Raw genomic sequence first — 114,240 nt, forward strand, 5'->3', positions numbered from 1 at the left:
AGTCGCGCACCCAACTCGGCCGAGCGCCCGCTGCTGGCACGGATGAAAGCAAGGTGGGTGACCGGTTGTTTTGAGGTCATTGCACAATCTCCTTGAAGCAGGCGGACGGAAAAGCCAGGCTGCCAAGGTTAGGGGCTACCTCGCGCGACGCGTTAGGCCATTACTGCATGCCGATTGCCTAATCCTGCAGCGCGGCAGGATCAGGCAATCGACGTGCAGCTTTCGACTAGCGCCCGCCATTGCCCAAACCTATGCTGCGTCGGTCAGCAGAGGAAATCCACCATGACCACACCGACACCCATCGACCCGCCCCTGGAATTGCAGCGCCAGGAGCTTGCGGAACTGATCCGCCGCCATGCCGGCGAGCCCCACGGCCCGGCCTCGGCCATCGATGGCCTGTTCCTGGTGCGCTACACCGAGAACGTGCGCTCGGTGCCGACCCTCGCTCAACCCGCGCTGTGCATCCTGGCCCAAGGCAGCAAAAGCCTGTTCCTCGGTGACGAACAATATGCCTACGACCCGCTGCACTACATGGTGGTTTCGGTAACCTTGCCACTGAGCGGCGTAAAGCTCGACGCCAGCCCCGAACACCCCAGCCTTGGGTTGCGCATAGACCTGGACCCGGCAGAGATCAGCCAGCTGATTGCCGAGAGCGGGCCGATGCTGGTGCCCAACCGGCCTTCCGGCCGCGGTTTGTATGTGGACAAAACCGATGCGCCATTGCTTGATGCCCTGCTGAGGCTGATCCGACTGCTGGACACGCCGCGCGATATCGCGATGCTGGCACCGTTGTTCCGCCGCGAGATTCTTTACCGTTTGTTGCGCGGGCCTCAGGGTTATCGGCTGTACGAAATTGCCTTGGCCAACAGCCAGACGCACCGGGTTTGCCAGGCCATTACCTGGCTCAACAACAACTATCAACAGCCGCTGCGTATCGAGGACCTGGCCCGGGAGGTCAACCTCAGCACCTCGACCCTGCACCACCGCTTCAAGGCCGTGACGTCGATGAGCCCGTTGCAGTACCAGAAGCAGCTGCGCCTGCAGGAGGCGCGGAGGTTGATGCTCAATGACGGGCTGGAGGCGGCGGTGGCGGCTTATCGGGTGGGGTATGAAAGCCCGTCGCAGTTCAGCCGGGAGTACAGCAGGCTGTATGGAGCGCCACCGATTCGGGATGTGGCCAGGTTGAGAGCCACTGCTGTCTAGAACTTTTTGGTGGCTGTACCGGCCTCTTCGCGGGCTCGCCCGCTCCCACAGGTGCTACACATACTCTGAAAGCTGTGCCGGATCTGTGGGAGCGGGCGAGCCCGCGAAAGGGCCGGTACAGGCAACAGCTTCAGTTCAACCCGAAACTGTCCCTTGCCACTGATTCTGGTCAACCTGAATCAAGGTCGGCCCCTTGCGTTCCACCGCCTGCCCCAGCGCCGCCTGCAACTGCGCCACATCCGCCACATTCTCCGCCGCCGCGCCCAACGCCCGCGCCACGCCGATGAAGTCCGGCGTATGAATATCCACACCAACCGGCTCGATCGCCCGGTTGACCATGTACTTCTTGATTTCCTCGTACCCTTGGTTATTCCACAGCAGCACGATCAGCGGCACCTGCGCCTCCACCGCGCTGGCCAGCTCCGGCAGGGTGAATTGCATACCACCATCGCCAATCAGGCACACCGCAGGCGCACGCTGGCCGATTTGCTCCGCACTCCCGAGCCAGGCGCCCATGGCCGCAGGTAGCGCATAACCCAGGGTGCCGTAGCCGGTCGAGGCATTGAACCAGCGACGTGGCTGATCCATGTCCAGGGTCAGGTTGCCGGTGTACACCGGCTGGGTCGAATCGCCCACCAGAATGGCATTGGGCAGTCGCTCAAGAATGGCGCTCAGCAAACGCGTCTGGCTCAGTGTCGGCTGGTCCCAGCCTGCCGCCAGAGCCTCGCGCAGGTTGGCCACCCGGGCCACACCCCAGGTGCTTTCACGCACGGGTTGCGGCTGAGTCTGCAAAGCACCGAGCAGCGCTTCGGCGGCCAATTCGGCATCAGCCACCAGCGCCAGCTCCGGCAGGTAATTGCGCACGGTCTGGTCCGGGTCGATATCGATGCGCAGCAGGCTTCCCGGGATCTCGAAGCCACCCTTGAACGTCACGTCATAATCGGTTTCAGCCAGTTCGGTACCGATCGCCAGCACCACGTCGGCCTCGGCGACGAGCGCCCGCGCGGCAGGCAACGACTGGGTCGAACCGATTTGCAGCGGGTGGCTGGCCGGCAGCAAACCCTTTGCATTGATGGTGAGCGCCACCGGTGCCTGAAGGTGTTCGGCCAGACGTGCCAAGGCAGCACCGGCTGCCAACGCGCCACCCCCTGCCAGAATCAACGGCCGCTTTGCACCGGCCAGGCGCTCGGCCATCTGTGTTACAGCTTGCGGGGCAGCCCCCGCACGGCTACCGCGCACGGGTCGGCCCGGCAGCAGGAAATCGGCCGGTTCGACCAGCACGTCGAGCGGGATTTCGATATGCACCGGGCGTGGTCGGGCGCTGTCGAACACGGCAAATGCCCGGGCCAACACCTGCGGCAGGTCTGCTGCACTCATCAAGGTGTGGGAAAACGCAGCCACGCCCGACACCAGCGCCGCCTGGTTGGGCAGCTCGTGCAGCTTGCCACGGCCACCGCCCAACTGGTCACGGGACTGCACGCTGGAAATCACCAGCATCGGGATCGAATCGGCATAGGCCTGGCCCATCGCCGTGGTGATGTTGGTCATGCCCGGGCCGGTGATGATGAAGCACACTCCGGGTTTACCACGGGTGCGCGCATAGCCGTCAGCCATGAACCCGGCACCCTGCTCGTGGCGCGGAGTGATGTGGCGAATGGACGAACCCGCCAGGCCGCGATAGAGCTCCACGGTATGTACACCGGGAATGCCGAAGACATGGTCCACGCCATAGCCTTCAAGGAGTTTGACCAGTACTTCGCCGCACGTTGCCATCAGGGTTCACCATGAATCTGGTTGGGTTATGTGCTTATTGGACCCAACCCACGACTACCACCACAATGCAAAAAAACACATACTAGCCATGTCCTGTAATCATGGCTTATCGCAATGAAACGCCTACCGCCCTTACCCGCCCTGCACACCTTTCTGGTGACCGCCCAGCACTGCAACTTCACCCGTGCCGGGCAACAGCTGCACATCACGCAAGGCGCCGTCAGTCGCCAGATCGCGGCCCTTGAGGAGCACCTGGGGTATGCGTTGTTCCAGCGCCAGGCCCGTGGGCTGAGCCTGACCCGTGAAGGCCAGGACTGGCTGCCACGGGTGCAGCAGGTGTTCGCACTGATCGAACAAGGCGTGAATGAGGTGGGCGGACGCAGCACGACCTTGCAGCTCAAGGCACCCACCTGCGTGATGCGCTGGTTACTGCCACGCCTGATGGAGTGGCAAGCACTGCGCCCGGATGTGCCGGTGGAGCTGACGACCACGGTGCAGCACGGGGTGGACTTTCGCCGGGAGGGCTTCGATGCGGCAGTGGTCTATGGCGACACGCCGAACCACGGGTTACAGGTGCGCAAGTTGTTCGATGAACAGCTGACGCCGGTGTGTGCGCCGTCGCTATGCGACGGGCCAGTACCCTTGCGGCAGGTGGATGACCTGTCGCGGCACATGTTGCTGCACCCATCGCGGGACGAACATGACTGGCGGTTGTGGTTGCAGGCGGCCGGGGTGACGCTGGCCGCTCATGGGCCCAAGCAGCACTTCGAGACGCTGGACATGGCAATGGCCATGGCCTCGCAGGGGACCGGGGTGGCAATTGGCGACTGGTCGCTGATTGGTGATGACCTGCGCGGGGGGCGGCTGTGCATGCCGTTTGCGCTGAAGGTGATGACCGGTAAGGGGTACTACCTGGTGAGCCAGGCCAGAAGCTTGCCGCCTGGGTTGGTGGAATTGCTGGACTGGCTGAAGAGCCAGGCCAGCCTATGAAGGACTCTTCGCGGGCGTGCCCGCGAAGGGGGCGACTCAATACCCGACGGTAAAACGCTGCCGCGAATGCGCCGGCTTTTCCAGCTCATCGATCAAGGCAATCGCAAAGTCGGCGAAGGTGATCCAGCTTTTGCCGTCTGCACCAATCAGCAGATGATCCTTGCCCAGCGTGTACCGCCCGCTGCGCTCACCTTCAACGAACTCCGCCGATGGCGACAGGAAGGTCCAGTCCAGGTTCGGCTCCCGCTGCAGCGCCTCCAAAAAGCGCACGCCTGCAGTGGCCTCGGCCTTGTAGGCTTCCGGGAAGTCCGGGCTGTCGATCACCCGGTGCCCCGACGGCAACAGCAGGCTGCCCGCACCGCCCACCACCAGCAAGCGCTTGACCCCGGCCCGCTTGACCGGCTCGATGATCGCGTGCGGCTCGATGGTCGAGAAATGCGCAGCGCTCAGCACGGCATCCACGCCCGCGACCGCAGCTTGCAGGGCCGCGCTGTCCTTGGCATCCAGCGCCTTGACGGTCACTCCCGCCCGGCCCTCCAGTTTCGAAGGGTCACGGGCGATGGCCAGTACACTGTGGCCACGGCGCAGGGCCTCCTCCAGCAACTGGCTGCCAGCACGGCCAGTGGCACCGATGATTGCGATCTTGCTCATGGGATACTCTCCATCAATTGAACGGAATTACCACTTCATCTCGCCCTTGGCGACCTTGGCACCCAGCTCCAGGGAGCTTTCATCGGCCAGGCCCGGGTAACGTTGCTTCATCGCCTCGATCAAGGCACCCGCGTCTTTTGCCTTGGCCGCTTGGGCATCGAAGTCACGAATGTAGTTCGCCGTGAAACGCACAGCTTCCAGCGAGCGGCTGCTGTCCCCCAGGTAATGGCCCGGGATGACCGTACGCGGCGCCAGCGCTTCGATGTGCGCCAGGGTGCCGAGCCAGTCGGCATGCGACTGGGCCGTCTGGGTATCGGCCATCCACACATGAATGTGCTCGGACACCACCACGCCGCCGACCACCGCCTTGATCGACGGGATCCACACAAAGCTGCGGTCTGGTTGCGGACCGTCAAGGCCAACCACCTCAAGGGCCTGCCCTTCCAGCGTCAATCGGTTGCCTTCCAGTACCTGTGGCAGCACCAGCCGTGCCGGTTTGTCTGCCCCCATCTGCGGGCCCCAGTACGCCAGCTTGGCGTCCATGGTCTGACGGATATGCGCGACAGTGGCGGCCGAGGCCAGCACCTTGGCATCGGGGAAAGCGTTTGTCAGGGTGTCCAGGCCGAAGTAGTAATCCGGGTCACCGTGGCTGATATAGATGGTAGTCAGGTGCTTGCCTCCAGCTCGCAGGCGCTGCACCAGTTGCTGGGCCTGGGCCTTACCGAACTGGGCATCGACCAGCACGGCATCGTGCTCGCCACTGACAATCACCGAACTGACCGGGAAGATGGCCTCATGCCCGGGGTTGTAGACTTCCAGCTTCAAGGGTTCTGCGGCCAGCGCCGGGCCGGCCAGGGTCACGCAGGCCAGCAGCAGGCCACGCAAGGGAGTGAACAGGGACATTGGCAACGCCTTCCAGATAACGATGGCAACAGCTTAGTTGCCCGATCCATGACAAAAAATGCGATGCTCGAACATAGTTTGTTTCTGAAACCGGGCAAATCATGGACCGTCTCAACGCCATGCGCGTTTTCGTCACCGTCGTCGACCTGGGCAGCCAGTCGGCAGCGGCGGATCATTTGCAGCTATCGCGGCCGGTGGTGTCGCGCTATCTGGCAGAGCTGGAAGACTGGGTGGGCGCGCGCCTGATGCAGCGCACCACACGCAAGCTCAGCCTCACCGCTGCCGGCCAGGAAACCCTGCCACGCTGTCGGCAGTTGCTGGAGTTGGCCGGTGACCTGCAGGCTGCCGTGCAACAGCCGGATGACGCGCCCAAGGGCGCATTGCGCATCAGCGTCAGTACGTCCTTTGGCCAGGCGCAGCTGGTGGATGCGGTGGCTGCCTATGTGCGGCGCTATCCAGGCGTGAAGGTGGAACTGCAGATGCTCGACCGTACCGTCAACCTGGTGGATGAGCGTATCGACCTGGCCATCCGCACCAGCAACGACCTGGACCCCAACCTGATCGCCCGGCGCCTGAGCATATGCCGCTCGGTGGTGTGTGCGTCCCCCGCCTACCTGCTTGAGCATGGGACCCCACAGCGGATCGAAGAACTGAGCAGGCATAACTGCCTGACCCATGCCTATTTCGGCCATAGCCTGTGGCATTTCGAGGTGGGCGGCCAACAGATCGCCGTGCCGGTGACGGGGAACATCAGTGCCAACGAAGCCATGACATTGCAAAAGGCCGCGCTGGCTGGCGCGGGTATCGCCATGCTGCCAACCTACCAGGCCGCCGACGCCCTGCGCCGGGGCGAACTGGTGCGCCTGCTGCCCGAGGCAAAGCCCCGCGAACTGAACCTGAATGCGGTGTACACGTCACGCAAGCACATGCCGGCCACCTTGCGCAGCATGCTGGATTTTCTGGTGCAGCGGTTCAAGGACGAACCCGAGTGGGACCGGGATCTCTGATGTAACGTGAGAAATGACCTACGCTTAACGGTATCACCTGTCGCTGTAACAGGAGGTGAGTACCATGGGCATCAAATCAAGAAGAGTCGCCCTTGTCATGGCCCTGACTGCTGTCGCAGGGCTGTACGGCTCAGCCTGTTGGCGCGCCGAGCTGCTACGCAGCCAGCCCAGTGCCGCCAACAGCTGCGAGCAGGCACATTGCGTGCCTCACACCGCAACCTTGAGCGCCGTCCGTTGAGTTGACGGCGCGCCGCCGGTCACTCTTCCACGCTCATGTATTCCTTGGCCCAGCGGATGTAGTCCTCGGGCTGGGTGTAGGTGTGCGAGAGTTCGGTCGCGCTGAGGTTTTCCGACTTGTTCTGCTGGCCGCGTTGCAGGCGCAGGCAGTCGTAGGTGGCCTTGATCGCAGCAAAGTAGGCTGCATGGCCATCGACCACGATACGTACGCCCAGGCGCGCCAGGCGCTCGTCATCGCGCAGGTTCGGGTTGCCATAGGTAACCAGCATCAGCGGCACGGTCAGGTGCTCGGCAATTTGCTCAAGCTGCTCGAAGTCCTTCACCCCCACCATGCAGATGCCATCGGCACCGGCTTTCTGGTAGCTCTGGGTGCGCACGATGATTTCTTCGGTGGTGAGCACGCCTGCGTTGGTGCGGGCAATGATCGACAACGACGAATCGACCCGTGCCTCCAGCGCCGCACGAATCTTGCCAACGCCCTCCTCGACCGGAATCAGGTCGGTGGACTTGCGCCCGAACTGGGCGGGCAGCAGGGTGTCCTCGATGGTCAACGCAGCCACGCCGGCGCGCTCCAGTTCGATCACCGTGCGCATCACGTTCAGCGCGTTGCCATAGCCATGGTCGGCGTCAGCCAGCACGGGCAGTTGCGCTACCCGGCCAATACGGGTGGCTTGCTCGACGAACTCGCTGAGGGTAATGAGGGCAAAGTCCGGCGCGGCCAATACCTGCAACGAAGCAACGGAACCACCGAGGATACCGACCTCGAAGCCGAGGTCTGCGGCAATGCGCGCCGACATCGGGTCGAACACCGATGCAGTGTGGTAACAGGAACCTGAAGCGAGCAGCTCGCGGAAGGCAAAACGCAGATCTTGATGGGAAGCCTTGGGCATGATCACTCCGCAATTTAAGTTGAAATTTGAACGGTAACTACCGACCCCTGTAATCGGGTCTACCTGACCTGTTCCAACCGTCGCCATCTGGGCGGTCATGCTCGACATGCAGGCAGAGGAATAAAAGGTGTGGGAGACAGCACACTGAAAAACCTGCGGCAGAATGTTGCACCAAGCTGGTGCAGGCCGCGAATTTCAGCCTCTGTGGCATACCAACGATATCACGCAGCCATGCAGCACTGGATGAATGCGCCAATGCCGATTCGGCATAGGGGATGCAGATAGTACATAGGAAGCTACCTAACTCAGGTTACAATCCGACTTGCCCACAAAGAGGCCGTAACAGACAGACAAGGTATTCCCGTGACCGCCGCCCTGCCCCCCACCACCCTGCGCAACGTGCTCACCGCTCTCATGCTGGCCATTTTCCTCGGCGCACTGGACCAGACCATCGTCGCCGTCTCGCTGCCGGCAATCTCGGCCCAGTTCAACGATGTCGGCCTGCTGGCCTGGGTGATCTCCGGCTACATGGTGGCGATGACCGTGGCCGTGCCGATCTACGGCAAACTGGGCGATCTGTACGGGCGGCGGCGGATGATCCTGACCGGTATCAGCCTGTTCACCCTGGCCTCCATCGCGTGCGCCATGGCCCAGGACATGCAACAGCTGGTGCTGGCCCGTGTACTGCAGGGCATTGGCGCGGGCGGCATGGTCTCGGTCAGCCAGGCGATCATCGGCGATTTCGTGCCGCCGCGTGAGCGCGGTCGCTACCAGGGTTATTTCAGCAGCATGTACGCCGTGGCCAGCGTCGCCGGGCCAGTGCTGGGCGGCTGGCTGACCGAGTACTTGTCGTGGCGCTGGGTATTCTGGATCAACCTGCCGCTGGGGCTGGTTGCCTTGTGGGCGATCCACCGTGCCCTCGGTGGCATGCCGGCGCAACGCCGCGAGGCCCAGGTGGATTACCTCGGCGCCGTGCTGCTGATACTCGGCCTGGGCAGCTTGTTGCTGGGCATCACCTTGGTCGGTCAGGGCCACGCCTGGATTGATCCTGCCGTACTGGCCCTGTTCGCCTGCGCTGTACTGGGCCTGGCGTTGTTCATCGCCCATGAGCGGCGCTGCCCGGAGCCGCTATTGCCCTTGGGCCTGTTCAGCAATCGGGTGGCGGTGCTGTGCTGGGGGGTGATCTTCTTCGCCAGCTTCCAGTCGATTTCCCTGACGATGCTCATGCCGTTGCGCTACCAGGGCATCACGGGTGCTGGCGCCGACAGCGCCGCGCTGCACCTGTTGCCACTGGCCATGGGCCTGCCCCTTGGCGCCTTCACCGGCGGTCGCATGACCAGCCGCACGGGGCGCTACAAGCCGCAGATCCTGGCCGGTGCGTTGTTGATGCCCGTGGCCATTTTCGCCATGGCGCTGACGCCGCCACAATCGGCTTTGCTCAGCGCGCTGTTCATGCTGCTGACCGGCATCGCCTGCGGGCTGCAGTTCCCGACATCGCTGGTGGGCACGCAAAGCGCGGTGGAAAGCAAAGACATTGGTGTGGCCACCAGCACCACCAACCTGTTCCGTTCGCTGGGCGGGGCCATGGGCGTGGCCTGCATGTCCAGCCTGTTGCTGGCGCTGCTGCATCAGGGCGGATTTGAAATGCTGGGTAACCCGTTGCTGGGGAGCCTGAAGGCCGGTGAAGTGGACCTGGTGACACAGGCGCGCCTGACTGAAACATTCCGTCATTTACTGATGGGGAGTGCCCTGATTGCGGTGCTCGGGCTGGTAGCCGCAGTGGCATTGCCCGACCGGCAACTGCGAGGGCGCTGAAGCGCGGGGCCACCCGCCGGCCCCGCCTTTAATCCCCGCTTAATACAAAGGGGAAACACTCCCTCACAATCCTTAACAAAGTGTCATTTGCGCAGCGCCGGGCTCAAGCGCAGCATATCCAACCCGGTGTCGACCCATTTTTCGACATCACCCAACAGATCGACACTGTCAGGCAGCAACAGCCAGCGCCCGATCAGGCCATCGACATAGGCAAACATGGCCACCGCCGCGCGCTCGACATCCAGCTCGCCAGGCAACTGGCCCCGGCGCACGGCATTGGCCAGCGCCAGGGTGATGCCCTTGTGGCAATCCAGCACCGCGCCCTGGCGCTGCTGGCGAATTTCACACATGTCATCGGTGAACTCGCACTTGTGATGCAGGATTTCATTGATACGCCGGGTTCGGGCATCGAGCACCAGCTCGTTGAACACTTGCAACAACAGCTTGCGCATGCAGCCAAGCGGGTCGACTTCGTCCTCGCTTTCGCTTGCCCGCGCCAAATGGTCATGGGTCTCGTGCAGGCTGTCGAGCAGCGCCTGCACCAGTTCGGCCTTGTTGTTGAAGTGCCAGTAGATCGCCCCGCGCGTCACACCCGCCAGTTCGGCGATGTCGGCCAGGGTGGTTCGCGCAACCCCGCGCTTGTAGAAGGCCTTTTCCGCCGCCTCGATGATCTGGGCGCGGGTTTCCTGGGCTTCCTCTTTGGTTCGACGGACCATGGCAGTACAACCTCATCTGGCCCGAACGCGCAGCGCGTACGGGGAACGCTCCGGGGGCACCTCTGCAGGGGGCCTCGCGGATGAGCTAATCAAGGGCTGTAGCGGTACCTAAGTACAACTCAGCGGTATTTACAAACAACCATGAATGTAAGTATATTCCTTAGCAAGCTATTTATCCACCGGATAGCATCTTTTCCAGATCAAGACACTTCCACTACTCTTGAGCGTCTCCCTGCTCCAGCGACCCGAGGATCCTCATGCAATTCAAGCCAGCCGTTACCGCTCTGGTTTCCGCCGTCGCCCTGGCAACCCTGCTCAGTGGCTGTAAGAAAGAAGAAGCAGCGCCAGCGGCGCAGGCTCCTCAGGTCGGCGTCGTGACCATCCAGCCCCAAGCCTTCACCCTGACCTCGGAATTGCCGGGGCGTACCAGTGCCTACCGCGTCGCCGAAGTGCGCCCGCAGGTCAACGGCATTATCCTCAAGCGCCTGTTCAAGGAAGGCAGTGAGGTCAAGGAAGGCCAGCAGCTCTACCAGATCGACCCTTCCGTGTACGAAGCCACCCTGGCCAATGCCCAGGCCAACCTGCAGGCTACCCGCTCGCTGGCCGAGCGCTACAAGCAACTGATCGACGAGCAAGCCGTTTCCAAACAGGAATACGACGACGCCAATGCCAAACGATTGCAGGCCGAGGCTTCGCTGAAAAGCGCCCAGATCGACCTGCGCTACACCAAGGTGCTGGCACCGATCAGTGGCCGTATCGGCCGTTCTTCGGTCACCGAAGGTGCGCTGGTGAGCAATGGCCAGAGCAACGCCATGGCCACCATCCAGCAGCTCGACCCGATCTACGTCGACGTCACCCAGTCCACCGCCGACCTGCTCAAGCTGCGCCGTGACCTGGAAAGCGGCCAGTTGCAGAAGGCCGGCGACAACACCGCCTCGGTACAGCTGGTGCTGGAAGACGGCAGCCTGTTCAAGCAGGAAGGTCGCCTGGAGTTCTCCGAAGTCGCGGTCGACGAGACCACCGGCTCGGTCACCCTGCGCGCCATCTTCCCCAACCCCGACCACACCCTGCTGCCTGGCATGTTCGTGCATGCGCGGCTGAAGGCCGGTGTCAACGCCAACGCCATCCTGGCGCCGCAACAGGGCGTGACCCGCGACCTCAAAGGCGCGCCGACCGCGCTGGTGGTCAACCAGGAGAACAAGGTCGAGCTGCGCCAGCTCAAGGCCAACCGTACCCTGGGCAGCGACTGGCTGATCGAGGAAGGCCTCAACCCGGGTGACCGCCTGATCACCGAAGGGCTGCAGTACGTGCGCCCGGGCGTCGAAGTGAAGGTCAGCGAAGCCACCAACGTCAAGAAGCCGGCCAGCCCTGATCAGGCCAACGCGGCGAAAGCAGACGCCAAAGCGGAGTAAACCATGTCGAAGTTCTTTATCGATCGCCCGATCTTCGCCTGGGTGATCGCCTTGGTGATCATGCTGGTCGGCGCCTTGTCGATCCTGAAGTTGCCGATCAACCAGTACCCCAGCATCGCACCGCCGGCCATCGCCATCGCCGTGACCTACCCGGGCGCCTCGGCGCAAACCGTGCAGGACACCGTGGTACAGGTGATCGAGCAGCAGCTCAACGGTATCGACAACCTGCGTTATGTGTCGTCGGAGAGTAACTCCGACGGCAGCATGACCATTACCGCTACCTTCGAGCAAGGCACCAACGCCGACACTGCGCAGGTGCAGGTACAGAACAAGCTGAACCTGGCCACCCCGCTGCTGCCGCAAGAAGTGCAGCAGCAAGGTATCCGCGTTACCAAGGCAGTTAAAAACTTCCTGCTGGTGATCGGCCTGGTGTCCGAAGACGGCAGCATGACCAAGGACGACCTGGCCAACTACATCGTCTCCAACATGCAGGACCCGATCTCGCGTACTGCAGGCGTGGGTGACTTCCAGGTGTTCGGTGCCCAGTACGCCATGCGTATCTGGCTCGATCCGGCCAAGCTGAACAAGTTCCAGCTGACCCCGGTCGACGTCAAGACCGCCGTGGCCGCGCAGAACGTGCAGGTGTCTTCCGGTCAGCTCGGCGGCCTGCCAGCGTTGCCGGGTACCCAGCTGAACGCCACCATCATCGGCAAGACCCGTCTGCAGACTGCCGAGCAGTTCGAAAAGATCCTGCTCAAGGTCAACAGCGACGGTTCGCAGGTGCGTCTGGGTGATGTCGCCCAGGTAGGCCTGGGCGGTGAAAACTACGCGGTCAGCGCCCAGTTCAACGGCAAGCCGGCTTCCGGCCTGGCGGTAAAACTGGCAACCGGCGCCAACGCCCTGGACACCGCCAAGGCGCTGCGCCAGACCATCTCCGACCTGGAACCTTTCTTCCCGCCGGGGGTGAAAGCCGTATTCCCGTATGACACCACCCCGGTGGTCACCGAATCGATCAGCGGCGTGATCCACACCCTGATCGAAGCCGTGGTCCTGGTGTTCCTGGTGATGTACCTGTTCCTGCAGAACTTCCGCGCCACCATCATCACCACCATGACCGTTCCGGTGGTGTTGCTGGGTACCTTCGGCATCCTGGCCGCTGCGGGCTTCAGCATCAACACCCTGACCATGTTCGCCATGGTCCTGGCCATCGGCTTGCTGGTGGACGACGCCATCGTCGTGGTGGAGAACGTCGAGCGGGTAATGTCCGAGGAAGGCCTGCCGCCCAAGGAAGCGACCAAGCGCTCGATGGAGCAGATCCAGGGTGCCCTGGTGGGTATTGCCCTGGTGCTGTCGGCGGTACTGCTGCCCATGGCGTTCTTCGGTGGCTCCACGGGTGTGATCTACCGGCAGTTCTCCATCACCATCGTCTCGGCCATGGGCCTGTCGGTGCTGGTGGCGCTTATCTTCACCCCGGCCCTGTGCGCCACCATGCTCAAGCCGCTGAAGAAGGGCGAGCACCATGTGGCCAAGCGTGGCTTCTTTGGCTGGTTCAACCGCAACTTCGACCGCAGCGTAACCGGCTACGAACGCAGCGTCGGTACCATCCTGCGCAACAAGGTGCCGTTCCTGCTGGCCTATGCACTGATCGTGGTTGGCATGATCTGGCTGTTCGCCCGTATTCCTACCGCCTTCCTGCCTGAGGAAGACCAAGGCGTACTGTTCGCCCAGGTACAGACCCCGGCCGGTTCCAGTGCCGAGCGTACCCAGGTGGTGGTCGACCAGATGCGTGAGTATCTGCTGAAGGAAGAAGCCGACACCGTGGCCTCCGTGTTCACCGTCAACGGCTTCAACTTCGCCGGTCGCGGCCAGAGCTCGGGTATGGCGTTCATCATGCTCAAGCCTTGGGATGAGCGTTCCAAGGAGAACAGCGTGTTCGCCCTGGCCCAGCGTGCCCAGCAGCACTTCTTCACCTTCCGCGATGCCATGGTGTTCGCCTTCGCCCCGCCAGCAGTGCTCGAACTGGGTAACGCCACCGGCTTCGACGTGTTCCTGCAGGACCGCGGCGGTGTCGGCCATGAGAAGCTGATGGAAGCGCGCAACCAGTTCCTGGCCAAGGCTGCACAAAGCAAGATCCTCAGTGCCGTGCGCCCCAACGGCCTGAACGACGAGCCGCAGTACCAGCTGACCATCGATGACGAACGTGCCAGCGCCCTGGGCGTGACCATCGCCGACATCAACAACACCCTGTCGATTGCCTTGGGTGCCAGCTACGTCAACGACTTCATCGACCGTGGCCGGGTCAAGAAGGTGTACATCCAGGGCGAACCAAACTCCCGGATGAGCCCGGAAGACCTGCAGAAGTGGTACGTGCGCAATGGCGCTGGCGAGATGGTGCCGTTCTCTTCCTTCGCCAAGGGCGAGTGGACCTACGGTTCGCCGAAGCTGTCGCGCTACAACGGTGTCGAGGCAATGGAAATTCTGGGTGCGCCAGCGCCGGGTTACAGTACCGGTGAAGCCATGGCCGAGGTCGAGCGCATTGCTGGCGAACTGCCAAGCGGCATTGGCTTCTCCTGGACCGGCATGTCCTACGAGGAAAAACTCTCCGGCTCGCAAATGCCAGCGCTGTTCGCCCTCTCGGTACTGTTCGTGTTCCTGTGCCTGGCAGCCCTGTACGAAAGCTGGTCGATCCCGATCGCCGTAGTGCTGGTAGTACCGCTGGGTATCATCGGTGCCCTGATCGCCACCAGCCTGCGCGGCTTGTCCAACGACGTGTACTTCCTGGTCGGCCTGTTGACCACCATCGGCCTGGCGGCGAAGAACGCCATCCTGATCGTCGAGTTCGCCAAGGAGCTGCACGAGCAAGGCCGCAGCCTGTACGACGCGGCGATCGAAGCGTGCCGCATGCGTCTGCGCCCGATCATCATGACCTCGCTGGCGTTCATCCTCGGCGTGGTACCGTTGACCATCGCCAGTGGCGCCGGCGCCGGCAGCCAGCACGCCATTGGTACCGGCGTGATCGGCGGCATGATCAGTGCGACCGTGCTGGCTATCTTCTGGGTACCGCTATTCTTCGTCGCAGTGTCGTCGCTGTTCGGCAGCAAAGAGCCGGAAAAAGACGTCACCCCTGAAACTCCACGTTATGAGGCTGGGCAATGACCAAGTCTTTGTTGTCCCTGGCGGTAACCGCTTTCATTCTTGGCGGCTGCTCGCTGATCCCCGACTACCAGACCCCGGAATCGCCGGTGGCAGCGCAGTGGCCGCAAGGCCCTGCGTACTCGCCGACCCAGTCGGCAGACGTTGCCGCCGCCGAACAGGGCTGGCGCCAGTTCTTCCACGACCCGGCACTGCAGCAGCTGATCCAGACCTCGCTGGTCAACAACCGCGACCTGCGCGTCGCCGCGTTGAACATCGACGCCTACCGCGCGCAATACCGCATCCAGCGTGCCGACCTGTTCCCGGCGGTTTCGGCCACCGGCAGCGGCAGCCGCCAGCGCTTGCCGGCAAACATGTCGACCTCCGGTGAGTCGAGCATCAGCAGCCAGTACTCGGCCACCCTGGGCGTCAGTGCCTATGAGCTGGACCTGTTTGGCCGTGTGCGCAGCCTGACCGAGCAGGCGTTGGAAACCTACCTGTCCAGCGAGCAGGCGCGCCGCTCCACGCAGATCGCCCTGGTGGCCAGCGTGGCCAACGCCTATTACACCTGGCAGGCCGATCAGGCGCTGTTCAAGCTGACCGAAGAAACGCTGAAGACCTACGAGGAAAGCTACAACCTCACCCGTCGCAGCAATGAAGTCGGCGTGGCTTCGGCACTGGATGTCAGCCAGGCGCGCACCGCCGTGGAAGGCGCCCGGGTCAAGTACTCGCAGTACCAGCGCCTGGTCGCCCAGGACGTCAACAGCCTGACCGTGTTGCTGGGCACCGGTATTCCGGCCGACCTGGCCAAGCCGCTGCAGCTCGATGCCGACCAACTGGCCGAAGTGCCAGCCGGCCTGCCGTCGGACATCCTCCAGCGTCGCCCGGACATCCAGGAAGCCGAACACCTGCTCAAGGCCGCCAACGCCAATATTGGCGCCGCCCGCGCAGCGTTCTTCCCGAGCATCAGCCTGACGGCCAACGCTGGCAGCCTGAGCCCCGACATGGGCCACCTGTTCTCGGGCGGCCAGGGCACCTGGCTGTTCCAACCGCAGATCAACCTGCCGATCTTCAACGCCGGCAGCCTGAAGGCCAGCCTGGACTACTCGAAGATCCAGAAGGACATCAACGTCGCCAAGTACGAAAAAACCATCCAGACCGCCTTCCAGGAAGTCTCCGATGGCCTGGCGGCGCGAAAAACCTTCGAAGAGCAACTGCAGGCCCAGCGTGACCTGGTGCAGGCGAACCAGGACTACTACCGCCTGGCCGAACGCCGCTACCGCATCGGGATCGACAGCAACCTGACCTTCCTCGATGCCCAGCGCAACCTGTTCAGCGCCCAGCAATCGCTGATCACCGACCGCCTGTCGCAGCTGACCAGCGAGGTCAACCTGTACAAAGCACTTGGTGGTGGCTGGTATGAGCAGACCGGGCAGGCCAACCAGCAGGCATCGGTAGACGTACCGAAAAGCTGACTCATGATGTAACAGCATCAGGCCCACCCTTGCGGTGGGCCTTTTGTTTGCCGGAGGAAATTAATTAACCAACCGGAACATTCCGTTCGATTATCGCCCGATTCCGTTTGCGGCGAATTGCCTCACCCCCGCACAACCCCGCACCATCCCCTCACGCAACGTTGCCCAAGTTCATCCAAAAGACCCGCACCTGCAGGCTCGATCCAGCAGTGCACCGGCTCGCCCCATAAAAACAAGAGATCCACGACAGATGAGCACTTTGCAACCCGCACGCCAGCTGCTGCCCGGCCTGTTGGCCATGTCCTGCGCCTTCCCGCTGTTCGCCGCCGAAGGCGGTTTCATGGAGGACGCCAAGGCCACCCTCAACCTGCGCAACTTCTACATCAACCGCAACTTCGTCGACCCCGCCCACCCGCAGGCCAAGGCCGAAGAATGGACACAAAGCTTCATTCTCGACGCCCGCTCCGGCTTCACCCAAGGCACCGTCGGTTTCGGCGTGGACGTCCTGGGCATGTACTCGGTCAAGCTCGACGGCGGCAAAGGCACCACCAACACGCACCTGCTGCCCGTGCATGATGACGGCCGCCCGGCTGATGACTTCGGCCGACTGGGTGTGGCGCTGAAAGCCAAGCTGTCCGAAACCGAGCTGAAAGTCGGTGAGTGGATGCCGGTACTGCCCATCCTGCGCTCGGACGATGGGCGCTCGCTGCCACAGACCTTCCGCGGCGGCCAGCTGACCTCGAAGGAAATCGCCGGCCTGACCTTGTACGCCGGCCAGTTCCGCGGCAACAGCCCGCGTAACGACGCCAGCATGGAAGACATGTCGATGAACGGCAAAGGCGCGTTCACCTCTGACCGTTTCAACTTCGGCGGTGGTGAGTACACCTTCAACGACAAGCGCACCATGATTGGCCTGTGGGATGCCCAGCTCAAGGACATCTACCGCCAGCAATACCTCAACCTGACGCACAGCCAACCGCTGGGCGACTGGACCCTGGGTGCCAACCTGGGCTACTTCATCGGCAAGGAAGACGGTGCCGAACGCGCCGGCAAACTGGACAACCGCACCGCCTCGGCCATGCTCTCGGCACGCTATCAAGGCCACACCTTCTACGTCGGCCTGCAAAAGGTCAGCGGCGACGATGCCTGGATGCGGGTCAACGGCACCAGTGGCGGCACCTTGGCCAACGACAGCTACAACTCCAGCTTCGACAATGCCAAGGAACGCTCCTGGCAGGTGCGCCATGACTTCAACTTCGCCACCGTTGGCGTGCCTGGGTTGACGTTGATGAACCGCTACATCAAGGGTGACAACGTCACCGTGGGCAGCGTGGATGATGGCAAGGAGTGGGCACGGGAGACCGAACTGGCGTACGTGGTGCAGTCGGGCAGCTTCAAGGACCTGTCGGTGAAATGGCGCAACTCCACCATGCGCCGGGACTTCAGCACCAACGCGTTCGATGAGAACCGGTTGATTGTGAGTTACCCGCTGAATCTCCTTTAAGTTCTTCGCGGGCACGCCCGCTCCCACAGGATCACCACAGCTTTGGAAACTGTGGTGATCCTGTGGGAGCGGGCGGGCACGCGAAGAGGCCAGATGTCGAACATAATAACTTTAAGCTATAAACAAATCTAAAAACCTTCTTTGACGACATAAGCTGTAACAGCTTGAATAGGCCCCTGATCCCCGCCCCAGAGCCGTGACATGGACCTCCGCCAGCTGCGCTACTTCATCGCCCTTACCGAATACCGCAGTTTCGTCCGTGCCGCCGAGGCCATGGGCATCACCCAACCCGCCTTCAGCCGTGCCATCCAAGGCCTGGAGCACACCTTCGGCTGCCCGCTGGTCGACCGCGCCAGCAAAGCCCTGCCGCCTACACCCGAAGGTCTGGTGGTACTGCAACATGCCCGCCGGTTGGTTCAAGGCGCTGCGCAGCTGAGCAACGAAGTGCTGCAGATGACCAAGCTCGACGCCGGCGAGCTTCACTTCGGCAGCGGCCCGGCCCTGGCCGTGCGCCTGGTGCCCGACGCCCTGCGCCACTTCATCGAGCGCCATCCCGGTATCCGCACTTCCCTGCTGGTGGACAACAGCGAACGCCTCGGTCAGGCCTTGCGCCGCGAACAGATCGAGTTTTTCGTCGATGATATCCGCCCGTTCGAAGCCGACCCCAATTTCCACACCGAGCCCCTGTCACCACGCCCAGGCCTGTTCTTCTGCCGCCCCGGCCATCCGTTGCTGGCCAAGGACAGCCTGTCGACCAACGACCTGTTCAGTTACCCACTGGCCAGCGCCCTGCTCGCCCCCGGTGTGCGCAAGCGCCTGGCCAACCTGAGCGGGCGCAGCGATTTCACCCCGCACCTGCAAACCGAGCATCTGGCGGTGCTGCGCAGCGTGGTACAGGCCAGCGATGCCATTGGTACTGCCAGCGAAGAGGCCGTGGCCGAAGATTTGGCCGCAGGCACACTCGTGCGTCTGCACTGGCGCAACCTGCCGCCTGCACTGGAAGTGTTGAGCGTGCGCTGCGGGGTGGTCAGCCGCAGTGGCTATCGATTGTCGCCGGCTGCGCGGGCGATGATCGAGACGCTGGTGGGGCTGGATATGCCAGTGCGGGCTGCTGCCATTCGCTGAGCTGATGATGGTGGTGGCTGCGGGCTATCCTGTTCACTATCAGGCAAAACAACGCTGAACAGGGAGGCACAACAATGAAAAACCTCGTCGACCACCTGAGCCAGTACGCCAGCTATCACCGCGACCCACGCAACATCGCCACCCACCTCGTCGGCATCCCCATGATCGTGCTGGCCGTCACCATCTTGCTATCGCGCCCTGGCTGGGAGGTGGCCGGCATGTGGCTATCCCCTGCCCTGCTGGCCGCAGCGGCCTCGGTATGGTTCTACCTGCGCCTGGACCTGCGCTTCGGGCTGGTGATGGGGCTGCTGTTGGGGTTGTGCCTGTGGGTAGGCCAGGTGCTGGCGATGCAGACCACAATGCTGTGGCTAAGCGCCGGGCTGGGGGCATTCGTGCTGGGCTGGGTCATCCAGTTCGTCGGCCATTACTACGAAGGCCGTAAACCGGCCTTTGTCGACGATGTCAGCGGCCTGATCATCGGGCCGCTGTTCGTGGTGGCAGAAGCTGCGTTCATGCTGGGCCTGTGTCCGGCCCTGAAGTCGGCCGTGGAAACCTCTGCAGGGCCGGTCAGGCTTCAGCAATAACGCTTACTGGCGCGATTCTACGCCCAGCTCGTCCCACACCGACTCGGCCAGGTGGAAGGTGGCGTTGGCCGCCGGGATGCCGCAGTAGATCGCGCTTTGCATCAGCACTTCCTTGATCTCGTCGCGGGTCACGCCGTTGTTGGCTGCCGCGCGCAGGTGCAGTTTCAGCTCGTCGTTGCGGTTCATGCCGATCAGCATGGCAATGGTGATCAGGCTGCGGGTATGGCGCGGCAGGCCCGGGCGGGTCCAGATATCACCCCAGGCATGGCGGGTGATCATCTCCTGGAACTCGCCGTTGAAGTCGTTGAGCTTTTCCAGGCTGCGGTCCACATGGGCATCGCCCAGCACCGCGCGGCGCACTTGCATGCCGGCGTCGTAACGTTGTTTCTCGTCCATGGCGTTGTCCTCAGTGAGCCAGCAGGAAGTCGAGCACGCGGCGGCTGAAGGCCTCACCGATTTCGACGTTCGACAGGTGTGCGGCCGGGAAGTCGACGTACTCGGCACCGTTGATACCGGCCTGCATGAAGCGGCCATGCTCAGGGGTGGTCACCACGTCTTCGGTACCGGCAACGATCAGCGCCGGCACCTCGATGCGGCCCAGTTGCTCACGGTAATCGGCATCACGCACCGCTGCACAGTTGCCGGCATAGCCTTGCGGGCTGGTTTGCGCCAGCATCTGGCAGATGCGCTGGGCCTGCGCGGGCTGGGCCTGGGCAAAGCCTGGGGTGAACCAACGGGCGATGGACGCATCGCGCAGGTCGACCATGGCCTGCTGGCCGCCTTTGAGCACGGTGTCGATACGGGTGTTCCACACCTCGTCGTTGGCAATCTTGGCGGCAGTGTTGCACAGGGTCAGGCTGTGCAGGCGATCACCGGCGTTGATGCCCAGCCACTGGCCGATCAAGCCGCCCATCGACAGGCCGACGAAGTGCGCTTTCTGAATGTCCAGGCCATCGAGCAGGGCCAGCACGTCCCGCCCCAGTTGCTCGATGCTGTAGGGGCCTTCAGTGACCAGCGAGGCACCGTGGCCACGGGTGTCGTAGCGCAGCACCCGGAAGTGCTGGCTCCACAGTGGAATCTGGGTGTCCCACATGCCCAGGTCAGTGCCTAGCGAGTTGGACAGGACGAGTACCGGGGCGTTTTCCGGGCCATCGATCTGGTAGTTCAAAACGCCATCGGCCAGTTGCAAGTGCGCCACAGCGGTCTCCTTCAGGCAGTGAAATGTTGATGTTCGGTCACGGCGCGCGCCACCCAGACGCGCGCCTGGCCCAGGTAGTGGGCAGGGTCGAGCAGGCGATCAAGTTCTTCGGCAGACAGCTCGGCACTGACCTGCGGTTCGTCACCCAGCACGGCACGCAGGTGACGCTGTTCGGCCACGGCGCGCTGGCAGCATTGCTCCAGCAGGTGGTGGGCACGGTCGCGGCCAAGGCGCTGGGCCAGCACGATGCTCACCGCTTCGGCCAGCACCAGGCCTTGGGTAAGGTCGAGGTTACGGCGCATGCGCGCTGCATCCACTTCCATGCCCTCGGCAATGACCTGGGCCTGGTGCAGCGCGCCGGAAACCAGGCAGCAGATATCCGGCAGGGTTTCCCACTCGGCATGCCACAGGCCCAGGCTGCGCTCGTGTTCCTGGGGCATGGCGGCGAACAGCGTCGACACCAGGCCCGGCACACGGGTGGCGGCGCCGATCAGCACGGCAGCGCCCACCGGGTTGCGCTTGTGCGGCATGGTGGAAGAACCGCCCTTGCCCGGCGCGGAAGGCTCGAACACCTCCCCCGCCTCGGTCTGCATCAGCAAGCTGACATCGCGGCCGAACTTGCCCAGGCTGCCGGCCACCAGGCCCAGCACCGAGGCAAACTCCACCAGGCGGTCGCGCTGGGTGTGCCAGGGTTGCTCCGGCAGCGTCAGCTTCAACTGTTCCGCCAGGGCCTCGGCCACCGGCATCGCCTTGCTGCCCAAGGCCGCCAGGCTGCCCGAGGCACCGCCGAACTGCAGCACCAGCAGGCGCGGGCGCAGTTCCTGCAGGCGCTGGCGGTGGCGGGTCAAGGCGCCTAACACGCCAGCCAGTTTCATGCCCAGGGTCACCGGGGTGGCATGCTGCAACCAAGTGCGGCCTACCAGTGGGGTATCAGCATGCTTCAAGGCTTGCTGCGACAGGGTGTCGGCCAGCTTGCCAAGGTCGGCTTCGATCAGGTCGAGGGCATTGCGCAGCTGCAAGATCAGCCCGGTGTCCATCGCATCCTGGCTGGTGGCGCCCAGGTGCACATAGCGCTCGGCCTCGGGCACGCCGCTGGCAATCACCTTGCCCAACGCCTTCACCAGCGGGATTGCCGAGTTACCCGCGGTGGCGATGGCATTGGCCAGCGCGCCAACGTCATAGCGCTCGGCCTGGCAAGCGGCCTCGATGGCGGCCACGGCGCTATGCGGCACCAGCCCGGCAGCGGCTTCGGCACGGGCCAGCGCAGCTTCGAAATCGAGCATGCCCTGCAAGCGGCCACGGTCGGAGAAGATCTCGCGCATGGCCGGCGCGGTGAAATAGGCGTCGAACAGTTGGTTGGTCATGCCACGTCCTTAATCATCGTGGTGCAGGTACGCCGCCTGCTTCGGCAGGCGCAGGCTGAACAGGAAGGCAATCGCCATCATGGCCGTCACGTACCAGTAGAAAGTGTTTTCCATACCCAGGGTCTTCAGGCCCAGGGCCACGTACTCGGCAGAGCCGCCGAATGCCGCGTTGGCCACTGCATAGGCCAGGCCCACGCCCAGCGCACGCACCTGCGGCGGGAACATCTCGGCCTTCACCAGGCCGCTGATCGAGGTGTAGAAACTGACGATACACAACGCCAGGCTGATCAGTACAAAGGCCATGAACGGGCTGGTCACCGTTTTCAGCGCCATCAGCAGCGGCACGGTGCACAGGGTACCGAGCGCCCCGAACAGCAGCATCGAATTACGCCGGCCGATGCGATCGGACAGCATGCCGAAGAACGGCTGCAGCACCATGAACAGGAACAACGCACCGGTCATCACGTAGCTGGCGTTTTTTGCCGTCATGCCGGCCGTGTTCACCAGGTATTTCTGCATGTAAGTGGTGAAGGTGTAGAAGATCAGCGAGCCACCCGCGGTATAGCCAAGCACGGTCACAAAGGCCGCGGCGTGATTGCGGAACAGGCCCTTGATGGTGCCGGCGTCCTTGTCCTGACGGGTTTCGGCGCTGCTGGTTTCGTGCAGCGAGCGGCGCAGCATCAGCGAGATCAGCGCGGCGATGGCGCCAACCACGAACGGAATACGCCAGCCCCAGGCACGCAGCTCATCTTCTGTGAGCAACTGTTGCAGGATCACCACCACCAGCACCGCCAGCAACTGGCCACCGATCAGGGTGACGTACTGGAACGAAGCAAAAAAGCCGCGCTGACCGCGCAACGCCACTTCACTCATGTAGGTGGCAGTGGTGCCATATTCGCCGCCCACCGACAGGCCCTGGATCAGGCGGGCCAGCAACAGCAGCGCTGGCGCCCAGGTACCGATGCTGGCGTAAGTGGGCAGGCAGGCGATCATCAGGGAGCCGAAGCACATCATCAGCACCGAGATCATCAGGGAATTCTTGCGACCATGGCGGTCAGCGAGGCGGCCGAAGATCCAGCCACCGATGGGGCGCATCAAAAAGCCTGCGGCGAAAACACCTGCCGTGTTCAACAGCTGCACGGTAGGGTCGTCGGAAGGGAAGAAAGCCGGGGCAAAGTAGATCGCGCAGAACGCGTAGACGTAGAAGTCGAACCATTCCACCAGGTTGCCTGATGAGGCACCGACAATAGCGAAGATGCGCTTGCTGCGTTCTTCGCCGGTGTAATAGGTTGAGGTCATGACGGTTTTACTCCAAGAGGGTCCCAGGTAAGTCTAGACATACCTGGTAACACACTCGTTCCGCTTTCTGGCTGGCAATTGGCCTTGTGTCTAACAAGACCGGCCTCTTCGCGGGCAAGCCCGCTCCCACAGGTTTTCGTTGTGCAGTGGGCAACAATCATCCTGTGGGAGCGGGCTTGCCCGCGAAGAGGCCGGTACAGGTCAAACCCGCTCGATGGCCAAAGCCAGACCCTGGCCAACCCCTACACACATGGTTGCCAGGCCCTTGCGCCCACCACTCTTCTCCAGCTGGTGCAGTGCCGTCAGCACCAGGCGCGCACCGCTCATGCCCAGCGGGTGGCCCAGGGCGATTGCACCGCCATTAGGGTTCACCTGCGGCGCATCATCGGCCACACCCAGTTCACGCAGCACCGCCAGGCCTTGGCTGGCAAAGGCTTCGTTCAGCTCGATCACATCGAAATCATTGACTGCTACACCCAGGCGTTCGGTCAGCTTGCGTACCGCCGGCACCGGGCCAATGCCCATTACCCGTGGGGCAACACCGCCACTGGCCATGCCCAGAACGCGGGCGCGTGGGGTCAGGCCGTGCTTCTTCACCGCTTCAGCCGACGCCAGGATCAGCGCCGCAGCACCATCGTTCACGCCCGAGGCATTGCCGGCGGTCACTGTCTTGTCCGGGCCGTTGACCGGCTTGAGCTTGGTCAGGGCTTCCAGTGTGGTGTCCGGGCGCAGGTGTTCGTCACGCTCGACGATGGTTTCGCCTTTCTTGTGCGCAATGCGCACCGGCACGATTTCTTCGGCGAAGAAACCGGCGGCCTGGGCGGCTGCCGCTTTCTGCTGGCTGCGCAGGGCGAACGCGTCCTGGTCAGCACGCGAAACCTGATAATCGTCGGCCACGTTGTCGGCGGTTTCCGGCATGGAGTCCACGCCGTACTGGCTCTTCATCAGCGGGTTGATGAAACGCCAGCCGATGGTGGTGTCTTCCAGCTTCATGTTGCGCGAATAGCCGCTTTCGGCCTTGCCCATGACGAACGGGGCACGCGACATCGACTCGACGCCACCGGCAATCGCCAGCTCCATTTCGCCGCTGGCGATGGCGCGGAAGGCAGTGCCGATGGCATCCATGCCCGACGCGCACAGGCGGTTCAGGGTAACACCCGGGATGCTATCGGGCAGGCCGGCCAGCAGCAGCGCCATGCGCGCCACGTTACGGTTGTCTTCACCGGCCTGGTTGGCGCAGCCGAAGAACACTTCGTCGACTTGATCCCACTGTACGCTCGGGTTGCGTTCGATCAGCGCCTTCAGCGGCACGGCAGCCAGGTCGTCGGCACGCACGCCGGCCAGGGCGCCGCCGAAGCGGCCGATCGGGGTGCGGATGGCGTCACAGATAAATACGTCGCGCATTAAGCTTCTCCTGCGGTACGGGCTTCGAGGTCACGCAGGGCGGACGGCTCGACTTCAGTGGTTCGGGGGTGGTCTGCTGGAGGCTACTGGTCAGGGTGCTTCAGTGAGCTCAGATTAAGGAGACTGGCAGGTTGCTTACAATCCGATAATCGACTATTTGTGCGATTAGCGAACCATTTGTTGCAAACCTACCGATCCCCTTCTTGCCCTTTACCGGCCTCAGGTCGCGTCTGCGTGGCTCACCAGCCCTTTCACGATCACGCCCACGGTCGCCAGCGCCGCCGGTACCAGCAATGCCGTCAGCACCTGCTCGAAGTTCCAGCCCAGGCCCAGCAGCGTTGCACCACTCCAGGCCCCGAGAATCGCGCCAAAGCGGCCAATGCCCAGCATCCACGATACACCCGTGGCCCGGCCCTGGGTCGGGTAGAAGCGTGCCGCCAGCGAAGGCATTGCAGACTGCGCGCCGTTCACGCACATACCCGCAATCAGTACCAGCGTGGCCAACACGGTGATGTTGCCCAGGCTCTGCCCCACGGCGTAAGCAAACACCCCGGCCAGCAAGTAGAAAATGCCGATGACCTTGTGCGGGTTGAAACGGTCCATGGCCCAACCCACACCGACCGCACTGAGCACGCCGCCAAACTGGAACAGCGCACCGATGAACGCGGCCTGCTCCATGCTCGCGCCGCTGTCCCGCATCAGGGTTGGCAGCCAGCTGGTCAGCAGGTAGACGATGACCAGGCCCATGAAGTAGGTCAGCCACAGCAGCATGGTGCCCAGGCCATAAGTGCCGGAGAAGATCACCGCAAACACGTTGCGTGCGGCCACGGCCTTTTGTTCCGGTACGGTGAAGCTGCCGGCCTCGGCCACCACCTGTGGCGCGATGGGCGACAGGGTCTTGCGCACCTTGTCGGTGCCTCGGTTGCGTACCACCAGGAACCGCGCCGACTCCGGCAGCCAGACCATCAGCACCAACGCCAGCAGCAGCGGCAGGACCCCACCGATAACCAGCAGGCTGTGCCAGCCGTAGGCCGGGATCATCTTGGCAGAAATGAAGCCACCACCCGCCATGCCCAGGTTGAAACCACAGAACATGCTGGTGACCAGCAACGACTTGAGGCGCTCAGGGGTGTATTCGGACAGCAGCGTGGTCGCGTTGGGCATACCGGCACCAAGGCCCAGGCCCGTCAGAAAGCGCAGTACCAGCAACTGGTCGACGTTGGTGGCATAGGCCGAAGCCAGGCTGAAACCGCCGAACACCAGCACCGCGCCCACCAGAACACCTTTACGGCCGAAACGGTCAGCCAGCGGCCCGGAACCCAGGGCGCCGAACACCATGCCGATCAATGCGGCACTCATGACCGGGCCGAGGCTGGCACGGTCGATCCCCCACTCCTGCGACAGGGCCGGGGCGATGAAGCCCATGGCGGCAGTGTCCAGGCCATCGAGGAAGACGATCAGGAAGCACAACAGCACAACCCGCCACTGATAGCGGGACAGCGGCTGCTGATTGATGAACGACTGAACGTCGAGGCTTTTGCCGACGTTGTTTTGCGCTTGGTTCATTGTTGTTATCCAGAATGTAGGGCACAACCAGACCACTGCACACGGGCAACCGGCACAGAGGGCGATGAGTGGGGAATATGGCCTGCGTCAGCCTGGATACAACGGTACTGCGCGCGGGTGCGGCCGCGGCAGCGAGGGGACAGTATTCATATTATGTGCCTCTTATGTTTTTCTTGTTCGGTAGGCAGGGCCGACCGTTGCGAGAAACATTAATCAGCGGGCGCAGGTGAAGCAATTCACCCGGAACGACACTGTGCGTTTATCGCACAGGAAACGGTTTTGCCTGTTCTATTTTGGGGCCGCCTTGCGGCCCCGGCAATTTCAGCCAAACAACTGATGGCAAAGGTCGCGGCTGGCAGCGAGCAAAATCGGCAAGAAGCGCTGCTCCAGCTCACTGCGCGTTACCCGCCCTACGTGGGTACTCACGTTCAACGCCGCCAACACCTGCCCCGAAGCGTCATACACCGGCACCGCAATCGATCGCAGCCCCTGCTCCAGTTCCTGGTCCACCACGCACCATCCCTGGGCGCGCACCTGCTGGATGCAGGCGAACAGCGATTCAGGGTCATGCAGGGTTCGGCTGGTGCGCGCTTTCAGGTCGGCACGCTCCAGGTACTCGCGCAGGCTGGTATCGTCCAGGGCCGCCAGCAGAATGCGCCCCATCGACGTGCAGTAGGCCGGCAGGCGCCCGCCCACCGACAGGTCGACCGAAATCAGCCGCTCCACCGTGGCCGAGCGGGCTATATAAAGAATGTCGTCACCTTCGAGCGTGGCCATGTTGGCCGCCTCGTGCAGCTGGTCGCTGATGCGGTCCAGGTATGGCTGGGCAGAAATCGCCAGCGGTGTCGACGACAGGTAGGCATGCCCCAGGGTCAGCACTTTGGGCAGCAGTGAGTAGGTACGCCCGTCGGTGGTCGCGTAACCCAGCTTTATCAACGTATGCAGGCAACGGCGCACCGCTGCACGAGGGATTTCCGTGCGGTGGCTGATCTGGGCGATGGTCAGGTGGCGCTTGCGCTCCTGGAACGCCTGGATCACGGCCAGGCCACGGGCCAGGGAGGTCATGAAGTCCGGGTCGCCGGTAAAGGCCTGGATGCGCTTGGCCGGAGAAGCCACGATCGGCGGCGCCATGGCAGCCGAAGCAGGCCGTGCCACCTCCGGGTTGCCAGAATCGTTGCCCAGGGTTTCGTCACTCATCGCACACCTCAAAAAAAACGCCGGTTCGTGCGATTATCGAACAAACGGCCGATAATCGCAATTGACCGCCGACACTTTTGCTTATACCTTTCTCATGCCACTTGTGGCTTCTTTGGAGAGACTGGTCAGGTACCCACCGTAGAAGTCCCCAGGCAACGGCCTCGCCTTTTGGCGAGGCCGTTTTTCATTCGGGCCTCGCCCCGGCATTGCAGCGAACTTTTATCCGCCTTGCCTTTCAAACTTGTACGAAAGGTCCAAACTGTTTCCAGGCACATCCCACTACTTACGTCAGATGATGCCAGGGCCGGGTAAATAACGATGTTCGGCGAATTATCGGTTGCTATAATCGATTGCGCAGGCCCCGACACCAGCGTGGTCAAGGAACCTTCCGTTGTATCTAGCCGTTGCGGCCCGCATGGCCTGTGCATGCTGCACAGTGCATAACAACAGTCATTACTCTTAATTCAGGTACTGCATGTGACGAAAGATGAACTGCGCGCAGAACTCGAGCGCCAGGCTGAACGTTACAAGGATGTTTACGGCGGCGAAGTCACCACTTATGCCGCACAACCGGATCCGGAACGCAAACCTTGGCGCAAACGTGCCAGTGTGCGCGACCAGGCTTTCAGCCAGGAACTGGAACGCATGGAAAAAGAACTGCGCAGCGACACCCCCTGACCCCAGGACTACGCCAGCGCGTCGTCGCCCGGCCAGCCCGGGCGCGGTCAAAATTGCCTCGATCTTTACCGCCTGACCGATGATGAAATGGAATTACACAAATTTCATACGATCGTTTGAATGGTGGCAAACCCGTATTTTCTTGGCTTTTATGCCTGATTTCGCCAACCTTTACGCTTTTTAGCCGATATTTCCCTGCCTGAATGCCCCACCTTGCACGGCGCACCCACGCCATGAAGATTGCCATCGGTCTGTAGCAGGTGCATCGATTGCCAAGGTTTTCTGGCATAATCCCGCCCCCCTATGACCGCCAGACAACCTTCATGATCGATTTATTCAGCGGACTGGATGCCTGGGTGTTGGTGAGCCTGCTGCTCGCCTTGACCTTCGTACTCGCCTTCGAGTTCATCAATGGCTTTCATGACACCGCCAACGCGGTAGCTACCGTCATCTATACCAAAGCCATGCCGCCGCACCTCGCCGTGTTCTTCTCCGGCGTGTTCAACTTCCTTGGCGTTCTGCTCGGCGGTGTCGGGGTGGCCTATGCCATCGTGCACCTGCTGCCGGTAGAGCTGCTGATCAACGTGAACACCGGACACGGCCTGGCCATGGTTTTCTCGCTGTTGGCTGCGGCCATCACCTGGAACCTGGGCACCTGGTACTTTGGCATCCCCGCTTCCAGCTCGCACACGCTGATCGGCTCCATTCTCGGCGTCGGTCTGGCCAACGCCCTGATCAACGACATTCCGCTGGGTGACGGCGTCAACTGGCAGAAGGCGATCGACATCGCCATGTCGCTGGTGGTCTCGCCAATGGCCGGCTTCGCCGTTGCAGCCCTGGTGCTGATCGGCCTGAAGTGGTGGCGCCCGCTGTCGAAAATGCACAAAACCCCCGACCAGCGCCGCAAGCTCGACGACAAGAAGCACCCGCCGTTCTGGAACCGCATGGTGCTGGTGGTTTCCGCCATGGGCGTCAGCTTCGTGCACGGCTCGAACGACGGCCAGAAAGGCATCGGCCTGATCATGCTGGTGCTCATCGGTATCGTCCCGGCCAAGTTCGTCCTCGACCTGAACAGCACCACCTACCAGATCGAGCGTACCCGCGACGCCACCCTGCACATGAGCCAGTTCTATCAGCGCAACGCCGCCACCCTGGGCGAGTTCCTGGCGCTGGGCAAAGCCAAGTCCAGCGACCTGCCGGAGCAGTTCAGCTGCAACCCGCAGCAGACCGAGCCGACCATTGCCGCGCTGCAGGCCTCGCTGCAAGGCGTGACCGACTACCACAGCCTGAGTGCCGACAAGCGCGTCGAAGTGCGCCGCTACCTGCTGTGCCTGGATGACACGGCGAAAAAGGTTGGCAAGCTGCCAGGCCTGGAGGCCCGTGAAAAGGCCGACCTGGAAAAACTGCGCAAAGACCTCACTGCCACTACCGAATACGCCCCGTTCTGGGTGATCGTGGCCGTCGCCCTGGCCTTGGGCCTGGGCACCATGGTTGGCTGGAAGCGTGTGGTACTGACCGTCGGCGAGAAGATCGGCAAGCAGGGCATGACCTATGCACAGGGCATGTCGGCACAGATCACCGCAGCCTGCGCCATCGGCATGGCCAACGTGTTCGCCCTGCCGGTATCGACCACCCACGTGTTGTCGTCCGGCGTGGCCGGCACCATGGTCGCCAACAAAAGCGGCCTGCAAGGCGGCACCGTGAAGACCATCCTGTTGGCCTGGGTCCTCACCCTGCCGGCCTCGATGGGCCTGGCGGCCGGCTTGTTCTGGCTGGCATCGAAAGCCATTGGCTGAGTGATAACGCTATGAACGAAGGCGCCCTCGTGGCGCCTTTTTCATGAGCGTCAGTCCTGTGCCAACTACCTTTTCTTACCCCCCAGCAACGACCCCATCAACCCGCGCACCAGTTGCCGCCCCAGCTGATTGGCCGCCTGGCGCACCGCCGATTTGATCGCCTGCCCCGCCGCACTCTGCAAGAAGTCCCCCGCCTTGTCGGCAAAGCTCTCCTCATCCGCCTTTGGCTGCGGCGCCGGTTCCACGGCCTCGCCCTTGCGCTGGGTCAGCATTTCATAAGCCGACTCACGGTCCACCGGCTTGTCATAGCGCCCCGCCAGCGGCGAAGCGGCAATCAGCGCACTGCGTTCAGCCGCAGACAATGGCCCGATGCGCGACTGCGGCGGCGCAACCAGCACCCGCTGCACCATGGCCGGCGTGCCCTTCTCTTCCAGCGTACCCACCAGCGCCTCGCCAATCCCCAGTTCGGTCAACACCGCCAGGGTGTCGAACGCCGGGTTGGGGCGAAAGCCATCGGCCACCGCTCGCAACGACTTCTGCTCCTTGGCGGTAAAGGCCCGCAAGCCATGCTGAATGCGCAAGCCCAGCTGGGCCAACACCGCATCCGGCAGGTCGCCGGGCGACTGGGTAACGAAGTACACCCCCACACCCTTGGATCGAATGAGCCGCACCACCTGCTCCAGCCGGTCCTGCAACGCCTTGGGCGTGCCGTTGAACAGCAAGTGCGCTTCATCGAAGAACAATGCCAGCACCGGTTTGTCGGCATCCCCACGTTCGGGCAACTGCTCGAACAACTCCGCCAACAGCCACAACAGGAAGGTGGCGTAAACCTTGGGCGCTTCGTGCACCAACCGGCTGGCATCGAGCAGGTGGATGCGCCCACGGCCATCCGGGTCCGGCCGTAGCAGGTCTTCAAGCTGTAATGCCGGCTCACCGAACAGTGCCTCAGCACCCTGCTGCTCCAGGGTCGCCAGCCGCCGCAACAAGGCCTGGGTAGAGGCAGTGGTCATCAGCGCGCTGTCTTCGCCCAGCAGTTGCGGGTTGTCCTTGAGGTGCGCGAGCAGCGCCTTGAGGTCTTTCAGGTCCAGCAACAACAGGCCCTCGCGGTCGGCAACCTTGAAGGCGGCGTACAGCGCGGCTTGCTGGCTGTCGGTCAGCTCCAGCAGGTTGCCCAGCAGCAGCGGCCCCATCTCACTGAGCGTGGTGCGCAAGGGGTGGCCGGACTGCCCCGCTATATCCCACAAGCTCACGGGATAGGCCCGAGGCGTATGCCCCAGCCAGGGCATGCCGGCGATGCGCTCGGCCACCTTGCCCTGTGGCGCACCGGCAGCCCCCAGGCCACAGAGGTCACCTTTGACGTCGGCCGCGAACACGGCCACCCCTGCGTCACTGAACACTTCCGCCAGGTGCTGCAGGGTGACGGTCTTGCCCGTGCCCGTTGCACCTGCCACCAGACCGTGACGGTTGGCCAGCCGCATCGCTTGCCCGACTGGCTGGCCATCCGGGCCAGCGCCTACAACGATGGTCGAAGATTCCGACATCTCATTAATCCTCTGCTCAAGCTTTAGCTTAATTCGGCCGATACCTTTGGGTGATATTCGCCTTAATAGAGAGGAACAACCGAAAAGGGATATTTCGGGATGTTGCACTGCCTTGCGCTCCTCCGGAGCGAACGCCTGATATAACACCTTAGCGGAACCGATTACGCCATGAACAAAAGCCTTCGTTTCAGCCACAAGATTCTTTTGGCCGCATCACTGATCGTGATGCTCGCCTTCAGCCTTTTCACCCTCTACAACGATTACCTCCAGCGTAATGCGATCCGCGAGGACCTGGAAAACTATCTGGCTGAAATGGGCGCCTCCACGTCGACCAACATTCGTAACCTGTTCGAAGGCCGTATCAAACTGGTAGAGAACCTGGCGCAGAACATTGCCCAGGACCCGACCAACGCCGAAACACTGATGGGCCAGAATGCCCTGATTTCCAGCTTTCTTACCGTTTACCTGGGCAAAACCGACGGCGGCTTCAGCGTACGCCCGGACGCCAAGATGCCCGATGGCTACGACCCGCGCACCCGCCCCTGGTACAAGGACGGCATGAATGCGACAGGCGCGACCCTGACCGAGCCATACATCGACATGACCACCAACAAGATGGTCATTGGCATCCTCAGCAAGGTGTCCAGCAGTGTCGGCGTGGTGGGTGGCGACCTGGCCCTGGACGGCCTGGTGCAGATCATCAACTCGCTGAACTTCGGCGGCATGGGCTACGCCTTCCTGGTCAACGATCAGGGCAAGATCCTGGTGCACCCGGACAAAGACCTGGTGATGAAGTCGCTGTCGGACCTGTTCCCGCAGCACACGCCGAAACTGACCGGTGAACTGACCGAAGTGCAGAGCGATGGCCAGGCCCGCCTGCTGACCTTCACCCCGATCACCGGCCTGCCGTCGGCCAACTGGTACATCGGCCTGTCGGTGGACAAGGACAAGGCTTTCTCGATGCTCAGCACCTTCCGCACCTCGGCGGTGATCGCCACGGTGGTAGCGGTGGTGATCATCATCGGCCTGCTGGGCCTGCTGATCCGCGTGTTGATGCAGCCGCTGCACACCATGACGCGCGCCATGGAAGACATTGCCGAAGGTGAAGGCGACCTGACCAAGCGCTTGCGCATTCACAACCACGACGAGTTCGGCATCCTCGGTAACGCCTTCAACCGGTTCGTAGAGCGCATTCACAGCAGCATCCGCGAAGTGTCCTCGGCCACCGAGCAGGTCAACGAAGTGGCCCTGCGTGTGATCAGTGCTTCGAATTCGTCGATGACCAACTCCGACGAGCAGTCCAACCGTACCAACAGCGTGGCAGCCGCCATCAACGAACTGGGTGCCGCCGCCCAGGAAATTGCCGGCAACGCTGCCCAGGCTTCACAGCATGCAAGCTCCGCGCGCCTGTTGGCCGAGGAAGGCCAGCAAGTGGTCGAGCGCAACATTGCCGCGATGAACCGCCTGTCCGACCTGATCGTCACGTCCAGCGAGCATATCGAAACGCTGAACAGCAAGACCGTGAATATCGGCCAGATCCTCGAAGTGATTACCAGCATTTCCCAGCAGACCAACCTGCTGGCGCTGAACGCCGCTATCGAGGCGGCCCGCGCCGGTGAAGCCGGGCGTGGCTTTGCCGTGGTCGCCGATGAAGTACGCAACCTGGCGCACCGCACCCAGGAATCGGCGCAACAAGTGCAGACCATGATCGAAGAGCTGCAGGTCGGCGCCCGTGAGTCGGTCGAGACCATGGACCAGAGCCAGCGTCACAGCCAGGACAGCGTGCAGATCGCCAACCAGGCCGGTGAGCGGCTGGACAGCGTGACGGTGCGCATTGGCGAGATCGACGGCATGAACCAGTCCGTGGCCACGGCTACCGAAGAGCAGACCGCCGTGGTCGAGGCCATCAACATGGACATCAACGAGATCAACATGCTCAACCAGGAAGGCGTGGAGAACCTGCAGGCCACCCTGCGCGCCTGTTCCGACCTGGAGCAGCAGGCTGGTCGCCTTAAACATCTGGTGGGCAGCTTCCGCATCTAAGCTCGTACCGCGTCGCCTGCTCCCACCAGGGATAACACAGGCCTCAAGGCCTGCGCAGTCCCTGTGGGAGCGGGCGAGCCCGCGAAGAAACCAACACCGCTCCCCAACCCTGCCCCGCCCAACCCCGATCGAACAAACTATCCTTCTGAAAGGTCAACCTTTAGGCGCGTCATCGCCGGCCCGTTACCGCCGGATGACAGACCCGAAGACGATCCCGGAGGGATGCTGATCGTGCACATCGCCGACATCACCATGTTCTACGCCCCGGCCAGCGGTGGCGTACGTACCTATCTTGATGCCAAACACCGCCGCCTCGACGCCATCCACGGCGTACGCCATAGCCTGTTGATTCCCGGTGCCAGCGCCCGGCATGCCGATGGCATCTTTCAGGTACCCGCCCCACCCCTGCCGTTTGGCAAGGGCTACCGGTTTCCGGTACGCCTGGCCCCTTGGTGCAAGACGCTGCGCACGCTCAAACCCGACCTGATCGAAGTCGGTGACCCCTACCTGACCGCCTGGGCGGCACTGGAGGCAAGGCGCCAACTGGATGTGCCGGTGATCGGCTTCTACCATTCCGACCTGCCGTTGCTGGTCAGCAACCGCATGGGCAACTGGTTCACGCCCAATGTCGAGGCCTACGTGAGCAAGCTGTACGGCAATTTCGACCGGGTGCTGGCCCCCAGCCAGGTCATGGCCGACAAACTGCGCCGCCTGGGCATACGCGACGTGCATGTGCAACGCCTGGGCGTGGACCTGGCCACGTTCAACCCCGACCAGCGCGACCCACACTTGCGCGCGCAGCTGGGCATTGCCGACACCAGCCGCCTGTTGATTTACGCCGGCCGCGGTTCTCGGGAAAAGAACCTGCCGGTGCTGCTCGACTGCATGCAGCTGCTCGGCACCCCCTACCACCTGGTGTTGGTAGGTTCGAACATGCCCGCCAACGTGCCACACAACGTCAGCGTCATCGACCACTTCTGCCCGGCTGCAGAGGTGGCCCGGCTGATGGCCAGCGCCGACCTGCTGGTGCACGCTGGCGACCAGGAAACGTTCGGCCTGGTCATTCTCGAAGCCATGGCCAGTGCTACACCGGTGGTGGCCGTGCGCGCGGGTGCCTTTGGTGAAATCATCAATGATCAGTGCGGCCTCCTGTGCCGCGCCAACGATGGCCGCGCCATGGCAACCGCTGTGCGCGAAGCGTTCGAGGCTGGCGTAGGCAGGCTGGGCGCGCAGGCCCGTCGCCATGTAGAACAGCATTACTCGTGGGATAACGTGGTCGCGGGCCTGCTCCAGCACTACCAGGCCGTGCTCGGCTATCAGCCACAGGTGCGTGCCCATGCCTGAGCCTTCCTCCAGCCACCGCAGCCTCATGCTGGTACTGCATGATGTAGCCCCGGAAACCTGGCCGGACTACGAGCCGTTCGTAGAGGCCGTCGACGCGCTGGGCAACGTACCCATGACATGGCTGGTGGTCCCGGACTTCCATCGGCGCAATCCGCTGCACCTGGCGCCCTCGTTCTGCCGTCTGCTGGACAAACGCCTGGCCAACGGGGACGAACTGGCGCTGCACGGCTACGCCCATGCGGACGAAGGGCCGCCACCGCGCAGGCCCATCGATTACTTCATGCGGCGCATTTATACCCATGAGGGCGAGTTCTACAGCCTTGATGAAGCCGAAGCACTTACCCGCCTGCAGGAGGGCCTGGCACTGTTCGAGGGCCAAGGTTGGCCTGTGGCAGGGTTTGTCGCACCGGCCTGGCTCATGAGCCAGGGCACTCGGCAAGCGTTGCGTCGCCTGCCGCTGAAGTACACCAGCACACCGCAGCATCTGTACCGTTTGCCTGACTTCATCCCCATCGATGCACCGGGCCTTGTCTGGAGCGCCCGCAGTGCATGGCGTCGCACGTTGTCCCGCGTGCTGTGCGACTGGCAATGCCGTCGCTGGAAAGGCGCGACCACATTACGCCTGGGGCTGCACCCGGTAGACATGCGCCATCGATCGTCCCGCGACTATTGGCTGCGAACACTGGAACAACTGCTGAAGGATGGCCGCGAGCCGCTGACCAAATCGGCCTGGCTGGAGCGCCAGGTGGCAGCATGAACCGGTGGGCCTTGCTGATGCTGGCATTGTTGGGCGCAGCACTGGTGCCAGCGCTGTTGGGAGGTAGCCAGCTGCTTCCCAGACTAAGCCGGTTCGACCCGCAACTGCTGCTCATATTGCTTGGCATGATTCTGTCGTGCTGGGTCATCAACACGCTGCGCTTGCGCTTGTTGCTGGGTGAGCAGGCAAAACAGTTAAGCCACGCACGCAGCCTCGGCGTGGTCATGGCCACGGAGTTTGCCATCTGCACGACCCCCGGTGGCAGTGGCGGGCCATTGACCCTGATGGCCCTGCTGGCGCGTCACCGCATCGGCCCGGCACGCAGCGGCGCCGTGTTCGCCATGGACCAGCTGAACGATCTGGCGTTCTTCTTCTGCGCAATGCTCGCGATAGCCGGCTACGCCTTGTTCCACAGCCTGGGCCGCAGCCAGGAAAGCATGCTGCTGGGCAGTGCACTGCTGCTCTGCACGGCACTGGCCGGGGTGATCGGGCTGTTGCGCTACCGGCGCACGGTAATGCGCATGAACGGCAGGCTGCTGCAGCGCTTGGGCGTAGGCCAGCCGCGCCAGCGCCGCTGGGCGCGCAAACTGCTGCACTTCATCGAAGCGCTGGCGCAGACCTGGCGCCTGCCCAAACGCACCCTGAGCCTGGTATTCACCCTGACCTGCGTCCACTGGGGCCTGCGCTACAGCGTGCTGTACCTGGTATTGAGAGGATTGGGTGTGGACCTGGCATGGATCCCCAGCTTTCTGGTGCAGATGCTATCGCTCAGTGCCGGCCAGTTCAGCCTGTTGCCTGGAGGGGCGGGTGCCGCCGAGTTGACGTCGGCCAGCCTGCTGACGCCCTTGGTGGGCAGTTCGACCGCAGCGGCGGCGATCCTGATATGGCGGGCGGTTACTTACTACTTTTATCTGCTGGCGGGTGGGCCGGTGTTTGTGTGCCTGCTGGCGCGTCCGTTGCTGGAGCGCTGGCGGCGTCAGGCGGGTTGAGCTGCTGCCACAATTCGGCGGCGCCGGGGAAGTCGGTGCCGTCAGTGTCATCCATGGCTTCGGGGTCGTAGCGGGCCAGGCAGCCTTCGCCGAGGGTGGGCGGGGGTGAAGCAGTGGGGGTGTTACGTTGCTTGGTCATCGCATATCACTCAAGAATGCAGGGGGCACTTCGTGCCCCATTCGCCGGCAAGCCAGCTCCCACAATGACCGCATCGACCCCAAGCCATGTGCAATCCCTGTGGGAGCTGGCTTGCCGGCGATGGGCTGCAAAGCAGCCCCCTACATCTTCAATCAAAAACGACCGTCTTGTTGCCATGCACCAGCACCCGGTCTTCCAGGTGATAACGCAGGCCACGGGCCAGCACCATCTTTTCGACATCGCGACCAAAGCGGACCATGTCTTCGATGCTGTCGGCATGGCTGACGCGTACCACGTCCTGCTCGATGATCGGGCCGGCGTCCAGCTCTTCGGTAACGTAGTGGCAGGTCGCACCGATCAGCTTCACGCCACGCAGAGCGGCCTGATGGTAAGGCTTGGCACCGACGAACGACGGCAAGAAGCTGTGGTGAATGTTGATCACCTTCTCGGCATAGTCCTGGCACAGTTGCGGCGGCAGGATTTGCATATAGCGGGCCAGCACTACCACGTCGGCAGCATGCTCATTGACCAGGCGCGACACTTCGGCAAAGGCCGGGGCCTTGTCCTTGGGGTCGACCGGTACATGGAAGAACGGAATACCGTGCCACTCGACCATGCTGCGCAGGTCGTTGTGGTTGGAGATCACGCAGGGGATCTCGCAGTCCAGCTCGTCTGTATGCCAGCGATGCAGCAGGTCGGCCAGGCAGTGCGACTCGCGGCTGGCCATCAGCACCACGCGCTTTTTCTGCGCCGAGTCGGTAATGCGCCAGGTCATGGAGAACTCTTCGGCAATGGGCGCAAACGCCTCGCGGAAGGCTTCGATACCGAACGGCAGCGATTCGGCGCGGATTTCATGGCGCATGAAGAACCAGCCGCTGTGCTCATCAGAGTGGTGGCTGGCCTCGTTGATCCAGCCATTGTACAAGGCCAGGAAATTACTGACTTTCGCCACGATGCCTACGCGGTCGGGGCAGGCGATCACCAGACGATAGGTGCGCATGAATGAGACTCCAGAACTTCGCAAAGGCGCCTATTCTAGCGGCCCGACAGAAAAAACGCAGTATTGATCGCAGCCGTGTGGGTCAATGCTGGCCTGCAAACGCAGCAGCGCGCCTTGTCTGACAGACATGACGAAATAGCGGGCCTTTATGTAAATTTTTGTTCACCTGGAGAAATGTTGTCACAGCTTAATTAACAGTTAATTGCCCAATAGCATGTTTACTTGCGACTATCGCCTGTCTATTATTGCCCCACACATTTCTGAACACGCATTAAGGAACACTCCATGTCCCTGATCAACGAGTACCGCGCCACCGAAGAAGCCATCAAGGAACTTCAGGCCCGCCTGGCCAACCTGTCGCAGGATGACAAGCTGAAAAAAGAACTGGAGTTCGAAGGCAAACTGCGCGCACTGATGGGCGAGTACTCCAAGTCGCTGCGCGACGTGATTGCCCTGCTCGACCCAGAGTCGAAACTGAGCAAGGCACCTCGTGGTGCGGTCAAGGCTGTTGCCACCAAGCGTGCACGCAAGGTCAAGCAATACAAAAACCCGCACAACGGTGAAGTGATCGAAACCAAAGGCGGCAACCACAAAACCCTGAAAGAGTGGAAAGCCACTTGGGGTGGCGATGTGGTTGAAAGCTGGGCGACCCTGCTGGACTGATTGTCCATCTACGCCTTTTGCTTATCGCAACAAAAACGCCGGCACATCGCCGGCGTTTTTGTTTGTCTGGTGATCAGCCAACTGCAAATTGTGCCTGCAATTGCCGGGCATGCACTTGCCAAGCCTCCAGCACACGCCGGCCCGCCTCGTCAGCGCCCTCCCAGGCTTGCTGGCGTGCCTGCTCAAAGTCACCCAGCGTATTCGGAGCCCCCCATCGCGGGTCGCTCAGGCGCTGCTGGCAGAAGCCATGCCAGCGCTGGCGTTCTTCGCTGTTCAAGGTGTCGGGGAAGTTACGCGCCCGATAGCGGAACAACAGTTCCGGTAAGCGCGGGTCATCGAACATCCAGTGCCCATGGCTCAACTGCGCCGGTTCCAGCGCACGAACTTGCTCGCATAAGCGCCGGTCACGGTCGCCAATAAAACCATCGTACAATTGCTGTTCCGGGTCCTCACTCGGGGCAAACTCATCCTTGCCATAGATGTGCTCCAGCTTGTCTTGCCATTGCGCCTGTTGATTGGCCAACGCTTCACCGCGCAATTGTAACAACGTCAAGTCCAGGCCCAATCGCTGTTGATCGACCGGGCGCAATACCGACAACGGCGCCAGTACCGGGCAGCGATTGATCTGCACCAGTTTGAGCGGTACCGGTAATTCACCCTCGGCCAATTCATCATGCCGGGTGTACAAACGCTGGCGCAAAACTTCAGCACTTTCCCGTAGTAACGGTAGGGTTTCCTGATGCAGGTCGCACACAATCAGTGCATTGCGATTACGCGGGTGCCAGGCCAGTGGCAATACGACACCCAGGTAATTACGCGCCGCCGAAAAGCGTCCGGATATATGCACCAGCGGCTGTAACAAACGGATTTGCTCCATCACTTTATGCTTACTGCGTAACTGGAACAGCCAGTCATACAATTTTGGCTGCTTCTGCCGAATCAGGCGGGCCAGGGCAATGGTTGCCCGTACGTCGGAAAGCGCTTCGTGGGCATGCCCGTGATCAATGCCATTGGCCTTGCTCAGCAGCTCCAGGCGCAGGCTGGTGCGGCCGTCCTGCTGCGGCCATTCAATACCGTCCGGGCGCAGGGCATAGGCAGTACGCACGATATCGATCAGGTCCCAGCGGCTGTTGCCGCCCTGCCACTCACGGGCATAAGGGTCGAAAAAGTTGCGGTACAGACTGTAGCGGGTCACTTCATCGTCAAAGCGCAGGGTGTTGTAGCCGGCACCACAGGTGCCCGGTTGAGCCAGCTGTGCATGCACCCGGGTCATGAACTCGGCTTCGCACAGCCCCTGCTCGGCCAGCAGCTGTGGCGTGATACCGGTCACCAGGCAAGCGGCCGGATGCGGCAGGATATCGTCAGAGGGCCGGCAATAAAGGCTGATCGGCTCGTCAACCTCGTTGAGGTCAAAGTCTGTGCGTACACCGGCCACCTGCAGTGGGCGGTCGCAGCGCGGGTTGATGCCGGTGGTTTCGTAGTCGTGCCAGAAAATGCTGGAGGTCACGGGGTCGTCCTGTATCGAGGTCGACCCGATTCTAGCGCAGCCTCAGACCGAAGCGTTGGCGGGGTGGAAACTGAAGTAATCACGCAACGAATGCACGAACTCGTCGTATTCGCGCGGGGCCTGCAGCAGCATGAAGCCCGAATCATAGTGCCCGGGCGTCTGGTCTTCGCGGCACCACAGGCAACTGGCGGTGAGGTTGACGAACTGATGCCCCCCGCCGACCAACGGCATGCGCAGTTGCAGCTCGTAATCCGGCCCGACCAGCACGGGCAGCTGGCTGATGACCATCAAGCCATCTTCGGAGGCATTGCCTAGCTGGCCGATTTCCTGGTTGGTAAACCGGTTGAACACCTTGAGGACACAAGGCAGCTGATGGCGTTCGATGTGGCGCTTGTTGAACATGATCGCGAGTGTATTCCGTACCTGATGCCAGGAATACAAGGAACTGGCGGTTGTTGTAACAGCTGAGTTACAGATTAGCGCAGCACGCGCTGCAAATCTCGTGAAATAAACCACACCTTGGTGTTAGCGCCAAGGTACGGTCGTCACCGGCTTGGCCACCGCCGTTTCACCGCCGCGCAAATGGCCCAGTTTCTCCAGCGTCTGCAGGCGGGCCTGGGCGCGATAGGCATACTCGTTGCCCGGGTACTGCTGGATCAGGTACTGATAGGTCTGCGCGGCATCCACGTAAAGCGCCTGGCGCTCCAGGCATTGCCCGCGTAGCAGCGACACCTCGGGGTGGATAAATGGCCGCGCACGGCTGGTGCGGTCGACCTGCGACAGCTCAAGCATGACCCGGGCGCAATCGCCACGGTCATAGGCACGGTAGGCATTGTTCAGGTGGTGGTCCATGGACCAGCGGGTGCAGCCGACGACGCTGGCGGCCAGGGCTAAAACGATCAGGGCTCGCATGGTGATCTCCTTTGATGCCTGTTTATCGGCCAACGCCAACAAATCTTCACAGCCTTTTGCAAGCATACCCTGCCCGTTCAAATGCCACCCTGCCTTGGTCGCAGGTAGTGCAACGGAACAATGACTACAGCGAGATTCAGGAGTAGCCTTTCGCTGCGCTTCACTATAGGAGTCTGTGCATGAGCATCCGCCGTACCAAAATCGTCGCCACCCTTGGCCCCGCCAGCAACTCGCCGGAAGTGATCGAACAGCTGATCCTCGCCGGCCTGGACGTGGCACGTCTGAACTTCTCCCACGGCACTCCGGACGAGCACAAGGCCCGCGCGCGCCTGATCCGTGACATCGCCGCCAAGAACGGCCGCCATGTAGCATTGCTGGGCGACCTGCAGGGTCCGAAGATCCGCATCGCCAAGTTCGCCAACAAGCGCATCGAATTGAAGATCGGTGACAAGTTCACCTTCTCTACCGCCCACCCGCTGACCGAAGGCAACCAGGACATCGTCGGTATCGACTACCCCGACCTGGTCAAGGACTGCGGCGTCGGTGACGAACTGCTGCTGGACGATGGCCGCGTGGTCATGCGCGTCGAAACCGCCACCGCAGATGCCCTGCACTGCGTGGTGATCATCGGTGGCCCGCTGTCGGACCACAAAGGCATCAACCGCAAAGGTGGCGGCCTGACCGCACCGGCCCTGACTGAAAAAGACAAGGCCGACATCAAGCTGGCGGCGGAAATGGACCTGGACTACCTGGCCGTGTCCTTCCCGCGTGACGCCAGCGACATGGAATACGCGCGCAAGCTGCGTGACGAAGCCGGTGGCAGCGCCTGGCTGGTGGCCAAGATCGAACGCGCCGAAGCGGTTGCCGACGACGAGACCCTCGACAAGCTGATCGCCGCCTCCGACGCGGTGATGGTTGCCCGTGGCGACCTGGGCGTGGAAATCGGCGATGCCGAGCTGATCGCCATCCAGAAGAAGATCATCCAGCACGCCCGCCGCAACAACAAAGCGGTGATCGTGGCGACCCAGATGATGGAGTCGATGATCCAGAACCCGATGCCGACCCGTGCCGAAGTGTCCGACGTGGCCAACGCCGTGCTGGACAATACCGACGCGGTGATGCTGTCGGCTGAAAGTGCTGCAGGTTCGTACCCGATCGAAGCCGTTCAGGCCATGGCCCGCATCTGCCTGGGCGCTGAAAAGCACCCGACCAGCCAGAAGTCCAGCCACCGCCTGCACACCACCTTCGAGCGCTGCGACGAAAGCATCGCCCTGGCGGCCATGTACACCGCCAACCACTTCCCGGGCGTGAAGGCGATCATCGCCCTGACCGAAAGCGGCTACACCCCGCTGATCATGTCGCGCCTGCGTTCGCACGTGCCGATCTTCGCCCTGTCGCCGCACCGCGCCACCCAGGCACGCGCCAACATGTTCCGTGGCGTGTACCCGATCGCCTTCGACCCGGCTTCGCTGCCGGCCGACAAGGTGAGCCAGGCTGCGGTCGACGAACTGCTCAAGCGTGGTTTGGTGGAGCAAGGTGACTGGGTGATCCTGACCAAGGGTGACAGCTACCACACCATCGGTGGCACCAACGGCATGAAGATCCTGCATGTCGGTGATCCGCTGGTCGGCTGATCCTGCCTGAAAGGGGGCCGCTTTGCGGCCCTTCGCGGGCAAGCCCGCTCCCACAAGGACCGCGCAGGCTCAGGTCTGATGCAATTCTGTGGGAGCTGGCTTGCCGGCGATGAGGCCAGCCCAGGCAACATAAATGCCTCAGGCATGTTCAACGAATTCATCAGCAAACACCTGCCCCCGCGGCACCCCGGCAATAAACAGCCGCCGCGCAAACCGCTCGACACTCCCCGGCGCCCCACACACCAGGGCCACCGTCTGCCGTGACGTCAGCCGCAACCCGGCCAGCGCTTCCTCCACATGTTCCGCCATCACCAACTCGGTAGTCACACCTGCCATTCCCTGCAACGGCCCAGCCAGATAATGCCCGGCGCTGTCCCCCGCCACATGCAGCACCCGAATCTCGCCGCGATGCCCCTGCCGCACCGCCTCGCGCAGGATGCCCCACAACGGCGCAAGCCCGGTGCCCGCTGCCAGCAGCCATAGAGGCCGGTCCTGCCAGTCCGGATCGTAATGCAACGCTCCGCCTCTGAACTCACCCAGGCGCAGCACATCACCCACCTGCAAACCACGGGCCTTGTCGCAGAAAGCGCCAGGGCGCTGGCAATCGATGTGGAACTCCAGAAAGTCCTCTTCCCCCGGCAGGCTGGCCAGCGAATACGGCCGCGCTACCGAACCATTCCACAACACCACATGCTGCCCCGCCTGGTAACGCACGGCCCGCTCAGGCCGCAGCCGCACGCGCAATACATCACCGAACCAATCCAGCGCACAGACTTGGGCCGGCACGCCATCGCGCTGCGGGTCGAACAGCGCCACTTGCAGGTCCTCGACCACCCGGCACTGGCAGGCCAGGCGCCAGCCCAGGGCATGCTTGTCCAGCGCCAGGGCCTCGGGCAGGGCATCCAGCGGTTGCCCGGCCAGGCAATGCACCAGGCAGGCATGGCAACTGCCGGCGCGGCAGCTGTAAGGCACGTTGAGCCCGGCATCATTCAAGGCATCGAGCAGGTTGCTGCCGGTTGGCACCGCCCAGCGGTGCTCGCCCACGCAAAGTTCGGGCATGGTTGATCGTTCTCCACAAATCACAGTCCACTGTAAGCCAAGCGCGCAACGGCAGCAAAAAGGATGCCCAACCACTGCCGACCATGGTCCAGACCGGCCGCAGGTGTGCCCGGCAAGGATGCGCGCTATACTGCCGCGCCTTTTTCCGTCGGCCTGACCTGCCGGCGCCTTGCAAGGCGCTTCGACATGCTGGTCGGCACCGTCGATGCGTCTTTTTGAATGTTCCCGTCTTTAAGAGGAGCGCGCTGCATGACCGTGATCAAGCAAGACGACCTGATTCAGAGCGTCGCCGACGCCCTGCAATTCATTTCGTACTACCACCCCGTCGATTTCATCCAGGCCATGCACGAGGCCTACCTGCGTGAAGAGTCGCCCGCTGCGCGCGATTCCATCGCCCAGATCCTGATCAACTCGCGCATGTGCGCCACCGGCCACCGCCCGATCTGCCAGGACACCGGTATCGTCACCGTGTTCGTGCGCGTGGGTATGGACGTACGCTGGGACGGCGCTACCCTGAGCGTCGACGACATGATCAACGAAGGTGTGCGTCGCGCCTACAACCTGCCGGAAAACGTCCTGCGCGCTTCGATCCTGGCCGACCCGGCCGGTGCCCGCAAGAACACCAAGGACAACACACCAGCGGTCATCCACTACTCGATCGTCCCGGGCGACAAAGTGGAAGTGGACGTGGCTGCCAAAGGCGGTGGTTCCGAGAACAAGTCGAAGATGGCCATGCTCAACCCGTCCGACTCGATCGTCGACTGGGTACTGAAGACCGTCCCGACCATGGGTGCTGGCTGGTGCCCGCCTGGCATGCTCGGCATCGGCATCGGCGGTACCGCCGAGAAAGCCGCCGTCATGGCCAAGGAAGTGTTGATGGAGTCCATCGACATCCATGAGCTGAAAGCCCGTGGCCCGCAGAACCGCCTGGAAGAAATCCGTCTGGAGCTGTTCGAGAAGGTCAACCAGCTGGGCATCGGCGCCCAGGGCCTGGGTGGCCTGACCACCGTGCTCGACGTCAAGATCATGGACTACCCGACTCACGCCGCCTCGCTGCCGGTGTGCATGATCCCCAACTGCGCCGCTACCCGCCACGCCCATTTCGTGCTCGATGGCTCCGGCCCGGCCGAGCTGGAAGCACCGTCGCTGGACGCTTACCCGGAAATCGTCTGGGAAGCCGGCCCGAGCGCCCGTCGCGTCAACCTCGACGACATCACCCCGGAAGAAGTCGCCAGCTGGAAGCCGGGCGAGACCATCCTGCTCAACGGCAAGATGCTGACCGGCCGCGATGCTGCGCACAAGCGCATGGTCGAGATGCTCAACCGTGGCGAAGAGCTGCCGGTCGACCTGAAAGGCCGCTTCATCTACTACGTAGGCCCGGTCGACCCGGTCGGTGACGAAGTGGTAGGCCCAGCCGGCCCGACCACCGCCACCCGCATGGACAAGTTCACCCGCCAGATCCTTGAGCAAACCGGCCTGCTGGGCATGATCGGCAAGTCCGAGCGTGGCCCGACCGCCATCGAAGCGATCAAGGACAACAAAGCCGTCTACCTGATGGCCGTGGGTGGCGCTGCCTACCTGGTGGCCCAGGCCATCCGCAAGTCGAAGGTCCTGGCCTTCGCCGAGCTGGGCATGGAAGCGATCTACGAGTTCGAAGTCAAGGACATGCCGGTGACCGTTGCTGTAGACAGCAACGGTGAGTCGGTACACATCACTGGCCCTGCCCTGTGGCAGAGCAAGATTGCCGAGAGCCTGGCAGTCGAAGTGAAGTAAGCCTGATGTAAATGCGGTGCGTTTTTCGCGATAAAGCAGCGAAGAGCGCACTGCAGCTTTTACCGGAAGCTACCAAACGGCTCCGGCCAGTCCCTGCAGGTAAGTACCTGCCCTTCCTAGCCCTCCCTCTTCATATTGGCAGTTCCTTCAGCCAGTAGGACATCAGTTTGTCGGTGCTTTGCGTCTCATCCAGGTCTCGCCAGGCAAAGCTTGTGCGCAACGATGGGTCGTGCAGAAAGCCACGGTTACGCCAGAAGCCGTGCAATGGTTTGTAGTCTGCTGGCCGTTTCGGGTGCACGCCTGGCCGCTCGACCGCACAGAATGCGCAGTAATCAAATTCGGCCAGCTTGTGCGCGTAAGACTCACGCTCGATGAAGAAGCGCACCCCCAGGCCCTGACCACGGTATTCCGGCAGTACCAGCGACCCACCGAAGTAGTACACGCTGGCCGGGTCACGCCCTTGGGCCAGGAACGGCTGCTGGAATTCGGGGGCGACATCCACCAGTGGCAGGCCGGTGGAGGCGCCGACCACCTGGCCGTCGTCCAGCGCCAACACCACCAGGCTGCGCCCGGAGCGCGTATAGGTAGCGAGGTAGTCGGCCTCGTATTCCGGAGTGCCGTCGTAAAGGTAGGGGAACTCGCGAAACACGCTAAGGCGCAGGCGAGCGAGGTCATCGATGTAAGGCGCGATAGCGGCGCCGTGCAACAGGCGTATTTCCATGCTTGGCGGTCGTTTTGTCGATGTGGATGACGCGCTCGGCTAAGCCGGGCTTGAGGGGAAACCCTATCATCCGTGGCAACGACCGGCCTTTTCCCTACACGACAGGTATTGTTCCATGACCGCTACCGAACTGGTAAATGCTTACTACGCCGCCTTCAACGCCGGTGACATGCAGGGGTTTCTGGCGCTACTGAGCGAGGACGTGATCCACGACATCAACCAGGGCGAGCGGGAGATGGGCAAGGCCCGGTTTGCCGCGTTCATGGACAAGATGAACCGCTGCTACCGCGAGCGCCTGGCCGACATCGTGGTGATGCAGAACGCCGATGGCAGCCGTGCGGCGGCAGAGTTCACGGTACACGGTGAATACCTGGCCGATGACGAAGGACTGCCAGCGGCCAACGGGCAGACCTATGTGCTGTCGGCGGGGGCTTTCTTCTATATCCACTGCGGCAAGATTGCGCGGGTGACCAACTACTACAACCTCAATGACTGGGTTGAGCAGGTGGGTTGATCCTGAGCGGCGGTATTGCCTGCGCCGGCCTCTTCGCGGGTAAACCCGCTCCTACAGGGATCACACATAACCTGTAGGAGCGGGTTTACCCGCGAAAGGGCCCGGTCAGGCGATACGAGTGCCCAGTACCTTGAGGAAGGCTGCCAGCCACGCCGGATGCGCTGGCCATGCCGGGGCAGTGACCAGGTTGCCATCCACATGCGCCTGGTCGACCGCAATATCGATGAATATCCCACCCGCCAATCGCACTTCCGGCGCACACGCCGGGTACGCGCTGCATTCACGCCCTTCCAGCACACCCGCCGCTGCCAGCAATTGGGCGCCATGGCACACCGCCGCAATCGGCTTGCCGGCCTGGTCGAACGCCCGCACCAGCTCCAGCACTTTTTCATCCAGGCGCAGGTACTCCGGTGCACGGCCACCCGGGATCAACAGCGCGTCATAACTCTCGGCCCGCACGCGAACGAAGTCATAATTCAGGGCAAAGTTGTGCCCCGGCTTTTCGCTGTAGGTCTGCTCACCCTCAAAATCATGAATGGCGGTGCGTACCGTCTGCCCCGCCAGTTTTTCCGGGCACACCGCATGCACCGTGTGGCCGACCATGCTCAAGGCCTGGAACGGCACCATCGCCTCGTAGTCCTCGACGTAATCGCCCACCAGCATCAGGATCTTCTTCGCCGTCATCGCACCCACTCCTTCGGTTAACAGATACTGCACGATAGCCCCTGTCAGTCACGGCGGTCGAGCAGGTTGACCACCAGCCGGTCGATCCATCCCCAGATCCGCTGCTTCACCCTGCGCCACAGCGGCCGGGCATGCCAGTGGTCGAGGTCGACTTCCTCGCTCAAGGCAAAGTCACGCTCGAAGCTGGCAACCACAGCCGCCGTCAGTGGCGGGTCCAGCGCCTCGATGTTGGCTTCAAGGTTGAAGCGCAGGTTCCAGTGGTCAAAGTTGCACGAACCGACGCTGACCCAGTCGTCTACCACGGCCATCTTCAGGTGCAGGAAGCACGGCTGGTACTCGAAAATCCGCACCCCGGCACGCAGCAGCCGTGGGTAGTAGCGGTGCCCGGCGTAGCGTACCGACGGGTGGTCCGTACGTGGGCCGGTCAGCAACAGGCGCACATCAAGCCCTTTGCTGGCAGCACGGCGTAACGAACGGCGCACGCTCCAGGTCGGCAGAAAATACGGTGTGGCCAGCCATACCCGCTGCTTGCCACTGTTCAGCGCCCGCACCAACGAATGCAGGATGTCCTGGTGCTGGCGGGCGTCGGCATAGGCCACTCGCCCCATGCCTTGCCCTTGCGCAGGCAGTTTGGGCAGGCGCGGCAAGCCAAAGCCCTCGGCGGGGCGCCAGGCGGTGCGGCGGTTGTTGGCGGACCACTGGCGGTCAAACAGCAGTTGCCAGTCGGTAACCACCGGCCCCTGGATCTGCACCATCACCTCATGCCATTCGCTGGTCGCATCGCCCGGCGTCCAGAACTCGTCGGTAACACCCGTGCCGCCCACCACGGCCCAGCGTTCATCCACCAGCAGCAGTTTGCGGTGGTCGCGGTACAGGTTGCGCAGGCCGCGCTTCCAGCGCAGGCGGTTGTACCAACGCAGGTACACGCCGGCCTCCAGCAGGCGCTGGCGCAAGGCGCTGTTGAACGCCAGCGAGCCATAGTCATCGAACAGGCAGCGCACCCGTACACCGCGCCGTGCGGCCTGTGCCAACGCCTCGACCACGGCTTCGGCACACGCGCCAGCCTCGACCAGATACAACTCCAGATCGACCTGGAACTCAGCATGCACGATCGCCGTGAGCATGCGCGGAAAGAACTCGGGGCCGTCGATCAGCAGTTCGAACTGGTTGCCATCCCGCCAGGGGAAGACCGGCCCCGGCATGTCAGCGGGCGGTGAAGATCAGCACCGCGCTAACCGGCACCGACGGATTGATGGACTTGAGCCCGGCGAGCTTGCGCAGGGTTTGCAGCCCAGGCAGCAGGCCGAAATCCTCGGCACGTAGCACCAGAGGTTCGAGGGTTACCACCTGAAAGCGTCGCTCATCCAGACGCGTGGCCAGCAGCAGGGCGTTGTAGCTGTGCGACTGGCCATGCAGGGTAACGGTAAGCGGCAGGCGCAGTTCGATCTGGGCACCGTTGGCCAGGTCGTTGATTGGCCGCAGGTCCAGTTGCGCCTGCACCTTGGCTTCGGCAAAACGCTCGACCTCGAACAGGTCGTCACGCATACGCTCGTCACGCAGCGGGATGCCGCTGCTGACCGAATCCATCTCGATACTCAAGCCGGCCGCGCCCTTGCGGTCGACCTTGCCATGCAGCACCAGAAAGCGATGCACCTCGGCCGTGTCACCGTTCTTGCCGGTAATGAACGACAGGCGCGACGATTCGCCATCGAGGTGCCAATTGGCGTGGGCGGGCAGGCACAAAGCCAGCAGCAGGGCGGGCAAAAGACGGGGCAGCTTGAACATGACAGATCTCGTGAAACCAGGCCGCCAACCTTACCCGCCCGCCTTCATGGCAGCAAGCGGCAGCCCTCGCGCGGGCCCAGCCAGGCAGCCTGGTTGCGCCGCCCCAGGCCCTCGGCAGTGATGTGTCGCTGCGAGGTGTTTTCCTCAAGCAGGCTCAGTGGCAGCCACTGTTTTACATAGCCTTGGCAATACGCCTGCTCGAAGCCCATGACGAAGCGGCACGAGCAGTATTCCTTGGCCGAGTAGGCCGAGAGGATGCCAGGGAAGTCTGCCAGGGCCTGACGCTCGTACCAGGCCCAGAACACCAGCCCTGACAACACCAGCAGCAGTACGCGCTTCATGCCCCCTCCCCGGCCAGTACCGCCAGCACTCGCTTGAGCAGTTCGTCATGCTGATAAGCGCCGTCCCGGTCATCGGCATAGCGCACGATCACCAGCTTTTGCGTGGGCAAGATGTACAGCGCCTGGCCCCAATGGCCCAGGGCGGCGAAGGTGTCTGCGGGCGCATTTGGCCAGGGCCGCGTAGCGCCGGCCAGCGGCTGGTTGAGCCACCAGTGGCCGCCTGGGTTGGCCTCTGCGGGGACAGGTTCGGCATGGGCAAACGGCGTACGGTTGAAGGCCACCCAGGCCTTGGGCAACAGTTGCCGGCCTTGCCAGCGCCCCTCGCGTTGCATCAGCAAGCCGATACGGGCCAGGTCACGGGCGCTGAGGTAGAGGTAGGAAGAGCCCACGTAGGTGCCCGCCTGGTCACGTTCCCACACCGCGCTGTCGATACCCAGCGGGGTGAATAATGCGTGCCAGGGGTAATCGGCGTACTGCCCGGCATCGAGCATGCCGCGCAGTGCGGCGGCCAGCAGGTTGCTGTCGCCACTGGAATAGAGGAACCGCTGGCCGGGGCTGGCCGTCGTACCTCGGGCTGCCGTGTAGGCGGCCATGTCTTCGTGGCCACGGGTATACAGCATGGCCACCACCGAGGACTTGAGCGGGGCGTATTCGTAGTCTTCCTGCCAGTCCAGGCCACTGGCCCAGTGCAGCAGGTCGGTCATGCGCACGCCCGGGTGGGTGCGCATGGCGGGATAGAAACGCGCGACCGGATCTTGCAACTGGAAGCGTCCCTCTCCTTGGGCCACGCCCATCAGCGTGGCGAGTACGCTTTTGCTGACCGACCAGGTCAGGTGTGCGGTGGCGGCAGTGGTGGGGGCGGCGTAGCGTTCGTGGAGGATGCGGCCGTCGCGGATGATCAGCAGGGCGTCGGTGCGGATGCCGCTGCGGTCTGGGGTGCGGGCGGGGAAGGCGTAAGTGTCGACGGCTTGCCAGTGGAGGGTGTCAGGGTCGGTCTGCCATTGCGGATCAGGCCAGTCCTCGGCCTTGGCGGGTGCCATGGCCAGGCAAAGAACCAACAACAGACCTTTCAGCATCGTGTTTCAGGCTCACAATTTTGGGGCTGCTGCGCAGCCCTTTCGCGACACAAGGCCGCTCCCACAAAAGCGAGACCTGCGCCGGCCCTTGTGGGAGCGGCCTTGTGTCGCGAAAGGGCCGCAAAGCGGCCCCAGGATTCATCGGTTCACGCAAAACTATCAGGCATTCATGACAATCCCGCAGCAGCCCAGGCTTTGTTCAGCCGCTTCTCACGGGCCGCCGCGGCCAGCGCCATCACCCCTTGGTCCCGCTGCCAGATCTGCGCCCAATGCGCCGGCCCCGCTGCCAGTGCCGCATCAATCTCCCCCCGCAACGCCTGGAACTGCGCAAACAACCCACCCAGCAGCAAATGGCACCCCACACTGTCGGCACACTGCCGGCTGCCCTCGGCACACCCGGCCAGCAACCCAAGCAATTGCAGCCGCAACCCCTGCGGCCAGGCGCACGCCTGTCCGACGCCATATAACCAGGCCGTCAACGCCGCCAGCACATACAAGTCTTCCAGCGAGCGGAACGGTTTTACATAGGCATCCCAACCGTCACCCGCCAGCAACTCGCACGCGGCCTGCTCCAGCACCAGCCGGCCATGGCCCACTTCCGGCATCAACGGCAGGGTTGGTAGCGGTTCGAGCGTTACCCCAGGCTCCCCGGGATAGACCACCGCCAGGTTCAACTGTGGCGCCGCGCCAGCCGCCTCGCTACGCGCGGCCACCAGTAGCCACTCGGCATCCAGCCCGGCCGTGACGAAATCCTTGCTGCCCGTGAGCCGCAAGTGGTCGAGCCGCGTATGCATGTCCGCTGGCCGCACGCTACGCCGCTCGGTGGCGCACAGGGCGCCGAGGCTTGGCGGGGCACTGGGCCACAGCACGCGCAAGGCGGCCTGGTAACCCACCAGGAACGCCAGGCCCGGCGTGGCCATCGCACGCCCGCCCAACACCGCCAGTTCAAAAGGGGCAACCGGGCCGAGGCGCTCAAGCAGCGCGGCGTAGGTTTCGCCCAGGGTGCCCGCCAGCGCTTGGCGAAGCGGGTCGTTCAGTCGTTGCAACCAGGCCATGTGACGGCTCCTTGCTGGGGCTTTCTGGTCAAGGTTCTAGGGGTGTCACGCAAGCATCACCAAAGATTCACAGGGGTGACACCGCGCCTACCTAGGCTGACTTTGCACAACAAAGCCGACCGGCCGCAACCCTTCATGGCTGGCTTATGGAGACTCGCAATGACTCGGATCGCTCTCTCTGGCGACAACAGCACTGAACGCCGTCTGCAAGCCGAACGCCTGGTTGGCGCCACGGCGCTGCAAGAGGCCCAGGCCCTGCGCTACAAAGTGTTCAGCGCAGAATTCAAGGCCAAGCTCAAGGGTGCCGAGCAAGGTTTGGACATGGACGACTACGACGTGCATTGCCGCCACATTGGTGTTCGCGACCTGAGCACCGGCGAGCTGGTCGCCACCACCCGTCTGCTCGACCATCAGGCCGCCAGCAGCCTGGGCCGCTTCTACAGTGAAGAAGAATTCCGCCTGCACGGTCTGTTGCAACTGCAAGGGCCCATCCTCGAACTGGGCCGTACCTGCGTCGCCCCCGACTACCGCAACGGCGGCACCATCGCCGTGCTGTGGGGCGAACTGGCCGAAGTGCTCAACGAAGGCCGCTACAGCTACCTGATGGGCTGTGCCAGCATCCCCATGCAAGACGGCGGCGTGCAAGCCCATGCCGTGATGCAGCGCCTGCGTGACCGTTACCTGTGCACCGAGCACCTGCGCGCCGAGCCGAAGAACCCGCTGCCGAACCTGGCCCTTCCGAATAACGTCATCGCCGAAATGCCACCGTTGCTCAAGGCCTACATGCGCCTGGGCGCAAAAATTTGCGGCGAGCCGTGCTGGGACGAAGACTTCCAGGTGGCTGACGTGTTCATCCTGCTCAAGCGCGACGAACTGTGCCCGCGCTACGCGCGCCACTTCAAGGCGGCCGTCTGATGCCGAAGCTGCGGGTAATGACCCGCCTGGCTCGACTGCTGCTGGTGCTGTTGCTGGGCATGCTGATGGCCAGCCTGATCGCCCTTGGCGAACGCCTGGGCTACAAGGCCCCCATCGAACGCCGTCAGCGCTGGACCTGCCTGTTCATGAAGCGCCTGGTCGCCGCCCTGCCCTTCGACGTGCGTGTAGTGGGCGAACTGCCGCAGCGGCCGATGCTGTGGGTGAGTAACCATGTTTCCTGGACCGACATCCCCTTGCTGGGCATGCTGCTGCCACTGTCGTTCCTGTCCAAGGCCGAGGTGCGCCACTGGCCAGTAGCCGGCTGGCTGGCGGAAAAAGCCGGAACGCTGTTCATTCGACGTGGCGGTGGCGACAGCCAACGCCTGCGTGAGCAGATTGCCGGACAACTGGGCCTGGCCCGACCGCTGCTGATCTTCCCCGAAGGCACCACCACCAGCGGTCGCACCTTGCGCACCTTCCATGGCCGCCTGCTGGCAGGTGCCATCGACCGGGGTGTGGCGGTGCAGCCGGTGGCTATTCAGTACTTGCGCGATGGCCAGATCGACCCGATTGCGCCGTTCATTGGCGATGACGATTTGGTGTCGCACCTGATGCGCCTGTTCGCCCAGCCGCGGGGGGAGGTTTGCATTCACCTGCTGCAGCCGATTGGCAGTGTGGGCAAGGAACGGGCGGTGCTGGCGTTGCAGGCACAGCAGGCGATTCACCTGGCGTTGTTTGGGGTGGAAGAAGTCGAAGCAGTGCCACGGCGGCAGGCGCGGGCTGCCTGATACGTTTGCACTGTCGGCGCTGGCCTCTTCGCGGGCTTGCCCGCTCCCACAGGGGCCGCGCATATATTGAGAACTGCGCCGTACCTGTGGGAGCGGGCAAGCCCGCGAAGAAGCCAATACAAAACTAACTGTCAGACATCCGCCCCGCCGCCGCAAACACCTGCAACTGCGGGTAAAACTCCCGGAAGTCCGCCATCAGCGGCTCATACAACCGCTCCAGCTCCCCCATCACACCAGCCATCCCTTCCGGCCGAGACAGTCTCCGGGCAATACCGTTGAACACCTGCTCCAGCGTGGCAAACTCGCCATACGCCCCCAGCCAGTCATCCGCTGCCATGAACGGCGCAATCCGCGCCAGCCGCCCCGGCAGCTCGGGCTCCGCCAACAACACCCGATAAAAATCCCCGGTGAACTGCGCCAGCGGCTGCTCGGCATAGTCCTGCCAATGCCGCGCCAGGCAATGATCAAAAAACACGTCCAGCACAATACCCGCAAAGCGCCGCCGCTCGCGCGGAAAGCGCGCCAGTGCCGCCAGCACCAATGGGTGCTGGTCGGTGTAACTGTCGATATGCCGGTGCAACCGTATGGCCGCCTCCAGCGCAGGCGGGAAGCGCCCTTCCAGCGAACCTTTGACAAAGTCGCCATACAGGCTGCCAAGCAGTTGTTGCGGCGCCGGGCCGCCCAGGTGCAGGTGCGCAAGGTAGTTCATGCGCGCAGTCTAGCACCGCTCGCCCCTATATCGTCATAACGCGATATAGCGATTCGTGCTCAGCTCAGAACCTCTTCATATTTGTATATCGGGAACTGACGATTTACATTTCGTTCCATCGCGATATACCGCTACAACGAGCCTCAACCCATGCCTCTCGATCTCGACGAAATCATAAAAGCGCTGGCCCACCCGGTCAGGCGAGAAATCCTCAGCTGGCTGAAAGACCCGGCAACGCAGTTCCCCGACCAGTACCACAGCACCGAAAACGGTGTGTGTGCCGGGCAGATCGACCAACGCTGCGGCCTGTCGCAGTCGACCGTCTCTGCCCACCTGGCCACCTTGCAGCGCGCCGGGCTGATCCGCAGCCAGAAGATCGGCCAATGGCACTTCTTCAAACGTAACGAGGCCACCATCGAGGCGTTCCTCGAACAACTGCGCCAAGCACTTTGACAAGGCAGGTAACCGCTATGACCACGCTTTTCGATCCGATCACCCTGGGCGACCTGCAACTGCCCAACCGCATCATCATGGCCCCACTCACCCGCTGCCGTGCCGACGAAGGCCGCGTGCCCAATGCGCTGATGGCCGAATACTACGTGCAGCGCGCCAGCGCCGGGCTGATCCTCAGCGAAGCGACGTCGGTCAGTGCCATGGGTGTCGGCTACCCGGATACCCCCGGTATCTGGAACGATGAGCAGGTACGTGGCTGGAACAACGTCACCAAGGCTGTGCATGCCGCAGGCGGACGCATCTTCCTGCAACTGTGGCACGTTGGCCGTATCTCCCACCCCAGCTACCTGAACGGCGAGCTGCCGGTGGCCCCCAGCGCGATCCAGCCCAAGGGGCATGTAAGCCTGGTGCGCCCGTTGAGTGACTACCCCACCCCACGCGCGCTGGAAACCGAAGAAATCATCGACATCGTCGAGGCCTACCGCAGCGGTGCCGAGAATGCCAAGGCGGCTGGCTTTGATGGTGTAGAAATCCACGGCGCCAACGGTTACCTGCTCGACCAGTTCCTGCAAAGCAGCACCAACCAGCGCACCGACCGCTACGGCGGCTCGCTGGAAAACCGTGCGCGCCTGCTGCTGGAAGTGACCGATGCGGCCATCGAGGTGTGGGGCGCGAACCGCGTGGGCGTGCACCTGGCACCGCGCGCCGATGCACACGACATGGGCGATGCCGACCGCGTCGAAACCTTTACCTACGTGGCCCGTGAACTGGGCAAGCGTGGCATTGCCTTTATCTGCTCGCGTGAGCGGGAAGCCGATGACAGCATTGGCCCGCTGATCAAGGAAGCGTTTGGCGGCCCGTACATCGTCAATGAGCGGTTTGACAAAGCCAGTGCCAATGCGGCGCTGGCCAGCGGCAAGGCCGATGCTGTGGCATTTGGCGTGCCGTTCATCGCCAACCCCGACCTACCGGCGCGGCTGGCGGCGGATGCGCCACTGAACGAGGCGCGGCCCGAGACCTTCTATGGCAGGGGGCCAGTGGGGTACATCGACTACCCTCGGTTGTGATCAACGGCCATTCGCGGGCACGCCCGCTCCCACAGAGATATCACCAAGCCTGAAGGCTATGGAGACTCTGTGGGAGCGGGCGTGCCCGCGAAGAAGGCTCAGGTGATCTTACGGCCGGGCGTTAATCTGCTGTTGCAGGTTCTGAATCTGGCTCTGCAAGGTATTCAGGTTCCGTGTCATCTGCGCCCGGAAAGCATCGAACTCCTGCACCGAAGCACCACCGGACGCCGCCGCAGCCGGGCGGTTGTCGATCTGGCTCTTGAGCACCAGCATGTCCTGCTCCAGGCCTTGAATGGCAGCGCTCGGGTTCCCCTGCTTCTTCAGCGCCGCTATATCGCTGCCCAGGCTCTTGAGCTGCCCGTCCAGCTTGCCACCATCCACCTGCGCGGCCTTCAGCGCGGCAACCTGCTCGTTCAACCCCTTGAACTGGGCATCCAGCTTGCCCCCATCCACCTGGCCCGAACGCAGCGCGGCCAGTTCGCCATTCACCAGCTTCAACTGCGCCTGCAACTGGCTTTGCAGCTCGGTCACAGCCTTCTGCTGCTCACGGGTATCAGCCAGCACCTGCTCCAGGCGCTTGCCCAGGTCACCGGTCTGCCCGGCCACACCTTTCTGCAACTGGCGCAGTTGAAGCTTCAATGCCTCGCTGCTGGTGGTAGCGCCAGACTCGCTGGCATCCACCTTGCCGCTGATCGCCTGCAGGCGCCCTGCCGCTTCTTCACTGATGCGGGCAAAACTTTCCTGGGTCGCCACCAGTTGCTGCTCCATCAACGAGATCTGCTGGAAGCTCCACCAACCCAGGCCTACCAAGGCGATGAACGAAGCACCGAGCAACGCCCACAACGGCGCCGTGCTTGGCCCGCGCGCGGCCTTCTGGCGGCTGCGCACGACGTGCGCCGGCATCAGTTCGTCATCATCAACGGTGCCCGCCCGCAAGGTAGGCACGTCATCGTAGTCATCGTGAGCATGGTTACGCATGGATACATTCAACCGCGGTAGTCGCAAAGAGGCACGAGTATAAACCGCCAGCGCGGCGCATTGATGACCATTGTCAGCCCTGCGGCTTCACTGCCCCGGCGGCAGGTGCTTCCACCAGCCACAGAATTCATCCAGCGCTGTCCACAGGCTGACCTTGGGCTGGTAGTCCAGATACTGCCGGGCGCGGCTGATATCCAGGGTGAAATCGCGGCTCATCACCTGCATCCCCAGGCGCGACAAGGTCGGTTGCGGGCGACCTGGCCACAGCATGCACGCCGCCTCGTTCAACGCGGCCAGGCTGTAGGCCAGGCCGTAGGAACGGTAGCGGGTAACCTGCGGCAGCTGCATCTGACGCATCACGTAGTTGACCACATCCCACAGCGGCAGCGGCTGGCCGTTGCTGATGTTATAGGCCTGGCCCAGCGCCCTATCGTCGGCGAACAAGGCGCTGAGCAGCGCCTCGTTAAGGTTGTGCACACTGGTGAAGTCAACTTTGTTCAGGCCATTGCCGATGATTGCCACGCGGCCTTTGCGCTGCATCTGCATCAGCTTCGGGAAAATGCTGGCATCACCGGCGCCCGTGACGAAACGCGGGCGCAACGCCAGCACTTCCAGGCCAAACTCCTGCGCGCCGAATACTTTCTGCTCGGCCAGGTGCTTGGTTTGCCCGTAGTGGTCGTGGAAGCGGCGCGGTACCTGGTCTTCACGGACATCCAGGCGCGAACGGCCATTGAAATAGATCGACGGCGACGACAGGTGCACCAGGCGCCGTACATGCTCCTTCAGGCAGCCCTCGACCACGTTCTCGGTAACCACCACGTTACCTTGATAGAAGTCCTGGTAGCGCCCCCAGTTGCCCACCGCACCCGCGCAGTGCACCACGGCCTCGACGCCCTGGCACAGGCGACGGGCCAGCTCGGCATCGCTCAGGTCGCCAGGGATGAACTGGGCGCCGCGCTTGACCAGGTGTTCGACCCCTTCGGCGCGGCGGCCGCTGACCCGCACGTCCAGGCCCTGCTCCAGGGCAAAGCGCGCAAAGCGCCCGCCGATGAAGCCGCTCGCGCCGGTGACCAGAATTCGCATGTAAGACTCCGTCTTGCCAGATTTCAGATGCAACTGACGCCAGCTGTGGCTACAAGGGCACCAGCCATTGCCGTGCGGTGTACCGCAGGTGGTCGGTCAGTTGCGCGAGCAATTGCCCGCCATTGCGCCAATGATGCCAGTACAGCGGCACATCGATAGGGGTATCGCGGCAGATTTCCACCAACTGCCCGCTGGCCAGTTGCTCCCGGGCCTGCAATTCGGGCACCAGTCCCCAGCCCAGGCCGGCCTCGGTCATGCGCAGGAAGCCTTCGGAGGACGGGCACAGGTGATGCAGAAAACCGTCCTCGATACCCAGCGATGCCAGGTAGCGATGCTGCAGGAAGTCGTCCGGGCCATACACGATCGCCGGGGTACGGGCCAGGCGGCTGGCGACAAAACCCTGGGGAAAATGCCGCGCCATGAACCCGGGGCTAGCCAGTGCCCGGTAGCGCATGGCGCCCAGAGGCTGGCTGCGAGCCCCCGCTACCGGGCGCTCACTGCCACACAGACAGGCCGCCACTTCACCGGCACGCATACGTTTGAGGCCCACTTCCTGGTCTTCTACCACCAAGTCGGTCAAAACGTTCTGCTGTGCGCAGAAATCCCCCACCGCGCCGGCCCACCAAGTGGCCAGGCTGTCGGCGTTGAGGGCGATGCGCAGGCGCTCCGGCATACCCTCTTCGTCCAGCGCCGGCACCTGGCGCTGCAAATCACGTTCAAGCAGGCGCACCTGCTGCACATGGTTGAGCAACTGGCGGCCTACCTCGGTCGGGCCAGGCGGCGTGGCACGCACCAGCACAGGCTGGCCGACCCGCGCCTCCAGCAGCTTGATGCGCTGGGAGATGGCCGACTGCGACAAGCCCAGCACTTGCGCCGCACGCTCGAAACCACCCTGTTCGATCACCGCAGCGAGGGCGGCCAGCAGCTTGTAGTCGAACATCGATTTCTCTAATGCCTTATCAGCTTTATTTGTTTTTCTTATACAGCGCCGGTCATCACAATAGCCAGCATCTTTTACGACCTTCCTGGAGAGCCCCATCATGTGGCAAAGCTATCTCAACGGCATGCTGGTGGCCTTCGGCCTGATCATGGCCATCGGCGCACAGAACGCCTTCGTCCTCGCCCAGAGCCTGCGCCGGGAACATCACTTGCCCGTGGCAGCGCTGTGCATCGTCTGTGACGCCATTCTGGTGGCTGCCGGTGTGTTTGGCCTGGCCACGGTACTGGCGCACAACCCGACCTTACTGGCGGTCGCGCGCTGGGGCGGTGCGGTGTTCCTGATCTGGTACGGCGCCAAGGCACTGCGCAGCGCCTGCTCCAAACAGAGCCTGCAGCACCAGGAAGGCCAAGGCATGCGCTCACGCCGCGCAGTGCTGCTCAGCGCCCTGGCAGTGACGCTGCTGAACCCGCACGTGTACCTCGACACGGTGTTGCTGATCGGCTCGCTGGGCGCCCAGCAGACCGCCCCCGGTGCCTACGTGGCGGGCGCGGCCAGTGCTTCGCTGCTGTGGTTCTCCACCCTGGCCATCGGCGCGGCCTGGCTGGCACCGTGGCTGGCACGGCCGGCAACCTGGCGCATGCTCGACCTGATGGTGGCGGTGATGATGTTCGCGGTGGCGGCGCAGTTGATCTTCAACTGATGTCAGGCCCGCAAGGACCGGCGTAACGCGTACCGCCTGAAAGCGACCACCATTGGTCGGCACCCGCCAAGCCGCTCTGGAACCTCTATTCCCTATGTTTGTTGCGTGGTTATGCGCCGGGGCTGGTGCTATGATCGGGCCCTTGCGTCGCAAAGAGTACAAACTCGCCGACGTACATAGGGCCGCCCGTGATCGGCCCTGCGCAAACCGCGAACTAGACCTGAATCAGGAGATCCACCATGGCTTTTGAATTGCCGCCGCTGCCGTACGCCCACGATGCCCTGCAGCCGCACATCTCCAAGGAAACCCTGGAGTTTCACCACGACAAGCACCACAACACCTATGTCGTGAACCTGAACAACCTGGTCCCAGGCACCGAATTCGAAGGCAAGACCCTGGAAGAGATCGTCAAGACCTCTTCGGGCGGCATCTTCAACAACGCCGCTCAAGTCTGGAACCACACCTTCTACTGGAACTGCCTGGCGCCAAACGCTGGTGGCCAACCGACCGGTGCCCTGGCTGACGCCATCAACGCCGCTTTCGGTTCCTTCGACAAGTTCAAGGAAGAGTTCACCAAGACTTCGGTTGGCACCTTCGGTTCCGGCTGGGGCTGGCTGGTGAAGAAAGCTGACGGTTCCCTGGCCCTGGCCAGCACCATCGGCGCCGGTTGCCCGCTGACCAGCGGCGACACCCCGCTGCTGACCTGCGACGTCTGGGAACACGCCTACTACATCGACTACCGCAACCTGCGTCCGAAGTACGTCGAGGCGTTCTGGAACCTGGTCAACTGGGCCTTCGTTGCCGAACAGTTCGAAGGCAAGACCTTCAAGGCCTGAGTCATTCAGCCCTGAACATGAAGACCCGGCCCTGTGCCGGGTTTTTTTATGCCGGTACCGGCCTCCCGCGCCCACGAAAGCCAACACGGTTTTGCTTGCTCAGCCCGCATAGCGCGCTAACATCAAACCTCTGGAAGATTGACACAGCGCATTCAAGTTGCGGGGTCAGGCAACCGATACACTGCTCATGATCGGCCGATAGTGTATCGTCATCGTTGATGGCAAAATGATGCCATGCGCATGGATTAAGGAAACCCCATTGAAGCTGGAATTGCGGAACAGCTTGTCGGTCAAGTTGCTCAGGGTCGTGCTGCTGTCGGCGCTGGCAGTCGGCGTGGTGCTCAGCTGTGCGCAAATCGTCTACGACACCTACAAGACCCGCCAGGCCGTTAACAACGATGCCCAGCGCATCCTCGACATGTTCCGCGACCCTTCCACCCAGGCGGTGTACAGCCTCGACCGCGAAATGGGCATGCAGGTGATGGAAGGCCTGTTCCAGGACGAGTCGGTGCGCATGGCCTCCATTGGGCACCCCAACGAAACCATGCTGGCCGAAAAGTCGCGCCCGCTGCAGGACATGTCCATGCGCTGGCTGACCGACCTTATCCTCGGCCAGGAACGCACCTACACCACACAACTGGTCGGCCGTGGCCCTTACAGCGAATACTACGGCGACCTCAGCATCACCCTCGACACGTCGTCCTACGGCGAAGACTTCCTGATCAATGCGGTAATCATCTTCATTTCCGGCGTGTTGCGGGCCTTGGCCATGGGCCTGGTGCTGTACCTGGTGTACCACTGGCTGCTGACCAAGCCGCTGTCCAAGATCATCGAGCACCTCACCCAGATCAACCCCGACCGCCCCAGTCAGCACCAGATACCGCTGCTCAAGGGCCACGAGAAGAACGAACTGGGCCTGTGGGTCAACACCGCCAACCAGTTGCTGGCCTCGATCGAGCGCAACACCCACCTGCGCCACGAGGCCGAAAACAGCCTGCAACGCATGGCCCAGTACGATTTCCTCACCGGCCTGCCCAACCGCCAGCAACTGCAGCAGCAACTGGACAAGATCCTCGTCGACGGTGGTCGCCTGCAGCACCGTGTGGCGGTGTTGTGCGTGGGCCTTGACGATTTCAAGGGCATCAACGAGCAATTCAGCTACCAGGTGGGCGACCAGCTGCTGCTGGCCCTGGCCGACCGCCTGCGCGCCCACAGTGGCCGGCTGGGGGCCCTGGCGCGACTGGGCGGTGACCAGTTTGCCCTGGTGCAAGCCAATATCGAGCAGCCCTACGAGGCAGCCGAACTGGCGCAAAGCATCCTCGACGACCTGGAAGTGCCCTTCGACCTCGACCACCACCAGCAGATCCGCCTGCGCGCCACCATCGGCATTACTCTGTTCCCCGAAGACGGCGACAGCACCGAAAAACTGCTGCAAAAAGCCGAACAGACCATGACCCTGGCCAAGGCCCGTTCGCGCAACCGCTACCAGTTCTACATTGCCAGCGTCGACAGTGAGATGCGCCGCCGCCGCGAGCTGGAAAAAGACCTGCGCGAAGCCCTGCCACGCAACCAGCTGTACCTGGTTTACCAGCCACAAATCAGCTACCGCGACCACCGTGTGGTCGGCGTGGAGGCGTTGCTGCGCTGGCAGCACCCGGAGCTGGGCATGGTGCCGCCAGACCAGTTCATCCCGTTGGCCGAGCAAAACGGCAGCATCATCAGCATCGGCGAATGGGTACTGGACCAGGCCTGCCGACAACTGCGCGAATGGCACGACCAGGGTTTCAGCGAACTGCGCATGGCGGTCAACCTGTCGACCGTACAGCTGCACCACAGCGAGCTGCCACGGGTGGTCAACAACCTGCTGCAGGCCTATCGCCTGCCGCCGCGCAGCCTGGAGCTGGAAGTCACCGAAACCGGCCTGATGGAAGACATCAGCACCGCTGCCCAACACCTGCTGAGCCTGCGCCGTTCCGGGGCACTGATTGCCATCGACGACTTCGGCACCGGCTATTCGTCGCTCAGTTACCTGAAATCGCTGCCGCTGGACAAGATCAAGATCGACAAGAGCTTCGTCCAGGACCTGCTCGACGACGATGACGACGCCACCATCGTTCGCGCCATCATCCAGCTGGGCAAGAGCCTGGGCATGCAGGTGATCGCCGAAGGCGTGGAAACCGCCGAGCAGGAAACCTACATCGTTGCCCAGGGCTGCCACGAGGGCCAGGGCTACCACTACAGCAAGCCACTGTCGGCCCGCGAGCTGACCAGTTTCCTGAAGCAGGCGCAGCGTAACCAGGTTTCGATGTTTTGAGTGTGCCTGCCCGGTTACGCCCCGTGACCGGCATTTACATGAATTGCACGCCCGCCTCTTTACAGCAAATGCAAATCTTTCGCATGATGTTGCGGTTTCGCGTGCCACGGCGCACGGTCCACCCCTTGGTCCAACCACACGACGCAGGAAAACCAACAATGATTCGAATGCCTCTGGCCTCCGCCAGTCTGCTGGCCATTGCCATCGCTCTCGCCGGCTGCGGTGAAGGCAAGGACGACAAAGCCGCCGCGCCGCAAGCCCAGGCACCTGCTGCTGCCGCCACCACCGCTGCCGCGCCCGGGGCTGTCGACGAAGCCGCCGGCAAAGCCGTGGTCAAGCATTACGCCGAAATGGTCCATGCTGTGTACAGCGACTCGCTGAGCACCGCCAAAACCCTGCAGACCGCAGTGGACGCGTTCCTGGCCAAGCCCAACGACGAAACCCTGAAGGCCGCCAAGGAAGCCTGGTTCGCCGCGCGCGTACCGTACCTGCAGTCCGAAGCCTTCCGCTTCGGCAACACCATCATCGACGACTGGGAAGGCCAGGTGAACGCCTGGCCCCTGGACGAAGGCCTGATCGACTATGTCGACAAGAGCTACGAGCATGCCCTGGGCAACCCGGCCGCCGGCGCCAACATCATCGCCAACACCGAGATCCAGGTGGGTGAAGAGAAAGTCGACGTCAAGGACATTACCCCTGAGAAACTGGCCAGCCTGAACGAACTGGCGGGCTCCGAGGCCAACGTTGCCACGGGCTATCACGCCATCGAATTCCTGCTCTGGGGCCAGGACCTGAACGGCACCGGCCCAGGCGCTGGCAACCGCCCGGCATCCGACTACCTGGAAGGCCAGGGCGCCACCGGTGGCCACAACGAGCGCCGTCGTGCCTACCTGAAAGCCGTTACCCAGTTGCTGGTTACCGACCTTGAAGAAATGGTCGGCAACTGGGCGCCGAACGTCGCCGACAACTACCGCGCCAAGCTGGAAGCGGAGCCTGTCAACGACGGCCTGCGCAAGATGCTGTTCGGCATGGGCAGCCTGTCGCTGGGCGAACTGGCGGGCGAGCGCATGAAGGTTTCGCTGGAAGCCAACTCGCCGGAAGACGAGCAGGACTGCTTCAGCGACAACACCCACTACTCGCACTTCTACGACGCCAAGGGTATCCGCAACGTCTACCTGGGCGAGTACACCCGTCCGGACGGTACCAAGCTGACCGGCCCAAGCCTGTCGTCGCTGGTCGCCAAGGTCGACCCGGCCGCCGACGCCACCCTCAAGGCCGACCTGGAAGCCACCGAAGCCAAGATCCAGGTAATGGTCGACCACGCCCTCAAAGGCGAGCACTACGACCAGCTGATCGCGGCCGACAACGCTGCCGGCAACCAGATCGTGCGTGACGCCATCGCCGCACTGGTCAAGCAGACCGGTGCGATCGAGCAGGCGGCTGGCAAGCTGGGTATTGCCAACCTGAACCCGGATACCGCGGATCACGAGTTCTGATCCTGCTGTAGCGGTTCTGAAAAGAGGCGGCCTTCGGGTCGCCTTTTTTGCTTCTGGCCTCTTCGCGGGTAAACCCGCTCCCACAGGGTCGTGAAAGGGCTGGCGCCGAACATGAAAATGCTGGCATTTCACAACCTTTTCACCCAAGCAATTGCAAATTGCTCTTATTCAAAAAACGCTGGCCTGCTAAGCTTGCACGCCGGTTTTTCGTCCACGCCCAGGATTTTGCATGTCCTCGTCGCTGTCCCGACTCTCCCCGCTGCTGCTGGTCCTCGCCCTTTCTGCCTGTGACGACGCCCCGCGTTTCACCCAGGCCGAACCCGGCGAAGCATTGTCGGGCGGCAAGGCAACCGTGCAGCGGACTGACCGCAACGCCTATTCCCTGCCCTCGGCCAACCTCGCAGCCGAACGTCGCGTGGACTTCGCCGTGGGCAACAGTTTCTTCCGCAACCCCTGGGTGATCGCCCCTTCCACCACCACCGCCCGCGATGGCCTGGGCCCGTTGTTCAACACCAACGCCTGCCAGAACTGCCATGTGCGCGATGGCCGCGGCCACCCGCCAGCGCCGGGCAACAGCAACGCGGTGGGCATGCTGGTGCGCCTGTCGATCCCCGACCAGCCCTATCTGGCCAAGGTCATTGAGCGCCTGGGCGTGGTGCCTGAGCCGGTGTACGGCACTCAGCTGCAGGACATGGCCATCCCCGGTGTGGCGCCGGAAGGCAAGGTACGGGTGAGTTACACCCGCGAATCCGTGTCGTTCAAGGACGGCCATCAGGTCGAACTGCGCAAGCCGACCCTGCAGATCAGCCAGCTCGGCTACGGCGTCATGCACCCCGACACGCGCTTTTCGGCGCGGGTGGCACCGCCAATGATCGGCCTGGGCCTGCTCGAAGCCATCCCCGAAGCCGACGTGCTGGCCAACGAAGACCCCGATGACCGCAACCGCGACGGCATCCGCGGGCGGGCCAACCGCGTGTGGGACGACGCCCTGGGCAAGACCGTGGTCGGCCGCTTCGGCTGGAAAGCCGGGCAGCCCAACGTCAACCAGCAGAACGTGCACGCCTTTGCCGGCGACATGGGCCTGACCAGCACCCTGCAGCCCAAAGACGATTGCACCCCGGCACAAACCGACTGCCTCGCCGCGCCCAATGGCGACGGCGCCAATGGCGAAAAGGAAGTCAGCGACAACATCCTGCGCCTGGTCACCTTCTACACCCGCAACCTGGCCGTGCCGGCCCGCCGCGACGTTGGCTCGCCGCAGGTGCTGGCAGGCAAGAACCTGTTCTACCAGGCTGGCTGCCAGGGTTGCCATACACCGCAGTTCACCACCGCCGCCGATGCTGCCGAGCCAGAGTTGGCCAACCAGGTCATCCGCCCCTACAGCGACCTGCTGCTACACGACATGGGCCCAGGCCTGGCCGATGAGCGCACCGAGTTCGCCGCCAACGGCCAGGACTGGCGTACCCCGCCACTGTGGGGCATCGGCCTGAGCGAAACGGTCAGCGGCCACAGCCAGTTCCTGCACGACGGCCGCGCCCGTAACCTGCTGGAAGCCGTGCTCTGGCACGGGGGCGAAGCCGAGGCGGCACGCAACTTCGTACTCACGTTCAATGCCGAGCAACGCACTGCGCTGCTGGCGTTCCTGAATTCACTTTAAAACGCGCAAAGGAGCCGGGCATGTTCCGACCCAAACTGTTGTTCACCAGCCTCGCTGCACTCGCCCTCGGCGCCTGCTCGCCGCAGGACCCGCAAGCCGTCACCTCCGCTGCCATCGCCAAGCAGGTCATCCTGCCCACTTACAGCCGTTGGGTCGAAGCCGACCGCACGCTGGCCGCCAGCGCCCTGGCCTACTGCGAAGGCAAGGAAGACCTGGAAAAGGCCCGTGCCGACTTCCTCAACGCGCAAAAGGCCTGGGCCGAGCTGCAACCGCTGCTGGTCGGCCCGCTGGCCGAAGGCAACCGCGCCTGGCAGGTACAGTTCTGGCCCGACAAGAAGAACCTGGTCGGCCGCCAGGTCGAGCAGCTGGTCAACGGCGACAAGCCGGTAGACGTCGCGTCCCTGGGCAAAGCCAGTGTGGTGGTACGTGGCCTGTCGGCCTACGAGTACATCCTGTTCGACAGCAAGCCGGACGTCGCCACTGCCGAGCAGAAAGCCCGCTACTGCCCGCTGCTGGTGGCCATTGGTGAACACCAGAAGGTCCTGGCCGAGGATATCCTCAAGAGCTGGAACAGCACCGACGGCATGCTGTCGCAGATGACCAAGTTCCCCAACCAGCGCTACGCCGACTCCCACGAGGCCATCGCCGACCTGCTGCGCTCCCAGGTCACCGCCCTGGATACCCTGAAGAAGAAGCTGGGTGCGCCGATGGGCCGCCAGAGCAAGGGCATCCCGCAGCCGTTGCAGGCCGAAGCCTGGCGCAGCCACTCCTCGCTGAAGAGCCTGGAAGCCACCCTCAAGGCGGCCGAAACCGTCTGGGTCGGGGTCGACAACCAAGGCCTGCGCGGCTTGCTGTCCAGCGATCAGAAAGCGCTGGCGGACAAGATCGACGCCGCCTACGCTACCTCGCTCAAACTGCTGGCCGACAACCAGAAGTCGCTGGGCGAGCTGCTGGCCGACGACGCTGGCCAGCAAACCCTTAACCAGATCTACGACAGCCTCAACGCTGTCCATCGCCTGCACGAAGGCGACCTGGCCAAGGCGTTGAACATTCAGCTGGGCTTCAATGCCAACGACGGTGACTGATCATGTTGCGACGCCAGGCCCTCAAACTCGGTAGCGTTTTGCTCAGTGCCCTGACCCTGGGCGGCTGGAGCCTGTTCCGCAACAAAGGCAGCGAACCCCTGCTGCTTTCGGCGCGTGACGATGGCGACGGCAAGCACTATGCCGTGGGTTTCCGCCTGGACGGCACCCAGGTGTTCAGCACCCAGGTCGCCCAGCGTTGCCACGCCATCATCCACCACCCCGAGCAGCCAATCGCCCTGTTCGTCGCCCGCCGCCCCGGTACCGAAAGCTACCTGGTCGATTTGCGCGACGGGCGCCTGCTGCAAACCGTGACCTCGCAGCCGAACCGGCACTTCTATGGCCACGCGGTGGTGCACAAGGGTGGCGAATGGCTGTATGCCACCGAGAACGACACCACCGACCCTGGACGTGGCGTGCTGGGCGTGTACCGTTTTGAAGGCGAACGCCTGGTACACACCGGCGAAATCCCGACCCACGGCATCGGCCCGCACGAGGTTGCCTGGCTGCCCGACGGCGAGACGCTGATCGTGGCCAACGGTGGCATTCGTACCGAAGCCGAAAGCCGGGTAGAGATGAACCTCAATGCCATGGAACCGAGCCTGGTGCTGATGCAGCGCGACGGCACCTTGCTGAGCAAGGAAACCCTGGCCCAGCAGATGAACAGCGTGCGTCACCTGGCAGTGGGCAGCGATGGCACCATCGCCGCCTGCCAGCAGTTCATGGGCGATGCCGATGAAACGGCCGAGTTGTTGGCGATCAAGCGCCCGGGCGAGCCGTTCAAGGCCTTCCCGGTGCCGGAGCGGCAGTTGCAGGCCATGGCCCAGTACACCGCCAGCGTCGCGATCCACAGCGACCTGCGGCTGGTGGCGCTGACTGCGCCACGGGCCAACCGGTTGTTTGTCTGGGACCTGGACACGGGTGCGGTGCGGCTGGATGCACCGATGCCCGATTGCGCGGGCGTTGGCGCGGTGAAGGATGGTTTCGTCGTTACCTCCGGGCAGGGCCGTTGCCGGTTCTACGATTGCCGCAAGGCCGAGCTGGTCGGGCAGCCGATGAACCTGCCGTCCGGTTTCTGGGACAACCACCTGCATCTCGTCTGATTTCTCTGTTGCCTGGACCGGCCTCTTCGCGGCTAAAGCCGCTCCTACACTGACCGCGCGATCCGATGACTACGCGCTCTCTGTAGGAGCGGCTTTAGCCGCGAAAGGGCCGGTACAGGCATTTCACTCCCCCTCAAACCAAAAACAGTCAATACTTCCCCCATCCACACGTGGGCAGGATCGCCCGTTGTCGTGTCTAAACGAATAACAACCAAATCCAAGGAACCGGACTTATGCTGCGCCGCCGCATGCTCATCATGTTGGCCGTGGTTCTGCTGATCGTGCTGGCCCTGGGGGGCTACAAGGCGTTCTCGATCTACCAGCAGATCCAGGTGTTCACTGCCCCCAAGCCGCCCATCACCGTTGCGGTAGCCTTGGCCGAACAGCGCCAGTGGCAAGCGCGCCTGCCCGCCGTGGGCAGCCTCAAGGCACTGCAGGGTGTGGAGCTGAGCCTGGAGGTGGAAGGCATCGTCAAAGCCCTGCACTTCGACTCAGGGCAGCAGGTCAAAGCCGGCCAGTTACTGCTGCAACTCAACGATGACCAGGAAACCGCCCTGCTTGGCACCGCCCAGGCCGACCTGGGCCTGGCCAAGGTCGATTTCGGTCGTGGCAGCCAGCTGGTTGGCGACTCGGCCATCTCGCGCGGCGAGTTCGACCGCCTCACCACTCAGTACCGCCGCAACCAGGCGGTGGTCGAGCAACTCAAGGCGCAGAAGATCAAAAAAAGCATCAACGCCCCGTTCAGCGGCACCATCGGCATCCGCCAGGTGGACATCGGCCAGTACCTGGCCGCCGGCACGGTGATTGCCACCCTGCAGGACACATCCAGCCTGTACGTCGACTTCAACGTACCGGAACAGGCCCTGCCGCAATTAAGCCTAGGCCAGCAGGTGCTGGTGCAGGTAGCCGCCTACCCAGGCCAGACCTTCCCCGCCAGCCTCAGCGCCATCAACCCCAAGGTCGAGGAAACCACGCGCAACCTGCTGGTGCGCGCCACCCTGGCCAACCCCGGCGGCAAACTGCTGCCAGGCATGTTCGCCAGCCTGCTGGTGCTGCTGCCTAACCCACAGCCACAAGTGGTGGTGCCGGAAAGCGCCATTACCTACACCCTGTATGGCAACTCGGTTTACGTCGCCACGCCGAAGAAGGACAAGGACGGCAAGCAGGAAAACGACGACAAGGGCCAACCCGAGCTAGTCGCTGAACAACGCACCGTACAGACCGGCGAACGCCGCGACGGCGTAGTGGTGGTCAGCAAGGGCCTGCAAGCCGGGGAACAGGTGGTTACCGCCGGGCAACTCAAGCTCACCCCCGGCGCCGCGATCCGCATCGGCCAGGACAAAGCCCTCAAGCCCGAACAGGGCGCGCCGGGCAAGGACTGAGGAGGCAGGCATGGCGTTCACCGACCCGTTCATCCGCCGCCCGGTGCTGGCCAGTGTGGTCAGCCTGCTGATCCTGCTGCTGGGTTTCCAGGCCTGGAACAAACTGCAGATCCGCCAGTACCCACAAATGGAAAACGCCCTGATCACGGTGACTACCGCCTACCCCGGGGCCAACGCCGAAACCATCCAGGGCTACATCACCCAGCCGTTGCAGCAGAGCCTGGCCAGTGCCGAAGGCATCGACTACATGACCTCGGTGAGCCGGCAGAACTTCTCGATCATTTCCATCTACGCGCGCATCGGCGCCGACAGCGACCGGTTGTTCACCGAGCTGCTGGCCAAGGCCAACGAAGTGCGCAACAAACTGCCGCAGGACTCCGAAGACCCGGTACTCAGCAAGGAAGCCGCCGACGCCTCGGCGCTGATGTACGTCAGTTTCTACAGCAAGGAGATGAGCAACCCGCAGATCACCGACTACCTGTCGCGGGTCATCCAGCCCAAGCTGGCCACCCTGCCGGGCATGGCCGAAGCGGAGATTCTCGGCAACCAGGTGTTTGCCATGCGCCTGTGGCTGGACCCGGTGAAACTGGCCGGTTTCGGCCTGTCGGCCACCGACGTGACCAACGCCGTGCGCCGCTACAACTTCCTCTCCGCTGCCGGTGAGGTAAAGGGCGAATACGTGGTCACCAGCATCAACGCCAGCACCGAGTTGAAGTCGGCCGAGGCGTTCGCCGCCCTGCCGGTCAAGACCAACGGCGACAGCCGCGTGCTGCTGGGCGATGTGGCGCGGGTCGAGATGGGTGCGGAAAACTACGACACGGTCAGCTCGTTCGACGGCACCCCCTCGGTGTACATCGGCATCAAGGCCACCCCGGCAGCCAACCCGCTGGACGTGATCAAGGAAGTGCGCCGCATCATGCCCGAGCTGGATAGCCAGTTACCTTCGGCGTTGAAAGTGTCGATTGCCTACGACGCCACGCTGTTCATCCAGGCCTCGATCGACGAAGTGATCAAGACCCTTGGCGAGGCCGTGCTGATCGTCATCGTGGTGGTGTTCCTGTTCCTCGGTGCCTTGCGCTCGGTGCTGATCCCGGTGGTGACCATTCCGCTGTCGATGATCGGGGTGCTGTTCTTCATGCAGATGATGGGTTACTCGCTCAACCTGCTGACCCTGCTGGCCATGGTGCTGGCCATCGGCCTGGTGGTGGACGACGCCATTGTGGTGGTGGAAAACATCCACCGGCACATGGAAGAAGGCAAATCGCCATTCGATGCGGCCCTTGAAGGCGCCCGCGAAATCGCCCTGCCGGTGGTGTCGATGACCATCACCCTGGCTGCCGTGTATGCACCGATCGGCTTCCTCACCGGGCTTACCGGGGCCTTGTTCAAGGAGTTCGCCCTGACCTTGGCCGGGGCGGTAATCATCTCTGGCATCGTCGCTCTCACCCTGTCGCCGATGATGTGCGCCCTGCTGCTTCGCCAGGAGCAGAACCCCAGTGGCCTGGCCCACCGTCTGGACATGCTGTTCGAACGCCTGAAGGTGCGCTACCAGCGCCTGCTGCATGCCACCCTTGACAGCCGCCCGGTGGTGCTGGTGTTTGCCGTGATCATCCTGTGCCTGATCCCGGTGCTGCTCACGTTCACCCAGAACGAACTCGCCCCCAACGAGGACCAGGGGGTGATTTTCATGATGAGCAGCTCGCCGCAGCCGGCCAACCTCGATTACCTCAACGCCTACACCGACGAATTCACCCCACTGTTCAAGGCCTTCCCCGAGTACTACTCATCGTTCCAGATCAACGGATTCAACGGCGTGCAAACCGGCATCGGCGGCTTCCTGCTCAAACCCTGGAACGAACGCGAGCGCACGCAGATGGAGCTGTTGCCGCTGGTGCAGGCCAATCTTGAGGAAATCGGCGGCTTGCAGATCTTCGGTTTCAACCTGCCCTCCCTGCCCGGCACCGGCGAGGGCCTGCCGTTCCAGTTCGTGATCAACACCGCTGGCGACTACCCGGCACTGCTGGACGTAGCACAGCGCATCAAAGCCCGGGCGCAGGCATCCGGCAAATTCGCCTTCCTCGACATCGACCTGGCCTTCGACAAGCCCGAAGTGGTGGTGGACATCGACCGGGCCAAGGCCGCGCAGATGGGGGTATCGATGGACACCCTCGGCGGCACCCTGGCCACCCTGCTGGGCGAAGCAGAGATCAACCGGTTCACCCTCGAAGGCCGCAGCTACAAGGTGATTGCCCAGGTCGAACGGCCGTACCGCGACAACCCCGGCTGGCTGAACAACTACTACGTGAAGAATGACCAGGGTCAGATGCTGCCGCTGTCGACCCTGATCACCCTCACCGACCGCGCCCGCCCACGCCAGCTCAACCAGTTCCAGCAGCTGAACTCGGCGATCATCCAGGGCGTGCCCATGGTCAGCCTGGGCGAAGCGCTGAAAACCGTGCAGGACATCGCCCGCGAAGAGGCCCCGGAAGGCTTCGCCTTCGACTATGCCGGCGTGGCACGCCAGTACGTGCAGGAAGGCAGCGCACTGTGGGTCACCTTTGGCCTGGCGCTGGCGATCATCTTCCTGGTGCTGGCGGCGCAGTTCGAAAGCTTCCGCGACCCGCTGGTGATCCTGGTGACGGTGCCATTATCGATCTGTGGGGCGCTGCTGCCGCTGTTCCTGGGTATTTCGAGCATGAACATCTACACCCAGGTCGGGCTGGTGACCTTGATCGGGCTGATCAGCAAACACGGCATCCTGATCGTCGAATTCGCCAACCAGTTGCGTGAGGAACGCGGCTTGAGCGTGCGTGAGGCCATCGAGGAAGCGGCGGCCATTCGACTGCGGCCGGTGCTGATGACCACGGCGGCGATGGTGTTCGGCATGGTGCCGCTGATTCTGGCGACCGGAGCCGGGGCGGTGAGCCGTTTTGACATCGGTACGGTGATTGCCACCGGGATGTCGATTGGCACGCTGTTTACCTTGTTTGTGCTGCCTTGTATCTACACCTTGTTGGCGCACAAGGCAAAAACCAAAGAACCTGCATTAGCCTGATGAGGCAGACACAAAAAAGCCAGAGGCCCCGCAATCGCGAGGCCTCTGGCTTTTCTAGCTAACGCAGGGTTCAACCAAATGGCCGCAACCCTTGACGCAGGCCGAACAGGAACAGCAACAGGTCCTGGTCTGGCGCGACCTGTGCCTGCTGCGGTTTCGCTTCCCGCGGCAGCGCACACTGGTCGGCCATCTCAGCCTTGCTGAACACGGTCGGCCTCGGCTCTTCCCAGGCAGCCACCGCCACGGTGGTCACCGCCAGGCCAGCTACCAGGAACAAAGCTCGAGCTATTTCTAGTTTCATTACTCTAACCCTTTGACAGCGCTGCCAAACGCCATCTTGTAAAAGTAGAGCAGCGTCTGCCATTCGGCGTCATTGATCGACGAATGGCGGCGCAGCTGGCGCAGGTCGTTGCCTGCCGCACGCTGGCAGCTGATGCGCCGCCGGCACTTTTCCAGGTCCAGCAGTGCGACTTCGACCCGCGCCTGCTCGCCTTCGCCGATCACCTTGATGAATACGTGCTTGCCATACAGGCAGCCGTGCTGCCAGTGCCCCAGGTGCATGCGCGCCAGGTTGTCCGCCAGGTCCTTGAGCATGCGCTCATGCACCACCTGCGGGTAACGCTCACGGGCACCTTCGGCATGCCAGGTGTCGAGTTCGACAAAGCCATCCAGGGCTTCGCTGACCAGCAGCGCACGCCATTGGTGGTCGGCATCGCGCTCGGCACCACAAAAGACGATACGCGGGACGCGAACGCCCAGTTGCTCGAAGCTGTTCAGTGCATCGAGCTCACGCAATACGGTTGGTCGCCCAAAAGGGTGCATAAGGCTGCGGTAGATATGCCCGACCTGGCGCTTGGCATACAGCAGCTTGCCATTGGCATCGTTGAGGCGTTGCACGCCACTTTCGCCGCCGCGGCGCTGGTTAGGCTCCTCGACCCACTCGCCCTGCTGGCGCCAGTAAAAATCGAACCGCGATTCCCCTTTCTGGGCTACAGCCATCAAACACTACCCCTTACGCAATACGTAGACCCGCCACATGGCATAGAACGGCAGGAAGTCGAGGCGTTCCTGGATTCTGAAGCCGGCGGCCCTGAATTCTTCTTCGACCGTTTCGGCTGGTAACACGAAACGGTTCTGGTAATTGTCCTGCTCGGCCTTGGCACTGCGGCGTTGCTCCAGTTTTTTCCGGCGCCAGGCCTTGAAGTTGCCATCGACCCACAACGACAGAATCACACTATCACGGCTAACCCGTTGAAATTCCGAAAGTATGGTCTTTCTGTGCGCCGATTCGCCAATGTGGTGGAACAGGCGCATGCAGAAGATGCTGTCCACCGAATTATCCGGCAGGTCAATGGCGAACGCTGAAGTTTGCAAAGGGCGTACCCGCGCCACCACTTCTGGCGGTTGCGCGGCACAGGCTGTCTCGATCATCGCTTCGGAGTTGTCGGCACCGATGATCACCCGGTTGGGCTTTTCTGCCAGCAGTGGCCAGAAACGGCCGGCACCGCACGGCAGGTCCAGTACCAGGCCGGGCTCGCCGGCCAATGCCAGGGCGCGACGCGCCAGCTGCTCATCTCGCTTGTGGGAAAGGCGTCGCGCCAGGCCATCCTGGTGCTTGAGAAAGTACTCGCGGGCGTGGTCTTTGTCGTACTTCTCGGAAAATTCAAGCTTGATGGGGCTACGCATTGGGCATCTCCTGACTCCAGTGCCGCTCACCTTAGGTAAGCAAGCGTTGGAATCAGGTCATGCCAATGTGAAAAAAATGTTGCGCGCCCTTTAACCTGTTACAACAGATTACTCGGCCATGGCGTCCGGGCCGCCTTGGGCCTTGGTGTTGCTCAGGTCCACCTGGAAGCGGCAACCATGCGGCAGGGTCGATGTGAGGGTGACATGCCAGCCCTGGTCGTCGCAAATTCGTTGCACCAGCGATAGCCCCAGGCCCAAGCCTTCGCCACGCCGCTCGTCACCGCGCACGAACGGCTTGAACATCGCCTCGCGCTGCTCTTCGGGGATGCCCACGCCACTGTCCTCCACACTGAAACCGTTGGCCTCCAGGCTCAGCCGGATGTAGCCGCTGTCGGTGTAGTGGGCAGCATTGCGCAACAGGTTACCCATTACCGACTGCAGGAAGGTAGCGTTGTACAGCACCGGGCTGGCGCTGATGCGGCCATCGAAATAGAGTGTCAGGCCCTTCTGCTCGATGGTATCGCGCCACACACCGATGAGTTCGTCGGCCACTTCGCGCAAGGTCGCCCGCGATGCCACAGCGCCTTCGTCACGTTGGGCCCGGGCCAGCATGAGGAAGGTCTTGACCAGTTCGCGCATCTCTTCCGTGGCACGCGCCACGCGCTCTACCTGGCTACGCGCGCGGGCGTCGAGGTTGGGGTTTTCCATCAGCAGCTCGCAGGAGGTGGCCAGCACCATCAACGGTGTGCGCAACTCATGGCTGACGTCACTGGTGAACAACCGTTCGCGGGTCAGCGCATCGCGTAAACGGCCCAGGGTATCGTCGAAGGCCACTGCCAACTGGCCGACTTCGTCCGCCGCGTAGTCCGGTGCCAGTGGCGGGGCCAGGCCCAGCAGTTGATCGCGATGGCGCACCTGGCGCGCCAGGCGGATCACCGGTGCCATTACCCGGCGCGCCACCAGCCAGCCGAGGATGACTGCCAGCACCAGGCTGAGCACGAAGCCCACCACCACCACCGCGAACAACACGCGCTCGCGTTCTTCGAAGTCGCTCTGATCCTGCAGCAGCACGTAACGGCGGCCATCGACGATCTCGACCATGGCGTGGTACGACAGCTGGTCGCGAAATACTTCGTGGAAACCCCGGTCGAGGTGGCGCAAGTCCTTGGGCAGTTCGAAGTCGTCACGCCCGCCACTGAAGTAGAACAGCTGGTCGGGGCGCGGCCGGTGGCTCCAGTCGCTGACGCTGTCCATGCGCAGCAGGCGTTGCAGGTCGCCACCCAGCACAGAGGAAATCAGCCGCTCTTCAACCAGGTGCACGGTGGCGACGATGCCGAAGGCGAACGCCCCGGCCACCAGCGCGCTCATCAGGGCAAAGGCGATGATGATGCGCTGGGCAAGGCTTTGCTTAAACTCCATCGCGGCCCTCGGCGAGGCGATAGCCGACGCCATGGACGGTATGCAGCAAGGGTTTTTCGAACGGCTTGTCGATCACCTGGCGCAGCTGGTGTACATGGCTGCGCAGGCTGTCGCTGTCGGGGCAATCGTCGCCCCACAGGGCTTCTTCCAGTACTTCGCGGCGCAGTACGTGCGGGCTTTTCTGCATCAGCACGGCCAAGAGCTTGAGGCCCACCGGGTTGAGCTTGAGCAGGCGGCCCTGGCGGGTAACTTCCAGGGTGTCGAGGTCGTAACTGAGGTCGGCTACCTGCAAGGTCCGGCGCCCTCCGCCCTGGGCGCGGCGCAGCACTGCTTCGATGCGCGCCGCCAGCTCAGACAGGGCGAACGGTTTGAGCAGGTAGTCGTCAGCCCCGGAGCGGAAGCCTTGCAAGCGGTCATCCAGCTGGTCGCGGGCGGTGAGCATGATCACCGGTGTGTCGCGGCGGGCGTCTTCGCGCAGGCGCTTGCACAGGGTGTAGCCATCGATGCCGGGCAGCATGATGTCGAGCACGATCAGGTCGTAGTGTTCGGTGGCGGCCAGGTGCAGGCCGGACAGGCCATCCTGGGCGCAGTCGACGGTGTAGCCCTTCATGCCCAGGTAGTCGGCCAGGTTGGCCAGAATATCGCGGTTGTCTTCAACCAAAAGAATGCGCATCGGTTTCTCCTGTGCGGCGCTTCTCGCAGTGGTGCGCGGCAGGCGCAGCTTAAGGCCTATGCTTGCACGGTGCCAGCCCCCAGGAAAATTCACCCCACTTGACGGTTTTTTCACTGATCCTTCACGGACACAGGATAGCGGGCAGCCGACAATGCCCGATCTTTTTCGTGCCCTGGAGCCACCATGCAGCAACGAACCCGCCCTCGCCCGATCAATTTCTGGCTGTATCTGGGCGTCCCCTTGGCGACCGCGCTGGCCTTGATTCTGCTGGAGCTGACGTCAGTCGACATGGACGTGGCCAACCTGTTTTTCGACCCCGCTGCCGGGCAGTTCATCGGCCGCCACAGCTATTGGCTGGAGAACATCCTGCACGACCGGGTCAAGCAGGTGGTGATCTTGCTGGGGGTGATCTCGCTGCTCACCTTTGCTGCCAGTTTCTTCTGGAAGCGCCTGTTCGGCTGGCGCCGCGAGCTGGGCTGCCTGGTGCTGGCACTGGGCCTGTCCACGGCGTTTGTCACGCCGTTGAAGAAGGTGACCCAGGTACAGTGCCCGTGGAGCCTGACCCAGTTTGGCGGCACGGAAACCTACAGCAAGTTGCTGGAACCGCGGCCTGCTACCGACAAGCCTGGCCTGTGCTGGCCGGGTGGGCATGCGGCAACCGGGTTCTGCCTGTTCGGCCTGTTCTTCATGCTGCGTGATCGCAAACCACGGCTGGCGCGGGCAGCATTTGTGGTGGCTTTGCTGGCCGGTTCGGTACTCGGCGTAGGGAGGATGATGCAGGGGGCGCACTTCCTGTCGCATAACGTGTGGACGGCGGTGTTCTGCTGGTTGATCGGGTTGGGGTCGTATTACCTGGTTCTGTATCGGCGTGGAGTGGTGGAAGCGCCAGCTGTCGAACGTAGCGTCGCCTGACACTGGGGCCGCTTTGCGGCCCATCGCCGGCAAGCCAGCTCCCACAGGTAACGCGCCGGCTTCAAGGTTGATGCAGTCCTGTGGGAGCTGGCTTGCCGGCGATGGGCTGCGCAGCAGCCCCAATGGCCCCAACAGGAAAAAGAAAAGCCCCGGTTCTCACGAACCGGGGCTTTTTGATGGTGCAGGGGGTAAGGCTGGCTTACATCATGCCGCCCATGCCACCCATGCCGCCCATGTCAGGCATGCCAGCAGCTGGCTTGTCTTCTGGCAGGTCAGCAACCATGGCTTCGGTGGTGATCATCAGACCGCCGATCGAAGCAGCAGCTTGCAGGGCCGAACGGGTGACCTTGGCTGGGTCCAGGATGCCCATCTCGATCATGTCGCCGTATTCGCCGGTAGCGGCGTTGTAGCCGAAGTTGCCCGAACCTTGCTTGACCTTGTCAGCAACAACGCTTGGCTCGTCGCCGGCGTTGGCAGTGATCTGGCGCAGCGGGGCTTCAACAGCGCGACGCAGCAGGGCGATACCGACGTTCTGGTCTTCGTTGTCGCCTTTCAGGTCGGCAATGGCAGCCAGGGCGCGAACCAGGGCAACACCACCGCCAGGCACCACGCCTTCTTCAACGGCTGCACGGGTAGCGTGCAGGGCGTCTTCAACGCGGGCTTTCTTCTCTTTCATTTCAACTTCGGTGCCAGCACCGACCTTGATCACGGCAACACCGCCAGCCAGCTTGGCCAGACGCTCTTGCAGCTTCTCACGGTCGTAGTCCGACGAGGTTTCTTCGATCTGAGCACGGATCTGCTTGACGCGTGCTTCGATCTCGGTGTCGGCGCCAGCGCCGTCGATGATGGTGGTGTTTTCCTTGGACAGGATCACGCGCTTGGCGTTACCCAGGTGCTCCAGGGTAGCGGTTTCCAGGGACAGGCCGATTTCTTCGGAGATGACCTGGCCGCCAGTCAGGACAGCGATGTCCTGCAGCATGGCCTTGCGACGGTCGCCAAAGCCTGGGGCCTTGACCGCAGCAACCTTGACGATGCCGCGCATGTTGTTGACTACCAGGGTAGCCAGCGCTTCGCCTTCAACGTCTTCGGCAACGATCAGCAGTGGGCGGCCGGCCTTGGCAACGGCTTCCAGAACTGGCAGCAGCTCACGGATGTTGGAGATCTTCTTGTCGACCAGCAGCAGCAGCGGGCCTTCCAGCTCGGCAACCATGGTGTCCGGCTTGTTGACGAAGTATGGCGACAGGTAGCCACGGTCGAACTGCATGCCTTCTACGACGGACAGTTCGTTTTCCAGGCCGGAGCCTTCTTCAACGGTGATCACGCCTTCTTTACCGACTTTTTCCATGGCTTCGGCGATGATTTCACCGATGGAGTTGTCGGAGTTGGCGGAGATGGTACCCACCTGGGCGATGGCCTTGGAGTCGGCGCATGGCTTGGACAGGTTCTTCAGCTCGGCAACAACGGCAGCAGTGGCCTTGTCGATACCGCGCTTCAGGTCCATCGGGTTCATGCCGGCAGCGACGGCTTTCAGGCCTTCGTTGACGATGGCCTGAGCCAGAACGGTAGCGGTGGTGGTGCCGTCACCGGCAGCATCGTTGGCCTTGGAAGCAACTTCCTTGACCAGCTGGGCGCCCATGTTTTCGAAGGCGTCTTTCAGCTCGATTTCTTTGGCGACGGAAACGCCGTCCTTGGTGATGGTTGGCGCGCCGAAGCTCTTGGCCAATACCACGTTGCGGCCTTTCGGGCCCAGGGTCGCTTTTACCGCGTCAGCCAGAACGTTGACACCAACCAGCATTTTCTTACGAGCGGAATCGCCGAATTTTACGTCTTTAGCAGCCATGATCGTTTAATCCTTGGAATTCTTTGGAGTAACGGGAAGTCGGGGAAATCAGCCTTCGATAACGGCGAGGATTTCGTTCTCGGCCATGACCAGCAGGTCTTCGCCATCGACTTTCACGGTGTTGCTGCCCGAGTAAGGGCCGAAAACCACTTTGTCACCCACTTTCACGGCCAGCGCACGAACTTCGCCGTTGTCCAGGATGCGACCGGTGCCGACGGCAACGACTTCGCCGCGGTTTGGTTTTTCAGCGGCCGAACCCGGCAGGACGATACCGCCAGCGGTTTTCGATTCTTCTTCGCTGCGACGGATAACGACGCGGTCATGCAGAGGACGAAGCTTCATTGTCGATCTCTCCCAAATTGTGGTTTTCATCGGCCGGTGTCGACACCGGCGGGTTGATGCTGTCCGGCGTTGCCGGGGGGTGGCCCGCATTGGGCGAACCACCTGAGTCATGTCTGGCGTTGCCACCAGAAACCTTGCGGTGACCACATACATGAGGCCGCCATATTCAATTACAAGGCTTGATATACAAAATTTTTCTTAAGGCTGAAAAACACCGGGGCCGCGTGTGCGGCCCCGGGGGTATTACTTGTCGCGGCGCTCGTACTCGCCTTCGATCACGTTCGGCCGGTGGCCACCGTCACGCGGCTGCGCCTGGAACGGGTCGTCCTGAAACGCACGCTGGCGCATGGCCTGGGCCTCGGCACGCTCGCGCATCTTGCGCGCAGCCAGATGGCGGGTGAACGGCAGCAGGCACAGCAGGCCCAGCACGTCGCTGATGAAACCCGGCAGCAGCAGCAGGCCACCACCAACGGCCAGCATCATGCCCTGGAACATGTCCTCGGCAGGCAGCTCGCCGCGTTGCAGGCTTTCACGGGCGCGCAGTGCGGTGGCCAGGCCGGCCACGCGCATCACCAGCACACCCAGGGCGGAGCCGGCGATGATCAGCAGCAGCGCCGGGAAGAACCCGATGGCCGCGCTGACCTTCACGAAGACGAACAGCTCCAGCACGGGAAACAGTAGAAGCAACAGTAGAAAAGCACGCATCAAAGCATTCCTCGTCGGAAGAGAACCTTCCTGTAGGACCTACAGATGGATGCGGGTGCTCGCTTTTTCAACCCTCTGCCTGCTCCACAGCCGGCCACTGGTCGGCGCGCGCCAGCAGCACCAAGGCTTCGCGGACTTGTGTCGGCGTGTTGCAAGTACTTGGGAACGGCAACCAGTGCACCGCCTGGCCGATGCGCAAGTGCATGCCTTCGCTGTCTACCCCCACCATCTGCGCCGGGGTATGGCGTGGCAGGTCGGTCAGCTCCACGTAGTGGGCGATGGCATTGGCGTGGTCACTGTTCATGTGCTCGACCATGCTCGCCTCGGCCTTGCCGGCGAACGGGTTGCCCAAGGTTACCTGGTCGAGCCAGTGGATCGCGCCGAAGCCGCCAATGTAGCGATGGCGCACCGGCTGCAGGACCCAGAAGTCGAAATCGTGAGCCTTGTGATAGTTGGCAGCGTCCGGGAAATAGCGGTAGTAGCGTGCGGCAGCCGCCTCGACAGCCGCTTCGTCGACCAGCTTGTGCGCCTCGGCCATCACGGTCAGGCGCCCCACGGCCTGCACATCTTCGGCCTCGCGCTCACCTACCAGCAGCGAACACTTGGGGTCTTTCTGCAGGTTGTGGGTGTGTTGGGCGATGCGGCTGATGAGGATCAGCGGGTTGCCGTGGGCATCGAGGCAATATGGCACGACCGAGCCGAAGGGATAGCCGGGCATCGACTTGGAATGGGTCGAGAGTACGCCGCGGTATTCCTTGAGCAGCAGTTCCCGGGCGGGGCGGAGGGCGTTGGTACTCACTTGGGGATGGCTCCTGGCGGCAGACTGGATGAGTGACAAGATAAGCATTATCACTGCCAGTGCCAATGGGGCTGCTGCGCAGCCCTCTCGCGACACAAGGCCGCTCCCACAAAGGCACGGTTTACGCCGCCCCATGTGGGAGCGGCCTTGCGTCGCGAAAGGGGCGCAAAGCGCCCCCAGAGAGTTACCAGGTGACGCCAAAGCCCGCTGTATAGCGAGTCTTGTCCAGGTCACTGTCGCGGGTGCCGGTGATGATGTCCTTCTCCGCCTTGAGGTTGAGCGAGGCCCATTCGGTAACTTTGTAGCGCAAGCCAACCTCGGCATCCAGCGAGTAATCGGCCACGCCCCCCAGCGGCTTGGCAAACTCGCCGTTGGTGAACAGTTGCACGTTCTTGCCGATCAGGTAGCGGGTGTAGTCCCACTTCACCGCCGCAGAGTAGAAGTTGTCCTTGGCGCCGTCCTGGTATTCGAAGTCGGTGCGGTTGATCAACGAACCCAGCGAGAATGCGCCCAGCTCGTCGTCCCAGAACTGGTAACCCGGGCCGGTACCGACCGTGCGCTGGCGGGCCAGGTCTTCGATACGGTCTCGCTTGTACTCCGCACGCCCCTGCCAGAACCACTTCTCGGTCATGAAACGGTCCAGGGCGTACTCGGCGCTCCAGTTGTCGGTGGTGGTGACGTCGTCCTTGGTCTCGCGGTTGTATTCGCCTTCGGCGTTGTGCCGCCAGCGGCCGTGGCGGGCGGTGGTCTTGAAGCCGACATCGTAATCGTCGGTGTCGTTCTCGGCGCGCTTGTAGTCCAGGGCCACGTCCACGTTGCCCTTCCACACGAAGTCTTCGACCAGCGGCCTGGGCTTCATGATCTGCTCGATGCTGGCCAGTTCCACGGTCTTGGGCGCTTCGCCGTTGGCCAAGGTGACTTTGCCAGGCTCGGCCGCTTTCAGCGACTTGGCCTTTTCCCCGGTGTAGGCGTCCTGCTTGACCAGCATCTCCTGGTCACTCTCCAGGGTCTGGACCTCTTTCCAGTCCAGCGCGATGGACCCGCCATAAGGGGTTTCCAGCAGCAGCTTGCCGCCGTCGAACACTTTGATCTTGCCGCTGAGCCGGTCACCGTTCTTCATCCACACGGTGTCGGCGAACACCGGGGCGGCGCACAAGGAAGCAGCTAGCAAGCACAACAGGGATCTAGAATACATAAGCGGACTACGGGTTCGATTTGACGAAAAAAGCCGGGCATTATCCAGATACCGACGACCAGAGCAAGGACAGACCAAGCGTATGCCGTTGAGTTCAACTCTCATTTGCCGGACCACCTGTCCGGTTTCATCTGCAGCCCAAGGGGGGCGTGATGTCTGATGGAGATGAGCCTGCGCTCGAATCCGCCGAGGGCCGACGAACGGCGCTATATTCAGTGCTGGGCCAAGTGCCTTCCGGCAAGGTGGTGAGCTATGGCCAACTGGCCGAGCTGGCGGGCCTTGGCCGTGCAGCGCGTTGGGTCGGGCGCACCCTCGGGCAGTTGCCTGCGGACACCCGCCTGCCCTGGCACCGGGTGCTCGGCGCAGGTGGCCGGCTGAGCCTGGCATTGGGTACCCCGTCGGGGGATGAACAACGGGCGCGATTACGCGCGGAAGGTGTGAATGTAACCAACAATCGTGTGGATATGACGCGCCATGGCTGGCGCCCAATGGAGCACAGCGGTTAGAGTGCGCGCTTTGTTTTCGCAAACTTGAGGCAGATGTTGGCCCATGCCCCGTAAAACCTGGCGCGCTGCGCTTGCTGCCTATGCCAGCCCATCAACCTTGGTACTTTTGCTGCTCGGCTTTGCCGCCGGCCTGCCCTACATGCTGGTGTTCTCCACCCTGTCCGTGTGGTTGCGCGAAGCCGGTGTTGCCCGCGAGACCATCGGCTACGCCAGCCTGATCGGCCTGGCCTACGCCTTCAAGTGGGTGTGGTCGCCGCTGCTCGACCAATGGCGCCTGCCCCTGTTGGGTGGCCTGGGTCGGCGTCGTTCGTGGCTGCTGTTGTCGCAAGCGCTGGTGGTCATCGGCCTGGTCGGCATGAGCCTGTGCGACCCGCAACAGCACCTGTCGTGGCTGATCGCCATGGCCGTGCTGGTGGCCTTCGCATCGGCTACCCAGGACATTGCTGTCGACGCCTACCGCCTGGAAATCGCTGACGATCAACGCCAGGCCGCGCTGGCTGCCAGTTACATGGCTGGCTACCGGGTGGCCGCCCTGCTCGCCACGGCCGGCGCCCTGTTCTTCGCCGAGTGGTTCGGCTCCACCGGTTTCAGCTACCTGCACAAGGCCTGGGCCGGCACCTATGTGATGTTCGGGGTCATGATGCTGCCCGCCCTGTTCACGACCCTGGTCATGCGCGAACCGCCGGTGCCCTTGCGCACCCAGCTGTCGGCAGCGCGCTACGGCCTGGTGCACCAGATGGCCTCGGTGTTCGTGCTGATCATCCTGCTGGTGTCGGTACCGGCCAGCTTTACCCAGATGTTCAATACCGGCTGGTCCAGCGTCATTTCCGGTGATGCCACGCCGCTTGACCTGCTGCTGGAAGACCGCGCGTTCCTGCGCCTGATCCTTTACGTACTGCTGACCTGGGCGTGCTTGTCGAGCCTTGGCCGTCGCGGCCTGGCCCCGGTGCTGACGCCAGTCAACGACTTCATCACCCGCTACCGCTGGCAGGCGCTGCTGCTGCTCGGCCTGATCGCCACCTATCGCATGTCGGACACTGTGATGGGTGTGATGGCCAACGTATTTTACATCGACATGGGCTTCACCAAGGACCAGATCGCCAGCGTCAGCAAGATCTTCGGCCTGATCATGACCCTGGTCGGCGCCGGGGTTGGCGGGCTGCTGATCGTGCGCTTCGGCATCATGCCGATCCTGTTCATCGGCGGCGTGGCTTCGGCGGGTACCAACATCCTGTTCCTGATGCTGGCCGACATGGGCCCGAACCTGGAAATGCTGGTGGTGACCATCTCACTGGACAACTTCAGCTCCGGCATGGCCACTTCGGCCTTCGTCGCCTACCTGTCGAGCCTGACCAACCTGAAGTTCTCGGCGACCCAGTACGCGCTGCTCAGTTCGATCATGCTGTTGTTGCCAAGGTTGATCGGCGGGTATTCGGGGGTGATGGTGGAGAAGTTCGGCTACCACGACTTCTTCCTGATTACCGCTTTGCTGGGTGTGCCGACGCTGATCCTGATCGCCCTGCAGTGGCGGCAGGAGGCTGGGCGGGGGACGCCGGTGACAGAGGAAGGATCAGCGGCCGAGCGGCCCTGATAGATTTGTAGCGCCTGATCTGGCCCTATCGCCGGCAAGCCAGCTCCCACAGGTACACCACAGTTTTCAGAACCTGTGATTTACCTGTGGGAGCTGGCTTGCCGGCGATAGGGCCAGAACAGGCAATAAAGATTACTGAGCGACAGCCCCTTCCCCAGGCCGCCCACCCACCACAAACCACAGCGGCCACAGCGCCAGTGCCCCCGCCACACCTGCCGCCAAGGCAAAGTGCAACAAGCTGGCCCCGGCGCCGATCATGGCCAGTAGTGCCCCGCCCAGCCCCAACAAGGCAATGGTGATCATCCCCAGCATGGCCGACACCAGGCCCTTGCTCTGCTCGCTGGAGAACAGCGTCATGCGGTACAGCACGGCGTTGGCTACACCCAGCCCCAGTGCGTACAGCGACATGCCCGCCACTACGCTGGTCACGCTCGGCCAGTACCAGGTCGCCAGCACCATCAGGCACAGGCCGGCCAGGTAGGGCCACAGTGCACCACGCACCAGGGCCGGCAGCGGGTAGCGGTCGGCGATGCGGTTGATGATCAGGTTGCCCAGGATCAGCCCGCCAAATACCGGCAGCTGCCACAAGGCGTATTCCATTGTGCTCAGCCCCTCATCGTGAATCAGCAACACCGGCGACAGGCCGATCCAGCCGATCAGTGGCAAACCAACCAGGCCCAGGGCAGCGCTGCCGGCAACGAAGCGGCGATTGCTCAGTAACTGGCCGTAGCCTGCCAGCAGTGGCAGCAGATGAATCGGTGTAAACGCCAGGCGTGAACCGTCACGGCGCTCCACGCCCAGCGTTTCCGGCATCAACCGGTACAACAGCACCCAGGCCAGCACCGCACCGATGGCAAAGGCCACGAACAGCCAGCGCCAATCCAGCCACTGCAGCAGCAAGGTACCCACCAGCGGCCCAAGCAACGGCGACAGCAAGGCGATGTTGGCCAGCAGGGCCATCATGCGCACCGCATCAGCCTCGCTGAACGCTTCGTTCAAGGCCGGGTAGCTGACCGTGACCACGAAGCCCAGGCCGATGCCCTGCAACAGGCGCAACAGGTTGAACAGGCCGATGTCGTGGACCCAGAACGTGGCCAGGCAGGCCAGGCCGAAGAACGCGCAGCCAGCCAGCAACAGCGGGCGCCGGCCATAACGGTCGGCCAGCGGGCCGATCAGCCATTGCAGCACCACGCCCCCCAGCAGGTACAGGTTGAGGGCATGGGGGATGTATTCGGGGCTGGCGTTCAGGTCGCCCACCACCACCGGCATGGCCGGCATGACCGCGTCGCTGGCCAGGTAGGTCAGCAGCTCGAACAGGGCCAGGGTGAGGCCGAACAACAAGGCGCGCAGGGGGGTGATGTAGAGCAGTGGTTTCATGATGGCGTATCGGGTGTGGCAGGAGGGGTCAGGCTATATGCCAGAAATGGCGGGATATTGCTGTGAACAAGTGTAAAAACCGGGGCCTTGCGCCCCGGTTTCAATGCGGTGTTACTGCGTCGCAGTCTCCTGCACCACGCGAATCACCCGCTGCGGAAACGGAATATCGATCCCTTCAGCCTTCAGCCGGTCACGCGCATGCTCGTTGAGCATGAACATTACATCCCAGTAATCGGCGGTCTTGACCCACAGGCGCAACGACACGGTGATCGAGCTGTCACCCAGGGTCGAAATCACCGCCTGCGGTGCCGGGTCGGGCAACACGCGCGGGTCCTGCGCCAGCTCCAGCAATACGTTGCGGGCCTTTTGCAGGTCGGCCTCGTAGTCCACGCCCACATCGAACACCACCTTGCGCGTCGGCTGGCGGTTGGTGTTGGTGATGATGCCGTTGGACAGGCTGCCGTTGGGCATGATCACTGTCTTGTTGTCACCGGTACGCAGCACGGTGTGGAAGATCTGGATGCTGTCGACCGTTCCCGCCACACCCTGCGCCTCGATCCAGTCACCGATGCGGAACGGGCGGAACATCAGGATCAACACCCCACCCGCGAAGTTTGCCAGGCTACCCTGCAGCGCCAGGCCGATCGCCAGGCCTGCGGCACCGATAGCCGCGACGAACGAGGTGGTCTCGATGCCGATCATCGACGCCACGCTGACGAACAGCAGCACCTTCAGCACAATGTTCGACAAAGTGCTGATAAACCCTTGCAGGGCCGCATCGGCGCGCAACCCGGCCAGCTTGCCCAGGCGCGTGCTGACCCGGTTGATCAGCCACCAGCCAATGGCCAGTGTCAGCAGCGCCAACAGCAGGCGGCTGCCGTATTGCATGATCAACGGGATCCACGTCTGGGACTGGCGGACGAGCTGATCGACTTCAGCGTTCAAATCCATATTCATCTCCTGATGCCTGAAGGCATGTACACGGTAAAACCGGCCGCAACCCGCAACGCGGCCATGGAACCGATGGACATCATTTGGCCATCGGGGTTCCGGGCATTACCTGCATCAGTCGCGGAAGTTGTTGAACTGCAGCGGCATGTCGAATTCCTTGGTGCGCAGCAGGGCGATGGCTTCCTGCAGGTCGTCACGCTTCTTGCCGGTCACGCGCACTTGCTCGCCCTGGATGGCGGCCTGCACTTTCAGCTTGCCATCCTTGATGGTGGCGACGATCTTCTTGGCCAGGTCCTTGTCGATGCCTTCGCGGAACTTGGCTTCCTGTTTCTTTTCCTTGCCGGAGGCGTACGGGTCTTTGGTTTCCAGGCATTTCACGTCGATCTTGCGCTTGACCAGTGCCAGGCGCAGGATTTCCAGCATGGCTTCGAGCTGGAACTCTTCCTCGGCGGTGAGCATCACGGTCTGCTCTTTGTCCTTGAACTCGAAGGTGCCCTTGCCCTTGAGGTCGTAGCGGCGGTCCAGGTCCTTGATGGCGTTGTCGACCGCGTTTTGCACTTCGTGCTTGTCCAGTTCCGATACCACGTCGAACGAAGGCATGGTTGTTCTCCCAAAATAAAAGCGCGCTCAGGCTGAAGATGGAGCGCGCTGGGTTTGACGGTTAAAATGCGGGCTCATTATAACGGGTTGCGAAACGCATATGAGCAGCACCTGGCATATTCTCGGCGCCGGCAGCCTGGGCAGCCTGTGGGCCTGCCGCCTGGCACGCGCAGGCAAAGCTGTGCGCCTGATCCTGCGGGACGGTCAACGGCTGCAGGCCTACCAGCAAGCCGGCGGCCTGACCTTGGTCGAACAGGACCAGCCCCACCACTACGCCATTCCTGCCGAAACCGCGCAGGCGCAAGGCCCCATCCACCGCCTGCTGGTGGCCTGCAAGGCCTACGATGCCGCCCCGGCCATTGCCGGTGTGGCACACCGGCTGGCCGAGGGTGCCGACGTGGTGTTGCTGCAGAACGGCCTGGGCAGCCAGGACGATGTGGCCGACCTGGTGCCCCATGCACGCTGCATCTTCGCGTCCAGCACCGAAGGGGCGTTCCGCGAAGGTGACTGGCAGGTGCGCTTTGCCGGCCACGGTTTCAACTGGCTGGGTGACCCGCGCAACCCGACCATCCCCGCCTGGTTCGATGACCTGCATGACGCAGGCATCCCCGCTGAATGGACCGTGGACATCCTCACCCGCCTGTGGCGCAAACTGGCGCTCAACTGCGCCATCAACCCGCTGACCGTGCTGCACGACTGCCAGAACGGCGGGCTGCTGGGGCACCTGGGCGAAGTTGACGCGCTGTGCACCGAACTGGCCGAATTGCTGCGCCGCTGCGGCCAACCGCAAGCAGCAGTCGAGCTGGACGAAGAAGTGCAACGGGTGATCCTCGCCACCGCAGCCAACTACTCTTCCATGTACCAGGACGTGCGTGCAGGCCGACGCACCGAGGTGCATTACCTGCTCGGCCATGCCTGCCGCGCAGCCGGGCGCCATGGCCTGCAATTGCCGCAGCTTGAACACTTGCTGCAGTGCCTGGTCGATAACTTGCGCACACGTGGCTTGCCCTGCGACTGATGCGGCCCTTCAACCGGATACGGACATTGCCTAGCCCATGACCTTGCGCCAACGCCTGGAAAACCTCCCGGTCGGGCAGAAGCTGCTGGCGGCCCTGCTGGTATTGCTGGTGACCATCCTGCTGGTGGCCAACCTCACCTTCATCAGTGCCGCCTACTGGATCACCCAGGAGAGCATGGCCCCGCAGGCGCTGCAGACTATCGGGCGGCTGGTGGCCAACCCGCAGCTTGCGGCCCGCGCGGGTGACACCGCAGAAACCGCCAACGCCCTGCTCAAGGAGCTGGACAGCTACACGCCATTGCGTGCGGCCGCCGTCTACGGTGGCGATGGCCGCATGCTGGCGCAACTGCAGCATGGCGATCCGCTAACCCTGCCCAAGCGCTTTCGCAACATCGACGGCTGGCGCCTGATGGAGTTTCGCAGCACCCAGCTGATCCGCATCCCGCGCGACGCCAACCCGCCGGCGCACCTGCTGCTGGTGGCCAGCAGCGAGCTGCCCACCGCCTTCTACACCGGCACCCTCAGCGCCAGCCTGGGCATTCTGGTGTTCAGTATCCTGCTGTGGATCGTCATCGCCCGGCAGATCAAGCGCCTGATTACCCAGCCGATCAACCAGCTTGAAGAGCTCAGCCGCCAGGTCACCCGCGAAGAAAGCTACGCCCTGCGCGCCCGGCGCGGCAACGACGATGAAATCGGCAGCCTGGCCGATGCCTTCAACACCATGCTGTCACGCATCGAAGCCCGCGAGCAGCAGCTCAAGCGCGCCCGCGACGAGTTCCAGGATGCCTATGACCAGGCCCAGGGCCTTGCCGAGGAAACCCGCCACACCAACCGCAAGCTGGAGCTGGAAGTACAGGTACGCAGCAAGATCGAGAAAAAGCTCACGGGTTTCCAGAACTACCTCAACAGCATCATTGACTCGATGCCCTCGGCGCTGATCGCCCTCGACGAACAGCTTTACGTGACCCAGTGGAACCACGAAGCCACGGTACTCTCCGGCACACCACTGGACGAAGCCCTGAACCAACCGGTATTCATCGCCTTCGAGCCGCTCAAGCCATTCCTTCCGCAACTGAAGGAAACGGTCGAGAAGCACCGGGTGGCGAAGATCGAGCGGGTCACCTGGCCCAAGGGCGACGACCTTCGCCACTACGCCCTGACCTTCTACCCGCTGACCGGCGGCGGCGGGCGCGGCGTGGTCATCCGCATCGACGACATCACCCAGCGGCTGTCGTTGGAAGAGATGATGGTGCAGTCGGAGAAAATGCTTTCAGTCGGTGGCCTGGCTGCCGGCATGGCCCACGAGATCAACAACCCGCTGGGTGCCATTCTGCACAACGTGCAGAACATCCGCCGGCGCCTGTCACCAGAGCTGCCGCGCAACCAGGAACAGGCCGAAGAGCTGGGTATCGACCTGCCAACGGTCAACCGTTACCTGGCCAGCCGTGAAGTGCCGCAATTGCTGGACGGTATCCAGCAGGCCGGCGCGCGGGCCGCCAAGATCGTCACGCACATGCTCAGTTTCAGTCGCCGCAGCAACCGCCAGCTGGTGCCGTGCGACCTGCCGGCCCTGATCGACCAGGCGGTGGAAATTGCCAGCAACGACTTCGACCTCACCATCGGTTTCGACTTCAAGGGCCAGGCCATCGTGCGCCAGTTCGACCCCACACTGGGCCCGGTGCCCTGCACGGCCAACGAACTGGAGCAGGTACTGCTCAACCTGCTGAAAAACGCCGCCCAGGCCATCCACCTGCGCCCTCAGCCGAGTGAACCCGGGCGTATAACCCTGCGCACGCGGCTGAATCCGCCTTGGGCGGAAATTCAAGTCGAGGACAACGGCGTCGGCATGCCCGAGGCGGTGCGCAAGCGCACCTTCGAGCCGTTTTTCACCACCAAGGAAATTGGCCAGGGCACCGGGTTGGGCCTGTCGGTCTCGTACTTCATCATCACCAATAACCATAAGGGGCAGATGGAAGTGCAGTCCACGCCCGGCCAGGGCACCTGCTTTACCCTGCGCCTGCCCCTCGGCCAGCCGGCGGCGCCGGCCAATACGGAGAAGTGACATGGGCTACCGCCTGTCGAAGATCTACACCCGCACCGGCGACAAGGGCGAAACCGGCCTGGGCGACGGTCGCCGGGTACCCAAGGACCACCCGCGGATCGAGGCGATTGGCGAGGTGGACAGCCTGAACAGCCAGTTGGGCGTGCTGCTGGCGGGGTTGGCCGAGCAAGGGCTGGATGAGGTGAGCGCCGTGCTGGCGCCGTGTCAGCACCGCTTGTTCGACCTGGGGGGCGAGTTGGCAATGCCGAGTTACCAGGCGCTGAACCTGGCGGAGGTCGAGCGGCTGGAGGCGGCTATCGATGTGTGGAATGAAGAGCTGGGGCCGTTGAAGAACTTCATACTGCCCAGTGGTTCGGCGCTGGTGGCACAGGCGCATGTGTGCCGATGCTTGGCGCGTAGTGCTGAACGGCGCTGTCAGCAGTTGAATGCAGTTGAGGCGTTGGAGGGGGTTGGGTTGGCGTATATCAACCGGCTATCTGATCTGCTGTTTGTGGCGGCGCGGATCATTGGCCGGCGGCAGGGGGTGGCTGAGGTTCTGTGGCATCCTGCTGAGAAACCAAAAGGCTGATATTGCTGGGGCTGCTTTGCAGCCCATCGCCGGCAAGCCAGCTCCCACAGGTGTTCCACAGGGCTTGAGACCCATGGGGTCGAGGTGGGAGCTGGCTTGCCGGCGATGGGCCGCAGAGCGGCCCCAATTACTCAGATTTCAGGCCAGAACGCCCGGATCCCGGCCACACCTTGTGCCCCGGCTTCCCAAGCCTGCTCGCGCTCACCCGGCCCTACCCCACCCAGCAGGTAGACCGGTTTGTTGAACCCGGCAATCAACCGCTGCGCCTCATCCCAGCCCAATGGCACCGCCTCGGGATGAGTCTGGGTCGCCTGCACGGGCGACAAGGTGACAAAGTCCACGCCCATCTGCTCCGCCAGCGCCAGCTCCTCAGCGCTGTGGCACGACGCTGCCAGCCAACGTTCCTTGGGGAATGGCCGGCCCTTGGCCGCGTACTTGCGCAACTGCGCCGCCGTCAGGTGCCACCCCGCCGAGGGGAAGTCACCCAGCCACTCCAGCGGCCCCTTGAGCATCAGCTGTGCCTTACCCGCACACAGCCCGACCGCATCCACCGCCACATCGCGGTACTTGGGGTCGTACATGTCCGGGGCACGCAGCTGGATCAGCCGAATACCGCTGGCCACCGCCTTCTGGATGCCCTTGAGCATCTGCGGCACTTCCAGGCCATCCGGGGTAATCAGGTATTGGTCCGGCAGGCGCGCAGCGGCAACGATCGGCTTGTTGGCCTCCGGGAATTCGTACTGCGGCAAGTCGCGCGGGGCCACCCATTCCAGCGGCTGCCCTTCGGCGCCATGGGGTTCGCCGGTGAACGCGTCGACCTCGCGCACGTCCAGCAGCACCTGCTTGTCCGGGTAATCATGGCTGACCTTGATCAGCGCACGCGAACGGGTCACCTCGATGCCCAGTTCTTCGCGCAGCTCACGGGCCAGCGCCGCTTCCACGCTTTCGCCCGCTTCTACCTTGCCGCCGGGAAACTCCCACAGGCCGCCCTGGTGCTGGGTATCCGCCCGGCGTGCGATCAGAATACGGCCGTCATTGCCGCGAATCACGGCAGCTACTACATGAATCCGTTTCACCCTTCACGCTCCGCCAGGCCAGCCTGTTGCCAAGCCTTGAAGGCTGGCCACTGATAAATGGTCTCGATGTAGGCGGCCGCCTCTGGCGGCACCGCCACGCGGTAGGTGCGCAGGCGCACGGCCACCGGGGCAAAGAAGGCATCGGCCAGGCTCGGCTTGCCGAACAGGAACGGGCCGTTGTCCTTGGCCACCACGCGGCATTCGGACCACAGCGCGACGATACGGTCGATGTCGACTTGCACGTCCAGTGGCACTTCGTCCAGGGCCCTGTCACGCGACAAGTCGAACGGCATGGCGCCGCGCAGGGCAAAGAAGCCGCTGTGCATCTGCGCGCAGGCAGAACGGGCCTGGGCACGGGCAGCGACATCGGCAGGCCACAGTTGCGCGTCAGGGTGCTGTTCGTTGAGGTATTCGCCAATCGCCAGGGAGTCGGCAATCACACCGTGCTCGGTCTTGAGCAGCGGTACCTTGCCAGTGGCGGAGAATGCGAGGATGCGCTGACGGGTGTCAGGCTGGTTGAGTTTGATCAGGGTTTCTTCGTAGGGCACGCCAGCCAGCTCGAGGGCCAGGGCGCCACGCAGCGACCAGGAGGAATACAGCTTGTCGCCGATGATCAGGTGATAGCTCATGGTTCGGCTCCATCAGGTTTGTATTGCAAAACCCGCAGGCTGCTACGCAGCCTTTCGCGGGCAAGCCCGCTCCTACAGGGACCGCACCGCCCCTACAGGCAGTGCAAAACCTGTGGGAGCGGGCTTGCCCGCGAAGAGGCCTTAGGATCAGTACATCAAGTACGGTACTCGGCGTTGATCTTCACGTATTCGTGGGACAGGTCGGTGGTCCAGATGGTTTCGCTGCACGCACCACGGCCCAGCTCGATACGAATAGTGATCTCTTCCTGGGCCATCACTGCCGAACCTTGCGCTTCTGTGTAGCTTGGGCTGCGGCCGCCTTGGCTGGCGATGCACACGCTGTCCAGGTACACGTCGATCAGGCTCACATCCAGCTCCGGCACGCCCGCACGGCCAACAGCCGCGAGGATACGGCCCCAGTTCGGGTCGGAGGCGAACAGTGCAGTCTTGATCAGCGGCGAGTGGGCCACGGCGTAGCCGACGTCCAGGCATTCCTGGTGGTTGCCACCGCCGTTGACCTGCACGGTCACGAACTTGGTAGCACCTTCGCCGTCACGAACGATGGCCTGGGCCACCTCCATGCACACTTCGAACACCGCCTTTTTCAGCGCTTCGAACAGCGCGCCGCTGGCTTCGGTGACTTCCGGCAGGTTGGCCTTGCCGGTGGCGATCAGCATGCAGCAGTCGTTGGTCGAGGTGTCGCCGTCGATGGTGATGCGGTTGAACGACTTGTTGGCGCCGTCCAGCATCAGGTCCTTGAGCACCGCCGGGGCAACCTTGGCGTCGGTGGCGATGTAACCGAGCATGGTGGCCATGTTCGGGCGGATCATGCCTGCACCCTTGCTGATACCGGTGACAGTCACGGTCACGCCATCGTGCTGGAACTGGCGGCTGGCACCCTTGGGCAGGGTGTCGGTGGTCATGATGCCGGTTGCGGCTTCTGCCCAGTGGTTTTCCGACAGGTTGTCGAGGGCGGCCTGCAGTGCACCTTCGATCTTCTCGACCGGCAGCGGCTCACCGATCACGCCGGTGGAGAACGGCAGTACCGACTCGGCCGGCACGCCAGCCAGCTCGGCCAGCTTGGCGCAGGTACGCTCGGCAGCCGCCAGGCCTGGCGCGCCGGTACCGGCGTTGGCATTACCGGTATTGGTCAGCAGGTAACGCACGGTGCCCTGTACACGCTGCTTGGACAGGATCACCGGCGCTGCGCAGAACGCGTTGAGGGTGAACACACCGGCCACGCTGGAGCCTTCGGCACAGCGCATCACCACCACGTCCTTGCGCCCAGGGCGCTTGATGCCGGCAGAAGCGATGCCGAGTTCAAAACCCGGAACCGGGTGCAGGGTGGGCAAAGGACCAAGACCAACAGCCATTAGAGCGCTCCTAGAAAACGGTGAATATGGAAAAAGGGGGCCGCAATGCGGCCCCCAGGGTTGTCACGATACAGCAATCAGGTCAGATCACTCGATCTGCCCGTGGCAATGCTTGAACTTCTTGCCCGAACCACACCAGCACGGCTCGTTGCGGCCCAGCTTCTGGTCGTTGCGCACCGGCGCCGAGGCTACTGCCACTTCGGCACCTTCTTCGCTCAGTTGCTCACTTTCCAGGCCCGGTGCAGCGGCATGCTGGAACTGCATGCGGCTGGCCAGTTCCTCGGCCTCGCGGCGCAGACGGGCTTCTTCCTCGGCCGGGTCTTCGCGGCGAACCTGAACGTGCGACAGCACGCGGATGGTGTCGCGCTTGATCGACTCGAGCAGCTCCTGGAACAGGGTGAACGACTCGCGCTTGTATTCCTGCTTCGGGTTCTTCTGCGCATAGCCGCGCAGGTGAATACCGTGACGCAGGTGGTCCATGGTCGACAGGTGGTCTTTCCACAGGTCGTCCAGCACGCGCAGCAGGATCTGCTTCTCGAAGGTACGCAGGGCGTCGATACCGGCCTGGTCTTCCTTCTCGGTGTAGGCCGTGGTGATTTCGTTCAGCAGCTTCTCGCGCAGGGTCTCTTCGTAGAGGTGATCGTCCTCGTCGAGCCACTGCTGGATCGGCAACTTCATGGCGAAATCGCTGGCCAGCGACGCTTCCAGGCCGGCCACATCCCACTGCTCGGGCAGCGACTGCGGCGGGATGTGCTGGCTGATGGTAGCGTCCAGCACTTCCTTGCGGAATTCGACGATGGTGTCGCCGATGTTTTCGGCGGCCAGCAGGCTGTTGCGCATGTGGTAGATCACCTTGCGCTGCTCGTTGGCCACGTCGTCGTATTCGAGCAATTGCTTACGGATGTCGAAGTTGCGGCCTTCGACCTTGCGCTGGGCCTTCTCGATGGCGTTGGTGACCATGCGGTGCTCGATGGCCTCGCCCGACTGCATGCCCAGTGCCTTCATGAAGTTCTTCACCCGGTCAGAGGCGAAGATACGCATCAGGCTGTCTTCCAGCGACAGGTAGAAGCGGCTGGAACCCGGGTCGCCCTGACGGCCGGAACGGCCCCGCAGCTGGTTGTCGATACGGCGCGATTCGTGGCGTTCGGAGGCGATCACATGCAAGCCACCGGCTTCGATCACCTGCTGGTGACGCTTCTGCCAGTCGGCCTTGATTTGCGCGATCTGCTCGGCGGTCGGGTTTTCCAGGGCGGCCACTTCGGCTTCCCAGTTACCACCCAACAGGATGTCGGTACCACGGCCGGCCATGTTGGTGGCGATGGTCAGCGCACCCGGGGCACCGGCTTGCGCGATGATCTCGGCTTCCTTCTCGTGGTACTTGGCGTTCAGTACCTTGTGGTCGATGCCTTCCTTCTTGAGCAGGTTCGACATGTGCTCGGACGTTTCGATGGTCGCGGTACCCACCAGGATCGGCCGGCCCTGCTTCATGCTTTCCTTGATGTCAGCGATGATCGCAGCGTATTTCTCGTCGGCGGTCAGGTACACCAGGTCGTTGAAGTCTTTACGCGCCAGTGGTTTGTTCGGCGGAATGACCATCACGTTGAGGGCGTAGATCGACTGGAACTCGAACGCTTCAGTGTCAGCGGTACCGGTCATGCCGGACAGCTTGGTGTACAGGCGGAAGTAGTTCTGGAACGTGGTCGAAGCCAGGGTCTGGCTCTCGGCCTGGATGTTCAGGTTCTCTTTGGCTTCGATGGCCTGGTGCAGGCCCTCGGACAGGCGACGACCCGGCATGGTACGACCGGTGTGTTCGTCGATCAGCAGTACCTGGCCGTCCTGGACGATGTACTCGACGTTGCGGTGGAACAGCTTGTGCGCGCGCAGGCCAGCGTAGACGTGGGTCAACAGGCCCAGGTTGTGCGCCGAGTACAGACTCTCGCCCTCGGCCAGCAGGCCGGCCTGGGTGAGCATTTCCTCGATGTACTGGTGACCGGCTTCGTTCAGTTCGACCTGACGGCTCTTCTCGTCGATGGTGAAGTGGCCTTCCTGGGTAACCTGGCCTTCCACTTCCTCGATGTGCTGGGTCAGGCGCGGGATCAGGCGGTTGATCTCGATGTACAGCTTGGAGCTGTCTTCGGCCTGGCCAGAAATGATCAGCGGGGTGCGCGCTTCGTCGATGAGGATGGAGTCGACTTCGTCGATCACGGCGAAGTTCAGTTCACGCTGGAACTTCTCGTCCTGGCTGAACGCCATGTTGTCGCGCAGGTAGTCGAAACCGAATTCGTTGTTGGTGCCGTAGGTGATGTCGGACGCATAGGCCGCGCGCTTTTCTTCCGGCGGCTGGAACGCCGAGACGATTCCGACCGACAGGCCGAGGAATTCGTACAGCGGGCGCATCCAGTTGGCGTCACGGCGGGCCAGGTAGTCGTTGACGGTGACCACATGCACACCCTTGCCGGACAGTGCGTTGAGATACACGGCCAGGGTACCGACCAAGGTCTTGCCTTCACCGGTGCGCATTTCTGCGATCATACCCTCGTGCAGGGTCATGCCGCCGATCAGCTGCACGTCGAAGTGGCGCATGCCCATCACGCGTTTGCCGGCCTCACGGGCCACGGCGAAGGCTTCAGGCAGCAATTGGTCCAGTGTCTCGCCTTTGGCCAAACGCTCCTTGAACTCTGCGGTCTTGCCCCGCAGCTGTTCGTCGGAGAGGGCCACCATCTTCTCTTCGAAGGCATTGACGATACTCACCGTCTTGAGCATGCGTTTCACTTCACGCTCGTTCTTGCTTCCAAAAAGTTTCTTTAACAAAGGCGCAAACATATCGGCAGGATCTTCCACACGTAGGGATGGAGGGCGGCCCCATGAGTCGCCCGTGCAGCCCTGAGGCCGCATGCGAACGAGCATTCTACCCGGAAACGATGGTGAGGAAAGTGGTGGATTTCCACGATGCTATTACAGCGTTTTGGCGGGGGCTTGTCTTAGATAGGGGCATTTTCCCTGAGTTCAAGGCTTGGCAACATGAAAGGTATCGAGAATTAGTCTTATCTTCTGCTGCCCGCGAACAGGCCGGTGCAGGCTATAGAGGTGTTAAACTGCTGACCACGTAACCTCATGCATACCCCATGGCCTACAAACCCTCCCCCGCCCAGCCACCTTCCGCCCTGCTCCGCCAGGTGCGCCCGCTGCGCCTGCTGCTGAACCAGGCCGAGCGCCTGGAGCACCTGCAGCGCCTGCTGGAAAGCCAGCTGCAACCGGCTGCCCGCGAGCACTGCCATGTCGCCTCCTGGCGCGATGGCACCTTGCTGCTGGTGGTAACCGACGGCCATTGGGCAACGCGCCTGCGCTACCAGCAAAAACGCCTGCTGGCGGCATTGCAGGCCATGGAAGCCTTCGGCAACCTCCGGCGCATCCTGTACAAGGTGCAGCCGCCGCTGGTGCCGGCCAAGCGCGGCGGGCATGCTGCCGAACTCTCGAACAGCGCCGCCGAGAGCCTGCGCGACACCGCCGAGGGCATCACCGACCCCAAGCTACGTGCCGCACTGGAACGGTTGGCTGCCCACGCCAACAGCAAGGCATAAAAAAGGCCACCCGAAGGTGGCCTTGATTACAACACTAGAGAGAGTGTTCGAACTTACACGGCCGCAACAGGGCGCATGTACGAGATCGGTGCCGTGCTGGCATCTTCGAAAGTGACCACTTCCCAGGCATCGGTTTCGGCAATCAGCTTGCGCAGCAGCTGGTTGTTCAGCGCGTGGCCGGACTTGTAGCCCTTGAACTCGCCGATCAGGCTGTTGCCCAGCAGATAGAGGTCGCCAATGGCGTCGAGGATCTTGTGCTTGACGAATTCGTCATCGGAACGAAGGCCGTCTTCGTTAAGCACACCCGTTTCGTCGACGACGATGGCGTTCTCGACACTGCCGCCCAGCGCAAGGTTGTGCTTGCGCAGGTACTCGATGTCACGCATGAAACCGAAGGTGCGGGCGCGGCTGACTTCCTTCACGAACGAGGTGCTGGAAAAGTCGACGACTGCACTCTGGGTCTGGCCCTTGAGGACCGGGTGATCGAAGTCGATCTCGAAGCTCACCTTGAACCCTTCGAAAGGCAGGAACGTGGCGCGCTTGTCGCCCTCTTCCACGGTTACCTCACGCAGGATGCGGATGAACTTCTTGGCTGCGTCCTGTTCTTCCAGGCCGGCAGACTGAATCAGGAATACAAAAGGACCGGCGCTGCCATCCATGATCGGCACTTCCGAGGCGGAGAGCTCGACGTAGGCGTTATCGATGCCCAGGCCCGCCATGGCGGAGAGCAGGTGCTCGACCGTATCGACCTTGACGTCACCGTTGACCAGCGTCGTCGACATGGTTGTCTCGCCGACGTTGGCCGCACGCGCAGGGATTTCGACCACAGGGTCGAGGTCGGCGCGGCGGAAGACGATGCCGGTGTCAACAGGTGCAGGCTTGAGGGTCAGGTAAACCTTCTCCCCGGAGTGCAGACCGACACCTGTGGCACGGATGGTATTCTTCAGGGTGCGTTGTTTAATCATGGCATTGGCCGCTTCAGCGCAAATTGCGAACAGGTATCAACAAAGGCTGGGGATGATAACAGACCCAACCTTTGATGAATACCAATCACCTTTATACCCCTGATAAATTCCATTAATCAGCCTGACGACGCAGGAAAGCCGGGATATCGAGGTAGTCCAGGTCGTCCTGAGGGTTCAGTTTAGCGGCTGCAGCAGCGCCTGCATGGGCCTGGTTACGCATTACGGTCGGGCGCTCCAGGTCACGGTAGTTGACCGCTGGCTGCTCCTGACGAACCGGTGCAGGGTTGGATGCTTCGTACGCCTGCTGAGCGGTCTGCAGGGTGTTGTCCACCACTTTGACCGGCTTCTCGATGCGCGCGCCCAGGCCAGTGGCCACAACGGTCACGTGCAGTTCGTCGCGCATGTCCGGGTCGATCACGGTGCCGACCTTGACCATGGCGTGGTCAGAGGCGAAGGCCTCGATGATGCTACCCACATCGGAGTATTCACCCAGCGACAGGTCCGGGCCTGCGGTGATGTTCACCAGGATGCCGCGGGCGCCCTGCAGGTTGACGTCTTCCAGCAGCGGGTTGCGGATGGCAGCCTCGGTGGCTTCACGCGCACGGTTCGGGCCGCTGGCGCAGCCAGTACCCATCATGGCCATGCCCATTTCGCCCATCACGGTACGCACGTCGGCGAAGTCGACGTTGATCATGCCCGGACGCTTGATGATGTCGGAGATACCGCGCACGGCACCGGCCAGAACATCGTCAGCCTTGGCGAACGCCGACAGCAGGCTGGCATCCTTGCCCAGGATGGTCAGCAGCTTCTCGTTGGGGATGGTGATCAACGAGTCGACGCTTTCGGCCAGCATGCGGATGCCTTCATCGGCGATCTGCATACGTTTGCGGCCCTCGAACGGGAACGGACGGGTCACCACGGCTACGGTGAGGATGCCCATTTCCTTGGCCACTTCGGCAATGATCGGCGCTGCACCAGTACCGGTACCGCCGCCCATGCCAGTGGTGATGAACACCATGTTGGTGCCCTGCAGCACTTCAGCGATGCGCTCACGGTCTTCCAGCGCGGCCTGACGGCCGACTTCCGGATTGGCACCGGCACCCAGGCCCTTGGTCACGCCAGTGCCCAATTGCAGGATGGTACGCGCACCGATGTTTTTCAGCGCTTGAGCATCGGTGTTGGCGCAAATGAATTCCACGCCTTCGATGCTGCTCTTGACCATGTGGTTGACGGCGTTGCCGCCACCACCACCAACGCCGATCACCTTGATGACCGGGCTTTGCGGGACGTTGTCTACGAGCTCGAACATTTTCCCTCTCCTTACAGTTCTCTAGTTGTTGCGCCTACCACTACTGCTTTGAAACTTAGAAGTTGCCCTGGACCCACTTCTTGAAGCGCTCAAGTACTGGGGCCTTCGGTTCATCGCCATAGCTGTTGTTGCTGCTGTTGCTGTTACCGGTCAGGACCATGTCCTCGGACTGCTTCAGCAGACCGTAGGTGAGCAGGCCCACGCCGGTGGAATAGATCGGGTTGCGCACCACGTCGCTCAGCCCCCGAACGCTGTGCGGTACGCCCAGGCGTACCGGCATGTGGAAGATTTCCTCGGCCAGTTCCACGGCACCTTCCATCTTCGCGGTGCCGCCGGTGAGGACGATGCCGGCCGGCACCAGGTCCTCGTAGCCGCTACGGCGCAGCTCGGCCTGGATCAGGGTGAAGAGCTCGTCGTAACGTGGCTCCACCACCTCGGCCAGGGCCTGGCGCGACAGCTCGCGCGGTGGGCGGTCGCCCACGCTCGGCACCTTGATGGTCTCGCCGGCACCGGCCAGTTTGGCCAGGGCGCAGGCGTAGCGGATCTTGATTTCTTCGGCGTACTGGGTCGGGGTACGCAGGGCCATGGCGATGTCGTTGGTCACCTGGTCACCGGCAATCGGGATGACCGCGGTGTGACGGATGGCGCCTTCGGTGAAGATGGCGATGTCGGTGGTGCCACCACCGATGTCCACCAGGCATACGCCCAGCTCTTTTTCATCGTCGGTCAGCACCGAGTACGCCGAGGCCAGCTGCTCGAGGATGATGTCGTCGATTTCCAGGCCACAGCGGCGTACGCACTTCTCGATGTTCTGCGCCGCATTCACTGCGCAGGTGACCACGTGAACCTTGGCTTCCAGACGCACGCCCGACATGCCCAGTGGCTCGCGCACGCCTTCCTGGTTGTCGATCACGTAGTCCTGCGGCAGGGTGTGCAGTACGCGCTGGTCGGCCGGGATGGCCACTGCCTGGGCGGCGTCGAGCACGCGCTCCAGGTCGGCCAGGCTGACCTCGCGGTCGCGGATGGCGACGATGCCGTGGGAGTTCAGGCTGCGGATGTGGTTGCCGGCCACGCCAACGAAGGCCGAGTGGATACGGCAGCCGGCCATCAGCTGGGCTTCTTCCACCGCGCGCTGGATCGACTGCACGGTGGACTCGATGTTCACCACCACGCCTTTCTTCAGGCCGCGGGACGGATGGGTGCCGATCCCGACGATTTCCAGGGTGCCGTCTTCGCCCACTTCGCCCACCAGCGCCACCACCTTGGAGGTGCCAATGTCCAGCCCGACGATCATTTTGCCGCTATGCGCGTTTGCCATGGTCCTGCCTCTCTCTAATTCTTCGCAACGGCGGGTTGGGCCGTCGTCGGTGCAATCGGTTCCCGCCAGCCAACGGCAAGTCCGTTGGAATAACGCAGATCAATGCGGGCGATAGTGGTGATCTGGTCTTTGAGTGTCTTGTCGTAAATGGCAATGAAACGGCGCATCTTCTCCACCAGATGGTCGCGCCCCAGCAGCAGCTCGATGCCTGGCCCGGCGCTGCTCGCGCCAGTGGTCAGGAACCAGCTGCCTCGCTCGCGCAGCTCCAGGCGAGCGATGGAAAAGCCCAGGGGGCGCAGCATCTGGCTCAATACCTGATACTGCTGCATGACTTGTTGCTGAGCACGTTGCGGCCCGGCCAGCTGCGGCAGGTGCTCGTAGTTGGCCAGTTCACGCGGGGTAAAGGCCTGGCCCTGGTTGTTGAGCAAGGCTTCGTCACCCCAGCGTGCCACCGGCAGCTGTTCTTCCAGGCGGATCACCACCTCGTCGGGCCACACCCGGCGCACTTCGGCGTGGGCGATCCATGGCATCTGTTCGAGTTCCGCACGCATCGCCGGCAGGTCGACGCTGAAGAAACTCGCCGCCACGTAGGGCGCGATACGCTGCTGCACCGATTGCTGGCTGATGTAGCTGAGGTCACCCTGCACGTCGATCTTGGTGATCGGCCGGTCGGCATAGGGCATCAGGCGAATGGCACCCTCATAGGCACCAAAGCCGGCCGCCACCAGCAGCACCGGCCACAGCAGGCGCTTGAGGCCGCCCAGGCTTGGACGCGGCAGGCGCGCCGATACGGGCTCGTCGGCCACCAGCCGGCTGGCACCACGCGGCACCGGCTTACTACGGCCGGTAACGGGTTGCTGCTGACGTATCATCGCGCCTTGCATGGTTATTAACCTCGCGTCGCCACGCTTTCAGCCAGGATTGCCAGCACCAGTTGCTGGAAGTCCAGGCCAGCCGCGCGGGCCGCCATGGGCACCAGGCTATGATCAGTCATGCCGGGTGCGGTGTTGACTTCGAGCAGCCAGAACCGGCCCTGCTCGTCCTGCATCACGTCCAGACGCCCCCAGCCTTCGATGCCGATGGCATCGCAGGCGCGTGCGGTCAGGTCGATCAGTTCCTGTTCCTTGACACTGTCCAGGCCGCACGGGATGCGGTACTGGGTATCGTTGGCGATGTACTTGGCGTCGTAGTCGTAGAACACATGCGGCGTACCCAGGGCGATCGGCGGCAGCACCTGACCGCGCAAGACCGCGATGGTGAACTCCGGGCCGTGGATCCACTGTTCCACCAGTACCTGGGAATCGTATTTGGCGGCGTCCTGCCAGGCAGCGACCAGTTCCTGGGCGCTGTTCACCTTGGCCATGCCGATGCTAGAGCCTTCATGGGCGGGTTTGACGATAAGCGGGAAGCCCAGTTCCGTACTGGCCTGCAAACAATCGCTTTCGCTCGCCAATACCGCGTGGCGCGGGGTGGGAATACCCAGGCTCTGCCACACCTGTTTGGTGCGCAGCTTGTCCATGGCCAACGCCGAGGCAAGGATGCCGCTGCCGGTGTAGGGAATACCCAGGCACTCCAGCAGGCCTTGCATGCTGCCGTCTTCACCGCCACGGCCGTGGAGGATGATGAAGGCGCGGTCGATCTTCTCGCTTTGCAGGCGGTCGAGCAGGTCGTCGCCCACATCGATGGCGACCACGTCGACACCAGCAGTGGTCAGGGCATCGATCACCGCAGCGCCGGACTTCAGCGACACTTCACGCTCGGCGCTCTTGCCACCGTACAGCACGGCGACACGGCCGAACGCCTTGACGTCCAGGGTCGAGTGCAGCTTTTCGTAGGCGCTGGTCATTTCGACTTCTCCTGCTTGGCGCCAGCGAACAGCGGGCTTTTCATCAGTTGCGGGGCGAGGCCGCCGACATCACCGGCACCCTGGCAGATCAGGATGTCACCCGCGCGCAGCAGTGGTTTCACCAGCGGTGCCAGCTCGGCGCCACGTTCGATGTAGATCGGGTCCAGCTTGCCGCGCTGGCGGATGCTGTGGCACAGCTGGCGGCTGTCGGCACCGGGGATCGGCTCTTCGCCGGCCGGGTAGACCTCCATCAGCAGCAACACGTTGGCATCGCCCAGCACCTGGACGAAATCGTCGTACAGGTCGCGGGTGCGGCTGTAGCGGTGCGGCTGGTAGACGATCACCAGGCGGCGGCTTGGCCAGCCACCGCGCACGGCCTTGATCACCGCCGCCACTTCGGTCGGGTGGTGGCCGTAGTCGTCGACCAGCATCACGCTGCCGCCTTCTACCGGCAGTTCGCCATACACCTGGAAGCGTCGACCGACACCCTGGAAGCCAGACAGCCCCTGGATGATGGCCTCGTCGGTGATGCCTTCGTCAGTGGCGATGGCAATGGTGGCCAGGGCGTTGAGCACGTTGTGGTTGCCGGGCATGTTCACCGACACCTCGAGCGGCTCGCGGTCGCGACGCAGCACGGTGAAGTGCGTTTGCATGCCCTGCTGGCGCACGTTGATGGCGCGGATGTCGGCCTCTTCGCTAAAGCCATAGGTTACGGTCGGGCGCTTCACCTGCGGCAGGATCTCGCGCACCACCGGGTCGTCCAGGCACATTACGGCCAGGCCGTAGAACGGCAGGTTGTGCAGGAACTCGACGAAGGTTTTCTTCAGCTTGTTGAAGTCACCTTCATAGGTCGCCATGTGGTCGGCGTCGATGTTGGTGACCACGGCCACCATCGGCTGCAGGTGCAGGAAGCTGGCATCGCTTTCATCCGCTTCGGCGATCAGGTAGCGGCTGGTACCCAGCTGGGCATTGGTGCCGGCAGCGGTCAGGCGGCCACCGATGACGAAGGTCGGGTCCAGGCCGCCGGCCGCGAACACCGAGGCCAGCAGGCTGGTGGTGGTGGTCTTGCCGTGGGTACCGGCCACGGCCACGCCATGGCGGTAGCGCATCAGCTCGGCAAGCATCTCGGCGCGCGGCACTACCGGAATGCGGCGCTCCAGGGCGGTGGCCACTTCCGGGTTGGCCGGGTTGATGGCACTGGACACCACCAGCACATCGGCGGTGGCGGCGTTCTCGGCGCGGTGGCCGACGAAGATCTCGGCACCGAACGACTCCAGGCGTTCGGTCACCGGCGAGGCTTTCAGGTCGGAACCGGACACTTCATAGCCCAGGTTCAGCAACACTTCGGCAATGCCGCACATGCCCACGCCGCCGATACCGACGAAGTGGATACGGCGGATACGGCCCATCTTCGGTTGGGGCATGGCTTTCTGGCTCTCAACCATGGGCCACCTCCAGGCAGATATCGACCACGGTGCTGGTTGCGGCAGGTTTGGCCAGGCGCCGTGCGGTGCCTGCCATGACGTTGAGTTTTTCGGGTTGCATCAGCACCTCGTTCAGGCGTTCAGCGAGCTGCGCTGCGCCAGTTGTCGCTTGTGGCATCAGGAAGGCAGCGCCTTCTCGGGCCAGATATTGGGCGTTGTGGGTCTGGTGATCGTCGATGGCGTGGGGCAAAGGCACCAGCATCGAGGGCAGGCCTGCTGCCGCCAGCTCGCTGACGGTCAGGGCACCGGCCCGGCAAACCACCATGTCGGCCCAGCCATAGGCTTGGGCCATGTCCTTGATAAAGGGCTCTACCTGAGCCTCGACGCCCGCCTCGTGATAACGCTCGGCGGTAATCGGCGCGTGTTGCTTGCCGGCCTGGTGGAACACCTCTGGCCGCAGGGTGGCGGGCACTTCGGACAGGGCCTTAGGCAACAATTTGTTCAATGGTTCCGCACCCAGGCTGCCACCGAGCACCAACAGGCGTGCACGGCGCTCGGCCAGGGGGGCGCGTTGCGCATCCATGAACAGCTCCGGGCGCACCGGGTTGCCGGTGGTACGACGCTTGTCGCTGGCCTCGAAGGTGTTCGGGAAAGCTTCGCAGACCCGCGCCGAGAGCGGCACCAGCAGCCGATTGGCGGTACCTGCACGCGCGTTCTGTTCGTGGATCACCAGCGGCACGCCACACAACCGCGCGGCCACACCGCCGGGGCCGGTCACGTAGCCACCAAAGCCCAGCACGCACACCGGCTTGAGCTGGCGAATGATGCGCCGAGCCTGCAGCACGGCCTTGACCAGGGTGAACGGCGCCTTGAGCAGCGACAGTTTGCTTTTGCCGCGCAGGCCGCTGACCTGAATCAGGTGCAGTGGCAAGCCAGCCTGTGGCACCAGCTCGTTTTCAATGCCACGCGGGGTGCCCAGCCAGTGCACGCTGTAACCGCGCGCCTGGAACTCCCGCGCGCAGGCCAGGGCCGGGAACACGTGGCCCCCGGTGCCGCCAGCCATGATCAATACGTTCTTGCCGTCAGCGGCCATGACTGGTCTCCTCGGCAAAATCGCTTTCGCTGAATTCGTGTTCCTCGCTGCCCAGGTGCGTACGGCTTTCCCACTCGATGCGCAGCAACAAGCCCACGCAGGCGCAGCAGATCACCAGCGAGCTGCCCCCGTAACTGAGGAACGGCAGGGTCAGGCCTTTGGTCGGCAGCAGGCCGACGTTCACGCCGATGTTGATCAGGAACTGGCCAATCCACAGGAAGGCCAGGCCAAAGGCCACATACGCAGCAAAGAACTGCTTGGCTTTCTCGGCCCACAGGCCGATGTACAGGGCACGCACGGTGACGAACACGAACAGTGCGATGGTCACCAGCGAACCGACGACGCCCAGTTCTTCGGCCAATACCGAGAACACGAAGTCGGTGTGCGCCTCGGGCAGGTAAAACTGCTTCTGCACGCTGTTGCCCAGGCCAACGCCCAGCCACTCGCCACGGCCAAAGGCGATAAGCGCCTGGGTCAACTGGTAGCCCGAGCCGAACTGGTCGGACCACGGGTCGGTAAAGGTAATAAGCCGCGCCATCCGGTACGGCTGCGCCTGTACCAGTACGAACACCGCCAGCACCGCCAACACCACCATCAGACTGAAGCGGAACAGCCCCACCCCACCCAGGAACAGCATGGCCGCCGCGGCGCCCATCATTACCACGGTGGCGCCGAAATCCGGCTCCATCAGCAACAGGGCAGCCATGGGCAGCAGCACGATGAACGGTTTGAAGAAGCCCATCCAGGTCTCGCGTACCTCGGTTTGCCGACGCACCAGGTAACCGGCCAGGTAGACGACCACGAACACCTTGGCGATTTCCGAAGGCTGGACGTTGAAGAAGCTGAAACCGATCCAGCGCATCGAACCGTTCACCTCACGGCCGATACCCGGCACCAGCACCAGTACCAGCAGGCCGAAGGCGCCCAGCAGCATCATGAAGCCCATGCGCTGCCAGGTGGCGATCGGCACCAGCATGGTCGCGCCACAGGCCACCAGGCCCAGGAACACGTACACCAGGTGGCGGAACATGTGATAAAGCGGGTTGCCCGACTGCACCGCAGCCACCTCCGACGACGCCGAGGTGATCATCACCAGGCCCAGGCCCAGCAAAGCCAGGCAGCCGGCGAGCATCGGGAAGTCCAGGTCGATGCCACGGCCGCTGATCAGCGGCGACGGGTAGGGCTTGAAGATGCCGAAGATCATGCAAGGCCTCCCGCTGCCTGGGCGAACAGGCGCCCGCGTTCTTCGAAGTTCTTGAACATGTCGAGGCTGGCACATGCAGGCGACAGCAGCACGGCATCGCCGGCCTGAGCCAGTTCAGCACACTGTTGCACGGCGTCATCGAGGGTCTTGACCCGTACCAGTGGCACGTCATCACCCAGGGCCTCGGCCAGGCGCTCGGCATCACGGCCAAGCAGTACCACGGCCCGGCAGAAGCGCTTGACCGGCTCACGCAAGGCCGTGAACTCGGCACCTTTGCCGTCGCCACCGGCGATCAATACCAGTTTGCCTTCGATATCGGCACCCAGGCCTTCGATGGCGGCCAAGGCTGCACCGACGTTGGTGGCCTTGGAATCGTCATACCAGTTCACGCCATTACGCTCACGCACCCACTGGCAGCGATGGGCCAGGCCACCGAACTCGCGCAGGGCTTCGAGCATGGGCTCGAACGGCAGGCCTGCGGCATGCCCCAGGGCCAACGCCGCCAAGGCATTGCTCTGGTTGTGCGCACCGCGAATCTTCAGTTCACGCGCTGGCATCAGCGCCTGGAACTCGAATGCCAGGTACTTCTCGCCATCCACTTCGCGCAGGCCGAAGGCCTTGAAGTCCGGCTGGTTGAGGCCGAAGGTCCAGCACGGGCGGCCTTCCACCGGCAGCGGCCGGCTCAGGGCGTCCTGACGGTTGACCACGACCTGCTTCGCGCCGCGGAAAATCCGGTGCTTGGCCAGGTGGTAGGCCGGCAGGCCGCTGTAGCGGTCCATATGGTCTTCGCTGATGTTCAGCACGGTGGCCACTTCGGCGTTGAGCTGGTCGGTGGTTTCCAGCTGGAAGCTGGACAGCTCCAGCACGTACAGCTCGACGTCATCGGCCAGCAGGTCCAGCGCCGGGGTACCGAGGTTGCCACCCACCGCTACACGCTTGCCCGCCTTGGCGGCCATTTCGCCGACCAGGGTAGTGACAGTGCTCTTGGCGTTGGAGCCGCTGATGGCAATGATCGGCGCTTTGGCGTTGCGGGCGAACAGTTCGATGTCACCGGACAGTTTCACACCACGCGCAGCAGCCTGCTGCAGGGCTGGCGTGGCCAGGGCCAGGCCAGGGCTTACGTACAGTTCGTTGGCGCGGCACAGGAAGTCCACGTCCAGTTCACCACAGCGCACTTCCACCTGCGGGTAATCACGGCGCAGGGTGTCCAGTTCCGGCGGTTGCTCGCGGGTGTCGGCGACCGCAAAGGCAATGCCCCGGTTCGCCAGGAAGCGAACCAGGGACATGCCGCTCTTGCCGAGGCCGACAACGATGCGGAATTGGTCGGAAGCGATCAAAGACACGCTCATCTACCTCAGTTTCAGGGTTGCAAGGCCAATCAGCACCAGAATCACGGTGATGATCCAGAAGCGGACGATCACCCGTGGTTCTGGCCAGCCCTTGAGTTCAAAGTGGTGGTGGATCGGCGCCATGCGGAACACGCGCTTGCCGGTCAGCTTGAAGGAGGCGACCTGGATCACCACCGACAAGGTTTCCATGACGAAGATGCCGCCCATGATGAACAGGACGATTTCCTGGCGAACGATGACCGCGATGGTGCCCAGCGCGGCGCCCAGTGCCAGTGCACCGACGTCCCCCATGAACACTTGCGCCGGGTAGGTGTTGAACCACAGGAAGCCCAGGCCCGCACCGATCAGCGCGCCGCAGAACACGATGAGTTCACCCGAGCCCGGCACGTAAGGGATCAGCAGGTATTCGGCGAACTTCACGTTACCCGACAGGTAGCAGAAGATGCCCAGGGCGCCGCCGACCATCACCGTTGGCATGATTGCCAGGCCGTCGAGGCCGTCGGTGAGGTTGACCGCGTTGCTGGAGCCGACGATGACGAAGTAGGTCAGCACCACGAAGCCGATGCCCAGCGGGATGGTGACGTCCTTGATGAACGGCAGGATCAGCGTCGTCTCGACGCTGGTCGGCGCGGTCTTGTACAGGAACACGGCCGCAGCCAGGCCGAACACCGACTGCCAGAAGTACTTCCAGCGGCTTGGCAGACCACGCGAGTTCTTTTCGATCACCTTGCGGTAGTCATCGACCCAACCGATGGCACCGAACGCCAGGGTCACGATCAGCACCACCCACACGTAGCGGTTGGACAGATCAGCCCACAGCAGCGTGCTGATGGCGATGGCCGACAGGATCAATGCGCCACCCATGGTCGGGGTGCCGGACTTGGACAGGTGCGATTGCGGGCCGTCATTACGCACGGCCTGGCCGATCTGACGAATTTGCAGGGTACGGATCATCCACGGCCCCAGCCACAGCGCCAGGGACAACGCGGTCAGCACACCAAGAATCCCGCGCAGGGACAGGTACTGGAAGACCGCGAAGCCTTTGTGGAACTGTTGCAGATACTCGGCCAACAGCAGCAGCATTAATGTTTCTCCCCGCTGGCACCGCACAATGCCGCCACGACGTTTTCCATCGCAGCGCTGCGCGAGCCCTTGATCAAGATAGTGGTGTCGCTGGCACTTTCGGCGCTAACGGCGTCGATCAGCTCAGCTTGAGTAGCGAAATGACGGCCATTGGCGCCGAACGCCTTGACCGCATGTGTCATGTTGGAACCCACTGCGTACAGGGCATCGACCTTGCCACGCGCGTAGTCACCCACCTGACGGTGGCCTTCTTCCGCCCATTGCCCCAGTTCGCCGATATCTCCAAGCACCAGGACGGTGCGCCCGGAAAAGCCGGCGAGTATATCAATGGCCGCGCACATGGAGGTGGGATTTGCGTTGTAACTGTCGTCGATTACCCGCACACCGTTCGGCGCGATCTGCGCCACGGTGCGGCCCTTGACCGGTTGTACCGCAGCCAGGCCGGCGGCGATGCCGCTAAGGCTCAGACCAACGGCATGGGCGGCAGCGGAGGCGGCCAAGGCGTTGCTGACGTTGTGGGTACCCAGCAGGTTCAGCTGTACCGGCACGCTGCCATCAGGCCCATGCAGGGTGAACGACGGGCAGCCCCGTGCATCACGGCCAATATGACTGGCGTGGAAGTCTGCCTGCGGGTTATCCAGTGCAAAGGTGAAAATGCGGTGGTCGCCGGCACGCTTGCGCCAGATGTCGAACGCCTTGTCAGCCAGATTGAGGATGGCAGTGCCGCCCTCGCCCAGGCCTTCGAGAATCTCGCCCTTGGCTTCAACGATCTTTTCCGGCCCGCCGAACTCGCCAACGTGGGCGGTACCGGCGTTGTTGATGATGACTACCCGGGGCTTCGTCAGGCCGACGGTGTAGCGGATTTCGCCCATGCGCGAGGCGCCCAGCTCGATCACCGCCGCGCTGTGCTCAGGGGCGATCTCCAGCAGGGTCAGCGGCGCGCCCAGGTCGTTGTTCAGGTTGCCACGGGTGGCATGCACCAGGCCACGGGTACGCAGGATGCTGGCAAGCATTTCCTTGACGGTGGTCTTGCCGCTGGAACCGGTAATGGCAACAACAGGCTTGTCGAAGGCCGCACGGTTCAAGGCGCCGAGTTGACCGAGCGCTACCCGGCAATCCTTGACCAGCAATTGCGGCAGGTCGACACCGGCCACTTCACGCTCGACCAGGGCAGCGACTGCGCCTTTGGCCTTCACGTCAGCCAGGTAGTCATGGCCATCGAAACGCGGGCCTGCCAAAGCGACGAACAGCTGCCCGGCGCTGACGCTGCGGCTGTCGATGCTGACACCGGTGAAGGTGGCGTCGCCACCGATTTGTTGACCACTCAGTGCTGTGGTCAGCTGGCTGAGTGACAGCGGCTTAAGCATGTGGAGCCTCCCAGGCTACAAGTGCCTTCTCGGCTTCAATCAAGTCGGAGAAGTCATGGCGCTCGCCATTGATCTCCTGGTAATCCTCATGTCCCTTGCCAGCCAGCACGATCACGGCGTCGGCAGCGGCGCTGGCAATCAGGTGCGCGATGGCCTCGCCACGGCCGGCAACGAACTCGACGCTGTCAGGCCTGGTGAAACCAGGACGGATGTCGTCAAAGATACGCAGCGGGTCTTCGGTACGCGGATTGTCGTCGGTGACCAGCACGCGGTCGGCCAGGCGCTCGGCCACTTCGGCCATCAGCGGGCGCTTGCCACGGTCACGGTCACCGCCGCAGCCGAACAGGCACAGCAGCTTGCCGTGGGCGTGCGGGCGCAGGGCTTCGAGTACTTTTTCCAGGGCGTCCGGGGTGTGCGCGTAGTCGACCACCACCAGCGGCTTGTCGCCGCCACCCAGGCGCTGCATGCGGCCTACCGGCCCTTGCAGTTGCGGGGTGACCTTGAGAATTTCGTCCAGCGAATAGTCCAGCGCCAGCAGGGTCGCCACGGCAGCCAGCATGTTGCTCAGGTTGAAGCGGCCCAGCAACTGGCTGCGCAGGGCGCGCTCACCCTGGGCCGTGATCAAGGTGGCACGCACACCATCGTCATTGAACACGGCTTCGCGGCAGAACAGCGAAGCATCCGGGTTTTCCAGGCTATAGCTGAGCAGCCGGGTCTCGATATGATCGACACTCGGGCGGCGTGCAAAGTCATCGGCCAGGCGACGCCCGAAGGCGTCATCCAGGTTGACCACCTGGCAACGCAGGCTCGGCCAGGCGAACAGCTTGGCCTTGGCGGCCTCATAGGCCTCCATGCTGCCGTGATAATCGAGGTGGTCGCGGGACAGGTTGGTCATCACCGCGATGTCGAATTCCAGTGCGGCAACCCGGCCTTGCTCCAGCGCATGGGAGGAAACCTCCATGGCCACAGCCTTGGCGCCACCTTTCTTGAGGTCGTTTAGGGTCGACTGCACGGCGATCGGGTCGGGCGTGGTCAGCCGACCGCTCTGCAGCTCACCGTAGAAACCGGTCCCCAGGGTGCCAATCAGGCCGCAGCGCTGGCCGAGCAGGTCGAGCGCCTGGGCCACCAGCTGGGTAACGCTGGTCTTTCCGTTGGTGCCGGTCACCCCCACCAGGTTCAACTGGCGGCTGGGCTCGCCATAGAAGCGCCCGGCAATATCCGACAACTGAGCGATCAGGCCTTTGACCGGAATCAGCGGTACATCGGTCAGCGGCAGCACGTTGGCGCCCTGCTCTTCATAGGCCACGGCGGCAGCGCCGCGGGCCAAGGCATCAGCGATATGCTCGCGGCCATCAACCTTGGCGCCCGGCACGGCCAGGAACAGATCGCCCGGGCGTACATTGCGGCTGTCCAGGGTCAGCTCACGGATCAGCGGGTCGCGGCTGGCGTGGGCGAACAGTTTGCTTAATGGCATTGTCATTATCCACGCCCTCCCTTGGCGTCTGCTGCATTGACTTGCGATTGCCCGGCGGGCGCTGCTGGTGCAGGTGGCGGCAGGTTGTCTGGCGGTACGTTCATCAAACGCAGGGTGCCGGACATGACCTTGCTGAATACCGGCGCCGAAACCAGGCCACCGAAGTAGCCGCCTTTGCCCGGTTCGTCGATGACCACGACGATGGCGTAGCGCGGATCGCTCATTGGCCCGAAGCCAGCGAACAACGAGCGGTAGGCGTTTTCGGTGTAGCCCTTGGAACCCACGGTGGCCTTACGCGCAGTACCGGACTTGCCGGCCACGTGATAGAACGGCACCTGGGCGCGGAACACACCACGCGGCGCTTCGATCACTTGCTGCAGCATGCCCTGAACAGTTTCGGCGGTTTCCTTTGGAATGGCCTGCACAGCGTCCGGGGCCTTGTCGACCTTGAGGATCGACAGCGGCACCATCTTGCCGTCGTTGGCCAGCGCCGCGTAGGCATGCACCAGTTGCAGGGCGGTCACCGACACGCCATAGCCATAGGACAAGGTTGCGGTCTCGGCCTTGCGCCACTCGCGGTGGTTAGGCAGGTTACCGACGCGCTCACCCGGGAAACCCAGACCGGTGTACTGACCCAGGCCGACCTGGGACATGACGCGGTAGATAGCCTCACCGCCAATGTCGAAGGCGATCTTGCTCATGCCGACGTTACTGGAGTTGATCAGGATGCCGGTCAGGTCGAGGATCGGGCCTTCACTGCGCGATACGTCCTTGATGGTGTAGCGGCCGATCTGCAGGCTGCCCGGGTACACCTCGACCTTGTCGGTCGGCTTCCAGCGGCCACTCTGCAGGGCCGCACTCATGGAGATCGGCTTGACCGTGGAGCCTGGCTCGAACACGTCGATGATCGCCCGGTTACGCATGGCGGCCGGGAACATGCTGCGACGGTTGTTCGGGTTGTAGGTCGGCTGGTTGACCATGGCCAGGACCTCACCGGTCTTGACGTCCATGATCACCAGGCTGCCGGCCTTGGCGTCCTGTTCGGCAATGGCATTGCGCAGTTCGCGGGTGGCCAGGTACTGCAGGCGCAGGTCTATCGACAACGCCAAGGTCTTACCGGCCTTGGCGTTCTTGGTTACCTGGATGTCCTTGATCAGCCGGCCGCGCCGGTCCTTGATCACCTGGCGCTTGCCGGGCACGCCGGCCAGCCACTCGTCGTAGGCCAGTTCGACACCTTCGCGACCATGGTCGTCGAGGTCGGTGAAGCCGACCATGTGCGCGGTGACATCACCCGCCGGATAGAAGCGACGGAATTCTTCCAGGCCGTACACACCAGGCACTTTCAGGTCGAGCACATGCTGACCCTGCTCCGGGGTCAGGCCGCGGACCAGGTAGATGAACTCTTTGCTGGCTTGCTGGGTCAGGCGCTCGGTCAGCTGCTGCGGGTTTTGCCCAAGCGCTGCGGCCAACTGCGGCCAGCGCTCTTTGGACGCCTGCATTTCCTTGGGGTTTGCCCATAGGGTGGTAACCGGGGTGCTCACGGCCAGCGGTTCACCGTTGCGGTCGGTAATCAGGCCACGGTGCGCCGGAATAGGGATATGACGCAGGCTGCGCGCGTCGCCCTGCCCCTTGAGGAAGTCACGGTCAACGACCTGCAAATCGATGATGCGCCAGCAAATGGCACCGACCATGATGGCCAGCAAGCCGATCACCACGCGGAAGCGCCACGGGTAGAGTGCGCCTTCGAGCTTCATCATGGCGCCACCATCCGCACTTCGTCAGCCGAAGGTACGCGCATCTTCAATTGCTCGGAAGCCAGGTTCTCGATACGGCTGGCAGCAGTCCAGGTGCTCTGTTCAAGAATCAGACGCCCCCACTCGGCCTGGGCCTTGTCACGCTCGTTCAGCTCGCCGTACAAGGTGTTGAGCAACTGACGGTTCCAGTGCGCGCTGTAGGACACGGCGATAGCCGAAACCAGCACGGCAACGAACAGCAGAAGCATCAGGAAGCTTCCGCCTGGCAAGGGTTTGGCAAACAGCCTGCTCACCGCAGCTTCTCCGCCACGCGCATCACGGCACTACGCGACCGTGGGTTGGCCTTGAGCTCGGCTTCGGAGGCGAACTGGGCCTTGCCGATGAGCTTGATTTTCGGCTCGAAGGCCTTGTGCTGTACCGGCAGGTTGCGCGGCAGGTTGTCGGCCTCGCCCTTGACCAGCTTGCGCATGAACAGCTTGACGATACGGTCTTCCAGCGAGTGGAAGCTGATCACCGCCAGGCGGCCACCGACTTCGAGGGCATCGAGCGCGGCCTCAAGGCCGGCTTCCAGATCACCCAGTTCGTTGTTGACGTGAATGCGAAGGCCCTGGAAGGCACGGGTAGCCGGGTTCTTGCCTTTTTCCCAGGCAGGGTTGGCCACCTTGAGTACTTCCGCCAGGTCGGCGGTACGGGTGAAAGGCTCCTTTTCACGGCGCTCGACCACGGCACGCGCCATGCGGCCGGCGAAGCGCTCTTCACCGTATTCCTTGAAGACGCGGGCAATTTCTTCCACCGGCGCGGTGGCGATGAACTCGGCGGCGCTGATGCCCTGGGCCGGATTCATGCGCATGTCCAGCGGGCCGTCATTGAGGAAGCTGAAACCACGCTCGGGGTCATCCAGCTGCGGCGACGACACGCCAAGGTCCAGCAACACGCCGCTGACCTTGCCGTGCAGGCCGCGCTCGGCCACTTCCGCGCCCAGCTCGGCAAAGCTGCGCTGCACAATGACAAAGCGGCCGTCTTCGGCCGCCAGCGCTTGCCCTGTGGCAATCGCCTGTGGATCTTTATCGAAGCCCAGCAGCCGCCCTTGCGGCCCGAGCTTGCTGAGAATCAGCCGGCTGTGTCCGCCACGGCCAA

The 114,240-nt window shown here is 62.9% G+C and carries 101 protein-coding genes and 2 pseudogenes (2 of these 103 only partly in view); 41 read left to right on the top strand and 62 right to left on the bottom strand.

All coding sequences use genetic code 11. The annotated features are described in order from the left end of the window. Positions 1-80: the 5' portion of a putative quinol monooxygenase gene (locus N436_RS04005; protein WP_016713654.1), read on the bottom strand. The gene continues 214 nt to the left of window position 1, outside the view; 80 of the gene's 294 nt are visible here — the first part of the coding sequence; it begins with the start codon at positions 78-80; the stop codon falls past the left edge of the window. A 202-nt stretch (positions 81-282) separates the two neighbouring features. On the opposite strand from N436_RS04005, the gene N436_RS04010 reads away from it, so the two are divergent. After that, positions 283-1,203 carry an AraC family transcriptional regulator gene (locus tag N436_RS04010; protein WP_110740464.1) on the top strand — a complete coding sequence of 307 codons (921 nt, stop codon included), beginning with the start codon at positions 283-285 and terminating at the stop codon, positions 1,201-1,203. Between the two features lie 135 nt (positions 1,204-1,338). Here the strand turns inward: N436_RS04010 and N436_RS04015 are convergent, their stop codons facing one another. Next, a complete protein-coding gene (locus N436_RS04015) occupies positions 1,339-2,976 on the bottom strand; it encodes a 5-guanidino-2-oxopentanoate decarboxylase (protein ID WP_110740465.1) in 1,638 nt (545 codons plus the stop codon). Positions 2,977-3,090: 114 nt separating this feature from the next. Between N436_RS04015 and N436_RS04020 the strand changes: the two genes are divergently transcribed. Further along, a complete protein-coding gene (locus tag N436_RS04020) occupies positions 3,091-3,966 on the top strand; it encodes a LysR substrate-binding domain-containing protein (protein WP_110740466.1) in 876 nt (291 codons plus the stop codon). A gap of 36 nt (positions 3,967-4,002) precedes the next feature. Here the strand turns inward: N436_RS04020 and N436_RS04025 are convergent, their stop codons facing one another. Both N436_RS04025 and N436_RS04030 read right to left on the bottom strand, forming a co-directional pair. Further along, positions 4,003-4,617, bottom strand: a complete 615-nt coding sequence (locus tag N436_RS04025; protein ID WP_105945792.1) for an NAD(P)-dependent oxidoreductase — start codon at positions 4,615-4,617, stop codon at positions 4,003-4,005. A gap of 27 nt (positions 4,618-4,644) precedes the next feature. Then, entirely contained in the window at positions 4,645-5,520 is an 876-nt protein-coding gene (locus N436_RS04030) for an MBL fold metallo-hydrolase (protein WP_110740467.1), read from the bottom strand. Between the two features lie 101 nt (positions 5,521-5,621). Between N436_RS04030 and N436_RS04035 the strand changes: the two genes are divergently transcribed. Next, positions 5,622-6,527 carry a LysR family transcriptional regulator gene (locus N436_RS04035; protein ID WP_110740468.1) on the top strand — a complete coding sequence of 302 codons (906 nt, stop codon included), beginning with the start codon at positions 5,622-5,624 and terminating at the stop codon, positions 6,525-6,527. 257 nt (positions 6,528-6,784) lie between these two features. Here N436_RS04035 and N436_RS04040 read toward each other — a convergent pair whose 3' ends face one another. Continuing rightward, positions 6,785-7,654: an oxaloacetate decarboxylase gene (locus N436_RS04040; protein ID WP_003259571.1), complete on the bottom strand. Its 870-nt coding sequence runs from the start codon at positions 7,652-7,654 to the stop codon at positions 6,785-6,787. Between the two features lie 363 nt (positions 7,655-8,017). On the opposite strand from N436_RS04040, the gene N436_RS04045 reads away from it, so the two are divergent. Continuing rightward, on the top strand, positions 8,018-9,469 hold the full coding sequence (locus N436_RS04045; protein WP_110740469.1) for an MDR family MFS transporter: 1,452 nt from the start codon (positions 8,018-8,020) through the stop codon (positions 9,467-9,469). Between the two features lie 83 nt (positions 9,470-9,552). Here N436_RS04045 and ttgR read toward each other — a convergent pair whose 3' ends face one another. Continuing rightward, positions 9,553-10,185: an efflux transport transcriptional regulator TtgR gene (gene ttgR / locus N436_RS04050; RefSeq protein WP_021785779.1), complete on the bottom strand. Its 633-nt coding sequence runs from the start codon at positions 10,183-10,185 to the stop codon at positions 9,553-9,555. 257 nt (positions 10,186-10,442) lie between these two features. Between ttgR and ttgA the strand changes: the two genes are divergently transcribed. From ttgA to N436_RS04080, 6 genes are all read left to right on the top strand, one after another. Continuing rightward, positions 10,443-11,597, top strand: coding sequence for a toluene efflux RND transporter periplasmic adaptor subunit TtgA (gene ttgA, locus N436_RS04055; protein ID WP_110740470.1), 1,155 nt, complete (start codon positions 10,443-10,445; stop codon positions 11,595-11,597). A gap of 3 nt (positions 11,598-11,600) precedes the next feature. After that, complete coding sequence (gene ttgB / locus N436_RS04060) at positions 11,601-14,753, top strand: multidrug efflux RND transporter permease subunit TtgB (RefSeq protein ID WP_060497965.1); 3,153 nt, start codon at positions 11,601-11,603, stop codon at positions 14,751-14,753. Further along, positions 14,750-16,204 carry an AdeC/AdeK/OprM family multidrug efflux complex outer membrane factor gene (locus N436_RS04065; protein ID WP_105945787.1) on the top strand — a complete coding sequence of 485 codons (1,455 nt, stop codon included), beginning with the start codon at positions 14,750-14,752 and terminating at the stop codon, positions 16,202-16,204. Before ttgB ends, N436_RS04065 begins: the two co-directional genes overlap by 4 nt. A gap of 250 nt (positions 16,205-16,454) precedes the next feature. Continuing rightward, positions 16,455-17,708, top strand: a complete 1,254-nt coding sequence (locus N436_RS04070) for an OprD family porin (protein WP_019097260.1) — start codon at positions 16,455-16,457, stop codon at positions 17,706-17,708. A 201-nt stretch (positions 17,709-17,909) separates the two neighbouring features. Continuing rightward, positions 17,910-18,833 (top strand): LysR family transcriptional regulator, encoded by a 924-nt coding sequence (locus tag N436_RS04075; RefSeq protein ID WP_105945785.1) that lies wholly within the window; start codon positions 17,910-17,912, stop codon positions 18,831-18,833. A gap of 74 nt (positions 18,834-18,907) precedes the next feature. After that, a complete protein-coding gene (locus N436_RS04080; protein ID WP_110740471.1) occupies positions 18,908-19,417 on the top strand; it encodes a DUF962 domain-containing protein in 510 nt (169 codons plus the stop codon). Positions 19,418-19,420: 3 nt separating this feature from the next. Here N436_RS04080 and pcaC read toward each other — a convergent pair whose 3' ends face one another. From pcaC to pcaR, 7 genes are all read right to left on the bottom strand, one after another. After that, positions 19,421-19,813: a 4-carboxymuconolactone decarboxylase gene (gene pcaC, locus N436_RS04085; RefSeq protein ID WP_010952489.1), complete on the bottom strand. Its 393-nt coding sequence runs from the start codon at positions 19,811-19,813 to the stop codon at positions 19,421-19,423. A 10-nt stretch (positions 19,814-19,823) separates the two neighbouring features. Further along, the gene (pcaD, locus tag N436_RS04090) at positions 19,824-20,615 is read right to left on the bottom strand and encodes a 3-oxoadipate enol-lactonase (RefSeq protein ID WP_105945784.1); all 792 of its coding nucleotides are present in this window, start codon (positions 20,613-20,615) and stop codon (positions 19,824-19,826) included. A gap of 11 nt (positions 20,616-20,626) precedes the next feature. After that, on the bottom strand, positions 20,627-21,979 hold the full coding sequence (locus N436_RS04095; protein WP_110740472.1) for a 3-carboxy-cis,cis-muconate cycloisomerase: 1,353 nt from the start codon (positions 21,977-21,979) through the stop codon (positions 20,627-20,629). Between the two features lie 9 nt (positions 21,980-21,988). Continuing rightward, entirely contained in the window at positions 21,989-23,278 is a 1,290-nt protein-coding gene (locus N436_RS04100) for an MFS family transporter (RefSeq protein ID WP_025753926.1), read from the bottom strand. A gap of 201 nt (positions 23,279-23,479) precedes the next feature. Further along, the gene (gene pcaF, locus N436_RS04105) at positions 23,480-24,682 is read right to left on the bottom strand and encodes a 3-oxoadipyl-CoA thiolase (RefSeq protein WP_016713635.1); all 1,203 of its coding nucleotides are present in this window, start codon (positions 24,680-24,682) and stop codon (positions 23,480-23,482) included. A gap of 219 nt (positions 24,683-24,901) precedes the next feature. Continuing rightward, on the bottom strand, positions 24,902-26,248 hold the full coding sequence (locus N436_RS04110) for an MFS transporter (RefSeq protein WP_105945782.1): 1,347 nt from the start codon (positions 26,246-26,248) through the stop codon (positions 24,902-24,904). 321 nt (positions 26,249-26,569) lie between these two features. After that, a complete protein-coding gene (gene pcaR / locus N436_RS04115) occupies positions 26,570-27,445 on the bottom strand; it encodes a pca regulon transcriptional regulator PcaR (protein WP_016713633.1) in 876 nt (291 codons plus the stop codon). A 477-nt stretch (positions 27,446-27,922) separates the two neighbouring features. Here pcaR and N436_RS04125 point away from each other — a divergent pair, with 477 nt between their 5' ends. Together N436_RS04125 and N436_RS04130 are read left to right on the top strand one after the other, a co-directional pair. After that, entirely contained in the window at positions 27,923-28,123 is a 201-nt protein-coding gene (locus N436_RS04125) for a hypothetical protein (protein WP_003259583.1), read from the top strand. A gap of 323 nt (positions 28,124-28,446) precedes the next feature. Next, complete coding sequence (locus N436_RS04130) at positions 28,447-29,919, top strand: inorganic phosphate transporter (RefSeq protein WP_060497972.1); 1,473 nt, start codon at positions 28,447-28,449, stop codon at positions 29,917-29,919. 65 nt (positions 29,920-29,984) lie between these two features. On the opposite strand, the gene N436_RS04135 is transcribed toward N436_RS04130, so the two are convergent. Next, on the bottom strand, positions 29,985-31,460 hold the full coding sequence (locus N436_RS04135) for a helicase HerA-like domain-containing protein (protein WP_105945781.1): 1,476 nt from the start codon (positions 31,458-31,460) through the stop codon (positions 29,985-29,987). A 225-nt stretch (positions 31,461-31,685) separates the two neighbouring features. Here N436_RS04135 and N436_RS28875 point away from each other — a divergent pair. The 5 genes and pseudogenes from N436_RS28875 to N436_RS04155 all read left to right on the top strand — a co-directional run. After that, positions 31,686-32,645, top strand: a pseudogene (locus N436_RS28875) (cache domain-containing protein); the annotation flags it as partial. 261 nt (positions 32,646-32,906) lie between these two features. After that, a pseudogene (locus tag N436_RS28880) lies at positions 32,907-33,503 on the top strand (methyl-accepting chemotaxis protein); the annotation flags it as partial. A 222-nt stretch (positions 33,504-33,725) separates the two neighbouring features. Next, positions 33,726-34,847: a glycosyltransferase family 1 protein gene (locus N436_RS04145; RefSeq protein ID WP_110740474.1), complete on the top strand. Its 1,122-nt coding sequence runs from the start codon at positions 33,726-33,728 to the stop codon at positions 34,845-34,847. Continuing rightward, positions 34,840-35,604: a DUF2334 domain-containing protein gene (locus N436_RS04150; RefSeq protein WP_104833360.1), complete on the top strand. Its 765-nt coding sequence runs from the start codon at positions 34,840-34,842 to the stop codon at positions 35,602-35,604. Before N436_RS04145 ends, N436_RS04150 begins: the two co-directional genes overlap by 8 nt. Further along, positions 35,601-36,593 carry a lysylphosphatidylglycerol synthase transmembrane domain-containing protein gene (locus tag N436_RS04155; RefSeq protein ID WP_110740475.1) on the top strand — a complete coding sequence of 331 codons (993 nt, stop codon included), beginning with the start codon at positions 35,601-35,603 and terminating at the stop codon, positions 36,591-36,593. The genes N436_RS04150 and N436_RS04155 overlap by 4 nt, the downstream gene beginning before the upstream one ends. A gap of 287 nt (positions 36,594-36,880) precedes the next feature. Here the strand turns inward: N436_RS04155 and purU are convergent, their stop codons facing one another. Further along, positions 36,881-37,732: a formyltetrahydrofolate deformylase gene (gene purU / locus N436_RS04165; RefSeq protein ID WP_016713625.1), complete on the bottom strand. Its 852-nt coding sequence runs from the start codon at positions 37,730-37,732 to the stop codon at positions 36,881-36,883. 285 nt (positions 37,733-38,017) lie between these two features. Between purU and mvaT the strand changes: the two genes are divergently transcribed. Beyond that, positions 38,018-38,395: a histone-like nucleoid-structuring protein MvaT gene (mvaT, locus tag N436_RS04170; RefSeq protein ID WP_016713624.1), complete on the top strand. Its 378-nt coding sequence runs from the start codon at positions 38,018-38,020 to the stop codon at positions 38,393-38,395. A 73-nt stretch (positions 38,396-38,468) separates the two neighbouring features. On the opposite strand, the gene sbcB is transcribed toward mvaT, so the two are convergent. From sbcB to N436_RS04185, 3 genes are all read right to left on the bottom strand, one after another. After that, positions 38,469-39,902, bottom strand: coding sequence for an exodeoxyribonuclease I (gene sbcB, locus N436_RS04175; protein WP_110740476.1), 1,434 nt, complete (start codon positions 39,900-39,902; stop codon positions 38,469-38,471). 42 nt (positions 39,903-39,944) lie between these two features. Then, positions 39,945-40,304 carry a PilZ domain-containing protein gene (locus tag N436_RS04180; protein ID WP_060497981.1) on the bottom strand — a complete coding sequence of 120 codons (360 nt, stop codon included), beginning with the start codon at positions 40,302-40,304 and terminating at the stop codon, positions 39,945-39,947. Positions 40,305-40,427: 123 nt separating this feature from the next. Then, complete coding sequence (locus N436_RS04185; protein ID WP_016713621.1) at positions 40,428-40,814, bottom strand: hypothetical protein; 387 nt, start codon at positions 40,812-40,814, stop codon at positions 40,428-40,430. A 179-nt stretch (positions 40,815-40,993) separates the two neighbouring features. On the opposite strand from N436_RS04185, the gene pyk reads away from it, so the two are divergent. Next, positions 40,994-42,448, top strand: coding sequence for a pyruvate kinase (gene pyk, locus N436_RS04190; protein WP_016713620.1), 1,455 nt, complete (start codon positions 40,994-40,996; stop codon positions 42,446-42,448). Positions 42,449-42,586: 138 nt separating this feature from the next. On the opposite strand, the gene N436_RS04195 is transcribed toward pyk, so the two are convergent. Further along, on the bottom strand, positions 42,587-43,507 hold the full coding sequence (locus tag N436_RS04195; RefSeq protein WP_110740477.1) for an iron-sulfur-binding ferredoxin reductase: 921 nt from the start codon (positions 43,505-43,507) through the stop codon (positions 42,587-42,589). Positions 43,508-43,756: 249 nt separating this feature from the next. On the opposite strand from N436_RS04195, the gene N436_RS04200 reads away from it, so the two are divergent. After that, positions 43,757-45,280 (top strand): fumarate hydratase, encoded by a 1,524-nt coding sequence (locus tag N436_RS04200; RefSeq protein WP_051098439.1) that lies wholly within the window; start codon positions 43,757-43,759, stop codon positions 45,278-45,280. A 130-nt stretch (positions 45,281-45,410) separates the two neighbouring features. Here the strand turns inward: N436_RS04200 and N436_RS04205 are convergent, their stop codons facing one another. Beyond that, on the bottom strand, positions 45,411-46,001 hold the full coding sequence (locus N436_RS04205; protein WP_105945774.1) for a GNAT family N-acetyltransferase: 591 nt from the start codon (positions 45,999-46,001) through the stop codon (positions 45,411-45,413). A gap of 115 nt (positions 46,002-46,116) precedes the next feature. Between N436_RS04205 and N436_RS04210 the strand changes: the two genes are divergently transcribed. Next, a complete protein-coding gene (locus tag N436_RS04210) occupies positions 46,117-46,515 on the top strand; it encodes a nuclear transport factor 2 family protein (protein WP_110740478.1) in 399 nt (132 codons plus the stop codon). A 105-nt stretch (positions 46,516-46,620) separates the two neighbouring features. Here the strand turns inward: N436_RS04210 and N436_RS04220 are convergent, their stop codons facing one another. The 6 genes from N436_RS04220 to N436_RS04245 form a co-directional block, all read right to left on the bottom strand. Then, positions 46,621-47,199, bottom strand: a complete 579-nt coding sequence (locus tag N436_RS04220) for a DJ-1/PfpI family protein (RefSeq protein WP_110740479.1) — start codon at positions 47,197-47,199, stop codon at positions 46,621-46,623. Positions 47,200-47,243: 44 nt separating this feature from the next. After that, positions 47,244-48,401 carry a phosphatidylserine/phosphatidylglycerophosphate/cardiolipin synthase family protein gene (locus tag N436_RS04225; RefSeq protein WP_110740480.1) on the bottom strand — a complete coding sequence of 386 codons (1,158 nt, stop codon included), beginning with the start codon at positions 48,399-48,401 and terminating at the stop codon, positions 47,244-47,246. A 1-nt stretch (position 48,402) separates the two neighbouring features. Further along, a complete protein-coding gene (locus tag N436_RS04230) occupies positions 48,403-48,984 on the bottom strand; it encodes a YceI family protein (RefSeq protein ID WP_027609142.1) in 582 nt (193 codons plus the stop codon). 44 nt (positions 48,985-49,028) lie between these two features. Beyond that, positions 49,029-49,325 (bottom strand): amidase, encoded by a 297-nt coding sequence (locus N436_RS04235; protein WP_105945771.1) that lies wholly within the window; start codon positions 49,323-49,325, stop codon positions 49,029-49,031. Beyond that, the gene (locus tag N436_RS04240; protein ID WP_105945770.1) at positions 49,322-50,401 is read right to left on the bottom strand and encodes a serine hydrolase; all 1,080 of its coding nucleotides are present in this window, start codon (positions 50,399-50,401) and stop codon (positions 49,322-49,324) included. Before N436_RS04240 ends, N436_RS04235 begins: the two co-directional genes overlap by 4 nt. Positions 50,402-50,568: 167 nt before the next feature. Continuing rightward, positions 50,569-51,456, bottom strand: a complete 888-nt coding sequence (locus tag N436_RS04245) for a hypothetical protein (protein WP_060497989.1) — start codon at positions 51,454-51,456, stop codon at positions 50,569-50,571. A 159-nt stretch (positions 51,457-51,615) separates the two neighbouring features. Here N436_RS04245 and olsB point away from each other — a divergent pair, with 159 nt between their 5' ends. Beyond that, positions 51,616-52,371 (top strand): L-ornithine N(alpha)-acyltransferase, encoded by a 756-nt coding sequence (olsB, locus tag N436_RS04250; protein WP_105945769.1) that lies wholly within the window; start codon positions 51,616-51,618, stop codon positions 52,369-52,371. Further along, the gene (locus tag N436_RS04255; RefSeq protein ID WP_110740481.1) at positions 52,371-53,159 is read left to right on the top strand and encodes a lysophospholipid acyltransferase family protein; all 789 of its coding nucleotides are present in this window, start codon (positions 52,371-52,373) and stop codon (positions 53,157-53,159) included. The genes olsB and N436_RS04255 overlap by 1 nt, the downstream gene beginning before the upstream one ends. A 124-nt stretch (positions 53,160-53,283) precedes the next feature. Here the strand turns inward: N436_RS04255 and N436_RS04265 are convergent, their stop codons facing one another. Then, positions 53,284-53,868, bottom strand: a complete 585-nt coding sequence (locus tag N436_RS04265; RefSeq protein ID WP_110740483.1) for an ACP phosphodiesterase — start codon at positions 53,866-53,868, stop codon at positions 53,284-53,286. Between the two features lie 150 nt (positions 53,869-54,018). Here N436_RS04265 and N436_RS04270 point away from each other — a divergent pair, with 150 nt between their 5' ends. After that, positions 54,019-54,321 carry a helix-turn-helix transcriptional regulator gene (locus N436_RS04270; RefSeq protein ID WP_105945766.1) on the top strand — a complete coding sequence of 101 codons (303 nt, stop codon included), beginning with the start codon at positions 54,019-54,021 and terminating at the stop codon, positions 54,319-54,321. 17 nt (positions 54,322-54,338) lie between these two features. Next, positions 54,339-55,388 (top strand): alkene reductase, encoded by a 1,050-nt coding sequence (locus N436_RS04275; protein ID WP_110740484.1) that lies wholly within the window; start codon positions 54,339-54,341, stop codon positions 55,386-55,388. A gap of 108 nt (positions 55,389-55,496) precedes the next feature. Here N436_RS04275 and N436_RS04280 read toward each other — a convergent pair whose 3' ends face one another. The 3 genes from N436_RS04280 to N436_RS04290 form a co-directional block, all read right to left on the bottom strand. Then, the gene (locus N436_RS04280; protein WP_110740485.1) at positions 55,497-56,366 is read right to left on the bottom strand and encodes an ATPase; all 870 of its coding nucleotides are present in this window, start codon (positions 56,364-56,366) and stop codon (positions 55,497-55,499) included. 87 nt (positions 56,367-56,453) lie between these two features. Continuing rightward, positions 56,454-57,449 carry an NAD(P)-dependent oxidoreductase gene (locus N436_RS04285; RefSeq protein WP_016713604.1) on the bottom strand — a complete coding sequence of 332 codons (996 nt, stop codon included), beginning with the start codon at positions 57,447-57,449 and terminating at the stop codon, positions 56,454-56,456. A gap of 49 nt (positions 57,450-57,498) precedes the next feature. After that, positions 57,499-58,389 carry a LysR family transcriptional regulator ArgP gene (locus N436_RS04290; protein ID WP_025753946.1) on the bottom strand — a complete coding sequence of 297 codons (891 nt, stop codon included), beginning with the start codon at positions 58,387-58,389 and terminating at the stop codon, positions 57,499-57,501. A gap of 100 nt (positions 58,390-58,489) precedes the next feature. Here N436_RS04290 and N436_RS04295 point away from each other — a divergent pair, with 100 nt between their 5' ends. The 9 genes from N436_RS04295 (at position 58,490) to N436_RS04335 (ending at position 72,014) form a co-directional block, all read left to right on the top strand. Then, a complete protein-coding gene (locus N436_RS04295) occupies positions 58,490-59,089 on the top strand; it encodes a LysE/ArgO family amino acid transporter (RefSeq protein WP_019099626.1) in 600 nt (199 codons plus the stop codon). Positions 59,090-59,328: 239 nt separating this feature from the next. Then, positions 59,329-59,925, top strand: a complete 597-nt coding sequence (locus N436_RS04300; protein WP_012274023.1) for a superoxide dismutase — start codon at positions 59,329-59,331, stop codon at positions 59,923-59,925. Between the two features lie 259 nt (positions 59,926-60,184). Further along, positions 60,185-62,239 (top strand): bifunctional diguanylate cyclase/phosphodiesterase, encoded by a 2,055-nt coding sequence (locus N436_RS04305; protein ID WP_105945762.1) that lies wholly within the window; start codon positions 60,185-60,187, stop codon positions 62,237-62,239. Positions 62,240-62,397: 158 nt separating this feature from the next. Further along, a complete protein-coding gene (locus N436_RS04310; RefSeq protein ID WP_104833371.1) occupies positions 62,398-63,735 on the top strand; it encodes an imelysin family protein in 1,338 nt (445 codons plus the stop codon). 229 nt (positions 63,736-63,964) lie between these two features. After that, on the top strand, positions 63,965-65,392 hold the full coding sequence (locus tag N436_RS04315; RefSeq protein ID WP_110740486.1) for a di-heme oxidoredictase family protein: 1,428 nt from the start codon (positions 63,965-63,967) through the stop codon (positions 65,390-65,392). Between the two features lie 20 nt (positions 65,393-65,412). Next, the gene (locus N436_RS04320; protein WP_105945760.1) at positions 65,413-66,477 is read left to right on the top strand and encodes an imelysin family protein; all 1,065 of its coding nucleotides are present in this window, start codon (positions 65,413-65,415) and stop codon (positions 66,475-66,477) included. Positions 66,478-66,479: 2 nt separating this feature from the next. Next, positions 66,480-67,577 carry a DUF1513 domain-containing protein gene (locus N436_RS04325; RefSeq protein ID WP_104833372.1) on the top strand — a complete coding sequence of 366 codons (1,098 nt, stop codon included), beginning with the start codon at positions 66,480-66,482 and terminating at the stop codon, positions 67,575-67,577. Between the two features lie 233 nt (positions 67,578-67,810). Further along, the gene (locus N436_RS04330; protein ID WP_110740487.1) at positions 67,811-68,959 is read left to right on the top strand and encodes an efflux RND transporter periplasmic adaptor subunit; all 1,149 of its coding nucleotides are present in this window, start codon (positions 67,811-67,813) and stop codon (positions 68,957-68,959) included. A 10-nt stretch (positions 68,960-68,969) separates the two neighbouring features. After that, positions 68,970-72,014: a multidrug efflux RND transporter permease subunit gene (locus N436_RS04335; RefSeq protein WP_110740488.1), complete on the top strand. Its 3,045-nt coding sequence runs from the start codon at positions 68,970-68,972 to the stop codon at positions 72,012-72,014. A 70-nt stretch (positions 72,015-72,084) separates the two neighbouring features. On the opposite strand, the gene N436_RS04340 is transcribed toward N436_RS04335, so the two are convergent. The 5 genes from N436_RS04340 to colR form a co-directional block, all read right to left on the bottom strand. Beyond that, positions 72,085-72,315 (bottom strand): hypothetical protein, encoded by a 231-nt coding sequence (locus N436_RS04340; RefSeq protein ID WP_019098317.1) that lies wholly within the window; start codon positions 72,313-72,315, stop codon positions 72,085-72,087. Next, positions 72,315-73,013, bottom strand: coding sequence for a lipopolysaccharide kinase InaA family protein (locus tag N436_RS04345; protein ID WP_016713590.1), 699 nt, complete (start codon positions 73,011-73,013; stop codon positions 72,315-72,317). Before N436_RS04345 ends, N436_RS04340 begins: the two co-directional genes overlap by 1 nt. 6 nt (positions 73,014-73,019) lie before the next feature. After that, positions 73,020-73,700, bottom strand: coding sequence for a class I SAM-dependent methyltransferase (locus tag N436_RS04350; protein ID WP_019098319.1), 681 nt, complete (start codon positions 73,698-73,700; stop codon positions 73,020-73,022). A 108-nt stretch (positions 73,701-73,808) separates the two neighbouring features. After that, the gene (locus N436_RS04355) at positions 73,809-75,119 is read right to left on the bottom strand and encodes a HAMP domain-containing sensor histidine kinase (protein ID WP_105945757.1); all 1,311 of its coding nucleotides are present in this window, start codon (positions 75,117-75,119) and stop codon (positions 73,809-73,811) included. Further along, on the bottom strand, positions 75,109-75,792 hold the full coding sequence (gene colR, locus N436_RS04360; protein ID WP_003255215.1) for a two-component system response regulator ColR: 684 nt from the start codon (positions 75,790-75,792) through the stop codon (positions 75,109-75,111). The genes N436_RS04355 and colR overlap by 11 nt, the downstream gene beginning before the upstream one ends. Before the next feature lie 183 nt (positions 75,793-75,975). Here colR and N436_RS04365 point away from each other — a divergent pair, with 183 nt between their 5' ends. Next, on the top strand, positions 75,976-76,704 hold the full coding sequence (locus tag N436_RS04365; protein WP_105945756.1) for a phosphatase PAP2 family protein: 729 nt from the start codon (positions 75,976-75,978) through the stop codon (positions 76,702-76,704). A 199-nt stretch (positions 76,705-76,903) separates the two neighbouring features. Here N436_RS04365 and groL read toward each other — a convergent pair whose 3' ends face one another. From groL to N436_RS04390, 5 genes are all read right to left on the bottom strand, one after another. Further along, positions 76,904-78,544 (bottom strand): chaperonin GroEL, encoded by a 1,641-nt coding sequence (groL, locus tag N436_RS04370; RefSeq protein ID WP_060498008.1) that lies wholly within the window; start codon positions 78,542-78,544, stop codon positions 76,904-76,906. Between the two features lie 48 nt (positions 78,545-78,592). After that, positions 78,593-78,886 (bottom strand): co-chaperone GroES, encoded by a 294-nt coding sequence (locus N436_RS04375; RefSeq protein ID WP_003260750.1) that lies wholly within the window; start codon positions 78,884-78,886, stop codon positions 78,593-78,595. Positions 78,887-79,129: 243 nt separating this feature from the next. Then, positions 79,130-79,591: an FxsA family protein gene (locus tag N436_RS04380; RefSeq protein WP_060498009.1), complete on the bottom strand. Its 462-nt coding sequence runs from the start codon at positions 79,589-79,591 to the stop codon at positions 79,130-79,132. Positions 79,592-79,658: 67 nt separating this feature from the next. Then, entirely contained in the window at positions 79,659-80,390 is a 732-nt protein-coding gene (locus tag N436_RS04385; protein ID WP_110740489.1) for a HugZ family protein, read from the bottom strand. Between the two features lie 184 nt (positions 80,391-80,574). Next, a complete protein-coding gene (locus tag N436_RS04390) occupies positions 80,575-81,585 on the bottom strand; it encodes a DUF481 domain-containing protein (protein WP_016713582.1) in 1,011 nt (336 codons plus the stop codon). Positions 81,586-81,737: 152 nt separating this feature from the next. Between N436_RS04390 and N436_RS04395 the strand changes: the two genes are divergently transcribed. Together N436_RS04395 and N436_RS04400 are read left to right on the top strand one after the other, a co-directional pair. Continuing rightward, the gene (locus N436_RS04395; RefSeq protein WP_110740490.1) at positions 81,738-82,091 is read left to right on the top strand and encodes an MGMT family protein; all 354 of its coding nucleotides are present in this window, start codon (positions 81,738-81,740) and stop codon (positions 82,089-82,091) included. 43 nt (positions 82,092-82,134) lie between these two features. Continuing rightward, positions 82,135-83,682 carry an AmpG family muropeptide MFS transporter gene (locus N436_RS04400; protein ID WP_105945752.1) on the top strand — a complete coding sequence of 516 codons (1,548 nt, stop codon included), beginning with the start codon at positions 82,135-82,137 and terminating at the stop codon, positions 83,680-83,682. Positions 83,683-83,814: 132 nt separating this feature from the next. Here N436_RS04400 and N436_RS04405 read toward each other — a convergent pair whose 3' ends face one another. The 3 genes from N436_RS04405 to N436_RS04415 form a co-directional block, all read right to left on the bottom strand. Beyond that, complete coding sequence (locus tag N436_RS04405; RefSeq protein ID WP_110740491.1) at positions 83,815-85,059, bottom strand: MFS transporter; 1,245 nt, start codon at positions 85,057-85,059, stop codon at positions 83,815-83,817. 111 nt (positions 85,060-85,170) lie between these two features. Further along, positions 85,171-86,010 carry a mechanosensitive ion channel family protein gene (locus tag N436_RS04410; RefSeq protein ID WP_105945750.1) on the bottom strand — a complete coding sequence of 280 codons (840 nt, stop codon included), beginning with the start codon at positions 86,008-86,010 and terminating at the stop codon, positions 85,171-85,173. Between the two features lie 114 nt (positions 86,011-86,124). Beyond that, positions 86,125-86,610 carry a YajQ family cyclic di-GMP-binding protein gene (locus N436_RS04415; RefSeq protein ID WP_016713577.1) on the bottom strand — a complete coding sequence of 162 codons (486 nt, stop codon included), beginning with the start codon at positions 86,608-86,610 and terminating at the stop codon, positions 86,125-86,127. Between the two features lie 100 nt (positions 86,611-86,710). On the opposite strand from N436_RS04415, the gene N436_RS04420 reads away from it, so the two are divergent. From N436_RS04420 to N436_RS04430, 3 genes are read left to right on the top strand one after another with little or no spacing between them, the layout of a single operon-like run. Continuing rightward, positions 86,711-87,628 carry a putative 2-dehydropantoate 2-reductase gene (locus tag N436_RS04420; protein WP_105945749.1) on the top strand — a complete coding sequence of 306 codons (918 nt, stop codon included), beginning with the start codon at positions 86,711-86,713 and terminating at the stop codon, positions 87,626-87,628. A 37-nt stretch (positions 87,629-87,665) separates the two neighbouring features. Continuing rightward, positions 87,666-89,690 (top strand): ATP-binding protein, encoded by a 2,025-nt coding sequence (locus N436_RS04425; RefSeq protein ID WP_105945748.1) that lies wholly within the window; start codon positions 87,666-87,668, stop codon positions 89,688-89,690. Between the two features lies 1 nt (position 89,691). Further along, complete coding sequence (locus N436_RS04430) at positions 89,692-90,258, top strand: cob(I)yrinic acid a,c-diamide adenosyltransferase (RefSeq protein WP_110740492.1); 567 nt, start codon at positions 89,692-89,694, stop codon at positions 90,256-90,258. 131 nt (positions 90,259-90,389) lie between these two features. Here N436_RS04430 and N436_RS04435 read toward each other — a convergent pair whose 3' ends face one another. From N436_RS04435 to secA, 4 genes are all read right to left on the bottom strand, one after another. After that, positions 90,390-91,334, bottom strand: coding sequence for a Nudix family hydrolase (locus tag N436_RS04435; protein WP_105945746.1), 945 nt, complete (start codon positions 91,332-91,334; stop codon positions 90,390-90,392). Beyond that, the gene (locus tag N436_RS04440; protein ID WP_110740493.1) at positions 91,331-91,963 is read right to left on the bottom strand and encodes a glutathione S-transferase family protein; all 633 of its coding nucleotides are present in this window, start codon (positions 91,961-91,963) and stop codon (positions 91,331-91,333) included. Before N436_RS04440 ends, N436_RS04435 begins: the two co-directional genes overlap by 4 nt. A gap of 155 nt (positions 91,964-92,118) precedes the next feature. Next, positions 92,119-93,336, bottom strand: a complete 1,218-nt coding sequence (argJ, locus tag N436_RS04450) for a bifunctional glutamate N-acetyltransferase/amino-acid acetyltransferase ArgJ (protein ID WP_019097337.1) — start codon at positions 93,334-93,336, stop codon at positions 92,119-92,121. An 87-nt stretch (positions 93,337-93,423) separates the two neighbouring features. Next, positions 93,424-96,159 carry a preprotein translocase subunit SecA gene (gene secA / locus N436_RS04455; protein WP_016713569.1) on the bottom strand — a complete coding sequence of 912 codons (2,736 nt, stop codon included), beginning with the start codon at positions 96,157-96,159 and terminating at the stop codon, positions 93,424-93,426. 302 nt (positions 96,160-96,461) lie between these two features. Between secA and N436_RS04465 the strand changes: the two genes are divergently transcribed. After that, a complete protein-coding gene (locus tag N436_RS04465; RefSeq protein WP_105945742.1) occupies positions 96,462-96,917 on the top strand; it encodes a DUF721 domain-containing protein in 456 nt (151 codons plus the stop codon). 53 nt (positions 96,918-96,970) lie between these two features. Here N436_RS04465 and lpxC read toward each other — a convergent pair whose 3' ends face one another. The 15 genes from lpxC to rsmH all read right to left on the bottom strand — a co-directional run. After that, entirely contained in the window at positions 96,971-97,882 is a 912-nt protein-coding gene (gene lpxC / locus N436_RS04470; protein WP_016713567.1) for a UDP-3-O-acyl-N-acetylglucosamine deacetylase, read from the bottom strand. A gap of 112 nt (positions 97,883-97,994) precedes the next feature. Then, positions 97,995-99,191, bottom strand: a complete 1,197-nt coding sequence (ftsZ, locus tag N436_RS04475; protein WP_003251871.1) for a cell division protein FtsZ — start codon at positions 99,189-99,191, stop codon at positions 97,995-97,997. Between the two features lie 55 nt (positions 99,192-99,246). Next, complete coding sequence (ftsA, locus tag N436_RS04480; protein ID WP_016713566.1) at positions 99,247-100,509, bottom strand: cell division protein FtsA; 1,263 nt, start codon at positions 100,507-100,509, stop codon at positions 99,247-99,249. A 14-nt stretch (positions 100,510-100,523) separates the two neighbouring features. Beyond that, entirely contained in the window at positions 100,524-101,393 is an 870-nt protein-coding gene (locus N436_RS04485) for a cell division protein FtsQ/DivIB (RefSeq protein ID WP_012274056.1), read from the bottom strand. 5 nt (positions 101,394-101,398) lie between these two features. After that, positions 101,399-102,355, bottom strand: a complete 957-nt coding sequence (locus N436_RS04490) for a D-alanine--D-alanine ligase (protein ID WP_028698610.1) — start codon at positions 102,353-102,355, stop codon at positions 101,399-101,401. Continuing rightward, the gene (gene murC, locus N436_RS04495) at positions 102,352-103,800 is read right to left on the bottom strand and encodes a UDP-N-acetylmuramate--L-alanine ligase (protein WP_016713564.1); all 1,449 of its coding nucleotides are present in this window, start codon (positions 103,798-103,800) and stop codon (positions 102,352-102,354) included. Before murC ends, N436_RS04490 begins: the two co-directional genes overlap by 4 nt. Further along, positions 103,793-104,872, bottom strand: coding sequence for an undecaprenyldiphospho-muramoylpentapeptide beta-N-acetylglucosaminyltransferase (murG, locus tag N436_RS04500; protein ID WP_019097342.1), 1,080 nt, complete (start codon positions 104,870-104,872; stop codon positions 103,793-103,795). Before murG ends, murC begins: the two co-directional genes overlap by 8 nt. Beyond that, positions 104,862-106,076 (bottom strand): putative lipid II flippase FtsW, encoded by a 1,215-nt coding sequence (ftsW, locus tag N436_RS04505; protein ID WP_060499795.1) that lies wholly within the window; start codon positions 106,074-106,076, stop codon positions 104,862-104,864. The genes murG and ftsW overlap by 11 nt, the downstream gene beginning before the upstream one ends. Next, complete coding sequence (gene murD, locus N436_RS04510) at positions 106,073-107,419, bottom strand: UDP-N-acetylmuramoyl-L-alanine--D-glutamate ligase (RefSeq protein WP_028698611.1); 1,347 nt, start codon at positions 107,417-107,419, stop codon at positions 106,073-106,075. The genes ftsW and murD overlap by 4 nt, the downstream gene beginning before the upstream one ends. Positions 107,420-107,425: 6 nt before the next feature. Next, the gene (gene mraY, locus N436_RS04515) at positions 107,426-108,508 is read right to left on the bottom strand and encodes a phospho-N-acetylmuramoyl-pentapeptide-transferase (RefSeq protein WP_016713560.1); all 1,083 of its coding nucleotides are present in this window, start codon (positions 108,506-108,508) and stop codon (positions 107,426-107,428) included. Continuing rightward, on the bottom strand, positions 108,508-109,875 hold the full coding sequence (murF, locus tag N436_RS04520; RefSeq protein ID WP_110740494.1) for a UDP-N-acetylmuramoyl-tripeptide--D-alanyl-D-alanine ligase: 1,368 nt from the start codon (positions 109,873-109,875) through the stop codon (positions 108,508-108,510). The genes mraY and murF overlap by 1 nt, the downstream gene beginning before the upstream one ends. Continuing rightward, complete coding sequence (locus tag N436_RS04525) at positions 109,868-111,355, bottom strand: UDP-N-acetylmuramoyl-L-alanyl-D-glutamate--2,6-diaminopimelate ligase (RefSeq protein WP_110740495.1); 1,488 nt, start codon at positions 111,353-111,355, stop codon at positions 109,868-109,870. The genes murF and N436_RS04525 overlap by 8 nt, the downstream gene beginning before the upstream one ends. Beyond that, positions 111,355-113,103, bottom strand: a complete 1,749-nt coding sequence (locus N436_RS04530; RefSeq protein WP_177410870.1) for a penicillin-binding protein 2 — start codon at positions 113,101-113,103, stop codon at positions 111,355-111,357. The genes N436_RS04525 and N436_RS04530 overlap by 1 nt, the downstream gene beginning before the upstream one ends. Further along, a complete protein-coding gene (gene ftsL, locus N436_RS04535; protein WP_003260787.1) occupies positions 113,103-113,396 on the bottom strand; it encodes a cell division protein FtsL in 294 nt (97 codons plus the stop codon). The genes N436_RS04530 and ftsL overlap by 1 nt, the downstream gene beginning before the upstream one ends. Beyond that, positions 113,393-114,240, bottom strand: partial view of a 16S rRNA (cytosine(1402)-N(4))-methyltransferase RsmH gene (gene rsmH / locus N436_RS04540; RefSeq protein ID WP_019097348.1) — the 3' portion only. The gene runs 100 nt beyond the window's last position; only the last 848 of its 948 coding nucleotides appear in the window; its start codon lies beyond the right edge, outside the window; its stop codon occupies positions 113,393-113,395. The genes ftsL and rsmH overlap by 4 nt, the downstream gene beginning before the upstream one ends.

This window comes from Pseudomonas sp. RV120224-01b, from assembly GCF_003208145.1.
In the GTDB taxonomy this organism is placed as follows: Bacteria; Pseudomonadota; Gammaproteobacteria; order Pseudomonadales; family Pseudomonadaceae; genus Aquipseudomonas; species Aquipseudomonas monteilii.

What these genes read in the sequence shown, in the direction of transcription:
- N436_RS04010 (WP_110740464.1), top strand. Translation starts at nt 283, where the DNA reads ATGACCACACCGACACCCATCGACCCGCCCCTGGAATTGCAGCGCCAG.
- N436_RS04015 (WP_110740465.1), bottom strand. Translation starts at nt 2,976, where the DNA reads ATGGCAACGTGCGGCGAAGTACTGGTCAAACTCCTTGAAGGCTATGGC.
- N436_RS04020 (WP_110740466.1), top strand. Translation starts at nt 3,091, where the DNA reads ATGAAACGCCTACCGCCCTTACCCGCCCTGCACACCTTTCTGGTGACC.
- N436_RS04025 (WP_105945792.1), bottom strand. Translation starts at nt 4,617, where the DNA reads ATGAGCAAGATCGCAATCATCGGTGCCACTGGCCGTGCTGGCAGCCAG.
- N436_RS04030 (WP_110740467.1), bottom strand. Translation starts at nt 5,520, where the DNA reads ATGTCCCTGTTCACTCCCTTGCGTGGCCTGCTGCTGGCCTGCGTGACC.
- N436_RS04035 (WP_110740468.1), top strand. Translation starts at nt 5,622, where the DNA reads ATGGACCGTCTCAACGCCATGCGCGTTTTCGTCACCGTCGTCGACCTG.
- N436_RS04040 (WP_003259571.1), bottom strand. Translation starts at nt 7,654, where the DNA reads ATGCCCAAGGCTTCCCATCAAGATCTGCGTTTTGCCTTCCGCGAGCTG.
- ttgR (WP_021785779.1), bottom strand. Translation starts at nt 10,185, where the DNA reads ATGGTCCGTCGAACCAAAGAGGAAGCCCAGGAAACCCGCGCCCAGATC.
- ttgA (WP_110740470.1), top strand. Translation starts at nt 10,443, where the DNA reads ATGCAATTCAAGCCAGCCGTTACCGCTCTGGTTTCCGCCGTCGCCCTG.
- ttgB (WP_060497965.1), top strand. Translation starts at nt 11,601, where the DNA reads ATGTCGAAGTTCTTTATCGATCGCCCGATCTTCGCCTGGGTGATCGCC.
- N436_RS04065 (WP_105945787.1), top strand. Translation starts at nt 14,750, where the DNA reads ATGACCAAGTCTTTGTTGTCCCTGGCGGTAACCGCTTTCATTCTTGGC.
- N436_RS04070 (WP_019097260.1), top strand. Translation starts at nt 16,455, where the DNA reads ATGAGCACTTTGCAACCCGCACGCCAGCTGCTGCCCGGCCTGTTGGCC.
- N436_RS04075 (WP_105945785.1), top strand. Translation starts at nt 17,910, where the DNA reads ATGGACCTCCGCCAGCTGCGCTACTTCATCGCCCTTACCGAATACCGC.
- N436_RS04080 (WP_110740471.1), top strand. Translation starts at nt 18,908, where the DNA reads ATGAAAAACCTCGTCGACCACCTGAGCCAGTACGCCAGCTATCACCGC.
- pcaC (WP_010952489.1), bottom strand. Translation starts at nt 19,813, where the DNA reads ATGGACGAGAAACAACGTTACGACGCCGGCATGCAAGTGCGCCGCGCG.
- N436_RS04095 (WP_110740472.1), bottom strand. Translation starts at nt 21,979, where the DNA reads ATGACCAACCAACTGTTCGACGCCTATTTCACCGCGCCGGCCATGCGC.
- N436_RS04100 (WP_025753926.1), bottom strand. Translation starts at nt 23,278, where the DNA reads ATGACCTCAACCTATTACACCGGCGAAGAACGCAGCAAGCGCATCTTC.
- pcaF (WP_016713635.1), bottom strand. Translation starts at nt 24,682, where the DNA reads ATGCGCGACGTATTTATCTGTGACGCCATCCGCACCCCGATCGGCCGC.
- N436_RS04110 (WP_105945782.1), bottom strand. Translation starts at nt 26,248, where the DNA reads ATGAACCAAGCGCAAAACAACGTCGGCAAAAGCCTCGACGTTCAGTCG.
- pcaR (WP_016713633.1), bottom strand. Translation starts at nt 27,445, where the DNA reads ATGAGTGACGAAACCCTGGGCAACGATTCTGGCAACCCGGAGGTGGCA.
- N436_RS04130 (WP_060497972.1), top strand. Translation starts at nt 28,447, where the DNA reads ATGATCGATTTATTCAGCGGACTGGATGCCTGGGTGTTGGTGAGCCTG.
- N436_RS04135 (WP_105945781.1), bottom strand. Translation starts at nt 31,460, where the DNA reads ATGTCGGAATCTTCGACCATCGTTGTAGGCGCTGGCCCGGATGGCCAG.
- N436_RS04145 (WP_110740474.1), top strand. Translation starts at nt 33,726, where the DNA reads ATGCTGATCGTGCACATCGCCGACATCACCATGTTCTACGCCCCGGCC.
- N436_RS04150 (WP_104833360.1), top strand. Translation starts at nt 34,840, where the DNA reads ATGCCTGAGCCTTCCTCCAGCCACCGCAGCCTCATGCTGGTACTGCAT.
- N436_RS04155 (WP_110740475.1), top strand. Translation starts at nt 35,601, where the DNA reads ATGAACCGGTGGGCCTTGCTGATGCTGGCATTGTTGGGCGCAGCACTG.
- purU (WP_016713625.1), bottom strand. Translation starts at nt 37,732, where the DNA reads ATGCGCACCTATCGTCTGGTGATCGCCTGCCCCGACCGCGTAGGCATC.
- mvaT (WP_016713624.1), top strand. Translation starts at nt 38,018, where the DNA reads ATGTCCCTGATCAACGAGTACCGCGCCACCGAAGAAGCCATCAAGGAA.
- N436_RS04180 (WP_060497981.1), bottom strand. Translation starts at nt 40,304, where the DNA reads ATGTTCAACAAGCGCCACATCGAACGCCATCAGCTGCCTTGTGTCCTC.
- N436_RS04185 (WP_016713621.1), bottom strand. Translation starts at nt 40,814, where the DNA reads ATGCGAGCCCTGATCGTTTTAGCCCTGGCCGCCAGCGTCGTCGGCTGC.
- pyk (WP_016713620.1), top strand. Translation starts at nt 40,994, where the DNA reads ATGAGCATCCGCCGTACCAAAATCGTCGCCACCCTTGGCCCCGCCAGC.
- N436_RS04195 (WP_110740477.1), bottom strand. Translation starts at nt 43,507, where the DNA reads ATGCCCGAACTTTGCGTGGGCGAGCACCGCTGGGCGGTGCCAACCGGC.
- N436_RS04200 (WP_051098439.1), top strand. Translation starts at nt 43,757, where the DNA reads ATGACCGTGATCAAGCAAGACGACCTGATTCAGAGCGTCGCCGACGCC.
- N436_RS04205 (WP_105945774.1), bottom strand. Translation starts at nt 46,001, where the DNA reads ATGGAAATACGCCTGTTGCACGGCGCCGCTATCGCGCCTTACATCGAT.
- N436_RS04210 (WP_110740478.1), top strand. Translation starts at nt 46,117, where the DNA reads ATGACCGCTACCGAACTGGTAAATGCTTACTACGCCGCCTTCAACGCC.
- N436_RS04220 (WP_110740479.1), bottom strand. Translation starts at nt 47,199, where the DNA reads ATGACGGCGAAGAAGATCCTGATGCTGGTGGGCGATTACGTCGAGGAC.
- N436_RS04225 (WP_110740480.1), bottom strand. Translation starts at nt 48,401, where the DNA reads ATGCCGGGGCCGGTCTTCCCCTGGCGGGATGGCAACCAGTTCGAACTG.
- N436_RS04230 (WP_027609142.1), bottom strand. Translation starts at nt 48,984, where the DNA reads ATGTTCAAGCTGCCCCGTCTTTTGCCCGCCCTGCTGCTGGCTTTGTGC.
- N436_RS04235 (WP_105945771.1), bottom strand. Translation starts at nt 49,325, where the DNA reads ATGAAGCGCGTACTGCTGCTGGTGTTGTCAGGGCTGGTGTTCTGGGCC.
- N436_RS04240 (WP_105945770.1), bottom strand. Translation starts at nt 50,401, where the DNA reads ATGCTGAAAGGTCTGTTGTTGGTTCTTTGCCTGGCCATGGCACCCGCC.
- N436_RS04245 (WP_060497989.1), bottom strand. Translation starts at nt 51,456, where the DNA reads ATGGCCTGGTTGCAACGACTGAACGACCCGCTTCGCCAAGCGCTGGCG.
- olsB (WP_105945769.1), top strand. Translation starts at nt 51,616, where the DNA reads ATGACTCGGATCGCTCTCTCTGGCGACAACAGCACTGAACGCCGTCTG.
- N436_RS04255 (WP_110740481.1), top strand. Translation starts at nt 52,371, where the DNA reads ATGCCGAAGCTGCGGGTAATGACCCGCCTGGCTCGACTGCTGCTGGTG.
- N436_RS04265 (WP_110740483.1), bottom strand. Translation starts at nt 53,868, where the DNA reads ATGAACTACCTTGCGCACCTGCACCTGGGCGGCCCGGCGCCGCAACAA.
- N436_RS04270 (WP_105945766.1), top strand. Translation starts at nt 54,019, where the DNA reads ATGCCTCTCGATCTCGACGAAATCATAAAAGCGCTGGCCCACCCGGTC.
- N436_RS04275 (WP_110740484.1), top strand. Translation starts at nt 54,339, where the DNA reads ATGACCACGCTTTTCGATCCGATCACCCTGGGCGACCTGCAACTGCCC.
- N436_RS04280 (WP_110740485.1), bottom strand. Translation starts at nt 56,366, where the DNA reads ATGCGTAACCATGCTCACGATGACTACGATGACGTGCCTACCTTGCGG.
- N436_RS04285 (WP_016713604.1), bottom strand. Translation starts at nt 57,449, where the DNA reads ATGCGAATTCTGGTCACCGGCGCGAGCGGCTTCATCGGCGGGCGCTTT.
- N436_RS04290 (WP_025753946.1), bottom strand. Translation starts at nt 58,389, where the DNA reads ATGTTCGACTACAAGCTGCTGGCCGCCCTCGCTGCGGTGATCGAACAG.
- N436_RS04295 (WP_019099626.1), top strand. Translation starts at nt 58,490, where the DNA reads ATGTGGCAAAGCTATCTCAACGGCATGCTGGTGGCCTTCGGCCTGATC.
- N436_RS04300 (WP_012274023.1), top strand. Translation starts at nt 59,329, where the DNA reads ATGGCTTTTGAATTGCCGCCGCTGCCGTACGCCCACGATGCCCTGCAG.
- N436_RS04310 (WP_104833371.1), top strand. Translation starts at nt 62,398, where the DNA reads ATGATTCGAATGCCTCTGGCCTCCGCCAGTCTGCTGGCCATTGCCATC.
- N436_RS04315 (WP_110740486.1), top strand. Translation starts at nt 63,965, where the DNA reads ATGTCCTCGTCGCTGTCCCGACTCTCCCCGCTGCTGCTGGTCCTCGCC.
- N436_RS04320 (WP_105945760.1), top strand. Translation starts at nt 65,413, where the DNA reads ATGTTCCGACCCAAACTGTTGTTCACCAGCCTCGCTGCACTCGCCCTC.
- N436_RS04325 (WP_104833372.1), top strand. Translation starts at nt 66,480, where the DNA reads ATGTTGCGACGCCAGGCCCTCAAACTCGGTAGCGTTTTGCTCAGTGCC.
- N436_RS04330 (WP_110740487.1), top strand. Translation starts at nt 67,811, where the DNA reads ATGCTGCGCCGCCGCATGCTCATCATGTTGGCCGTGGTTCTGCTGATC.
- N436_RS04335 (WP_110740488.1), top strand. Translation starts at nt 68,970, where the DNA reads ATGGCGTTCACCGACCCGTTCATCCGCCGCCCGGTGCTGGCCAGTGTG.
- N436_RS04340 (WP_019098317.1), bottom strand. Translation starts at nt 72,315, where the DNA reads ATGAAACTAGAAATAGCTCGAGCTTTGTTCCTGGTAGCTGGCCTGGCG.
- N436_RS04345 (WP_016713590.1), bottom strand. Translation starts at nt 73,013, where the DNA reads ATGGCTGTAGCCCAGAAAGGGGAATCGCGGTTCGATTTTTACTGGCGC.
- N436_RS04350 (WP_019098319.1), bottom strand. Translation starts at nt 73,700, where the DNA reads ATGCGTAGCCCCATCAAGCTTGAATTTTCCGAGAAGTACGACAAAGAC.
- N436_RS04355 (WP_105945757.1), bottom strand. Translation starts at nt 75,119, where the DNA reads ATGGAGTTTAAGCAAAGCCTTGCCCAGCGCATCATCATCGCCTTTGCC.
- colR (WP_003255215.1), bottom strand. Translation starts at nt 75,792, where the DNA reads ATGCGCATTCTTTTGGTTGAAGACAACCGCGATATTCTGGCCAACCTG.
- N436_RS04365 (WP_105945756.1), top strand. Translation starts at nt 75,976, where the DNA reads ATGCAGCAACGAACCCGCCCTCGCCCGATCAATTTCTGGCTGTATCTG.
- groL (WP_060498008.1), bottom strand. Translation starts at nt 78,544, where the DNA reads ATGGCTGCTAAAGACGTAAAATTCGGCGATTCCGCTCGTAAGAAAATG.
- N436_RS04375 (WP_003260750.1), bottom strand. Translation starts at nt 78,886, where the DNA reads ATGAAGCTTCGTCCTCTGCATGACCGCGTCGTTATCCGTCGCAGCGAA.
- N436_RS04380 (WP_060498009.1), bottom strand. Translation starts at nt 79,591, where the DNA reads ATGCGTGCTTTTCTACTGTTGCTTCTACTGTTTCCCGTGCTGGAGCTG.
- N436_RS04390 (WP_016713582.1), bottom strand. Translation starts at nt 81,585, where the DNA reads ATGTATTCTAGATCCCTGTTGTGCTTGCTAGCTGCTTCCTTGTGCGCC.
- N436_RS04395 (WP_110740490.1), top strand. Translation starts at nt 81,738, where the DNA reads ATGTCTGATGGAGATGAGCCTGCGCTCGAATCCGCCGAGGGCCGACGA.
- N436_RS04400 (WP_105945752.1), top strand. Translation starts at nt 82,135, where the DNA reads ATGCCCCGTAAAACCTGGCGCGCTGCGCTTGCTGCCTATGCCAGCCCA.
- N436_RS04405 (WP_110740491.1), bottom strand. Translation starts at nt 85,059, where the DNA reads ATGAAACCACTGCTCTACATCACCCCCCTGCGCGCCTTGTTGTTCGGC.
- N436_RS04410 (WP_105945750.1), bottom strand. Translation starts at nt 86,010, where the DNA reads ATGGATTTGAACGCTGAAGTCGATCAGCTCGTCCGCCAGTCCCAGACG.
- N436_RS04415 (WP_016713577.1), bottom strand. Translation starts at nt 86,610, where the DNA reads ATGCCTTCGTTCGACGTGGTATCGGAACTGGACAAGCACGAAGTGCAA.
- N436_RS04420 (WP_105945749.1), top strand. Translation starts at nt 86,711, where the DNA reads ATGAGCAGCACCTGGCATATTCTCGGCGCCGGCAGCCTGGGCAGCCTG.
- N436_RS04425 (WP_105945748.1), top strand. Translation starts at nt 87,666, where the DNA reads ATGACCTTGCGCCAACGCCTGGAAAACCTCCCGGTCGGGCAGAAGCTG.
- N436_RS04430 (WP_110740492.1), top strand. Translation starts at nt 89,692, where the DNA reads ATGGGCTACCGCCTGTCGAAGATCTACACCCGCACCGGCGACAAGGGC.
- N436_RS04440 (WP_110740493.1), bottom strand. Translation starts at nt 91,963, where the DNA reads ATGAGCTATCACCTGATCATCGGCGACAAGCTGTATTCCTCCTGGTCG.
- argJ (WP_019097337.1), bottom strand. Translation starts at nt 93,336, where the DNA reads ATGGCTGTTGGTCTTGGTCCTTTGCCCACCCTGCACCCGGTTCCGGGT.
- secA (WP_016713569.1), bottom strand. Translation starts at nt 96,159, where the DNA reads ATGTTTGCGCCTTTGTTAAAGAAACTTTTTGGAAGCAAGAACGAGCGT.
- N436_RS04465 (WP_105945742.1), top strand. Translation starts at nt 96,462, where the DNA reads ATGGCCTACAAACCCTCCCCCGCCCAGCCACCTTCCGCCCTGCTCCGC.
- lpxC (WP_016713567.1), bottom strand. Translation starts at nt 97,882, where the DNA reads ATGATTAAACAACGCACCCTGAAGAATACCATCCGTGCCACAGGTGTC.
- ftsZ (WP_003251871.1), bottom strand. Translation starts at nt 99,191, where the DNA reads ATGTTCGAGCTCGTAGACAACGTCCCGCAAAGCCCGGTCATCAAGGTG.
- ftsA (WP_016713566.1), bottom strand. Translation starts at nt 100,509, where the DNA reads ATGGCAAACGCGCATAGCGGCAAAATGATCGTCGGGCTGGACATTGGC.
- N436_RS04485 (WP_012274056.1), bottom strand. Translation starts at nt 101,393, where the DNA reads ATGCAAGGCGCGATGATACGTCAGCAGCAACCCGTTACCGGCCGTAGT.
- N436_RS04490 (WP_028698610.1), bottom strand. Translation starts at nt 102,355, where the DNA reads ATGACCAGCGCCTACGAAAAGCTGCACTCGACCCTGGACGTCAAGGCG.
- murC (WP_016713564.1), bottom strand. Translation starts at nt 103,800, where the DNA reads ATGGTTGAGAGCCAGAAAGCCATGCCCCAACCGAAGATGGGCCGTATC.
- murG (WP_019097342.1), bottom strand. Translation starts at nt 104,872, where the DNA reads ATGGCCGCTGACGGCAAGAACGTATTGATCATGGCTGGCGGCACCGGG.
- ftsW (WP_060499795.1), bottom strand. Translation starts at nt 106,076, where the DNA reads ATGATCTTCGGCATCTTCAAGCCCTACCCGTCGCCGCTGATCAGCGGC.
- mraY (WP_016713560.1), bottom strand. Translation starts at nt 108,508, where the DNA reads ATGCTGCTGCTGTTGGCCGAGTATCTGCAACAGTTCCACAAAGGCTTC.
- murF (WP_110740494.1), bottom strand. Translation starts at nt 109,875, where the DNA reads ATGCTTAAGCCGCTGTCACTCAGCCAGCTGACCACAGCACTGAGTGGT.
- N436_RS04525 (WP_110740495.1), bottom strand. Translation starts at nt 111,355, where the DNA reads ATGACAATGCCATTAAGCAAACTGTTCGCCCACGCCAGCCGCGACCCG.
- N436_RS04530 (WP_177410870.1), bottom strand. Translation starts at nt 113,103, where the DNA reads ATGAAGCTCGAAGGCGCACTCTACCCGTGGCGCTTCCGCGTGGTGATC.